The 114683-nt window shown below is 72.6% G+C and carries 108 protein-coding genes and 2 tRNA genes (1 of these 110 running past the window's edge); 81 read left to right on the top strand and 29 right to left on the bottom strand.

Going from position 1 to position 114683, the window contains the following annotated elements; all coding sequences use genetic code 11:
- The 6 genes from ACSMHG_RS04495 to ACSMHG_RS04470 all read left to right on the top strand — a co-directional run.
- A protein-coding gene (locus tag ACSMHG_RS04495) for an NAD(P)-dependent malic enzyme (protein WP_435742217.1) crosses the window boundary here: on the top strand, positions 1-1211 show its 3' portion. 10 nt of this gene lie to the left of the window's left edge; the window shows 1211 of its 1221 coding nt (coding positions 11-1221); its start codon lies off the left edge, out of view; its stop codon occupies positions 1209-1211.
- Positions 1212-1240: 29 nt separating this feature from the next.
- Complete coding sequence (locus ACSMHG_RS04490) at positions 1241-2209, top strand: zinc-binding dehydrogenase (RefSeq protein ID WP_435742216.1); 969 nt, start codon at positions 1241-1243, stop codon at positions 2207-2209.
- Positions 2206-2943, top strand: a complete 738-nt coding sequence (locus ACSMHG_RS04485) for an SDR family oxidoreductase (RefSeq protein ID WP_435742215.1) — start codon at positions 2206-2208, stop codon at positions 2941-2943. Before ACSMHG_RS04490 ends, ACSMHG_RS04485 begins: the two co-directional genes overlap by 4 nt.
- Before the next feature lie 89 nt (positions 2944-3032).
- Complete coding sequence (locus tag ACSMHG_RS04480) at positions 3033-3869, top strand: amino acid ABC transporter substrate-binding protein (RefSeq protein ID WP_435742214.1); 837 nt, start codon at positions 3033-3035, stop codon at positions 3867-3869.
- A gap of 17 nt (positions 3870-3886) precedes the next feature.
- Positions 3887-4546: an amino acid ABC transporter permease gene (locus ACSMHG_RS04475; RefSeq protein WP_435742213.1), complete on the top strand. Its 660-nt coding sequence runs from the start codon at positions 3887-3889 to the stop codon at positions 4544-4546.
- Positions 4533-5336: an amino acid ABC transporter ATP-binding protein gene (locus ACSMHG_RS04470; RefSeq protein WP_435742212.1), complete on the top strand. Its 804-nt coding sequence runs from the start codon at positions 4533-4535 to the stop codon at positions 5334-5336. The genes ACSMHG_RS04475 and ACSMHG_RS04470 overlap by 14 nt, the downstream gene beginning before the upstream one ends.
- Before the next feature lie 53 nt (positions 5337-5389).
- Here ACSMHG_RS04470 and ACSMHG_RS04465 read toward each other — a convergent pair whose 3' ends face one another.
- Positions 5390-6019 (bottom strand): TetR family transcriptional regulator, encoded by a 630-nt coding sequence (locus tag ACSMHG_RS04465; RefSeq protein ID WP_435742211.1) that lies wholly within the window; start codon positions 6017-6019, stop codon positions 5390-5392.
- A gap of 143 nt (positions 6020-6162) precedes the next feature.
- Between ACSMHG_RS04465 and ACSMHG_RS04460 the strand changes: the two genes are divergently transcribed.
- From ACSMHG_RS04460 to ACSMHG_RS04450, 3 genes are all read left to right on the top strand, one after another.
- The gene (locus ACSMHG_RS04460; RefSeq protein ID WP_435742209.1) at positions 6163-7293 is read left to right on the top strand and encodes a ferredoxin reductase; all 1131 of its coding nucleotides are present in this window, start codon (positions 6163-6165) and stop codon (positions 7291-7293) included.
- A gap of 68 nt (positions 7294-7361) precedes the next feature.
- A complete protein-coding gene (locus ACSMHG_RS04455) occupies positions 7362-8510 on the top strand; it encodes a fatty acid desaturase family protein (RefSeq protein WP_435742208.1) in 1149 nt (382 codons plus the stop codon).
- A 24-nt stretch (positions 8511-8534) separates the two neighbouring features.
- Positions 8535-8783, top strand: coding sequence for a hypothetical protein (locus tag ACSMHG_RS04450; protein ID WP_435742206.1), 249 nt, complete (start codon positions 8535-8537; stop codon positions 8781-8783).
- A gap of 17 nt (positions 8784-8800) precedes the next feature.
- Here the strand turns inward: ACSMHG_RS04450 and ACSMHG_RS04445 are convergent, their stop codons facing one another.
- From ACSMHG_RS04445 to ACSMHG_RS04430, 4 genes are read right to left on the bottom strand one after another with little or no spacing between them, the layout of a single operon-like run.
- Positions 8801-9235: an MmcQ/YjbR family DNA-binding protein gene (locus tag ACSMHG_RS04445; RefSeq protein ID WP_435742205.1), complete on the bottom strand. Its 435-nt coding sequence runs from the start codon at positions 9233-9235 to the stop codon at positions 8801-8803.
- An 8-nt stretch (positions 9236-9243) separates the two neighbouring features.
- On the bottom strand, positions 9244-9894 hold the full coding sequence (locus ACSMHG_RS04440; protein ID WP_435742204.1) for an acetoacetate decarboxylase family protein: 651 nt from the start codon (positions 9892-9894) through the stop codon (positions 9244-9246).
- A gap of 15 nt (positions 9895-9909) precedes the next feature.
- Positions 9910-10086, bottom strand: a complete 177-nt coding sequence (locus ACSMHG_RS04435) for a DUF6104 family protein (protein ID WP_435742203.1) — start codon at positions 10084-10086, stop codon at positions 9910-9912.
- A 6-nt stretch (positions 10087-10092) separates the two neighbouring features.
- Entirely contained in the window at positions 10093-13848 is a 3756-nt protein-coding gene (locus tag ACSMHG_RS04430) for a multifunctional oxoglutarate decarboxylase/oxoglutarate dehydrogenase thiamine pyrophosphate-binding subunit/dihydrolipoyllysine-residue succinyltransferase subunit (RefSeq protein WP_435742202.1), read from the bottom strand.
- A 328-nt stretch (positions 13849-14176) separates the two neighbouring features.
- On the opposite strand from ACSMHG_RS04430, the gene ACSMHG_RS04425 reads away from it, so the two are divergent.
- Together ACSMHG_RS04425 and ACSMHG_RS04420 are read left to right on the top strand one after the other, a co-directional pair.
- Positions 14177-14797: a hypothetical protein gene (locus ACSMHG_RS04425; RefSeq protein ID WP_435742201.1), complete on the top strand. Its 621-nt coding sequence runs from the start codon at positions 14177-14179 to the stop codon at positions 14795-14797.
- Positions 14794-15717 (top strand): LCP family protein, encoded by a 924-nt coding sequence (locus ACSMHG_RS04420; RefSeq protein WP_435742200.1) that lies wholly within the window; start codon positions 14794-14796, stop codon positions 15715-15717. The genes ACSMHG_RS04425 and ACSMHG_RS04420 overlap by 4 nt, the downstream gene beginning before the upstream one ends.
- A 114-nt stretch (positions 15718-15831) precedes the next feature.
- Here ACSMHG_RS04420 and ACSMHG_RS04415 read toward each other — a convergent pair whose 3' ends face one another.
- Positions 15832-17277 (bottom strand): hypothetical protein, encoded by a 1446-nt coding sequence (locus tag ACSMHG_RS04415; RefSeq protein WP_435742199.1) that lies wholly within the window; start codon positions 17275-17277, stop codon positions 15832-15834.
- Positions 17278-17606: 329 nt separating this feature from the next.
- A tRNA-Arg gene (locus tag ACSMHG_RS04410) sits at positions 17607-17679 on the bottom strand.
- Between the two features lie 92 nt (positions 17680-17771).
- Here ACSMHG_RS04410 and argS point away from each other — a divergent pair.
- The 24 genes from argS (at position 17772) to ACSMHG_RS04290 (ending at position 41091) form a co-directional block, all read left to right on the top strand.
- Positions 17772-19427, top strand: a complete 1656-nt coding sequence (argS, locus tag ACSMHG_RS04405) for an arginine--tRNA ligase (protein WP_435742198.1) — start codon at positions 17772-17774, stop codon at positions 19425-19427.
- Between the two features lie 10 nt (positions 19428-19437).
- Positions 19438-20838, top strand: a complete 1401-nt coding sequence (gene lysA / locus ACSMHG_RS04400; protein WP_435742197.1) for a diaminopimelate decarboxylase — start codon at positions 19438-19440, stop codon at positions 20836-20838.
- On the top strand, positions 20838-22172 hold the full coding sequence (locus tag ACSMHG_RS04395; protein ID WP_435742196.1) for a homoserine dehydrogenase: 1335 nt from the start codon (positions 20838-20840) through the stop codon (positions 22170-22172). Before lysA ends, ACSMHG_RS04395 begins: the two co-directional genes overlap by 1 nt.
- Positions 22169-23275: a threonine synthase gene (thrC, locus tag ACSMHG_RS04390; protein WP_435742195.1), complete on the top strand. Its 1107-nt coding sequence runs from the start codon at positions 22169-22171 to the stop codon at positions 23273-23275. Before ACSMHG_RS04395 ends, thrC begins: the two co-directional genes overlap by 4 nt.
- A complete protein-coding gene (thrB, locus tag ACSMHG_RS04385) occupies positions 23272-24177 on the top strand; it encodes a homoserine kinase (protein WP_435742194.1) in 906 nt (301 codons plus the stop codon). The genes thrC and thrB overlap by 4 nt, the downstream gene beginning before the upstream one ends.
- A gap of 278 nt (positions 24178-24455) precedes the next feature.
- A complete protein-coding gene (gene rho / locus ACSMHG_RS04380) occupies positions 24456-26354 on the top strand; it encodes a transcription termination factor Rho (protein WP_435742192.1) in 1899 nt (632 codons plus the stop codon).
- Positions 26355-26471: 117 nt separating this feature from the next.
- Complete coding sequence (locus ACSMHG_RS04375) at positions 26472-26843, top strand: response regulator transcription factor (protein WP_435742191.1); 372 nt, start codon at positions 26472-26474, stop codon at positions 26841-26843.
- Between the two features lie 75 nt (positions 26844-26918).
- Positions 26919-28463, top strand: coding sequence for a sensor histidine kinase (locus tag ACSMHG_RS04370; protein WP_435742189.1), 1545 nt, complete (start codon positions 26919-26921; stop codon positions 28461-28463).
- 141 nt (positions 28464-28604) lie between these two features.
- Positions 28605-28820 (top strand): 50S ribosomal protein L31, encoded by a 216-nt coding sequence (gene rpmE, locus ACSMHG_RS04365; protein WP_435742188.1) that lies wholly within the window; start codon positions 28605-28607, stop codon positions 28818-28820.
- 114 nt (positions 28821-28934) lie between these two features.
- Entirely contained in the window at positions 28935-30008 is a 1074-nt protein-coding gene (prfA, locus tag ACSMHG_RS04360) for a peptide chain release factor 1 (RefSeq protein WP_435742187.1), read from the top strand.
- Positions 30005-30847, top strand: a complete 843-nt coding sequence (gene prmC, locus ACSMHG_RS04355) for a peptide chain release factor N(5)-glutamine methyltransferase (RefSeq protein WP_435742186.1) — start codon at positions 30005-30007, stop codon at positions 30845-30847. The genes prfA and prmC overlap by 4 nt, the downstream gene beginning before the upstream one ends.
- 4 nt (positions 30848-30851) lie before the next feature.
- A complete protein-coding gene (locus ACSMHG_RS04350) occupies positions 30852-31526 on the top strand; it encodes an L-threonylcarbamoyladenylate synthase (protein ID WP_435742185.1) in 675 nt (224 codons plus the stop codon).
- Complete coding sequence (locus ACSMHG_RS04345; protein WP_435742184.1) at positions 31526-32704, top strand: glycosyltransferase family 4 protein; 1179 nt, start codon at positions 31526-31528, stop codon at positions 32702-32704. Before ACSMHG_RS04350 ends, ACSMHG_RS04345 begins: the two co-directional genes overlap by 1 nt.
- Before the next feature lie 88 nt (positions 32705-32792).
- On the top strand, positions 32793-33266 hold the full coding sequence (locus tag ACSMHG_RS04340; protein ID WP_435742183.1) for a hypothetical protein: 474 nt from the start codon (positions 32793-32795) through the stop codon (positions 33264-33266).
- Positions 33267-33295: 29 nt separating this feature from the next.
- Positions 33296-33538 carry an AtpZ/AtpI family protein gene (locus ACSMHG_RS04335; RefSeq protein WP_435742182.1) on the top strand — a complete coding sequence of 81 codons (243 nt, stop codon included), beginning with the start codon at positions 33296-33298 and terminating at the stop codon, positions 33536-33538.
- Positions 33539-33563: 25 nt separating this feature from the next.
- Positions 33564-34367 carry a F0F1 ATP synthase subunit A gene (gene atpB / locus ACSMHG_RS04330; RefSeq protein ID WP_435742181.1) on the top strand — a complete coding sequence of 268 codons (804 nt, stop codon included), beginning with the start codon at positions 33564-33566 and terminating at the stop codon, positions 34365-34367.
- A 121-nt stretch (positions 34368-34488) separates the two neighbouring features.
- Positions 34489-34692: a F0F1 ATP synthase subunit C gene (locus ACSMHG_RS04325; RefSeq protein WP_435742179.1), complete on the top strand. Its 204-nt coding sequence runs from the start codon at positions 34489-34491 to the stop codon at positions 34690-34692.
- A gap of 40 nt (positions 34693-34732) precedes the next feature.
- Positions 34733-35272, top strand: a complete 540-nt coding sequence (locus tag ACSMHG_RS04320; protein WP_435742177.1) for a F0F1 ATP synthase subunit B — start codon at positions 34733-34735, stop codon at positions 35270-35272.
- 13 nt (positions 35273-35285) lie between these two features.
- A complete protein-coding gene (locus ACSMHG_RS04315) occupies positions 35286-36101 on the top strand; it encodes a F0F1 ATP synthase subunit delta (protein WP_435742176.1) in 816 nt (271 codons plus the stop codon).
- Positions 36102-36148: 47 nt separating this feature from the next.
- On the top strand, positions 36149-37780 hold the full coding sequence (atpA, locus tag ACSMHG_RS04310; protein WP_435742175.1) for a F0F1 ATP synthase subunit alpha: 1632 nt from the start codon (positions 36149-36151) through the stop codon (positions 37778-37780).
- 3 nt (positions 37781-37783) lie between these two features.
- A complete protein-coding gene (locus tag ACSMHG_RS04305) occupies positions 37784-38698 on the top strand; it encodes a F0F1 ATP synthase subunit gamma (protein WP_435742174.1) in 915 nt (304 codons plus the stop codon).
- Positions 38699-38715: 17 nt separating this feature from the next.
- Positions 38716-40170: a F0F1 ATP synthase subunit beta gene (gene atpD, locus ACSMHG_RS04300; RefSeq protein ID WP_435742173.1), complete on the top strand. Its 1455-nt coding sequence runs from the start codon at positions 38716-38718 to the stop codon at positions 40168-40170.
- Positions 40171-40180: 10 nt separating this feature from the next.
- Entirely contained in the window at positions 40181-40573 is a 393-nt protein-coding gene (locus tag ACSMHG_RS04295; RefSeq protein ID WP_435742172.1) for a F0F1 ATP synthase subunit epsilon, read from the top strand.
- Positions 40574-40647: 74 nt separating this feature from the next.
- Positions 40648-41091, top strand: a complete 444-nt coding sequence (locus ACSMHG_RS04290) for a DUF2550 domain-containing protein (protein ID WP_435742171.1) — start codon at positions 40648-40650, stop codon at positions 41089-41091.
- A gap of 14 nt (positions 41092-41105) precedes the next feature.
- Here ACSMHG_RS04290 and ACSMHG_RS04285 read toward each other — a convergent pair whose 3' ends face one another.
- The gene (locus ACSMHG_RS04285; protein WP_435742169.1) at positions 41106-41681 is read right to left on the bottom strand and encodes a cob(I)yrinic acid a,c-diamide adenosyltransferase; all 576 of its coding nucleotides are present in this window, start codon (positions 41679-41681) and stop codon (positions 41106-41108) included.
- A 212-nt stretch (positions 41682-41893) separates the two neighbouring features.
- On the opposite strand from ACSMHG_RS04285, the gene ACSMHG_RS04280 reads away from it, so the two are divergent.
- Together ACSMHG_RS04280 and ACSMHG_RS04275 are read left to right on the top strand one after the other, a co-directional pair.
- Complete coding sequence (locus ACSMHG_RS04280; RefSeq protein WP_435742262.1) at positions 41894-42193, top strand: STAS domain-containing protein; 300 nt, start codon at positions 41894-41896, stop codon at positions 42191-42193.
- Between the two features lie 89 nt (positions 42194-42282).
- Positions 42283-44385, top strand: coding sequence for a protein meaA (locus ACSMHG_RS04275; RefSeq protein ID WP_435742168.1), 2103 nt, complete (start codon positions 42283-42285; stop codon positions 44383-44385).
- Positions 44386-44391: 6 nt separating this feature from the next.
- Here the strand turns inward: ACSMHG_RS04275 and ACSMHG_RS04270 are convergent, their stop codons facing one another.
- A complete protein-coding gene (locus ACSMHG_RS04270) occupies positions 44392-45207 on the bottom strand; it encodes a DUF72 domain-containing protein (protein ID WP_435742167.1) in 816 nt (271 codons plus the stop codon).
- A gap of 81 nt (positions 45208-45288) precedes the next feature.
- On the opposite strand from ACSMHG_RS04270, the gene ACSMHG_RS04265 reads away from it, so the two are divergent.
- From ACSMHG_RS04265 to ACSMHG_RS04250, 4 genes are read left to right on the top strand one after another with little or no spacing between them, the layout of a single operon-like run.
- Positions 45289-45483, top strand: coding sequence for a hypothetical protein (locus ACSMHG_RS04265; protein WP_435742166.1), 195 nt, complete (start codon positions 45289-45291; stop codon positions 45481-45483).
- Between the two features lies 1 nt (position 45484).
- Positions 45485-46009, top strand: a complete 525-nt coding sequence (locus ACSMHG_RS04260; RefSeq protein ID WP_435742165.1) for a ferritin — start codon at positions 45485-45487, stop codon at positions 46007-46009.
- A 17-nt stretch (positions 46010-46026) separates the two neighbouring features.
- Complete coding sequence (locus ACSMHG_RS04255) at positions 46027-46926, top strand: FAD-dependent oxidoreductase (RefSeq protein WP_435742164.1); 900 nt, start codon at positions 46027-46029, stop codon at positions 46924-46926.
- Between the two features lie 31 nt (positions 46927-46957).
- Positions 46958-48424 (top strand): PAS domain-containing sensor histidine kinase, encoded by a 1467-nt coding sequence (locus ACSMHG_RS04250; RefSeq protein ID WP_435742163.1) that lies wholly within the window; start codon positions 46958-46960, stop codon positions 48422-48424.
- A 10-nt stretch (positions 48425-48434) separates the two neighbouring features.
- On the opposite strand, the gene nucS is transcribed toward ACSMHG_RS04250, so the two are convergent.
- Entirely contained in the window at positions 48435-49124 is a 690-nt protein-coding gene (gene nucS / locus ACSMHG_RS04245) for an endonuclease NucS (protein WP_435742162.1), read from the bottom strand.
- Positions 49125-49241: 117 nt separating this feature from the next.
- Between nucS and ACSMHG_RS04240 the strand changes: the two genes are divergently transcribed.
- The 3 genes from ACSMHG_RS04240 (at position 49242) to ACSMHG_RS04230 (ending at position 52036) form a co-directional block, all read left to right on the top strand.
- Positions 49242-50414 carry a 3-hydroxyacyl-CoA dehydrogenase NAD-binding domain-containing protein gene (locus ACSMHG_RS04240; protein ID WP_435742160.1) on the top strand — a complete coding sequence of 391 codons (1173 nt, stop codon included), beginning with the start codon at positions 49242-49244 and terminating at the stop codon, positions 50412-50414.
- 84 nt (positions 50415-50498) lie between these two features.
- Complete coding sequence (locus tag ACSMHG_RS04235; protein ID WP_435742159.1) at positions 50499-51257, top strand: hypothetical protein; 759 nt, start codon at positions 50499-50501, stop codon at positions 51255-51257.
- 2 nt (positions 51258-51259) lie between these two features.
- Positions 51260-52036, top strand: coding sequence for an endo alpha-1,4 polygalactosaminidase (locus tag ACSMHG_RS04230; protein WP_435742158.1), 777 nt, complete (start codon positions 51260-51262; stop codon positions 52034-52036).
- An 18-nt stretch (positions 52037-52054) separates the two neighbouring features.
- Here ACSMHG_RS04230 and ACSMHG_RS04225 read toward each other — a convergent pair whose 3' ends face one another.
- Complete coding sequence (locus tag ACSMHG_RS04225) at positions 52055-52612, bottom strand: CGNR zinc finger domain-containing protein (RefSeq protein WP_435742157.1); 558 nt, start codon at positions 52610-52612, stop codon at positions 52055-52057.
- Between the two features lie 39 nt (positions 52613-52651).
- On the opposite strand from ACSMHG_RS04225, the gene ACSMHG_RS04220 reads away from it, so the two are divergent.
- Positions 52652-53629 carry an EamA family transporter gene (locus ACSMHG_RS04220; protein WP_435742155.1) on the top strand — a complete coding sequence of 326 codons (978 nt, stop codon included), beginning with the start codon at positions 52652-52654 and terminating at the stop codon, positions 53627-53629.
- A gap of 39 nt (positions 53630-53668) precedes the next feature.
- Here the strand turns inward: ACSMHG_RS04220 and ACSMHG_RS04215 are convergent, their stop codons facing one another.
- From ACSMHG_RS04215 to mce, 4 genes are all read right to left on the bottom strand, one after another.
- Positions 53669-54922, bottom strand: coding sequence for an AI-2E family transporter (locus ACSMHG_RS04215; RefSeq protein WP_435742154.1), 1254 nt, complete (start codon positions 54920-54922; stop codon positions 53669-53671).
- Entirely contained in the window at positions 54919-56130 is a 1212-nt protein-coding gene (locus ACSMHG_RS04210) for a coiled-coil domain-containing protein (protein ID WP_435742153.1), read from the bottom strand. Before ACSMHG_RS04210 ends, ACSMHG_RS04215 begins: the two co-directional genes overlap by 4 nt.
- 136 nt (positions 56131-56266) lie before the next feature.
- The gene (gene ccrA / locus ACSMHG_RS04205) at positions 56267-57607 is read right to left on the bottom strand and encodes a crotonyl-CoA carboxylase/reductase (RefSeq protein ID WP_435742152.1); all 1341 of its coding nucleotides are present in this window, start codon (positions 57605-57607) and stop codon (positions 56267-56269) included.
- A gap of 118 nt (positions 57608-57725) precedes the next feature.
- Positions 57726-58199, bottom strand: a complete 474-nt coding sequence (gene mce / locus ACSMHG_RS04200; RefSeq protein WP_435742151.1) for a methylmalonyl-CoA epimerase — start codon at positions 58197-58199, stop codon at positions 57726-57728.
- A 153-nt stretch (positions 58200-58352) separates the two neighbouring features.
- Here mce and ACSMHG_RS04195 point away from each other — a divergent pair, with 153 nt between their 5' ends.
- Together ACSMHG_RS04195 and meaB are read left to right on the top strand one after the other, a co-directional pair.
- Positions 58353-59543, top strand: a complete 1191-nt coding sequence (locus tag ACSMHG_RS04195; RefSeq protein WP_435742150.1) for an acetyl-CoA C-acetyltransferase — start codon at positions 58353-58355, stop codon at positions 59541-59543.
- Positions 59544-60518, top strand: coding sequence for a methylmalonyl Co-A mutase-associated GTPase MeaB (gene meaB, locus ACSMHG_RS04190; RefSeq protein ID WP_435742149.1), 975 nt, complete (start codon positions 59544-59546; stop codon positions 60516-60518). It begins immediately after the preceding gene.
- A 15-nt stretch (positions 60519-60533) separates the two neighbouring features.
- Here the strand turns inward: meaB and ACSMHG_RS04185 are convergent, their stop codons facing one another.
- Positions 60534-60713 (bottom strand): hypothetical protein, encoded by a 180-nt coding sequence (locus ACSMHG_RS04185; RefSeq protein WP_435742148.1) that lies wholly within the window; start codon positions 60711-60713, stop codon positions 60534-60536.
- A gap of 162 nt (positions 60714-60875) precedes the next feature.
- On the opposite strand from ACSMHG_RS04185, the gene ACSMHG_RS04180 reads away from it, so the two are divergent.
- From ACSMHG_RS04180 to ACSMHG_RS04165, 4 genes are read left to right on the top strand one after another with little or no spacing between them, the layout of a single operon-like run.
- Complete coding sequence (locus ACSMHG_RS04180) at positions 60876-61037, top strand: hypothetical protein (RefSeq protein WP_435742147.1); 162 nt, start codon at positions 60876-60878, stop codon at positions 61035-61037.
- A gap of 7 nt (positions 61038-61044) precedes the next feature.
- The gene (locus ACSMHG_RS04175; RefSeq protein ID WP_435742146.1) at positions 61045-61566 is read left to right on the top strand and encodes a PH domain-containing protein; all 522 of its coding nucleotides are present in this window, start codon (positions 61045-61047) and stop codon (positions 61564-61566) included.
- A 49-nt stretch (positions 61567-61615) separates the two neighbouring features.
- Positions 61616-62833, top strand: a complete 1218-nt coding sequence (locus ACSMHG_RS04170) for an acetyl-CoA hydrolase/transferase family protein (protein WP_435742145.1) — start codon at positions 61616-61618, stop codon at positions 62831-62833.
- Between the two features lie 10 nt (positions 62834-62843).
- Positions 62844-63800, top strand: a complete 957-nt coding sequence (locus tag ACSMHG_RS04165; protein ID WP_435742144.1) for a co-chaperone YbbN — start codon at positions 62844-62846, stop codon at positions 63798-63800.
- 54 nt (positions 63801-63854) lie between these two features.
- Here the strand turns inward: ACSMHG_RS04165 and ACSMHG_RS04160 are convergent, their stop codons facing one another.
- On the bottom strand, positions 63855-64754 hold the full coding sequence (locus ACSMHG_RS04160; protein WP_435742143.1) for a LysR family transcriptional regulator: 900 nt from the start codon (positions 64752-64754) through the stop codon (positions 63855-63857).
- 72 nt (positions 64755-64826) lie between these two features.
- Between ACSMHG_RS04160 and ACSMHG_RS04155 the strand changes: the two genes are divergently transcribed.
- Complete coding sequence (locus tag ACSMHG_RS04155) at positions 64827-65777, top strand: EamA family transporter (protein WP_435742141.1); 951 nt, start codon at positions 64827-64829, stop codon at positions 65775-65777.
- On the opposite strand, the gene ACSMHG_RS04150 is transcribed toward ACSMHG_RS04155, so the two are convergent.
- Genes ACSMHG_RS04150 through ACSMHG_RS04130 form a run of 5 tightly spaced genes read right to left on the bottom strand, consistent with a single transcriptional unit; the run spans position 65701 to position 73990 of the window.
- The gene (locus ACSMHG_RS04150; RefSeq protein WP_435742140.1) at positions 65701-66459 is read right to left on the bottom strand and encodes an NUDIX hydrolase; all 759 of its coding nucleotides are present in this window, start codon (positions 66457-66459) and stop codon (positions 65701-65703) included. The genes ACSMHG_RS04155 and ACSMHG_RS04150 overlap by 77 nt on opposite strands.
- A 52-nt stretch (positions 66460-66511) precedes the next feature.
- Positions 66512-68764 (bottom strand): 1,4-alpha-glucan branching protein GlgB, encoded by a 2253-nt coding sequence (gene glgB / locus ACSMHG_RS04145; RefSeq protein ID WP_435742139.1) that lies wholly within the window; start codon positions 68762-68764, stop codon positions 66512-66514.
- On the bottom strand, positions 68761-70224 hold the full coding sequence (locus ACSMHG_RS04140) for a maltokinase N-terminal cap-like domain-containing protein (protein WP_435742138.1): 1464 nt from the start codon (positions 70222-70224) through the stop codon (positions 68761-68763). The genes glgB and ACSMHG_RS04140 overlap by 4 nt, the downstream gene beginning before the upstream one ends.
- A complete protein-coding gene (gene treS / locus ACSMHG_RS04135) occupies positions 70221-71945 on the bottom strand; it encodes a maltose alpha-D-glucosyltransferase (RefSeq protein ID WP_435742261.1) in 1725 nt (574 codons plus the stop codon). Before treS ends, ACSMHG_RS04140 begins: the two co-directional genes overlap by 4 nt.
- A gap of 47 nt (positions 71946-71992) precedes the next feature.
- Entirely contained in the window at positions 71993-73990 is a 1998-nt protein-coding gene (locus ACSMHG_RS04130) for an alpha-1,4-glucan--maltose-1-phosphate maltosyltransferase (RefSeq protein WP_435742137.1), read from the bottom strand.
- 194 nt (positions 73991-74184) lie between these two features.
- Here ACSMHG_RS04130 and glgP point away from each other — a divergent pair, with 194 nt between their 5' ends.
- Positions 74185-76761 carry an alpha-glucan family phosphorylase gene (gene glgP / locus ACSMHG_RS04125; protein ID WP_435742136.1) on the top strand — a complete coding sequence of 859 codons (2577 nt, stop codon included), beginning with the start codon at positions 74185-74187 and terminating at the stop codon, positions 76759-76761.
- Between the two features lie 48 nt (positions 76762-76809).
- On the opposite strand, the gene glgX is transcribed toward glgP, so the two are convergent.
- Positions 76810-78957, bottom strand: coding sequence for a glycogen debranching protein GlgX (gene glgX, locus ACSMHG_RS04120; RefSeq protein WP_435742135.1), 2148 nt, complete (start codon positions 78955-78957; stop codon positions 76810-76812).
- 117 nt (positions 78958-79074) lie between these two features.
- Here glgX and ACSMHG_RS04115 point away from each other — a divergent pair, with 117 nt between their 5' ends.
- From ACSMHG_RS04115 to ACSMHG_RS04070, 10 genes are all read left to right on the top strand, one after another.
- A complete protein-coding gene (locus tag ACSMHG_RS04115) occupies positions 79075-79401 on the top strand; it encodes a hypothetical protein (RefSeq protein ID WP_435742134.1) in 327 nt (108 codons plus the stop codon).
- A gap of 143 nt (positions 79402-79544) precedes the next feature.
- The gene (locus ACSMHG_RS04110) at positions 79545-80324 is read left to right on the top strand and encodes an electron transfer flavoprotein subunit beta/FixA family protein (RefSeq protein WP_435742133.1); all 780 of its coding nucleotides are present in this window, start codon (positions 79545-79547) and stop codon (positions 80322-80324) included.
- A gap of 27 nt (positions 80325-80351) precedes the next feature.
- Positions 80352-81305, top strand: coding sequence for an electron transfer flavoprotein subunit alpha/FixB family protein (locus tag ACSMHG_RS04105; protein ID WP_435742132.1), 954 nt, complete (start codon positions 80352-80354; stop codon positions 81303-81305).
- Between the two features lie 299 nt (positions 81306-81604).
- Complete coding sequence (locus ACSMHG_RS04100) at positions 81605-82855, top strand: glutamate-5-semialdehyde dehydrogenase (protein ID WP_435742131.1); 1251 nt, start codon at positions 81605-81607, stop codon at positions 82853-82855.
- Positions 82856-82881: 26 nt separating this feature from the next.
- On the top strand, positions 82882-83037 hold the full coding sequence (locus ACSMHG_RS04095; protein ID WP_435742130.1) for a hypothetical protein: 156 nt from the start codon (positions 82882-82884) through the stop codon (positions 83035-83037).
- A gap of 62 nt (positions 83038-83099) precedes the next feature.
- Positions 83100-83708 (top strand): nicotinate-nucleotide adenylyltransferase, encoded by a 609-nt coding sequence (gene nadD / locus ACSMHG_RS04090; RefSeq protein ID WP_435742129.1) that lies wholly within the window; start codon positions 83100-83102, stop codon positions 83706-83708.
- Positions 83705-84148 carry a ribosome silencing factor gene (gene rsfS, locus ACSMHG_RS04085; RefSeq protein WP_435742128.1) on the top strand — a complete coding sequence of 148 codons (444 nt, stop codon included), beginning with the start codon at positions 83705-83707 and terminating at the stop codon, positions 84146-84148. Before nadD ends, rsfS begins: the two co-directional genes overlap by 4 nt.
- A complete protein-coding gene (locus tag ACSMHG_RS04080; RefSeq protein WP_435742126.1) occupies positions 84145-84792 on the top strand; it encodes a histidine phosphatase family protein in 648 nt (215 codons plus the stop codon). Before rsfS ends, ACSMHG_RS04080 begins: the two co-directional genes overlap by 4 nt.
- Positions 84793-84840: 48 nt before the next feature.
- Positions 84841-84913: transfer RNA gene (locus ACSMHG_RS04075), tRNA-Ala, on the top strand.
- A 115-nt stretch (positions 84914-85028) separates the two neighbouring features.
- Positions 85029-86822: an acyl-CoA dehydrogenase gene (locus ACSMHG_RS04070; protein ID WP_435742125.1), complete on the top strand. Its 1794-nt coding sequence runs from the start codon at positions 85029-85031 to the stop codon at positions 86820-86822.
- 20 nt (positions 86823-86842) lie between these two features.
- Here ACSMHG_RS04070 and ACSMHG_RS04065 read toward each other — a convergent pair whose 3' ends face one another.
- Positions 86843-87310 carry a MarR family winged helix-turn-helix transcriptional regulator gene (locus ACSMHG_RS04065; RefSeq protein ID WP_435742124.1) on the bottom strand — a complete coding sequence of 156 codons (468 nt, stop codon included), beginning with the start codon at positions 87308-87310 and terminating at the stop codon, positions 86843-86845.
- 113 nt (positions 87311-87423) lie between these two features.
- Between ACSMHG_RS04065 and ACSMHG_RS04060 the strand changes: the two genes are divergently transcribed.
- Both ACSMHG_RS04060 and ACSMHG_RS04055 read left to right on the top strand, forming a co-directional pair.
- Positions 87424-89079: an acyl-CoA synthetase gene (locus ACSMHG_RS04060; RefSeq protein WP_435742123.1), complete on the top strand. Its 1656-nt coding sequence runs from the start codon at positions 87424-87426 to the stop codon at positions 89077-89079.
- A 51-nt stretch (positions 89080-89130) separates the two neighbouring features.
- Positions 89131-89658 (top strand): Dps family protein, encoded by a 528-nt coding sequence (locus ACSMHG_RS04055; protein ID WP_435742122.1) that lies wholly within the window; start codon positions 89131-89133, stop codon positions 89656-89658.
- A 25-nt stretch (positions 89659-89683) separates the two neighbouring features.
- On the opposite strand, the gene ACSMHG_RS04050 is transcribed toward ACSMHG_RS04055, so the two are convergent.
- Positions 89684-91135: a flavin-containing monooxygenase gene (locus ACSMHG_RS04050; RefSeq protein ID WP_435742121.1), complete on the bottom strand. Its 1452-nt coding sequence runs from the start codon at positions 91133-91135 to the stop codon at positions 89684-89686.
- Between the two features lie 71 nt (positions 91136-91206).
- On the opposite strand from ACSMHG_RS04050, the gene ACSMHG_RS04045 reads away from it, so the two are divergent.
- Entirely contained in the window at positions 91207-92175 is a 969-nt protein-coding gene (locus ACSMHG_RS04045; RefSeq protein ID WP_435742120.1) for an AraC family transcriptional regulator, read from the top strand.
- Between the two features lie 12 nt (positions 92176-92187).
- On the opposite strand, the gene ACSMHG_RS04040 is transcribed toward ACSMHG_RS04045, so the two are convergent.
- Together ACSMHG_RS04040 and ACSMHG_RS04035 are read right to left on the bottom strand one after the other, a co-directional pair.
- A complete protein-coding gene (locus ACSMHG_RS04040) occupies positions 92188-92949 on the bottom strand; it encodes an SDR family NAD(P)-dependent oxidoreductase (RefSeq protein WP_435742118.1) in 762 nt (253 codons plus the stop codon).
- Complete coding sequence (locus ACSMHG_RS04035; protein ID WP_435742117.1) at positions 92946-93977, bottom strand: NAD-dependent epimerase/dehydratase family protein; 1032 nt, start codon at positions 93975-93977, stop codon at positions 92946-92948. Before ACSMHG_RS04035 ends, ACSMHG_RS04040 begins: the two co-directional genes overlap by 4 nt.
- A 203-nt stretch (positions 93978-94180) precedes the next feature.
- Here ACSMHG_RS04035 and leuS point away from each other — a divergent pair, with 203 nt between their 5' ends.
- The 9 genes from leuS to holA all read left to right on the top strand — a co-directional run bounded on the left by leuS (position 94181) and on the right by holA (position 105456).
- Complete coding sequence (leuS, locus tag ACSMHG_RS04030) at positions 94181-96679, top strand: leucine--tRNA ligase (protein WP_435742116.1); 2499 nt, start codon at positions 94181-94183, stop codon at positions 96677-96679.
- Between the two features lie 3 nt (positions 96680-96682).
- Positions 96683-97540 carry a DegV family protein gene (locus ACSMHG_RS04025; RefSeq protein WP_435742115.1) on the top strand — a complete coding sequence of 286 codons (858 nt, stop codon included), beginning with the start codon at positions 96683-96685 and terminating at the stop codon, positions 97538-97540.
- Positions 97541-97647: 107 nt separating this feature from the next.
- A complete protein-coding gene (locus ACSMHG_RS04020; RefSeq protein ID WP_435742113.1) occupies positions 97648-98547 on the top strand; it encodes an ABC transporter ATP-binding protein in 900 nt (299 codons plus the stop codon).
- Complete coding sequence (locus ACSMHG_RS04015; protein ID WP_435742112.1) at positions 98544-99344, top strand: ABC transporter permease; 801 nt, start codon at positions 98544-98546, stop codon at positions 99342-99344. The genes ACSMHG_RS04020 and ACSMHG_RS04015 overlap by 4 nt, the downstream gene beginning before the upstream one ends.
- Positions 99341-100402, top strand: a complete 1062-nt coding sequence (locus ACSMHG_RS04010; RefSeq protein ID WP_435742111.1) for a sensor histidine kinase — start codon at positions 99341-99343, stop codon at positions 100400-100402. Before ACSMHG_RS04015 ends, ACSMHG_RS04010 begins: the two co-directional genes overlap by 4 nt.
- Positions 100399-101004, top strand: coding sequence for a response regulator (locus tag ACSMHG_RS04005; protein ID WP_435742110.1), 606 nt, complete (start codon positions 100399-100401; stop codon positions 101002-101004). Before ACSMHG_RS04010 ends, ACSMHG_RS04005 begins: the two co-directional genes overlap by 4 nt.
- Before the next feature lie 126 nt (positions 101005-101130).
- Positions 101131-102138: a ComEA family DNA-binding protein gene (locus tag ACSMHG_RS04000; RefSeq protein WP_435742108.1), complete on the top strand. Its 1008-nt coding sequence runs from the start codon at positions 101131-101133 to the stop codon at positions 102136-102138.
- Positions 102131-104434, top strand: coding sequence for a ComEC/Rec2 family competence protein (locus ACSMHG_RS03995; RefSeq protein ID WP_435742107.1), 2304 nt, complete (start codon positions 102131-102133; stop codon positions 104432-104434). The genes ACSMHG_RS04000 and ACSMHG_RS03995 overlap by 8 nt, the downstream gene beginning before the upstream one ends.
- Before the next feature lie 32 nt (positions 104435-104466).
- Positions 104467-105456: a DNA polymerase III subunit delta gene (gene holA, locus ACSMHG_RS03990; protein ID WP_435742106.1), complete on the top strand. Its 990-nt coding sequence runs from the start codon at positions 104467-104469 to the stop codon at positions 105454-105456.
- 93 nt (positions 105457-105549) lie between these two features.
- On the opposite strand, the gene rpsT is transcribed toward holA, so the two are convergent.
- Together rpsT and ACSMHG_RS03980 are read right to left on the bottom strand one after the other, a co-directional pair.
- The gene (gene rpsT, locus ACSMHG_RS03985; RefSeq protein ID WP_435742105.1) at positions 105550-105810 is read right to left on the bottom strand and encodes a 30S ribosomal protein S20; all 261 of its coding nucleotides are present in this window, start codon (positions 105808-105810) and stop codon (positions 105550-105552) included.
- 164 nt (positions 105811-105974) lie between these two features.
- On the bottom strand, positions 105975-106976 hold the full coding sequence (locus ACSMHG_RS03980) for a phosphotransferase (RefSeq protein ID WP_435742104.1): 1002 nt from the start codon (positions 106974-106976) through the stop codon (positions 105975-105977).
- 109 nt (positions 106977-107085) lie between these two features.
- Between ACSMHG_RS03980 and lepA the strand changes: the two genes are divergently transcribed.
- The 6 genes from lepA to ACSMHG_RS03950 form a co-directional block, all read left to right on the top strand.
- A complete protein-coding gene (gene lepA, locus ACSMHG_RS03975; RefSeq protein ID WP_435742102.1) occupies positions 107086-108966 on the top strand; it encodes a translation elongation factor 4 in 1881 nt (626 codons plus the stop codon).
- Positions 108967-108968: 2 nt separating this feature from the next.
- The gene (locus ACSMHG_RS03970) at positions 108969-109793 is read left to right on the top strand and encodes an aminoglycoside phosphotransferase family protein (RefSeq protein ID WP_435742101.1); all 825 of its coding nucleotides are present in this window, start codon (positions 108969-108971) and stop codon (positions 109791-109793) included.
- A 56-nt stretch (positions 109794-109849) separates the two neighbouring features.
- The gene (locus ACSMHG_RS03965; RefSeq protein ID WP_435742100.1) at positions 109850-110497 is read left to right on the top strand and encodes an MOSC domain-containing protein; all 648 of its coding nucleotides are present in this window, start codon (positions 109850-109852) and stop codon (positions 110495-110497) included.
- A gap of 151 nt (positions 110498-110648) precedes the next feature.
- Positions 110649-112472 (top strand): AMP-dependent synthetase/ligase, encoded by a 1824-nt coding sequence (locus ACSMHG_RS03960; protein ID WP_435742099.1) that lies wholly within the window; start codon positions 110649-110651, stop codon positions 112470-112472.
- Positions 112473-112618: 146 nt separating this feature from the next.
- The gene (gene imuA' / locus ACSMHG_RS03955) at positions 112619-113299 is read left to right on the top strand and encodes a DnaE2-dependent mutagenesis accessory factor ImuA' (protein WP_435742098.1); all 681 of its coding nucleotides are present in this window, start codon (positions 112619-112621) and stop codon (positions 113297-113299) included.
- A 3-nt stretch (positions 113300-113302) separates the two neighbouring features.
- Positions 113303-114683, top strand: a 1381-nt coding sequence (locus ACSMHG_RS03950) for a Y-family DNA polymerase (protein WP_435742097.1), incomplete at its 3' end; no start/stop codon positions are given.

Here is a 114683-nt window from a genome sequence, read left to right as displayed (position 1 = left end):
CTGAGACGACCGAGCCCCCCGAGGCGCCCGAGGCTGCCAGTCCGGACCACCCGCTCGCAGGTGACCCGGTCTTCGACCTCCACGTCGGCGGCAAGCTCGAGACCGTGTCGACCGTCGAGCTCGACGGCGCCGACGCGCTCTCCATGGCGTACACGCCAGGAGTGGCACGGGTGTGCACGGCCATCGCCGAGGACCCCTCGATGACCCAGCACTACACCTGGGTGCCGAACACCGTCGCGGTCGTGACCGACGGCACCGCGGTGCTCGGCCTGGGCGACATCGGGCCTGCGGCCGCGATGCCCGTGATGGAGGGCAAGGCGGTGCTCTTCAAGCAGTTCGGCAACGTCGACGCCGTCCCGATCTGCCTCGACACCACCGACACCGAGGAGATCATCGAGACCGTGGCGCGGCTGGCGCCCAGCTTCGGCGGCATCAACCTCGAGGACATCTCCGCTCCGCGTTGCTTCGAGATCGAGGACCGGCTCAAGGAGCGCCTGGACATCCCCGTCTTCCACGACGACCAGCACGGCACCGCGGTCGTCGCCCTGGCCGCGCTCAAGAACGCGCTGCGCCTCACCGGCCGCAACCCCGCCGAGACCCGGGTGGTCATCTCCGGCGCCGGCGCCGCGGGCGTCGCGGTCGCGCGGATCCTCCTCGAGGCGGGCATCACCGACCTCGCCGTCACCGACCGCAAGGGCGTGCTCAGCTCCGACCGCGGGGACCTGACGCCGGTCAAGAAGGTCGTGGCCGAGCTGACCGCCGACGTCACGGGCCGCTCCGGCACGCTCGCCGACGCGCTGGTCGGCGCCGACGTCTACATCGGTGTCTCGGGCGGCACGGTCCCCGAGGAGCACGTCGCCACCATGGCCGACGACGCGATCATCTTCGGGCTGGCCAACCCGACGCCCGAGGTCCTGCCCGAGGTCGCGCACCGGCACGCGCGGGTCGTGGCGACCGGCCGCTCGGACTTCCCCAACCAGATCAACAACGTGCTGGCCTTCCCGGGGATCTTCCGCGGCACCTTCGACGTCCGCGCCACCGCGATCACCGAGGGCATGAAGCTCGCGGCCGCCGACGCCCTCGCCGACCTCGTGGGCGACCAGCTCACCGAGGACTACATCATCCCCTCGCCGTTCGACGCCCGCGTCGGCCCCGCCGTCTCCGCTGCTGTGGCCGAGGCCGCACGCCGCGACGGCGTGGCGCGCCGCTGACGGGACGAGGAACGGGGCACCGGGCCGCCGTGCTGGCCGTCTACGCAGAGCGCTTCGCTCCCGACGACCCCCTGTCCGCACTCGTGGTGGGCGAGCGGCCGGTGCCCTCGGTCCCCGAGGGCTGGGCGGCGGTCACGGTGCGGGCCGCCGCGCTCAACCACCACGACCTCTGGACCCTGCGAGGCGTCGGCATCAAGGCCGAGGCGCTGCCGATGATCCTCGGCTGCGACGCGGCGGGGGTGGACGAGGACGGCAACGAGGTCGTCGTCCACGCGGTGATCGGCGACCCCGGCGCAGCCGACGACGAGACGCTCGACCCTCGGCGCGCGATCCTCTCCGAGCGGCACCAGGGCACCTTCGCCGAGACCGTGGTCGTGCCCCGGCGCAACCTGGTGCCGAAGCCGGCCTCGATGTCGTTCGAGGAGGCCGCCTGCCTGCCGTCGGCCTGGCTCACGGCGTACCGGATGCTCTTCACGCGGGGCCGCCTCGCGCCCGGGCAGACGGTGCTGGTCCAGGGAGCCGGCGGCGGCGTCGCCACGGCGTTGGTCGTGCTCGCCCGGGCGGCGGGGCTCCGGGTGCTGGCGACCAGCCGGGACGAGGCCAAGCGGCAGCGGGCCCTCGAGCTCGGCGCCCACGAGGTGTACGCCGCGGGGGAGCGGCTGCCGGTCAAGGTGGACGCGGTCATGGAGACGGTCGGCCGGGCGACCTGGTCGCACTCCATCCGCTCGTTGCGCCCCGGCGGTGCGATCGTCATCTCCGGGACCACGTCCGGCGCGCAGCCCGACGACGCCGAGCTGACCCGGATCTTCTACAAGCAGCTGCAGGTGGTCGGCTCGACGATGGGCACCCGGCACGAGCTGGCGGCCCTGGTGACGATGCTGGACGCGACCGGCGCCCGGCCGCTGGTCGACCGCGTCCTGCCGCTGACCGAGGCACGGACCGGCTTCGAGGCGATGGCCGGGGGAGAGCTCTTCGGCAAGGTGGTGTTCACGCTGTGACGACGACTGGGACGACGACTGCGACGACTGCGACGACTGCGGCGACTGCGGCGACGACCCGACGCACGCATCTGGTCACCGGCGCGGGCTCCGGCATCGGCGCCGGGCTCGCGACCGCACTGCACGCCCGTGGCGACCACCTGGTGCTGGTCGCCCGCCATGAGGAGCGCGCCGCGGAGCTGGCCCGCGCCTTCGACGGAGCCACCGTCCTCGTCGCCGACCTCGCCGACCCGGCGGTCGTCGAGTCGCTCGCGCTGCCCGACCGCCTCGACTCGGTCGTGCACGCCGCCGGCGTCGTGGAGCTCGGCGCCGTGGCCGACCTCTCCGTGACGGCCTGGCAGGACCAGCTCACCGTCAACCTCGTGGCCCCCGCCGCGCTCACCCGGTGCGCCCTGCCGGCGCTCCGCGCGGCCGGGGGGACCGTGGTCTTCGTCAACTCCGGCGCGGGCAAGGTCGCCAAGCCCGACTGGGCGGCGTACGCCGCGTCGAAGTTCGGCCTCCGTGCCCTCGCCGACGCGCTGCGGGCCGAGGAGGCCGCCCACGGCGTGCGGGTGACGTCGGTCTTCCCCGGGCGCACCGCGACGCCGATGCAGGAGACGGTCCACGCCCAGGAGGGCAAGGAGTACGACCCCGCCGCGTGGGTACAGCCGGAGACGGTCGTCGACCTTTTGCTGCACGTCCTCGACCTGCCCGGGGACGCCGTGCTGCCCGAGGTCGCCGTCCAGCCGAGGTGACCACGAGCGCCGGCTCGGGCCGCGCTCGGTGTGAGCCGGCCCGCACCGTCCGCCGGAATGATCGGGACCGAAGGAGCGCTGAGCCGCACGTGACCCACGCACGTACGCACTCCTCCCGTCTCCTGCTCACCACCGCCCTCGCCTCGGCGGCGCTCGCGCTCGCCGGCTGCGGCGGGTCCGGTGGCGCCTCCGGCAGCGACTCCGGGTCGCCGGCCGCCGGGTCCTCCCTGGAGCAGGTCCAGGAGGAGGGCGTGATCACGGTCGGGACCGAGGGCACCTACCGCCCGTTCACCTTCCACGAGGGTGGCAGCGGCGACCTGACCGGCTACGACGTCGAGGTGATGGAGGCGGTCGCCGAGGAGCTCGGCGTCGAGGTGGAGTTCGAGGAGACCCAGTGGGACGCGATCTTCGCGGGCCTGCAGGCGGGCCGCTTCGACGTGATCGCCAACCAGGTCTCGATCACCCCCGAGCGCGAGGAGGAGTACGCCTTCTCCCAGCCCTACACCGTCAGCCCGGGCGTCGTCGTGGTCAACGAGGGCGACGACAGCATCGACTCCTTCGACGACCTGGCCGGCAAGACCACCGCCCAGTCCCTCACCAGCAACTGGTACGAGCTGGCGAAGGAGAGCGGCGCGGACATCGAGAACGTCGAGGGCTGGGCGCAGGCGGTCACGCTGCTCCAGCAGGGGCGGGTCGACGCCACCATCAACGACAAGCTGACCTTCCTCGACTGGGAGCAGACCGAGGGCGACACCGGGCTGGAGATCGCGGCCGAGACCGAGGACGAGGCGCGCAACGCCTTCGCCTTCCGCCAGGGCAGCGACGAGCTGGTGGCCGCAGTGGACGAGGCGCTGGAGACGCTGCGCGAGGACGGCACGCTCGCCGAGATCTCCGAGAAGTACTTCGGCGACGACGTCTCGCGCTGACCTGACGGGCTGACGCGATGGACTGGGAGCTCGTCCGCACGTCCCTGTGGCCCCTGGTCCGCGGGGCGCTGCTCGGGACGATCCCCCTCTCCCTCGCGTCGTTCGCCATCGGGCTGGTGCTGGCCCTCGTGGTCGCCCTGATGCGGTTGAGCCGGTCGAGGCTGCTCTCCGGGACCGGGCGGGCCTACGTGTCGGTGATCCGCGGGACGCCGCTGCTGGTCCAGCTCTTCGTGATCTTCTACGGGCTGCCCTCCGTCGGCGTCACGATCGACCCGTGGCCGAGCGCCATCGCGGCCTTCTCGCTCAACGTCGGCGGGTACGCCGCGGAGGTCATCCGCGCCGCGATCCTCTCGGTGCCGAAGGGCCAGTGGGAGGCGGCACACATGATCGGCATGTCGCGGCGGCTCGCGCTGCGTCGGATCATCCTCCCGCAGGCCGCGCGGGTCTCCGTGCCGCCGCTGTCGAACACGTTCATCAGCCTGGTCAAGGACACCTCGCTGGCCTCGCTCATCCTGGTGACCGAGCTCTTCCGCCAGGCCCAGGAGATCGCGGCCTTCAGCCAGGAGTTCCTGGTGCTGTACATGGAGGCGGCCGCGGTGTACTGGGTGCTCTGCCTGTTCCTGTCGTTCGGCCAGTCGGTCCTGGAGAGGAGGCTCGAACGTCATGTCGCCCGCTGAGTCGCCCGGTGAGTCGCCCGCCCCGGAGCTCCGGGGCAGTCGGGTCCTGACCGTCACGGGGCTCCGCAAGTCCTTCGGCGACCAGGTCGTCCTCCGCGGGATCGACCTCGCGGTCGGCCACGGCAAGGTCGTCGCGCTCGTCGGACCCTCCGGCTCGGGCAAGACGACCGTGCTGCGCTCGCTCAACGGCCTGGAGGTCCCCGACGCCGGGCGGATCGAGGTCGGCCGGGACGTGGACGTCGACTTCTCACGCCCCGTGGGGCGCCGCGAGATCGGCGCCCTGCGCGACTGCAGCGCGATGGTCTTCCAGCACTACAACCTCTTCCCGCACCTGACGGTCATCGAGAACGTCGTCGAGGGACCGGTGCGGGTCCGGGGCCGGGTACGAGCCGAGGCGGAGGAGGAGGCCCGCGGGCTGCTCGCCCGGGTCGGTCTGGCCGAACGCGCCGACGCCTACCCCTTCCAGCTCTCCGGCGGCCAGCAGCAGCGGGTCGGCATCGTCCGGGCGCTCGCCATGCGCCCGCGGCTGCTGCTCTTCGACGAGCCGACCTCGGCCTTGGACCCCGAGCTGGTCGGTGAGGTGCTCGCCGTCATCAAGGAGCTCTCCGAGGAGGGCTGGACGATGGTCATCGTGACCCACGAGCTCGCCTTCGCCCGCGAGGTCGCCGACGAGGTGGTCTTCATGGACCAGGGCGTCGTGGTCGAGCGTGGCGCTCCGGAGGTGGTCCTGGTCCGGCCCTCGCACGAGCGCACGCGGCAGTTCGTCCGACGTCTGCAGCAGCCCTGGTGACGGCCGGGTGACGATCGGGTGACGGTCGGGGCCCGACCCGGCCGCGAGGAGCGTCAGGGACGCGACTCCCAGTGCAGCGCACCGATCAGCACCATCCGCAGCTGGGTGCGGGCGGTCTCGGCCAGCTGCTTCTCGACGTCGGGCCGTGCCGCGGCCGTCAGGATCGCCTCCGCGGTCGCGACCATCGCCGTGACGATGAGGTTGGAGAGCACCCGCAGGTCCTCGCCCGACCACCGCTCCGTGCCGGGGAGCCTGGCGAGGTCGGTGGCCAGCTCACGCTCGCACAGCTCGATCTCGTGCCGGATCGCCTCACGGACGGCCGGCGGACCGGCCGCCCGCTCGCGAGCGATGAAGCGGAAGTGCTGGCGCTGCTGGTGGACGTGCTCCACGAGGATGCGCACCGAGTCGTCGACGATCTCGCTGAACCCGCGCACCGCTCCCTCGGAGCGGCGTACGTCGCGCAGCATCGCGCGCAGGGAGACGAAGGACTCGTCGACCAGCGCCAGGCCGAGCGCCTCGATCGACTCGAAGTGCCGGTAGAAGGCGGTCGGCACGATGCCGACCTCCTTGGCCACCTGCCGCAGGGAGAGCGCCACCAGGCTGCTGTCCTCGCACAGGTCGAGGGCGGCGTCGAGGATGGCTCGTCGGGTCCGCTGCTTGCGCTCGACCCGCGTCTCCGTCACCCCGTCATCGTAGCCTCCGTCACATCTGGGTGGACGTGTGTGCACGCTCACCCGGTGAGGGGTTGAGCGTCGCACGGGTTCCGGGCACAGTGATGAGTGCACAGTCGTTCACCCAGTGATCGCCTCCAGCGAAGGAGCCCGCGATGGGCCTCACCTCGACCATCCTCCGCAGCCGGGCCGTGGCCGCCCTGGCCTCGCCGCACGGCGTCGACCGGTACCTCGAGCAGGTCAACCCCATGTGGGCCGCCCACGAGGTCCGGGCCCGCGTCGTCGACGTCCACCGCGAGGTCGACGTGCCCGGCCACCCGCCGGTCGCGACGATCACCCTGCAACCGACCTCCACCTGGCGCGGCCACCGTGCGGGCCAGCACGTCCAGCTGGGGGTGGAGATCGACGGCGCCCGGCGGACGACGCGGGTGTTCACGATCTCCAGCCCGGACAGCCGCCCCGGTGACCGGTTCACGATCACCCTCCGCGCCAACCCGGACGCCCCCGAGGGGCGCGGTGTGAGCCGGTACCTCGCCGAGCACGCCCGGCCCGGGACCATGGTGCACCTCTCACAGGCGCAGGGGGAGTTCGTCCTTCCCGACGCCGTGCCCGAGCGGATCCTGTTCATCTCCGGCGGCTCGGGCATCACTCCGGTGATGTCGATGTTGCGGTCGCTGCAGCGGCGCACCCACCGCGGCCAGGTGACCTTCCTGCACTACGCCCGCAGTCCCGAGCACCAGATCTTCGCCGACGAGCTCGAGGAGGTCCGCCGGTCCGGTCACGGCGTCGACGTCCACCTGCTCCATCCCGAGCTCGGCGACCCGGCGCTCTCGCCGGCGTACCTCGAGCGGCTGGTGCCCGGCTATCGCGACGTGCCGACGTGGGCATGCGGACCGGCGCCGCTCATCGAGGCCGTCCAGCGCACGTACGCCTGTCCTGAGGAGGCGAGGGACGAGCCGTCTCGAGGGGGCGCCTCGCCCGTGCTGCGCCTGGAGTACTTCAAGCCGCCGCGGGCCGCCGGCACCGACGCCGCCGAGGGCGACGTCGTGTTCAGCCGCTCCGGCGCCAGCGGCGCGAACACCGGAGCCACCCTCCTCGACCAGGCCGAGGCGCTCGGCCTGAGGCCCGAGTCGGGGTGCCGGATGGGCATCTGCTTCTCCTGTGTCTCCCGCAAGAGCGAGGGCACGGTCCGCAACGTCCTGACCGGGGAGCAGTCCTCGCTGCCCGACGAGGACGTCCGCATCTGCGTCTCCGCCCCCGTCGGCGACTGCACCGTCGACCTCTGACCTCTGGTGGTCGAGGAGGTCGCGCAGCGACCGTCTCGAGACCACACCCCCGCTACGAAAGGACCACCATGACCACCGCCGCGAACCCCGAACGCACCGAGGCCCCGCAGGACACGCCCGCGATCTTCGGTCGGCTCACCCCCGAGCAGCTCGAGGCGTTCGGCGAGGAGATGGACGCCCTCCGTCAGCGCGTGCTGGCCGACCTCGGTGAGGCCGACGCGGCGTACATCCGGGACGTGGTGAAGGCGCAGCGCGCCTTCGAGGTCGCCGGCCGCGCGCTGTTCTACCTGCCGCCCGCGTGGCCGCTCGCCGTCGCCGCCCTGAGCGTCTCCAAGATCCTGGACAACATGGAGATCGGGCACAACGTCATGCACGGCCAGTACGACTGGATGGGCGACCCCGGCCTCAACTCGCGGATGTACGAGTGGGACAACGTCTGCCCGAGCGAGCAGTGGAAGTACAGCCACAACTACATCCACCACACCTACACGAACATCCTCGGCAAGGACCGCGACATCGGCTACGGCGTCCTGAGGATGGACGAGGACCAGCCGTGGCACCCCTACTACCTCGGCAACCCGCTCTACGCCTTCCTGCTGATGGTCTTCTTCGAGTGGGGCGTGGCCATGCACGACCTCGAGGTCGAGAACCTCGTGGCCGGCAAGCGGAAGCTCTCGGAGAACAAGAAGCTCCACGCCGGGATCATGCGCAAGGTCAAGCGGCAGGCGGTCAAGGACTACCTCCTCTTCCCGGCGCTCACGGGGCCGCTGTTCCCGTTGACCTTCGCGGGGAACGCGACTGCGAACCTCGTCCGGAACGTGTGGGCCTTCAACATCATCTTCTGCGGCCACTTCCCGGCCGGGGTCGCCACCTTCTCCCAGGAGGAGTGCGAGGACGAGAGCCGCGGCCAGTGGTACTTCCGCCAGCTCCTCGGGTCGGCCAACATCACCGGCGGCAAGCTCTTCCACGTGATGACGGGCAACCTCAGCCACCAGATCGAGCACCACCTCTTCCCCGACCTCCCGGCCCGCCGCTACCCGGAGCTGGCCGAGGAGGTCCGCGGGGTCTGCGAGCGCTACGACCTGCCGTACAACACCGGGCCGCTGGGCAAGCAGCTGTTCAGCGTGGCGAAGAAGATCTGCCGCTTCGCCCTGCCGGACCGCAAGGCGTCGTCGCCCACGGAGACGACGGAGTCCGGTACCGGTCTGGCCGCCTGAGGGCGGACCGCCCACACTGGTGCCATGAGCGACCACCTCAGCAAGGCCGAGATCCGCAAGGACGCCCTGCAGGGCGCGGTGGAAGCGACGGCGACCACGGTGGGCGAGGTCGCCACGATCCTCACCCGGGCCGTCCGCGACGTCGCGGGAGCGCTCGGCGGGCTGGCGACCGAGGCCTTCGAGCTCCGCGACGCCGCCCGCCGGGCCGCCGCCGAGCACGAGGACCGGGCGCTGCCGCCCGCCGACCGGTCCGAGGGGCCGTCCGGCGACTGAGGCGTTCCGACGGACCGTCAGCCGAGCTCGCGCACCAGCCTCTGCGGCGCACACGTCCGCCAGCTCTCGGTCACCAGCTCGGCGACCTCGCCCCAGTCCGGTCGGTGACCGGAGCCGTCGTCGAGCACGAGCCCCACGACCGGCTCCGACCACGGCACCGACCAGAACGGCCAGCCGGCGTGGGTGAGCGCGAGCAGCTCCTCGCCCGACGAGCGGAACGTCAGCACCGTGGCGGGCAGCGGACCACCCACCGCCTCGACGTACGACGACGCGTAGCCCTCCTCGGCGACCAGGACGTGCGCGAAGGTCCGCCCTCGGACCCGCCAGCGGACGCCGGTCCAGGCGTCCTCCTCCACGGCTCCGGGCAGGGCGGCCGCGGCCGCCGACAGCCGAGCCACCACGTCGGGCGCCGGCTGCAGGCGCTCGCGACGCCGCGCTGGACGGGTGGGCACGGCCAGGCTCAGCCGAACGACATCCGGAAGGCCCGCATCCGGAACGACGCGAGCGCACGGCGGCCGGCGAGCCACCCCAGCGGCCCGTCGGCGTCGAACTCCCATGCACCCCAGCACGGCATCGCCTGGGCGCTGCCCTGCAGCACGGCGCTGCGGTCCTGGCCGCCGGTGTCCTCGATGCCGGGCTGCCAGGTGCTGCCCTTGAACGGCACACGCGGCGCGAGCCGGGCGCCATCGGTGAAGCGGGCGCTGGCGACGGGCTGGCCGTCGAGGGTCGCCGCCCACTCGGTCCGTGCGAACGGTCCCCGGCGCTCGGACTCCAGGCGGAAGTCGCACAGGCCCTTCGGGATGGCCCAGAGCTCCCGCCCGCCGGCCACCGAGGCGGCGGAGTCGACCCAGATGTCACAGATGCTGACGCGGCGCCCGCGGCCGGCGGGGTTCGGCACCGGCCGGGCGACGAGCAGCTCGGAGTAGGTGAGCGGGCTGGGCTCCTCGTAGGAGACGAACGCCGCTCCGTACACGCCGGCCGGTCGCAGGTCGTCGACCGGCTCGGGCACCCGGAAGAGCGACAGGAAGAGCTGCCCGGCCATCTGCCACGGCGCCTCCGGGTACGACGGGGCGCCGGCGGGGGAGGACGAGGTGGATGACGTCTCGGTCATCCCCTCATCCTCGCCTCAGTCCTCGGGATCGTCCAGCCTCGCCAACCACGTGGCGAGACGCTCCACGGCGGTCTCGAACTCCGGGTGTGTGTCCGTGAACGCCTGCAGCTGCTCGGCCAGCCACGCCAGGGTGACCTCCTCGTCACCCCGGCGCCGCTCGAGCTCCTCGATGCCTCGGTCGGTGAAGTACACGGCCGGTTACGCGAAGGCCTGGCCGAGCAGCTCCTTCTGCTCCGCCTGGTGCCGCTTGACGGTGCCCACGGCCGGCGACGACGACTCCGGTCGGGTCACGGCGACCACCTCGGCGTCGACGTGCGGCCAGACGTTGAGCTGGTAGTGCGGCCACGGGCCCATGTTGCGCGGCTCGTCCTGCACCCAGCGCACCTGCCGCAGGTGCGGGTAGCGGGCGATCTCGGCCTTGATGTCGTCGATCGGGCGCGGGTAGAGCTGCTCCACCCGCCCGATCGCGAACCGCTCGCCCTGCTCCTGCTTGGCCCGCTCGACCATGAGGTCCCAGGTCACGCGGCCCGAGCAGAGCAGCAGCGTGTCGACCTTGTCCGGGTCCGCCGTGGCGTCACCGATGAAGGGGCGGAAGGTCCCCTCGGTGAACTCCGAGGGCTGCGAGGCAGCCTCCTTCCGCTTCAGCATCGACTTCGGCGTGAAGACGATGAGCGGGCGGTGCCGCTCGCCCAGCGAGTGCTGACGGAGCAGGTGGAAGTACGACGCCGGGCTGCTCGGCTGCGCGACCACGAAGGCCTCGTCGGCCGCCATGGTGAGGAACCGCTCGATGCGCGCCGAGGAGTGGTCGGCCCCCTGGCCCTCGTAGCCGTGGGGCAGCAGCAGCACCACGCCGGACTGCTGGCGCCACTTGCTCTCGCCCGCGGTGATGAACTCGTCGATCACGATCTGGGCGCCGTTGACGAAGTCGCCGAACTGCGCCTCCCAGAGGACCAGCGCCTCCGGCCGCGCCACCGAGTAGCCGTACTCGAAGCCGAGCGCGGCGTACTCGGACAGCAGCGAGTCGTAGACGTGGAACTTCGCCTGGTCCTCGGTGAGCGAGGACAGCGGGGTCCACTCGTCGGCGTTGGTGCGGTCGATGATCGTGGCGAACCGCTGCACGAAGGTGCCGCGGCGGGAGTCCTGGCCGGCGAGCCGGACCGGACGACCGTCCATCAGCAGTGAGCCGAAGGCGAGGATCTCGCCGGTGCCCCAGTCGATGGGCCCGTCGGTGATGGCCTGCGCGCGTCGCTGCAGCTGCGGCATCACCTTCGGGTGCACGGTGAAGCCGTTCGGCGGGGTGACGTAGGCGTCGGAGATCCGCTTGAGCACCTCCGGGGCGATCGCCGTCCGCGCCTCCCCGGCGGGCTTGTCCGGGTAGTCGGGCACGGTGGTCCACTCCGAGGGTTGCGTGCTCGCCTCGCGCACCTCGGTGAAGACCCGCTCCAGCTGCTGCTGGTAGTCGCGCAGGACCTGCTCGGCCTCCTCGATCGTGATGTCGCCACGACCGATGAGGGACTCGGTGTAGAGCTTGCGCACCGAGCGCTTCTGCTCGATCAGGTCGTACATCAGCGGCTGGGTGTACGACGGGTCGTCGCCCTCGTTGTGGCCGCGCCGGCGGTAGCAGACCAGGTCGATCACGACGTCCTTGTTGAACGCCTGCCGGTACTCGAACGCGAGCCGGGCGACCCGGATGCACGCCTCCGGGTCGTCACCGTTGACGTGGAAGATCGGCGCCTGGACCATCCGGGCCACGTCGGTCGCGTAGAGCGAGGAGCGCGACGAGCCGGGGGAGGTGGTGAAGCCGACCTGGTTGTTGACGACCAGGTGGATCGTCCCGCCCGTGCGGTAGCCACGCAGCTGGGAGAGGTTGAGGGTCTCCGCCACGACGCCCTGGCCGGCGAAGGCGGCGTCGCCGTGGACCAGCAGCGGCAGGACCGGGTAGTCGGGTCCGCGGTCGAGCACGTCCTGCTTGGCGCGGGCGATGCCCTCGAGCACCGGGTCGACGGCCTCGAGGTGCGAGGGGTTCGCGGCGACCGAGACCTTGATCTTGTCGCCGGACCCGGCCTCGAACTCGCCCTCGGCGCCGAGGTGGTACTTCACGTCGCCGGAGCCCTGCACGGTGCGGGGGTCGATGTTGCCCTCGAACTCGCGGAAGATCTGGGAGTACTTCTTGCCCACGATGTTGGCGAGCACGTTGAGCCGGCCGCGGTGGGCCATGCCGATGCAGACCTCGTCGAGCGAGGCCTCGGCCGCCGCCTCGCAGATCTCGTCGACCACCGGGATGGTCGTCTCGCCGCCCTCGAGGCTGAACCGCTTCTGGCCGACGAACTTCGTCTGCAGGAAGGTCTCGAACGCCTCGGCCTGGTTGAGCTTCAGCAGGATCCGCAGCTGCTCCTCGCGCGGCGGCTTGCTGTGCGGCTGCTCGATCCGCTCCTGCAGCCAGCGACGCTGCTCGGGATCCATGATGTGCATGTACTCGATGCCGGTGGTGCGGCAGTAGGAGTCACGCAGGATGCCGAGGATCTCGCGCAGCCGCATGAACCGGCGGCCGGCGCCACCGAAGGAGCCGGTCGCGAACTCGCGGTCCAGGTCCCACAGGGTCAGCCCGTGGGTCTCGATCTCGAGGTCGGGGTGCGAGCGCTGGCGGTACTCCAGGGGGTCGGTGTCGGCCATCAGGTGGCCGCGCACGCGGTAGGCGTGGATCAGCTCGAGGATCCGCGCCTGCTTGCTGATCTCGTCGTCGTGGTTGGTCGCGATGTCGTTGGACCAGCGGATCGGCTCGTAGGGGATCCGCAGCGACCGGAAGATCTCGTCGTAGAAGCCGTCCTGGCCCAGCAGCAGCTGGTGCATCCGCTTGAGGAACTCGCCGGACTGCGCGCCCTGGATGACTCGGTGGTCGTAGGTCGAGGTCAGCGTCATGACCTTGCTGATCGCGTTGCGGGCGATCGCCTCGGCCGACGCGCCCTGCCACTCGGGCGGGTACTCCATCGCGCCGACGCCGATGATGGCGCCCTGACCCTTCATCAGGCGGGGGACGGAGTGGCTCGTGCCGATGCCGCCGGGGTTGGTCAGCGAGATCGAGGTGCCCTGGAAGTCCGCGACGGTCAGCTTGCCGTCGCGCGCCTTGCGCACGATGTCCTCGTAGGCGGTCCAGAAGGCGGCGAAGTCCATCCCCTCGGCCGCCTTGATGCTCGGGACGAGCAGCTGGCGCGAGCCGTCCGGCTTCGGCACGTCGATGGCCAGGCCGAGGTTGACGTGCGCCGGGGTGATCAGGTTCGGCTTGCCGTCGACGACGTCGAAGCCGTTGTTCATCTCCGGCATCGAGGTGACGGCCTTGACCAGTGCGTAGCCGATCAGGTGGGTGAACGACACCTTGCCGCCGCGGGCCCGCGCGAGGTGGTTGTTGATGACCGTGCGGTTGTCCCACAGCAGCTTCACCGGGACGTCGCGGACCGACGTCGCCGTGGGGACGGTCAGCGACTCGTCCATGTTCTTCGCCGTCCGGGCGGTGGCGCCACGGAGCACGGTGTACGACGGCTCGTCGTCGGCCGCCGCGGGATCCGCCGGTCGGGAGTCCTTGGGGATCGGCTGGCTGGTGCCCTTGGCCGGCTCGGCCGCCTTGCTCTCCGGCCGCGGCTTCGCCTGCGGCGCCGGCGTGCCCTCGGCGGCGGGCCCGGAGTCCCGGTCGGCCTTGCGCTCGGTCTTCGGCGCTGCCTTCGACTCAGGCTTCGACTCAGGCTTCGACTCAGCCTTCGACTCGGGCGCCTTGGCCGTCCGGCCCTCGCCCTGCTGGGTCGCCTTCGCCTGGGTCGCCTTCGCCTGGGTCGTCCCGCCCTGCTCGCGCGAGGAGCCGCCGTTCGAGGATCCGTTCGAGGAGCCGTTCTCGCCGCTCTCGAAGTAGCGGGCCCAGGTGGGCGAGACGCTTCCGGGGTCCTTCTCGTACTGCTCGTGCATCTCCTCGACGAGCCACTCGTTGGCTCCGAAGTCAGCGGGTGGTTCCGGGACGGAGGTTGCCTCGGAGGAACGGTTGCCAGAGGACTGCGGCACGACTTGCTTCGCCTCTTCCCAGGTGAGCGCGCGGGGATGGGTGTCGGGGGTCAAGGCTAGTCCCCCCACGAAGCAAATGCCCGGCGCGGGGCGCCGATGGAACGGGTATGACGCGATGCACACTGGCGTCGGCTCGCGTGCGCCCGCCCTCGCGGGTGAGCATGACCCGCACGCGCACGGTGGCAGGGGTGGCCGGGGTGGCGCGGCGGACCGGTGAGGACGAGGGGGGACGGGCATGTCGACGCAACCGTCCGGGCGCGCGCGCTCGGCGCGGCGCGAGCCGGTGGGCCGGTCGAGCGCCGCGGTGGGAGCGGTGCTCGCGCTGCTCCTCGTCGTGGGCTGCAGCGGCGCGGGGGAGGGCGGCGACGCGGGTCCCGGTCGGCTCGAGGCGCCGCCCGGCTCCCTGCCCACGACCACGACGATCAGGACCGTGCAGGGCAAGCTGCCGGCCGACCGCCGTGGCCCGCTCAAGCGGAGCGTCACGGCCACCGTCGACCGCTGGCTCGACGCGGCGTACGTCGGGGGTGACTACCCCCGGGCCGGTGGCTTCCGCAAGGCCTTCCCGGGCTTCAGCAGCGGCGCCAAGGCCGAGGCACGACGGGACCTGCGGCTGATGACGAACGTCGGCATCGCCCAGCGCGTCCGGAAGGTCGTGGTCCGTCGGCGCGACGTCCGCCTCGACGTGCTCGCGACGCGGGGGCGTGCGTCGGCGGTGACCGCGGCCGTCGACCTGGTCTTCCAGACCCGCGGGCAGGTCTCCCGGCGCGACCGCGTCCGCGGCCGCCTCCACCTGACCTGGCGCAACGGTGGCTGGCAGGTCTTCGGCTACGACATGGCCCGGGGGAGCTCCCGATGACCCGCCGTTCCCGTTCCCGGATGGCCCGCGCGGGGCGCACGGCGCTGCTCGCGGGCGTCCTCGCCGTCGGCGGCCTGGTCGTCCCCGACGCGGAGGTCCACCCCACCGACGTCGAGCTGGTCAAGGTACGCCGCGCCGACGGCGTCGCGGTCGCGGACAGAGACGTCCTGTGGGTCCTCGCCGTCGGGTCGGACGCCCGCCCGGGCCAGCCGATGCTCCGCTCCCGGGGTGACGCCATCCAGCTGGTCGGCCTGAACACCCGCACGGGCTCGGCCGTGGCGATCGGGGTGCCGCGCGACTCCTGGGTGCCCATCCCCGGGTACGGCTACGGGCGGGTCAACGCGGCGCTCACCTACGGTGGGCCGGACCTGATGGGGCGCACGGTCGGTGCGCTCGTCGGAGTCCAGCCGCAGTACGTCATGGTCACGAGGTTCCCGTTCTTCGAGGACCTCGTGGACGGGATCGGCGGCATCCACGTGACCAACCCGCGCCCGTTCTCCGACGCCGATCTCAAGCCCCGCGGCTTCGCCGCCGGGCGGATCAAGCTGGACGGGTACGGCGCGATGGCGTTCGCCCGGGTGCGCAAGACCCTGGCCGGCGGTGACTTCGCCCGCTCGGCGAACCAGCAGCGTGTCCTGCGGGGGATCCAGCAGACGGTGCGGGCCCGCGCCGAGGAGCCCGGCTTCCTCCAGCGCGGGGTGCTCAGCGTCCTCCAGCACCTGCACACCGACCTGCCCCCCGGCGAGCTGTACCGGCTGGCCGTCGCGCTCGCCCACGTGCAGCCGGCGAAGGTCACCACGTGCGTGGTGCAGGGCACCATCGGCAACGTCAAGGGCGCCTCGATCGTGCGCCCGTTCGTCGCGCAGGCGCGGCGCTGGGGCGCGGGCGCGCGGGCCGACGCGCACCTGCGCGGCTGCTGAGACCCTGCGGACGACAGAACGGGCCGGCCCCCCAGGAGCCGGCCCGTTCTGCGTGCAGGTGTCGTCAGGTGGTGCGGTGACTGCCGCGGTGACTGGTGCGGCGCGACGCCTCGGTCAGCGGGCGAAGATCCGGCCGGCCGAGGTGGCCAGGTCCAGGATGCCGATGTTCGCCAGCTTCAGCGCCAGCCCGTCGACGCCCACGCCGTACCGGTTGCTCTGGATGAGCTTCTTGAGCTGCAGCAGGTTGCCGTCACCCAGGTCGTGGCTCTGGCCGGGGCTCAGGCTGATCGGCTGGCCCTTGTGCAGGATCTGCAGGTAGTCGGTCTCGACCTGTCGCTTGACCCGCGAGGTGTGCGCCGGGCGGCGGAGCTTGACCAGGGAGGACAGGCCCTTGATCTCCAGGTCGAGGCTGGGGACGCGGACGGCGCCGAGCGTGGTGCCGATGAGCGCCTTCGCGCCACCGTTGCTGAGGTGGTCGCCCATGTACTTGTAGGTCACGCCGTCGACCTCGACGAGGCCGCCGGCGAGGCTGAAGTCACCGGCCTTCTTGGTGACGACCCGGCCGTTGGTGCCGTCGCACGGGATGGCGCGCTGGCCGAGGTTGCCGAGGTTCACCAGCGGCAGGTCGCCGAGCAGGTTCGCGCCGGTGGCCGTGCCGCGGAAGACACCGGCCGGGCCGGCCTCGCCGAGGTAGGTCCGGGCGCGGCCGAGCTGGAGGCTGGTCGGCTGGCCGGCCACCTCCTCGAACAGCGAGATCTTCAAGGCGTAGGCCTCCGAGATGGCACGGTCCTTGCCGGCCTGGCCCTTGGTGAAGCCGAGGCCGATCTCGCCCAGGCCCGGGATGACGATCGTGTCGCCGAGGCCCATGCGGACGATCTCGAGGATGGTGGTGAGCAGCTGGTTGACCGTCACCTCGAGGACGTCGACGACCTTGGTGAGGCCGAGGGTGTCGAGGAGGACCTCGAGGGTGTCCGAGATCGGGTTGTCCTGGGTGAGGTCGATCTCGAGGCCGTCGAAGCCGAAGGACTGCTTGGTGCCGTACTTGCCGCCCTGGTTGAAGGCATCGGCGACCGAGGTGAGGCCCTTGATGCTGATCTTCGGAAGCGGGCCGACGCCCGGGAGCTCGCCGCCGCCGACCTCGATCGCGCCGATCGTGGAGATGCCGCGGACACCGGTGCGGTCGCCCAGGCGGTAGGTCTCGCTGCTCTGCTCGGTGAGCGAGATGTCGATGAGGCCCTCGGGCACGATCTCGTCGGGGATCGAGACGATCGACTCGCGGTTGACCGAGCGGCCGGCGAGCGCGGTGCACCGCTGCTGGGCGTAGCCGTCCTTCAGGCCGCGGAGCTCCACGCCGCCGAGGAGGACCTTGGTGCCGAACACGTCGGCCTTGTAGGCGAAGCCGGTGCGCTCGAGCTTGCCGCTCGACGTCAGCTGGTTCGCGCGGGCGGAGGGCTGCGGAGCCGGGTCCGCGGTCGCGGTGGGGGTGGCGACGAGAGCGCCGGCCATGCCGACGGCGCTCACCGCGGTGGCGGCGATCGCCCTGCTGAAGGACTTCTTCACGGTTCCTACTTCCGTAGCGTGCGCCGCTCGACCCTCCCCGGCCGAGCGACGTCGGTATCCAGTGGTCCGGACCCGGGGGTCCGAGGCTCCGGGCGTCGGGCACGGCCCTGCCGTCCGGGAGGCGGCCCGGGGAAAGCCGCCTATGCCAGCCAACGCGGTCCTGGGGTGGCAGTTACGCGGTTCGACAGACCTGGGCGGCGCGGTCTAGACCTTCGGGGCGGGACGTGGCCGAGGGTCGTGGCCGACGTGGACGAGCCCGGACCCACCGTGGGTGGACCCGGGCGCCTGTGCTCACCGCGTCGTCTGCGATGTCCTGAGACATCACCGGGCGCCTCCGGCAGGATTCGAACCTGCGACACCTGGTACCGGAAACCAGTGCTCTATCCCCTGAGCTACGGAGGCCTGCGCGCGCCCCGATCGCCGGGGAACGCGGTGGAACCGTACCCGGCCCCGGCCGTGCAAGAGAAACCGGTGCCCGCCGATAGTCTTGACCGGTGACTCCTGCGCAGCTCTCCACGACCATCGTCGACGGCCTCTCCGCCCTCGTCGAGCAGGGGGCGCTCACCCTGCCCGACGGTGTCCCGGCGGAGGTCACCGTGGAGCGCCCGCGCCAGAAGGGGCACGGCGACTACGCCACCAACGTCGCGCTGCAGCTGGCCAAGAAGGCCGGGACCAACCCGCGTGCGCTGGGCGAGCTCCTCGCCGCCAGGCTGCGCGAGGCCGACGGCATCGGTGGTGTCGAGGTCGCCGGGCCGGGGTTCCTCAACATCAGCGTCGAGGCGGGCGCGCAGGGCCGGGTGGCGGCCGACGTCGTGGCCGCGGGACCGGCGTACGGCCGCACCGAGACGCTCGCCGGCCAGCGGGTCAACGTCGAGTTCATCTCGGCGAACCCGACCGGGCCGCTCCACCTCGGCCACACCCGGTGGGCCGTGCTCGGCGACGCGATCGGCCGGGTCCTGGCCGCCGCCGGTGCCGAGGTGACGCGCGAGTTCTACATCAACGACCGCGGCGTCCAGATGAACTACTTCGCCGACTCGATCGTCGCCGCTGCCCTTGGTGAGCCCACCCCGGAGAACGGCTACGCCGGCGCCTACATCCAGGACCTCGCCAAGGCGGTCGAGGCGGCCAGCCCCGGCATCTTCGACCTGCCCGCGGACGAGCGGCGGGCGGTGGTGCGGGCCAGGGGCTACGAGATCCAGCTGCGCGAGCAGCAGGCGCAGCTCGAGCGCTTCCGCACGACCTTCGACGTCTGGTTCTCGGAGCTGTCGCTGCACGAGTCCGGCTCGGTGCCGGAGACCCTCGCGCGGCTCAAGGAGCTCGGCCACGTCTACGAGGAGGGGGGCGCGCTGTGGATGCGCACCACCGACTTCGGCGACGACAAGGACCGGGTGCTCATCAAGTCCGACGGTGAGCTGACCTACTTCGCCTCCGACACGGCGTACTACCTCGACAAGCGGGCCCGCGGGTTCGACCGGTGCATCTACCTGCTCGGCGCGGACCACCACGGGTACGTCGGGCGCCTGCGCGCCATGGCGGCCTGTGTCGGCGACGACCCCGACCAGACGCTCGAGATCCTGATCGGCCAGATGGTCAAGATCCTCCGCGACGGGGCGGAGCTGAAGCTGTCGAAGCGGGCGGGGACGCTCGTGACGCTCGGGGAGCTGGCCGACGAGATCGGCGTCGACGCGCTGCGCTACTCCCTGGCGCGGTACCCGGCCGACTCGCCCCTGGTGCTCGACGTCGCGGAGATCACCCGCCAGTCCAACGAGAACCCGGTGTTCACGGTGCAGTACGCCCACGCCCGGGTGGCGAGCCTGCTCCGCAACGCAGGCGACCTGGGAGTGGAGCCGGCTTCCCACCCCGACCTGCTCAGCCACGAGAAGGAGGGCGAGCTGCTCCGTGCCCTCGCGGAGTTCCCGCGGGTGGTGGCGAGCGCGGCGGAGCTGCGCGAGCCGCACCGGGTCGCCCGCTACCTCGAGGCGCTGGCCGGCACCTACCACCGCTTCTACGACAGCTGCCGGGTGCTGCCGATGGGTGAGGAGGAGACGACCGACCTCCACCGCGCCCGCCTCCTGCTCGTCCACGCCACCCGCACGGTCCTCGCCAACGGCCTGGACCTGCTCGGTGTCTCCGCCCCGGAACGGATGTGACCACGGCTCCATGACGCACGAAGCAGGCTGGGCCCACGCGCCCGGCGCCCTCCGCGGCCCGTCCTGGCTGCGCCCGCCCGCCGACGCCAACGAGCTGGTCCCGCTGCTGTGGTCGCGGACCGCGCGCAAGGGCGACGACGGGGTCCTCTCCATCGGCGGCGTGACCCTGCCGGACCTCGTCGCCGAGCACGGCTCGCCGGCGTACGTCCTGGACGAGGCGGACTTCCGGGCCCGCGCCCGCGCCTTCCGTGAGGCGTTCGCCGACTACGACGTCTACTACGCCGGCAAGGCGTTCCTCTGCACCGCCGTCGCCCGCTGGATCGCCGAGGAGGGGCTCAGTCTCGACGTCTGCACCGGCGGGGAGCTGTCGGTCGCGGAGCGGGCCGGCTTCCCCATGGAGCGCGTCGAGTTCCACGGCAACAACAAGTCCCGGGCCGAGCTGCGCCGTGCGGTGCGGCTCGGGGTCGGTCGGGTGATCGTCGACTCCTTCGAGGAGATCGCGCGGCTCGCCGCGATCGCGGCCGACGAGGACGCGCGCGTCTCGGTGATGGTGCGGGTGACCCCCGGGGTCGAGGCGCACACCCACGAGTACATCGCCACGGCGCACGAGGACCAGAAGTTCGGCTTCTCCATCACCGCGGGCGACGCCCTTGAGGCGGTCCGCCGGGTGGAGGCGGCGGAGGAGCTCGACCTGCGCGGGCTGCACTGCCACATCGGCAGCCAGATCTTCGACTCCTCCGGGTTCGAGGTGGCGGCCCGCCGGGTGCTCGCCCTGCACGCGCAGGTGGCGACCGAGCTCGGCGTCGCGATGCCGGAGATGGACCTGGGTGGCGGCTTCGGCATCGCCTACACGACCCAGGACGACCCGGCCGAGCCGGCGCGCCTGGCCCAGGAGATGACCGCGATCGTCGAGCACGAGTGCCGGGCCCTCGGCATCGAGCGGCCGGGGCTGTCGATCGAGCCGGGGCGCGCGATCGCGGGCCCCGCGTCCTGCACGGTCTACGAGGTCGGCACGGTCAAGGACGTCGCCCTCGACGGTGGCGCCAGCCGGACCTACGTCTCCGTCGACGGCGGGATGAGCGACAACATCCGCACCGCCCTGTACGACGCGGACTACTCCTGCACGCTCGCGTCCCGGAGGTCCGAGGCGGCCCCCGTGCTCGGCCGGGTCGTCGGGAAGCACTGCGAGGCCGGCGACGTCGTCGTGAAGGACGAGTTCGTGCCCGGTGACCTGCGCCCGGGCGACCTCGTCGCCGTGCCGGGGACCGGCGCCTACTGCCGGTCGATGGCGTCGAACTACAACCACGTCCTGCGCCCGCCGGTGATCGCGGTGCGGGACGGGAGCGCACGCGTCGTCGTGCGGCGCGAGACTGAGGACGACCTGTTGGCAACTGACGTGGGTGATTTCTGATGGAGGGCGACAAGCAGGCGCACGAGCAGGGGCGCCGTCGGCTCGGGGTGGCCGTGCTCGGCTGCGGGTCGGTGGGCTCGCAGGTCGTGCGGCTCCTGCTCGAGCAGGCCGGGGACCTCGAGGCGCGGATCGGGGCGCCGGTGGAGCTCGCCGGCGTGGCCGTGCGCCGGCTCGACGCGCCGCGTGAGGTCGAGGTGCCCGAGGGGCTGATCACGACCGACGCCGCGGGGCTCGTGGCGCGCGAGGACGTCGACCTGGTGGTCGAGGTGATCGGTGGCATCGAGCCGGCGCGCACGCTGATCCTCAGCGCGCTGGAGCACGGCGCCAGCGTCGTGACGGCCAACAAGGCGCTGCTGGCCGAGGACGGCCCGACGCTGTTCGAGACGGCCGAGAAGGTCGGCCGCGACCTGTACTACGAGGCGTCCGTGGCCGGTGCCATCCCGATCCTGCGGCCGCTGCGCGAGTCGCTGGCAGGTGACCGGGTGACCCGCGTGCTGGGCATCGTGAACGGCACCACCAACTTCATCCTCGACAAGATGGACACCTCCGGTGCCGGCTTCACCGAGGCGCTCGAGGAGGCCCAGGAGCTCGGGTACGCCGAGGCCGACCCGACCGCCGACGTCGAGGGCTTCGACGCCGCCGCGAAGGCCGCGATCCTCGCCTCGCTGGCCTTCCACTCGCGCGTCACCGCCTCCGACGTCCACCGGGAGGGCATCTCCGAGGTCTCGGCCGCCGACGTGCTCTCGGCGAAGGAGATGGGCGCGGTCGTGAAGCTCTTGGCGATCTGCGAGCTGCGGGCCACCGACGGGGGCGAGGAGGCCGTGGCCGTCCGCGTCCACCCGGCGATGATCCCGCGGTCGCACCCGCTCGCGTCGGTCCGCGAGGCCTACAACGCGGTGTTCGTCGAGTCCGAGGCCGCGGGGCAGCTGATGTTCTACGGCCCGGGCGCGGGCGGGTCGCCGACCGCCTCCGCCGTCCTCGGTGACCTGGTGACGGTCGCGCGGAACCTCCTGGCGGGGACCCGCGGCGCCGGCGAGTCGGCGTACGCCGACCGGGCGGTGCTGCCGATGGGGGAGACCCGCACCCGCTACCACGTCGCCATCGACGTCGACGACCGCGCCGGTGTGCTGGCGGCGGTCGCCACGGCGTTCGCCGAGCACGGCGTGTCCATCCAGACCGTGCGCCAGGAGGGTCGCGACGCCGACGCCCAGCTGGTCGTGGTCTCCCACGAGGCGACCGACGCGCAGCTGAGCGCGACGGTCGAGCACCTGCGCGGCATGGACGCCGTGCGCGAGGTCACCTCCGTCATGCGGGTCGAAGGAGAGCAGGAGTGAGCGCACCGGTGAACGCGGCAACCGCCCGGACCAGCCAGTGGCGAGGCGTCATCGAGGAGTACCGCGACCTGCTCGAGATCCCTGAGCGGACGCCCGCGGTCACGCTCCGCGAGGGCGGCACGCCGCTGGTCCACTCCGAGTGGCTCTCGGGGCTGACGGGCGCGGAGGTCTGGCTGAAGGTCGAGGGGAGCAACCCGACCGGCTCCTTCAAGGACCGCGGGATGACCGCCGCCATCTCGGTGGCCAAGGCCGAGGGCGCCGAGGCGGTCGTCTGCGCCTCCACCGGGAACACCTCCGCGTCGATGGCGGCCTACGCCGCGAAGGCCGGCCTCACGCCGCTCGTGCTCGTGCCGGAGGGCAAGATCGCGGCCGGCAAGATGGCGCAGGCCATCCTGCACGGCGCCCAGGTCGTCATGGTCCGCGGCAACTTCGACGACTGCCTGGCCCTCGCCCGGCAGCTGGCGTGGGACTACCCCGTCGCGCTGGTCAACTCGGTCAACCCGGTCCGCCTCCAGGGCCAGAAGACGGCCGCCTTCGAGATCGTCGACTTCCTCGGCGACGCACCGGACTACCACCTGCTCCCCGTGGGCAACGCCGGCAACATCGCGGCGTACTGGCTCGGCTACGGCCAGTACGCCGAGCTCGGGCTGGCCACGAGGACGCCGGTCATGCGGGGCTTCCAGGCGGAGGGTGCCGCGCCGCTGGTGACCGGCGAGCCGTTCCCGGACCCGGAGACCAAGGCGACTGCCATCCGGATCGGCAACCCGGCGTCGTGGAAGCTGGCCGAGGCCGCGCGGAACGAGTCCGGTGGTCGCTTCGCGGCCGTCAGCGACGACCAGATCCTGGCCGCCCAGCGGGAGCTGGCGAGCAACGACGGCGTCTTCGTCGAGCCGGCCTCCGCGGCGGGTGTCGCCGGGCTGCTGCAGGAGCTCGCGGCGGGGGAGTCCTACGCCGGGGCGACGGTGGCGATCACCGTCACCGGGCACGGGCTCAAGGACACCGCGACCGCGCTCGAGGGGTACGTCGCGAGTGGCCGCGACATCGTCGACACCGTCATCGACGCCGACGTGACGGCGGCCGCCCGGGCCGCCGGGCTGGCGTGACGCGCTTCGTCGAGGGCGCCGTCCGGGTGAGCGTCCCGGCCACCTCTGCGAACCTGGGTCCGGGCTTCGACAGCCTCGGGCTGGCGCTCGACCTCCGCGACGAGCTCGAGGGCGAGGTGGTGCCCGAGGGGTTGACGGTGGAGGTGACCGGCGCCGGCGAGGGCAGCGTGCCGCTGGACGAGTCGCACCTCGTGGTGCGGTCGATGCGGGCCGCCTTCGCCGCGATGGACGCCGCACCGCCGGGGATCCGGCTGCGCTGCGCCAACGTCGTGCCGCACGCGCGCGGTCTCGGGTCGTCCTCGGCCGCGATCGTGGGTGGTCTGGTGCTGGCCCGTGCGCTCGTGGCTGGTGGTGCGCTGCTCCTCGAGGACGACGCGCTCTTCCAGCTGGCGGCGGAGATCGAGGGCCACCCGGACAACGTCTCGCCCGCCCTCCTGGGGGGCTTCACCGTCTCCGGCCACGACGACGACGGCTACTGGACGGTCGGGTCCGGGGTCGACCCGCGCATCTCCGTGGTCGCCCTCGTCCCTCCGCAGGGCGTCTCGACCGAGGCGGCGCGCGGGCTGCTGCCGGACGCGGTCCCGCACGCGGACGCGGCCGCCGGTGCAGGACGCACGGCGCTGCTCGTGGCGGCGCTCGCCGGCCGTCCGGAACACCTGCTGCGCGCGACTCGCGACTACCTCCACCAGGAGTACCGGCGCCCGGCCATGCCGGCCTCCCTCGACCTCGTCGACCGGCTGCGGGAGGACGGCGTCCCGGCGATCGTGTCCGGCGCCGGGCCGACGGTGCTCGCCTTCGTCGACCGGCCCGCGACGACCCGACGGCTGCTCGAGCGGTGCCCGCAGGGGTGGGCCGCGCACGCGCTGGCCGTGAGCACCCGCGGCGCCCACGTGCTGGGCTGAGCCTGGCGGCCCTTCGCGGTCCTCCCGCGCCGCCGTCCGGTCCTCCGCCTCGCGACAGCCGGCCGGTGGTACATTGGCGCCGCGCCGAGTCCCGGCGTGGCAGCTGCGACGGCCTGGCTCGTCCGGCACGACCCGGTTGCCCCCACTTCCTCTCGATCCTCGTGGAGTCTCCACGCCTGCGCGTACCCGCCCGAGGGTGGTCGCCAGGAGAGAGGAAGCCCTGACCAGCAGTCGGAGACCGCGACCTGCGGCCCGGCACTGATACTGAAGGACCTCGCGTGACCGAAACGACGGAACCGTCCGCAGCGCCCGAGGCCGGTGGCGCCCCGAAGAAGCGCGGCGGCGGGCTCGGCTCGATGCTCATCGCCGACCTCAGGTCGATGGCGGGGGGCATGGGCATCGCTGGTGCCGGCACGATGAAGAAGGCCCAGCTCGTGGAGGCCATCAAGGCGGCCCAGGGCAGCGGTTCCGGGCAGTCCGGCCAGGGGCAGTCCGGCGCGTCGACGCCCGTCGCGGCACCGGCGGCCGAGCAGGGCGAGAAGCCGAGCCGACGTGGTGCCCGCGGTCGACAGGCGCGCAACGAGGGCGACCAGCCGTCGGCCGAGCAGTCGGGTGGGCAGTCGGGTGGGCAGTCGGGTGAGCAGGCGGCCGAGCAGTCCGCGGACCAGTCGGGTGGTCGGCGCGGCCAGCGTGGCCAGCAGCAGAGGGACGCTCAGCAGCCCGAGCAGGGGAGGTCGGCGGACCCCGAGCCCGACGAGCGCGCCGACCAGCGCCAGCAGCGCGGCGGCGATCAGCAGGACGGCGAGCGGCGCCGCGAGCGGAACCGCGACCGGCAGCAGGACCGGCAGCAGGACCGTCAGCAGGACCGTCAGCAGGACCGGCAGCAGGACCGTCAGCAGGACCGCCAGCAGGACCGCCAGCAGGACCAGCGTGACGACGACGAGGGCGGCGGTCGCAACCGACGTCGACGGGGGCGCGACCGCGAGCGCAACCGGGGCGGTCAGCGCAACGAGCCGGACACCACGATCCTCGAGGACGACGTGCTGGTGCCCGCCGCCGGCATCCTCGACGTCCTGGACAACTACGCGTTCGTGCGGACCAGCGGCTACCTGCCAGGTGCCGACGACGTCTACCTGTCGCTCTCGATGGTCCGGAAGTTCGGCCTCCGCCGCGGTGACGCCGTCGTCGGGCAGGTGCGTCAGCCCCGGGAGGGCGAGCGCAAGGAGAAGTTCAACCCGATGGTCCGGCTCGACAGCGTGAACGGCGCGGAGCCGGACAGCGCACGGAACCGGGTCGAGTTCGCCAAGCTCACCCCGGTCTACCCCACGGAGCGGCTGCGCCTCGAGACCGCGCACGACGACCTGGTCGGCCGGATCATCGACCTGGCTGCGCCGATCGGGAAGGGCCAGCGCGGGCTCATCGTCTCCCCGGCCAAGGCCGGCAAGACGGTGGTGCTCCAGTCGATCGCGAAGTCCATCACGAAGAACAACCCCGAGTGCCACCTGATGGTGGTGCTGGTCGAGGAGCGCCCCGAGGAGGTGACCGACTTCGAGCGGTCGGTCAAGGGGGAGGTCATCTCCTCGACGTTCGACCGTCCGCCGGCCGACCACACGATGGTCGCCGAGCTGGCGATCGAGCGTGCGAAGCGCCTCGTCGAGCTGGGCCACGACGTGGTCGTCCTCCTGGACGGCATCACCAGGCTCGGTCGGGCCTACAACCTCGCGGCGCCGGCCAGCGGCCGCATCCTCTCCGGTGGCGTCGACTCCGCAGCGCTCTACCCACCCAAGCGGTTCTTCGGTGCTGCCCGGAACATCGAGAACGGCGGCTCGCTCACCATCATGGCGACCGCGCTGGTCGAGAGCGGCTCCAAGATGGACGAGGTCATCTTCGAGGAGTTCAAGGGCACGGGGAACATGGAGATCCGCCTGCGGCGAGAGCTCGCGGACAGGCGGCTGTTCCCGGCGATCGACGTCGTCCAGTCGGGCACCCGCCGTGAGGAGCTCCTCCTCGGGGAGGAGGAGATGGCGATCGTCTGGAAGCTGCGCAAGGTCCTCTCCGGCCTCGACGCGCAGCAGGCGATCGAGCTGTTGCTCGGCCGGCTCCGCGGGTCGCAGAGCAACGTGGAGTTCCTGACCAAGGTGCAGCGCTCGACCCCGGCGCTCGACGGCGAGGAGTGAGGGCCGGCGTGCCGCGGACGATCCGCCGACGCGCCCAACGCAGGACCCTCTAGGCTGAGCGCGCAGGTGGCCGCTGGCCTCGGCTGACACGCAGGGACAACCCGAGGAGGGGCACAGGTGGCGCGGATCCTGGTCGCGGACGACGACGTGGACATCCGGGAGCTCGTGGAGTTCAAGCTCTCGACGCTCGGGCACGACATCGTCGCCGTCTCCGACGGAGCGGCCGCTGTCGAGGCCTGCCGAGCCGACCGGCCGGACCTCGCCGTGCTGGACGTGATGATGCCGGGCTTCTCGGGCCTCGACGCGATCCGGGTGATCCGCTCCGAGCCGGCCCTCGCGGACCTGCCGGTCATCCTCCTCACCGCGCGTGCCCAGGAGTCCGACGTCGAGACCGGGTTCGACTCCGGCGCGGACGACTACATCACCAAGCCGTTCAGCCCGCGGGAGCTCGCCTCCCGGGTGGAGGCACTGCTCGCCCGAGCACACTGACGCTCCAGCGCTGACGTGACGCCTCCCGCTCGCGACGCCCCGAGGTCGGCGCCGCCGTCGCCCGGTGGGCGCCCGGTGACCGCGCTGCTCACGCCGGTCGTCGTCCGCATCGGTGTGCTGGTGGTGCTGACGGCGGCGGTCGCGATCGCCGGGACGCTCGGCTCCACCCGAGCCGTCAACCACCTGCTGGAGGAGCTGAACCCCGCGGCGGTGGCCAACCGGAGCGTGCTCCAGGACCTCACCGACGCGGACGTCGCCGTGAGCGCCTACGCCCGCAGCGGCGAGGTCGCGACCGTCGACGGCTACCGCCAGGCCTTGCAACGGGTGCCGGGGCACGGGCAGCCGCTGCGCGAGCTCGCGCGCGGGGACGCCGAGCTGGAGCGGCTGGTCGCGCGGCAGGAGGAGGCTGCTGCCGCCTGGATCGCCCGGTACGCCGCCCCCCGCGTGGCCGCCCCCGGTGGCCCCGGCACGTTCCAACCTGGCCGGTTCCTCCGTGGCCAGCGGCTCTTCGCCGAGGTCCGCGAGGCCCACCGGGCGACCGATGCGTCCCTCGACGGTCACGAGCGCGGGGCGAGGGCCGAGGCGCGGTGGTGGCTGCGGGGGACGATCACCGCGATCGCGCTGCTCGCGCTGGTGGGATGGCTGATGACCCACCATGCCCGGAGGCGGGTCCTGCAGGAGCTCGCCGCTCCCCTCGGGTCGCTCGAGGCGGTCGTGCACCGGATGGCTCGCGGAGAGCACGACGCCCGTGCCGGTGGCCGCGGTCCCCGCGAGGTGCGGGCGGTCGCCGCAGCGTTGAACGAGCTGGCCGACCAGCAGGAGCGAGCGCGGGCGGTCGAGGTGCGCATCCACGACGAGCTGCGGGCCCTCGACACGGCCAAGGACGACTTCGTCTCCAACATCTCCCACGAGCTGCGGACGCCGCTGACGACCATCAGCGGCTACCTCGAGCTGGTCGCCGAGGAGTTCGACGGCCAGATGGCGCCTCGGCACGAGCGGATCCTGGAGGCTACCCGGCGCAACGTCTCGCGGCTCAAGGTGCTCATCGACGACCTGCTGACGCTGTCGCGGGCCGAGAACCGGGCAACGGCCCTGGAGCAGGCCGACCTCACCCAGATCGTGCAGGACGCGGCGACCGACGTCCGGATCACTGCGGCGCGCCGCGGGATCCGGGTGGAGGTGGAGGCCCCGCGGGACCCGCTGTACGTGCTGGCGGACCGCGCGATGCTGAGCCGCGCATTCCTCAACCTGCTGAGCAACGCGGTCAAGTTCAGCCATGACGGCGGCGTGGTCGGGGTGGCCCTCACCCGCGACCTGCAGCGGGTGGAGGTCGCGGTCGTCGACCACGGGATCGGGATCCCGGCCGCCGAGGTCGACCGCCTCGGCACGCGGTTCTTCCGGGCGTCGAACGCGGTGCACCACGAGATCGCGGGCACCGGCCTCGGTGTGCGGATCGTCCAGACGATCGTCCACAAGCACGACGGGGACATGGTGATCGAGTCCGAGGAGGGGGCAGGCACCACGGTCACCGTCGGGCTGCGGCTCCAGGGCGACCCGGGCGGCGAGACCGCGGCCCCACCCGTCCCCGGGGTCGCCGACGCGTCCGGGATCTCGGGCTGAGGAGATCGGCGGGGGCTGCTCCTCCGGGGGGAACAACCACGATTCGTCGGGTGTTCGGACCGGTGGCACAATTCGTTGCTGGTTCCGGTTCACGTCCCGGCCGCAGGGCGCGGCGGACGACCCGGCGACTGAGAGGACACCATGAAGAAGGACATCCACCCCGAGTACGTCGAGACCCAGGTGACCTGCACCTGCGGTGCTCAGTTCACCACTCGCAGCACTGTCACGTCGGGCCAGATCCGCTCGGACGTCTGCTCGCAGTGCCACCCGTTCTACACCGGCAAGCAGAAGATCCTCGACACCGGCGGCCGCGTCGCCCGCTTCGAGGCCCGCTACGCCAAGGCAGCCAAGAAGTAGCTGTCCCCGAGCGCCGGTCCCCGCCACGGGCGGGGACCGGCGCTCGTCATTTGTCACCACCCCCGGTCGCGCAGTGCGCGCTCCGGGAGCCGCCGAGGTCGAGGAGGAGTGCCGGTGTTCGAGGCCGTCGAGGGCATGCTCGCCGAGCACGCCGATCTCGAGCAGCAGCTCGCCGCTCCGGAGACTCACGCCGACGCGCGGCTGGCCAAGCGGCTCAACCAGCGCTACGCCCAGCTCTCCGCCGTCATCGGGGCGTGGCGCGAGTGGCACCGGCTCGAGGAGGACCTCGAGGCAGCGCGCGAGCTGGCGGCCGAGGACCCCACCTTCGCCGAGGAGGTGGAGGCGCTCGTGGTCTGGAGGGCCGAGACGGAGGAGCGGCTGCGCCACCTGCTCGTGCCGCGCGACCCCGCCGACGAGAAGGACGCGATCCTCGAGCTGAAGTCGGGGGAGGGCGGCGAGGAGTCGGCCCTCTTCGCGGGCGACCTCCTGCGGATGTACACCCGGTACGCCGAGACCCGCGGTTGGCGCGTCGAGGTGCTCGACGCCGCCGAGTCCGACCTGGGTGGCTACAAGTCGGTGACGGTGGCCGTCAAGGCGAAGGGCACCCCCGAGCCGGGCGAGGCGCCGTACGCGCTGCTGAAGTTCGAGGGCGGCGTGCACCGCGTGCAGCGGGTGCCGGTGACCGAGTCCCAGGGACGGGTGCACACCAGCGCCGCAGGAGTCCTGGTGCTGCCCGAGGCGGAGCAGGTCGACGTCACCGTCGACGAGAACGACCTGCGCATCGACGTCTTCCGCTCCAGCGGGCCGGGCGGCCAGAGCGTCAACACCACCGACTCGGCCGTGCGGATCACCCACGTGCCCACCGGGATCGTCGTCTCCTGCCAGAACGAGAAGAGCCAGCTGCAGAACAAGGAGCAGGCGCTGCGGATCCTCCGCGCCAGGCTGCTCGCCGCGGCGCAGGAGTCCGCCGCTGCGGAGGCGAGCGACGCCCGGCGCAGCCAGGTCCGCACCGTCGACCGCTCCGAGCGGATCCGGACCTACAACTACCCCGAGAACCGGATCTCCGACCACCGCACCGGCTACAAGGCCTACAACCTCGACCAGGTCCTCGACGGCGACCTCCAGCCGGTGCTCGCCTCCTGCGTCGCAGCCGACCTCGCCGGCCGCCTCGAGGCGCTGGAGCAGTGACCGCGCGGCGCCCGCTGCTGGCCGACGCCACGGGCCGGCTGCGGGCCGCGGGCGTGGCCAGCCCCGAGCACGACGCCGCCGAGCTGCTGGCCCACGTGCTGGGGACCGATCGCTCCCGGCTGGTCCTCCTCGACGAGGTCGACGACGCCGCCGCCGAGCGGTACGCCGGGCTGGTCGCCCGCCGTGCGGCGCGGGAGCCGCTGCAGCACCTCACCGGCCGGGCGTGGTTCCGCCACGTCGAGCTGGCGGTCGGGCCCGGTGTCTTCGTGCCGCGACCGGAGACCGAGCTGCTCGCCGGGTGGGCGGTGGACCAGGCGGCGCCGCTGGCCGCGCCGGTCGTCGTGGACCTCGGCACCGGGTCGGGCGCCATCGCGAAGGCGCTGGCCGACGAGGTCCCGCAGGCCACCGTGCACGCGGTCGAGCTCGACCCGGACGCGCACCGGTGGGCGGCGCGGAACCTGGCCGGCACCGGCGTCGACCTGCGCGAGGGAGACCTCGCCTCGGCGTTCGAGGACCTCGCCGGCACGGTCGACGTGGTCACCTGCAACCCGCCGTACGTGCCGCTCGAGGCGTGGGAGTCGGTCGCGGTCGAGGCGCGTGACCACGATCCCCACCTCGCGCTCTTCTCGGGCGCCGACGGTCTCGACGCCATGCGGGTCCTCGAGCGCCGGGCCGCGCTGCTGCTGCGGCCCGGGGGAGTGGTCGCCGCGGAGCACGCGGAGGTGCAGGCGGAGTCGGCTCCCGCGGTCTTCGCCGCGACCGGTCGGTGGACCGAGGTGCGCGACCACCGGGACCTGGCAGGTCGCCCGCGCTTCGTGACGGCGCGACTGGCAAGATGAGCCCGTGACCGAGCGCTACGCCACCGACACCGAGGAGGCCCGCGAGGCTGCCGTGGAGGCCGCGACCGTGGCCGTCCAGCGCGGCGAGCTGGTCGTGCTGCCGACCGACACCGTCTACGGCATCGCGGCCGACGCCTTCGACCCGGCCGCTGTGCGCGACCTGCTCGCGGCGAAGGGCCGGGGCCGGGACATGCCGCCGCCCGTGCTGGTCAGCTCCGCCACCACGCTCGACGCCCTCGCGGTCCGGGTGCCCGGCTACGCCCGGGCTCTCGTCGAGCGGTTCTGGCCGGGTCCGCTCACCGTGGTCTGCCACCAGCAGAGCTCGCTGCAGTGGGACCTCGGGGACACCCGGGGGACCGTCGCGGTGCGGATGCCCGACCACCCCCTCGCGCTGGAGGTGCTCGAGCGGACCGGTCCGCTGGCCGTCTCCTCGGCCAACCTCAGCGGCCTGCCGGCGGCGACGGACGCCGACCAGGCCGAGGAGATGCTCGGCGACGAGGTAGCGGTGATCATCGACGGCGGTCCCGTCGGGTCGGGCGGCGAGGCCTCCACGATCGTCGACGTCACCGGTGACCAGGGGCGCGTGCTGCGCCGCGGAGCCCTCTCGCTCGAGGCGCTCAACGAGGTGCTCGAGCCGCTCGGCGCCACGCTGACGGACGAGGGCCGGGCGAGCACCTAGTGCGGGAGTACCTCCTCGTCTTCCTCGTCGCGGCGACCGTCACCTACCTCCTGACGGTGGTGGCCCGGGAGATCGCGGTGCGGACCGGGGCGGTGGCCGCCGTCCGGGACCGAGACGTGCACGACGAGCCGATCCCGTACCTCGGCGGGCTCGCCATGCTCGGCGGCCTGGTCGCGGCGTACCTCGTCGCGCGGGAGCTGCCGTTCCTGTCGCTGAGCAGCCCGTTCGTCTTCCGCGACGCCGGCATCGTGCTCATCGCGGGGGCGATGATCTGCGCGGTCGGCGTCCTGGACGACATCTTCGAGATCGACGCGCTCACCAAGCTGGGCGGCCAGGTCCTGGCCGCGGGCTTCCTCGTCGCGTTCGGCATCCAGTACATCTACTTCCCCCTCACCAACGGCGAGACCTTCGCGCTCGACCCGGTCCAGGGCCCGCTCCTCACCGGCTTCGTCGTCGTCGCGACCGTCAACGCGGTCAACTTCGTCGACGGGCTCGACGGCCTGGCGGCTGGGGTGGTCGGCATCGGCGCCGTGGCCTTCTTCGTCTTCTGCTACGAGCTCACCCGCCTCAACGACGCCTCGCGGGCGACGACCGCGGCCCTGCTGAGCGTCGCGCTCGCCGGGGCGTGCCTGGGCTTCCTGGTCCACAACTTCCACCCCGCCCGCCTCTTCATGGGCGACTCCGGGTCGATGCTGATCGGCCTGGTGCTCTCGGCCAGTGCCGTCACGCTGACCGGCCAGTTCTCCGGCACCGAGCTCGCCCAGGGCGGCTCGGGCTCGCAGGCGAGCCTGCTGCCGACCCTGTTGCCCGTGCTGCTGCCGATCTCCATCCTGCTGGTGCCGCTGCTGGACCTGGTGCTCGCGGTCGTACGCCGCACCCGCGCCGGCCGGTCCCCGTTCGCGCCCGACAAGCAGCACCTCCACCACCGACTCCTGGAGATCGGCCACTCGCAGCGGCGCGCGGTCGTGATCATGTGGCTGTGGGCGGCCCTCATCGCCTTCGCCACGGTGCTGGCGAGCCTCTACACCGGGCTCTGGGTGTGGGTCGGTGTCGGCCTCCTGGCCGTGGTGACGGTGGTCCTCACGTTCGTGCTGCCGGTGCTCCACGGGTCCCGCCTGCTCGGCGCCGCCGACGGTCCGGCAGCCGAGGCTCCGGGCGGGCCGGGGACCGCACGGTGAGCCGTCCGGCCACTTTGTGATAACTTTCACGAGCGGCCCGCCGGGCCGCTGACGACCGCGACCATCCCTCCCCAGAAACGGCCGCCACATGGAGACCGCAAGCGCGCGCGAGACCGGCGCACCCCGCCGCAGCAGCGGCGCGGGCGTGCTCGCCGGTGCCGCCGTGGGGAGCCTGGCGCTCGGCCTCGCCGTCGCGGCCACGGGTGCGCTGCTCGACGGTGAGCGGGCGGCGTACGGCGCCCTGGTCGGGAGCGTGCTGGCGGTCGTCGTGTTCGCGTTCGGCGCCTTCACCGTCAACGTCGTCGCGGGCCTGATGCCCTCGGCCTCGCTGGCGGTGGCGCTGCTGACCTACACGCTGCAGCTCCTGGTCGTCGTGGTCGTCCTGGTGGGGCTCGAGCGCTCCCCGGCGGCGGGGGAGGAGCTCGCCGACGGCTGGCTGACGGGAGGCCTCGTGGCCACCGTCCTGGCGTGGCTGGTGGTGCAGGTGGTGCTCGCCGCCCGCGCCCGGATCCCGCTCTACGACCTGCCCCGCACGCCCGCCCGGGCCGGTGGTGAATCGTGAGCCGGCATCCTGCTAGGGTCCGGACCGCAATGAGTCAGCAGGGGCCGCCGGCAGCTCCGGAGGAGTCGTCTCCTCAGGGCGATCCGTGGCGGGCCTTCAGCTACCTCGTGGGGGGCGTGCTGCTGTACGGCGCGCTCGGCTGGCTCGCCGACCAGTGGCTCGAGACCTCGTTCCTCGTGATGGTCGGCATCCTCCTCGGGGCCGGGCTCGGAGTGTTCATGGTGTTCAAGACTTTCGGAGTCGCCTCCGACCAGTCCCGAGGAGAGCAGTGACGCACACGACGAAGGAGACAAGGCGTTGATCGACCTCGCCCACGTCCTGAAGCCCCTGGCGGCGGACGGTCACGGCTTCACCCCGCCGGGCCCGGCCGACTTCGACCTGCCGCCGATCTTCGGTGAGGTCACCAAGCCGATGGTGATGGTGGCCCTGTCGGTCGTGCTGATCTTCGGGCTCTTCTACGCGATGTCGCGCAAGGCGGCGGTCGTCCCCGGCCGGCTGCAGTTCGCCGGCGAGTTCGTCTACGGCGGCGTGCGCAACTCCATCGCCCGGGACTCCATCGGGTCCGAGCACTTCATGAAGTTCGTGCCGTACCTCTTCGCGCTGTTCACCTTCGTGCTGGTGAACAACTACTTCGGCATGATCCCGTTGGTCCAGTTCCCGACGTTCAGCCACTCGGGCTACGCCTACGGGCTGGCGATCCTCTCGTGGCTGCTCTACAACGGCGTCGGCATCAAGCGGCACGGCTTCTTCGGCTACCTCAAGCACGTCTCGGTCCCGGCGGGCGTCAGCGGCGTGATGCTGGTGCTGATCGTCCCGCTCGAGATCCTCTCCAACATCGTCGTCCGCCCGGTCACGCTGGCGCTGCGTCTCTTCGCGAACATGTTCGCAGGCCACCTGCTGCTGATCCTCTTCGCGCTGGGCGGGGAGTACCTCCTGGTCGAGGCCGACAAGACGTTCATGAACATCATCGGCGGCATCGGCGCGCTCCTGATGTTCTTCCTCGTCAGCGCCCTCGAGCTCCTGGTGATGTTCCTCCAGGCCTACGTCTTCACCCTCCTCACCGCGATGTACGTCGCCGGTGCGGTCTCCGAGGAGCACTGAGCCTCGGACCGCCACGCGCCTCCGGCTCGCGGCGGACCCCACAACTGCATAGCCAACTGCATAGCCCCGTTGAAGGACTCGACACCTGACGCGACCAGCGCGTCTCGACGAAAGGAAAGCCGTGGAAGGCTCTCTGAACATGCTCGGCTACGGCGTCGCGACGATCGGCCCGGCCATCGCCGTGGGTCTGATCTTCGCCGCCTACATCAACGGCGTCGCCCGCCAGCCCGAGGCGCAGTCGCGCCTGCAGTCGATCGCGATCCTCGGCTTCGCGCTCGCCGAGGCGCTGGCGATCATCGGCATCGCGCTCGCCTTCGCCATCTGACCTCGTTCACTCCGAAGCACAGACCTCAACGAGGTGAGACATGACTGACTCCATCCGGGCGGCGGAGGAACTGAACCCGCTGATCCCGCACCTCTCGGAGATCATCCTGGGTGCGGTCTGGTTCCTCATCCTGCTCGTCCTCATCTGGAAGTTCGTGGTACCGAACTTTGAGAAGGCCTACGCCGAGCGCACCCAGGCGATCGAGGGCGGGCTGGCCGCGGCCGAGACCAAGCAGGCCGAGGCCGACGCCAAGCTCGCCGAGCTCGAGCAGCGGCTCGCCGACGCCCGGCACGAGGCCGCCCGCATCCGCGAGGAGGCGCGCGAGCAGGGTGCCGGCATCGTCGCCGAGATGCGCGAGCAGGCACAGGCCGAGGCGTCGCGGATCGTGGAGCACGGCAAGACGCAGATCGAGGCCGAGCGCCAGCAGGCGGTCACCTCGCTGCGGGCGGAGGTCGGCGCCCTGGCGACGACGCTCGCCAGCCGGATCGTCGGCGAGTCCCTCGAGGACGACGACCGCCAGCGTCGCGTGGTCGACCGGTTCCTGGCCGACCTCGAGTCGGGCACGGCGGGCCAGAACTGATGGGGGCCGACTCATGACCTCGTCGTTCCGTGGCGCGTCGGCGGACAGCGTGGCAGGCCTCGTCGAGGAGCTGCCGCAGGTCGTGCCGTCCGCGGACTCCGCGAGCACGGTGGCCGACGAGCTGTTCTCCGTCTCGCAGACGGTCCGCGCCGAGGGCTCGTTGCGGCGCTTCGCCACCGACGTGTCCGTCCCGGCCGAGGCCAAGGCCGGCCTGGTCCGGCAGGTCTTCGGTGGGAAGGTCTCCGAGGCGACGCTCACGCTGGTCGCCTCGGCGGTCGGTCGCCGGTGGACCGCGGGCCGCGACCTGGCCGACGCGCTCGAGCACCTCGGGGTCGTCTCCGCGGTGCGGGCGGCCGACGACCAGGCTGCTCGGCTCTCCGACGAGCTGTTCGCCTTCAGCCAGACGGTCAAGGACAACCCGGCGCTCCGGGACGCCCTGTCGGACCCGGCCCGTACGCTGGAGGACAAGGCCGGGTTGGTGCGGTCGCTGCTGGAGGGCAAGGCCCACCCGGCGACGGTCGTGCTGGCCATCCAGTCGCTGGCCGGCACCCACCGCACGGTGGGCGTCGCGCTCGCGGAGTACCAGAAGGTCGCCGCCGAGGCGCACGGGCGGGGCGTGGCCACCGTTCGGGTGGCTCGCGAGCTGTCCGACGACGAGCGCGGGCGACTCGCCGGTGCCCTGTCGCGCCAGTACGGACGGCCCGTGCACCTCAACCTGCTGGTGGAGCCCGCGCTCCTCGGCGGGATGCGGGTCGAGATCGGTGACGACGTCATCGACGGCACCGTGTCCGGCCGGCTCGACGACGCCCGTCGTCGGCTCGCCGGCTGATCCACCCCCTCGCACTCACGTAGAGACCCAAGGAAGAAGGAACCGAGATGACGGAGCTCTCCATCCGTCCGGAGGAGATCCGCGACGCGCTCCAGAAGTACGTCGCCGACTACCAGCCCGAGGCTGCGAGCCGCGAAGAGGTGGGCACGGTCGCGTCCGCCGGTGACGGCATCGCCCGCGTCTCCGGACTGCCGTCGGCGATGGCCAACGAGCTGCTCGAGTTCGAGGACGGCACGCTGGGCATCGCCCTGAACCTCGACACCCGCGAGATCGGCGTCGTCATCCTCGGTGACTTCGACAAGATCGAGGAGGGCCAGACCGTCCGCCGGACGGGCGAGATCCTCTCGGTCCCCGTCGGGGACGGCTACCTCGGCCGCGTCGTCGACCCGCTGGGCAACCCGATCGACGGCCTCGGCGAGGTCGAGTCCGTCGGCCGCCGTGCGCTGGAGCTCCAGGCTCCGACGGTGATGCAGCGCAAGTCGGTGCACGAGCCGCTCGCCACCGGCATCAAGGCGATCGACGCCATGACGCCGATCGGCCGCGGCCAGCGCCAGCTGATCATCGGCGACCGCGCGACCGGCAAGACGACGATCGCGATCGACACGATCATCAACCAGAAGCAGAACTGGGAGTCGGGCGACCCGACGAAGCAGGTCCGCTGCATCTACGTCGCCATCGGCCAGAAGGGGTCGACGATCGCCTCGGTGCGCGGCGCCCTCGAGGAGGCCGGCGCGCTCGAGTACACCACCATCGTCGCCTCGCCGGCGTCGGACAGCGCGGGCTTCAAGTACCTCGCCCCCTACACCGGCTCGGCCATCGGCCAGCACTGGATGTACGACGGCAAGCACGTCCTGATCGTCTTCGACGACCTGACCAAGCAGGCCGAGGCCTACCGCGCCGTGTCGCTGCTGCTGCGCCGCCCGCCGGGCCGCGAGGCGTACCCCGGTGACGTGTTCTACCTGCACAGCCGGCTGCTCGAGCGCTGCGCGAAGCTCTCCGACGACCTCGGCGCGGGCTCGATGACCGGCCTGCCGATCATCGAGACCAAGGCCAACGACGTCTCGGCGTTCATCCCGACCAACGTCATCTCCATCACCGACGGCCAGATCTTCCTGCAGTCGGACCTGTTCGCCTCCAACCAGCGCCCGGCCATCGACGTCGGTGTGTCGGTCTCGCGCGTGGGTGGCTCGGCGATGACCAAGGCGATGAAGGCCGTCACCGGCTCGCTCAAGGTCGACCTGGCGCAGTTCCGTGCCATGGAGGCGTTCGCGATGTTCGCCTCCGACCTCGACGCGGCCTCGCGCCAGCAGCTCGACCGCGGCCAGCGGCTGATGGCCCTGCTCAAGCAGCCCGCCTACAACCCCTACCCGCTCGAGGACATGACCGTCGCCCTCTGGCTCGGCACCACCGGTCGTCTCGACCGGGTGCCGGTCGGCGACGTCATCCGCTTCGAGCAGGAGTTCCTCGACTACCTGCGCCGCTCGCACGACGGCATCCTCGCCGCCATCCGCGAGACCCGGAAGTTCGAGGACGAGGCCGGTCTCGAGAGCGCCTACAACTCCTTCCTCGACCAGTTCGAGACCTCCGAGGGCGGCTCGCTCAAGGCCGGCCGCGAGGCGCCCGCCGAGGCGCTCGAGGACGAGGACCAGGAGCAGATCGTCAAGCAGAAGCGGGGCTGAGGCATGGCCCTGTCAGTGCGTGAGTACCGCGCGCGGATCAAGTCGACGGAGTCGATGAAGAAGATCACGCGCGCCATGGAGCTCATCGCTGCGTCCCGCATCATCAAGGCGCAGCAGCGGGCTCAGGCGGCTGCGCCGTACGCCCGCGAGCTGACCCGCGCCGTGTCGGCGGTGGCGACGTTCTCGAACGTCGACCACCCGCTGACCCGGGAGGAGGAGGACCCGAAGCGGGCGGCGGTGCTGATCGTCACCAGCGACCGCGGCCTGGCCGGCGCCTACTCCACGAGCGTGCTCAAGGAGGCGGAGCGGCTCGCCGAGAAGCTCCGGTCCGAGGGCAAGGAGATCGACACCTACATCTGCGGCCGCAAGGGCGAGGCGTACTACAAGTTCCGCCAGCGTCCGATCGTGCGGTCGTGGACGGGCTTCTCCGACCAGCCGTCCTACGACGTGGCCGCCGAGGTCGGGTCGACGCTCATCGAGTCCTTTCTCAAGGACCAGGGTGAGGAGGGCGACGTCGACGAGGTCCACGTCGTCTACACCCGGTTCCGCTCGATGCTGACCCAGGAGCCCACGGCGGTGCGGCTGCTGCCGCTGGAGGTCGTCGAGGGCGAGGAGCGGCCCGACGCCTCCGAGCTGCTGCCGCTCTACGAGTTCGAGCCGTCGGCCGAGGAGGTCCTCGACGCGCTGCTGCCGCAGTACGTCACCAGCCGGATCTTCTTCGCCCTGCTGCAGTCCGCCGCCTCCGAGCTCGCGGCGCGGCAGAAGGCGATGAAGGCGGCGACCGACAACGCCGAAGAGCTCATCAAGAAGTACACGCGGATCGCCAACCAGGCCCGCCAGGCCGGCATTACCCAGGAAATCAGCGAGATCGTCGGTGGCGTCAACGCGCTGGCCGACGCCAACGCCGGTGCCGAATAACGGAGTGAGTGAGAGACATGACTGCAACTCTTGAACAGACCCAGGACACCGGCGCCGCCTCGGTCGGCCGGATCGCCCGGGTCATCGGTCCGGTCGTCGACGTGGAGTTCCCCGTCGACGCGATGCCGGAGATCTACAACAAGCTCGAGGTCGACGTGACCCTGGGCGGCGAGACCGCCGCCCTGCCGCTCGAGGTGGCCCAGCACATCGGTGACGGCATGGTCCGCGCGATCTCGCTGAAGCCGACCGACGGCCTGGTCCGTGGTGCCACGGTGCGCGACACCGGGAACCCGATTATGGTGCCGGTGGGCAACGCGACCCTCGGCAAGGTGTTCAACGCGACCGGCGACGTGCTCAACCTCGAGGAGGGCGAGCGCTTCGAGGTCGAGGAGCGGTGGGGCATCCACCGCAAGGCTCCTGCCTTCGACCAGCTCGAGGCGAAGACCCAGATGTTCGAGACCGGCATCAAGGTCATCGACCTGCTCACGCCGTACGTCCAGGGCGGCAAGATCGGCCTGTTCGGTGGCGCCGGCGTCGGCAAGACCGTGCTGATCCAGGAGATGATCGCCCGGGTCGCCAAGGACCACGGCGGTGTGTCGGTGTTCGCCGGTGTCGGTGAGCGCACCCGCGAGGGCAACGACCTCATCGTCGAGATGGAGGAGGCCGGCGTCCTCGGTCAGACCGCCCTCGTCTTCGGCCAGATGGACGAGCCGCCGGGCACCCGCCTGCGCGTCGCCCTGTCGGCCCTCACGATGGCGGAGTACTTCCGCGACGTGCAGAGCCAGGACGTGCTGCTCTTCATCGACAACATCTTCCGGTTCACCCAGGCCGGCTCCGAGGTGTCCACGCTGCTGGGGCGCATGCCCTCCGCGGTGGGCTACCAGCCGAACCTGGCCGACGAGATGGGCACCCTGCAGGAGCGGATCACCTCGACCCGCGGTCACTCGATCACCTCGATGCAGGCGATCTACGTGCCGGCGGACGACTACACCGACCCGGCTCCGGCGACCACGTTCGCCCACCTCGACGCGACCACCGAGCTGTCCCGCGAGATCGCCTCGCTGGGCATCTACCCGGCCGTGGACCCGCTGACGTCGACCTCGCGGATCCTCGACCCGCAGTACATCGGCCAGGCGCACTACGACTGCGCGATCCGGATCAAGCAGATCCTCCAGCGCAACAAGGAGCTGCAGGACATCATCGCGATCCTCGGTGTCGACGAGCTGTCCGAGGAGGACAAGATCATCGTCTCCCGGGCCCGCCGGATCCAGCGGTTCCTGTCGCAGAACACCTACGTGGCCAAGCAGTTCACCGGCATCGAGGGCTCGACCGTTCCCGTGGCCGACACCATCGAGGCGTTCAACAAGATCGCCGACGGTGAGTACGACCACGTGGCCGAGCAGGCGTTCTTCATGTGCGGTGGCCTCGACGACGTCGAGGCCAAGTGGGCCGAGATCCAGAAGAACATCTGAGGTCCTGGCAATGGCAGAGAACCTGACGGTGGAGCTCGTCGCGGCCGACCGCACGGTCTGGTCCGGCGAGGCCACCATGGTCATCGCCCGCACCACCGAGGGGGACGTCGGCGTGCTGCGTGGTCACGCGCCGATGCTCTCGGTCCTGACCGACGCGGTCGTGGAGATCGCCGAGGTGGACGGGGACGTCGTCGTGGCCGCGGTCGACGGCGGGTTCCTCTCGGTGGCCGGCGACCGGGTCTCGATCCTCTCCGAGCGTGCGGTGCTCGCCCAGGAGGTGGACGTCGACCAGGTGCGGGCCGAGCTGGACGAGGCGCGCGGCCTGGTCGGTGCCACCGACGAGGGCGAGCAGCGCGTCCGCCGGGCCGAGGCGCGGATCCGCGCGGTCGAGAAGAGCCGCTGATCCGGCACCGCCCCGAGGACGGTCCCGCCCGCACTGCCCGCTAGGGTGACGTCACTCGTGAGGGAGGGGACAGGATGCCGGTGTGGCAGTGGCTGCTCGACGCCGCCGGCCTGCTGCTCCTGCTCGTCCTGCTCTACGGCGTCGCCCTGATCGTGCGCCGCCGGGTCCTCTCCCGCCACGGAGGGACCTTCGAGCTCAGCCACCGCGTCCGACCCGACAGGGTCGGGCGCGGTTGGCTTCTCGGGCTCGGTCGATACTCCGGGGAGACGCTGGAGTGGTTCCGGATCTTCTCCCTGTCCCCGCGTCCCAAGCGCACGTGGCAGCGCGACATGCTCGACTACGTCGGGCGCCGTGAGCCCGACGGCACCGAGGAGATGTCCCTCTACCCGGGCCACGTGGTCATCGTCTGCCACACCCGCGCCGACGAGGTCGAGCTGGCGATGAGCCCCGCCTCCCTGACCGGCTTCCAGGCCTGGCTGGAGGCGCGCCCGCCCGGGACGGACTGGACCCGCGGCTGACGCGAGCCGGGGCCTCAGCCGCGCTGGCCGCCGGGCACCCACAGCACGTCGCCCTGGTGCCGGTTGGCGTGCCGCGCCAGGATGAACAGCAGGTCCGAGAGCCGGTTGAGGTAGGTGATCGCCAGCTTGTTCATCGTCTCGCCGTGCGTCTCGAAGGCCGCCCACGCCGACCGCTCGGCGCGACGGACGACCGTGCGGGCGACGTGCAGGTGGGCGGCGCCCTCGGACCCGCCGTTGAGGATGAACGAGCGCAGGGCGGGCAGGTCCTCGTTGTAGGCGTCGCACCAGGCCTCGAGGCGGTCGACGTAGTCCTGCTCGATCCGGAGCGGCGGGTGCTCGGGATCCGGCACCACAGGGGTGCAGAAGTCGGCGCCCACGTCGAAGAGGTCGTTCTGGACGTGGGTCAGCACCGCGACCACGTCCTCGTCGAGCCCACCCCGGACCACGGCGAGCCCGACGTGGGCGTTGGCCTCGTCCACGTCTGCGTAGGCGTGGAGCCGCAGGTCGTTCTTGGTGGTCGTGCTCATGTCGCCCAGCCTGGTCTCCCCGGCGTCACCGGTCCGGGTGTAGATCCGCGTCAGGTTCACCATGGCCGGGAGGCTACCGGCCCATGCGGCCCGGGCCACGGCCCAGCCGTGGCGCGGGGCCGGTAGTTGACCATCGCACCACCGACACGGCGGAAATTTCTGGGCGCGAACGCAACCGCCGGGCATCCTCGCGCGTCACTATGGGTATGAGGGAGAGCACACCGGCACGGGTTCCGGTGATCGTGCGGGAGGACAGGAGGCGGACGTTGGAGATCGTGACCGACGGCCCCGTCCTGGTGCTCAGCGGCGACTTCGACGTGCGCAGCACCTTGGAGGTCCGGAGCGCGATCTACGACCACCTCGAGGACCACGACCAGGACGTCGTCCTCGACCTGACCGACGTCGACACCGTCGACCTGACCGCGCTGCGGGTGCTGGCCGTGGCCACCCGCCGTGCCAGCCGCGACGGGCACCACCTCACGCTGCGTGGCTGTGGTCCCACGGTCCGACGGATGCTCCACCTCTCCCGGTTGCGGGGCCTCGTGGAGCTCGAGCGCGAGGCCGCCACCGCCTGAGGATGCGGGATGTCTCGGACGGCGATGTGTCGGCCATCCCACACGGACGACCGGTTACCAATGGGTAGCCGGCGTCCTACCCTCTCCCCATGACGGAGAAGGCACCCGCCTCGGCGGAGCGGACGGAGTCCGACCGGACCCAGCTCGACCGGCCCCAGCTCGACCGGCCTCAGCGTGACCGGCCCTGGGTGATGCGCACCTACGCCGGTCACTCGACCGCCGCGGCGTCCAACGCCCTGTACCGCTCGAACCTGGCGAAGGGCCAGACCGGGCTGTCGGTCGCCTTCGACCTGCCCACCCAGACCGGGTACGACCCGGACTCGCCGATGGCGAGGGGCGAGGTGGGCAAGGTCGGTGTCCCGGTCCCGCACCTGGGCGAGATGCGCAAGCTGTTCGACTCCATCCCGCTGACGGGGATGAACACCTCGATGACGATCAACGCCACGGCGATGTGGCTGTTGGCGATGTACCAGGTGGTCGCCGAGGAGCAGGCCGGCGTCCCGGAGGGGCGGGCGACGCCGGAGGAGGTCGCCGGACAGCTCGCGGGCACGACCCAGAACGACATCATCAAGGAGTACCTCTCGCGGGGGACCTACGTGTTCCCGCCCGAGCACTCCCTGCGCCTGATCAGCGACATGATCGCCTACACCGTCCACCACATCCCGAAGTGGAACCCGATCAACATCTGCAGCTACCACCTGCAGGAGGCCGGCGCGACGCCGACGCAGGAGCTGGCGTACGCGCTGTGCACCGCGATCGCCGTGCTCGACCAGGTCAAGGCCTCGGGCCAGGTCTCGGAGGAGGACTTCGGGAAGGTCGTCGGCCGGATCTCGTTCTTCGTCAACGCGGGGGTGCGCTTCGTCGAGGAGATGTGCAAGATGCGCGCCTTCGTCGAGCTGTGGGACGAGATCACCCGTGAGCGGTACGGCGTGACCGACCCGAAGATGCGGCGGTTCCGCTACGGGGTCCAGGTGAACTCGCTGGGCCTGACCGAGGCGCAGCCGGAGAACAACGTCCAGCGGATCGTGCTGGAGATGCTCGGCGTGACGCTGTCCAAGGACGCCCGGGCCCGTGCGATCCAGCTGCCGGCCTGGAACGAGGCGCTCGGCCTCCCGCGGCCGTGGGACCAGCAGTGGTCGCTGCGGCTGCAGCAGGTGCTCGCCTTCGAGTCCGACCTCCTGGAGCACGAGGACCTGTTCACCGGCTCGGTCGTCGTCGAGGCGAAGGTGGCCGAGCTCGTCGCCGGTGCGAAGGCCGAGATCGACCGGGTGCAGGCGATGGGGGGCGCCATCGCCGCCGTGGAGTCGGGCTACATGAAGCAGGAGCTGGTCTCGGCCCACGCCGCTCGCCGGGCCCGGATCGAGTCCGGGGAGGAGATCGTCGTCGGCGTCAACAAGTTCGAGACGACCGAGCCCTCGCCGCTCACGGCCGACCTCGACGCCGCGATCCAGACCGCGGACCCCGAGGCGGAGCGCCAGGCCATCACCTCGGTGGAGGAGTGGAAGGCCCAGCGCGACGAGGAGGGGGTGGCTCGGGCGCTGGCCGAGCTCGCCGAGGCGGCGAAGACCGACACCAACCTCATGCTGCCCACGCTCGCGGCCGCCCGCGCGGGTGCGACGACGGGGGAGTGGGCCGCGACGCTGCGCGAGGTCTTCGGGGAGTTCCGCGCCCCCACCGGCGTCTCGGGGGCCGTCGGAGCGGTCTCCCACGGCGGGGAGGCCGGCGCGGAGCTGACCGCGGTCCGCGAGCGCGTCCGGGCGACGGGCGAGGAGCTGGGCTCGCGGCTGCGGCTGCTGGTCGGCAAGCCCGGGCTGGACGGGCACAGCAACGGCGCCGAGCAGGTGGCCGTGCGTGCCCGCGACGCCGGCTTCGAGGTGATCTACCAGGGCATCCGCCTCACGCCGGAGCAGATCGTCTCCGCCGCCGTGGCCGAGGACGTCCACTGCGTCGGCCTCTCGATCCTCTCCGGCTCCCACATGGAGCTGGTCCCGGCCGTGCTCGACGGGCTCCGCGAGGCCGGGCTCGACGACGTGCCGCTCATCGTCGGCGGGATCATCCCCGACTCCGACGGCCGCCGGCTGGTCGAGATGGGGGTGGCCGCGGTCTACACGCCGAAGGACTTCGGGCTCACCGAGATCATGGGCGGGATCGTCGACGTCATCCGACGGGCGAACGGCCTCGACGAGGACTAGGGCCGGTCAGCTGCGCAGCCGCTCGATCAGGCCGACGGCGTCGTGCGGCGCGAAGCCCTTCGCGTCGTTGTCGAAGTAGACGTAGACGTCCCCGTGCTCGGCCCAGCGCCGGCACTTCTCGGCCCAACGGTCGAGGGCCTCGGGGGAGTAGCCGCTCACGTAGAGCTCGGCGTCCCCGTGCAGCCGCACGTAGACGAAGTCGGCGGTGACCTGCTCGGGCATGGGGAAGCGGCGCGCGGTGTCGGCCACGACGCACGAGACGCCGTGGGCGCGCATCAGGTCGAACGCCTCGTCGGTGCACCACGTCTGGCTGCGGAACTCCAGGGCATGGCGGAGCGGCAGGTCGGCCTCGGCGACGGTCAGCGCCCGGTCCTCGGGCAGCTTCGCGTCGTGGTGCCGCGCCAGCTCGGCCGCCTCCAGCGTGGTGCGCGGCAGGCGCGAGAAGAACGCGTCCACGACACCGCGGTCGAAGGCCAGCCGCTCGGGCAGCTGCCACAGGAACGGCCCGAGCTTCGGGCCGAGGGCCAGCACCCCCGAGGCGAAGAAGTTCGCCAACGCGGTGTCGACGTCGCGGAGCCTCTTCAGGTGCGTGATGAACCGTCCGCCCTTGACGGCGAAGACGAAGTCGTCGGGGGTCTGGGCCCGCCACGCGGCGTACGACGTCGGTCGCTGGAGGGAGTAGAAGGAGCCGTTGATCTCGATGGACGACAACCGCTCGGCCGCGTAGGCCAGCTCCCGGCGCTGCACGAGTCCGGCGGGGTAGAAGTCGCCGCGCCAGCCGGCGTAGGTCCAGCCCGAGATGCCGATGCGGATCTGCCCCATGGGGAGGAGGTGCCCCGGTGCGGCTGGGACCACACCGCGGAACAGGTGAGGCTCACCTAACCCAGTGCTACAGTCGGGTCCGTGGGCAAGGCCAAGGAGAAGACGCGCAAGCTGCCGAAGCGGGAGTGCTGCGTCTCGAAGACCAAGTGCGGACGCTGCCCCCTCCGGATGTTGAAGGAGGGGACCTTGCCCGAGGGGTACACCGTGAAGAAGCGCAAGCTGGTCCGCGTGGACGGCAAGAAGGTCACGAAGAAGCGCCTCGAGAAGGCGGCCTGAGATGGTCGCCGCGCGCTTCGTCGAGCAGCTCAACGCCCAGATCGGGAACGAGCTCGCCGCCCACAACCAGTACCTCGCCATCGCGGTGCACTACGACGCCCTGACGATGCCGCGGATGGCAGCGTTCTTCTACGGCCAGGCGCTCGAGGAGCGTGACCACGCGATGATGATGGTCCAGTACCTCCTCGACACCGACGCCGACGTCGTCATCCCGGGCGTGGACGCCCCGGTGCCGACCTTCGACGGTGTCGTCGCCCCGGTCGCCCTCGCGCTGGACCAGGAGAAGCGGGTCACCGAGCAGATCAACGCGTTGCTGCGGACCGCGCGGGAGGAGCACGACTTCGCCTCCGAGCAGTTCATGCAGTGGTTCATCAAGGAGCAGGTCGAGGAGGTCGCGACGATGAGCGACCTGCTGGCCGTCGTCACCCGCAACGCCGACGACATCGACGACATCGAGGACTACGTCGCCCGCGAGCAGGGTGGCGGCGAGGCCGACGCGACCGCGCCTCGCATCGCGGGGGCCTGACCCGGCAGACTCTGCCCATGGCACGGGTGATCGTCGTCGGCGCGGGCGTCAGCGGGCTGACCTGCGCCGTACGCCTGCTGGAGGCCGGCCACCGGGTCGACGTGGTCGCCCGCGACCTCCCGCTCGAGACGGTCTCGGCCGTCGCCGCGGCGATCTGGTACCCCTACCGCGCGCTGCCGCAGGACCGGGTGGCCGCGTGGGCGCGCACGTCCTACGGCGTCCTGGCCGGCCTCGCCGAGGTCGACGGCACGGGCGTGCGCATGATGTCCGGCACCGAGGTGCGCGACGGGGCGGGCGAGCCCTGGTGGCGGGCGGCCGTGCCGCACCTCGAGCAGACCGACGAGGTGCCCGCCGGCTGGCGCACCGGGTGGCGCCTCACGGTGCCCGTGGTCGAGATGCCGACGTACCTCGCCTGGCTGGTGCGCCGGGTCGAGGAGCTGGGCGGCACCCTCACCCGGCTGAACCTGCGCGCCCTGCCCGACGGCGGCGACGCCGTGGTCGACTGTGCCGGCATCGGCGCGCGCCTGCTCGCCGCCGATCTCTCCGTGACCCCGGTGCGCGGACAGGTGGTGCTCCTCGAGCACACCGGGCTGGACCACTGGTGGCTCGACGGCTCCGGTCCCACCTACGTCGTCCCACGCTCCCGCGACATCGTCGTCGGGGGCACCGACGAGGAAGGCGAGTGGAGCCGGACACCCTCGGAGGAGTCCACCCGCGACATCCTGCGGCGCGCCGAGCGGCTGGTGCCCGGTCTCGCGGGCGCGCGGGTGCTGCGGACCAAGGTGGGCCTGCGACCGGCGCGGCCGTCGGTGCGCCTCGAGCGCCAGGGACGGGTCGTCCACTGCTACGGGCACGGCGGCGCCGGTGTGACGTTGAGCTGGGGCTGCGCGGAGGAGGTTGTCACGATTCTCGGGTGAGGGGCCCTCGCAGACACCTAGAATCGCCGACATGGAAGCCGGTGCCGTCGTCGACGGCCGCTTGTTCGAGGGGGTCTTCGAAGCCTCACCGGACGCGATCATCGTGACGAACGCCGCCGGCAGCGTCGTCGCAGCGAACTCGCAGTGCCTGGCTGTCTTCGGCCACCTCCCCGCGGCGCTGGTGGGCCAGCCGATCGAGGTGCTGGTGCCCGCCGCCGCGCGCGCCGGTCACCCGGCACGGCGCGACGGCTTCGCGCAGGCCTCCAACCAGCGGCCGATGGGCCTGCTCCAGCTCTCCGCCGTGCGCGCCGACGGCTCGGAGTTCCCGGCGGAGATCTCGCTGGCGCAGATCGACGTGCGGGGCGAGCGGTACGTGTGCGCGACGGTCCGCGACATCACCGACCGCAAGCGGCAGGAGCGGCGGTTCCGCGACCTCATCGATGCCGCCCCCGACGCCACGGTCATCGTGGACGCCGAGGGCACGATCGTCTTCACCAACCGCCAGGTGAACCGGGTCTTCGGCTACGGCCGGCACGAGCTCACCGGCTGCTCGGTCGAGGTGCTCGTGCCCGAGCGGTTCCGCGGCGCGCACCACCAGCGACGGGCCGGGTTCGTCCGCACGCCGCTGGTGCGCGGCATGGGCCAGGGTGCGGAGCTGTACGCCGTCCGCAAGGACGGCACCGAGTTCCCGGTCGAGATCTCCTTGTCTCCCCTGGACACCGACGAGGGCCTCCTGGTCTCGGCCGCGGTGCGCGACATCACCGAACGGCGCCGGATCCAGGCGACCGCGGACCGCATCCGCGAGGAGTTCATGGCGACCGTCTCCCACGAGCTGCGCACGCCGCTGACCTCGATCGTGGGCTACACCGAGCTCCTGGGGGACCTCGGTGAGGGCGAGCTGGGGAAGCAGGCCCGACGGATGCTCGAGATCATCGACCGCAACGCGCGCCGCGAGCTGCGGCTGGTCAACGACCTGCTGACCCTGGCCCAGGTGCACGAGCGCGGCATCGAGCTCGAGCAGGAGCCGGTCGACCTCGCCGCGGTGGCGCGGGCGTCGATCGAGGACTCCCGGCTGGCGGCGCGCGGACGCGGGGTGCAGGTCACGCTCGAGGTGGGCGAGGGAACGGTCTGCGTGCTGGGCGACGCCCAGCGGCTCGGGCAGGTGGTGAGCAACCTGCTGACCAACGCCGTGAAGTTCACCCCGCCCGGGGGCAAGGTCCGCGTCGAGCTGCGCGACACCGGGGAGCAGACGGTCGAGCTGCGCGTCGCCGACACGGGCGCCGGCATGGACGGGCACGAGCTGGCCCACGTCTTCGAGCGGCTCTACCGCGCGCCCTCCGCGGTCCGCGACCAGGTCCCGGGGGCGGGCCTCGGCCTGCCCATCGCGAAGGCGGTCGTCGAGGCGCACCAAGGTGACATCGAGATCGAGTCGGAGCCCGGCCGGGGGACGACCGTGACGGTGCGGCTCGCGGCCCGGCCCGACCTGCGTCCGGCCTGAGGCACGCGGCTCAGAAGAGTCGGTGGCTCGGGTCGTCCAGGCCCCGCAGGGCGTCGTAGTCGACGACCGCGCACGAGATCCCACGGTCGGTGGCCAGGACCCTGGCCTGCGGCTTGATCTCCTGCGCCGCGAAGATGCCCCGCACCGGTGCGAGGAGGGGGTCACGGTTGAGCAGCTCGAGGTAGCGGGTCAGCTGCTCGACACCGTCGATCTCGCCGCGCCGCTTGATCTCCACCGCCACGCTGGCACCGTCGGCGTCGCGGCACATGAGGTCCACCGGGCCGATGGCGGTCGGGTACTCGCGTCGCACGAGCGTCAGCCCCGGGTGCAGGGTCGCCGGGTGCTCGGCGAGGAGTTCCTGCAGGTGCTTCTCGACGCCGTCCTTCTGCAGGCCCGGGTCCACACCGAGGTCGTGGACCGACTCGTGGAGGACCTCGTCGATGAGGATCCTCAGGGTGTCCTCCGGGCCCTTCGCGCTGCTGCGGCTGGTCACGGTCCACTCCGCCCGGCCGTCCTCGGCGGTGCCCTCCCGGAGGGTGCACGGCGGCGACATCCAGTTGAGCGGCTTGTAGGAGCCGCCGTCGGAGTGGACGAGCACCGAGCCGTCGGCCTTGATCATCAGCACCCGGGTCGCCATCGGCAGGTGCGCGGTGAGCCGGCCGGCGTAGTCGACCTGGCACCGGGCTACGACGAGTCTCACGGGCGGGCACACTACCTGCCGGTCGCGGACCAGCCGGGCACGGCGGTGTGACGCGCGCCTCGTCCATCCGGCGACCGAGGGGTTACCAGCCGGTAGGACTCGTGTCATAGTCGCGCCATGACGACGCACGAGCAGATCGCCCGGACGCTGGTCCTCCCGTACCTCAACCACGCCGTCCGGATGTTCGAGTCCGGCTACGCCTCGCGCGCCGACATCGATGCCGGCATGCGCTTCGGCTGCGGCTACCCCCAGGGTCCGCTGGCGACGGTGGACGAGATGGGGCCGGCGGTCGTCCGGGACCAGCTGGCCGAGCGGTACGCCGAGACCGGCGACCCGCTGCACCAGCCGGCGGACCTGCTCGAGAAGCTCGCCGCGGAGGGCTCGACGCTCGCGGAGGCAGCGGACACCTCCGCCACCGGGGAGCCCCGGCTGCGTCGCGAGGTGACGACGGTCGGCGTCGTCGGCACCGGCACCATGGCCTCCGGCATCGCGCAGGTCTTCGCCGCCAAGGGCTACGACGTGGTCTACGTGGGCCGCTCGGAGGAGAAGGTGGCCGGCGTCCAGGCCGCGATCGCGACGTCGCTGGACCGGCTGGTCAGCAAGGGCAAGCTCGACGAGGCCGGCAAGGAAGCCGTCCTGGTCCGCCTGACCGGCACGACGTCGCGGGAGTCGCTCGCCACCGCCGACCTTGTCGTCGAGGCGATCGCCGAGGACCTCGAGGTCAAGAAGGAGCTCTTCGGCGACCTGGACCGGATCTGCAAGCCCGGCGCCATCCTGGCGACCACCACCTCGAGCCTGCCCATCGCCGCGTGCGCCGCCGCGACGTCCCGGCCGGAGTCGGTCATCGGCATGCACTTCTTCAACCCGGCGCCGGTGATGAAGCTGGTCGAGGTGGTCACCACCGAGCAGACGGCCTCCGACGTCGACGAGACGGTGCGCGCGCTGTGCGCCAAGGTCGGCAAGGTCGCGGTCTCCTGCGGCGACCGGGCCGGGTTCATCGTCAACTGCCTGCTCTTCCCCTACCTCAACGACGCGGTGAAGCTGCACGAGTCGGGCGCCGCCTCGCTCGAGGAGATCGACACCGCGATCAAGGAGCAGGCCGGCTTCCCGATGGGCCCCTTCCAGCTGCTCGACGTCGTGGGCAACGACGTCTCGCTGGCGATCGAGAAGGAGCTCCACGAGGAGTTCGGCCACGAGGGGTTCGCTCCGGCCGCGATGCTCGAGCGGCTGGTGGCGGAGGGACGCATGGGCCGCAAGACCGGTCAGGGGTTCCACGACTACAGCCGCTGAGGCGCCGCCGAGCGCCCAGGGACGCCGGCCCGCCGCCGGCCGGTCGCCGGCCGGCTGCTTCAGGTGCGGCCGTAGGCTGGAGCCATGGTGGAGCTGCTGGTGATCCTGGCCCTGCTGGCCGTGCTGCTGGTGGCCTTCGGCGCCTCCAGCCGCAGCAAGCAGCGGCGTGAGCTCGAGCGGCGCGAGGCCGAGCTGGCGCCGGTCCGCAAGCTCGTCTTCGAGGACATCACCGCGCTGGGCGTCGAGCTCCAGGACCTGGACGCGGACCTGGCCGGCCAGCCGCTCGACCCGGGGGCCAACGCCGACTACCAGCGGGCCCTCGACGCCTACGAGGCGGCCAAGGAGGCGGGTGACCGCGTGGCCCACGCCGACGAGGTCAAGAACGTCACCTCCATCCTCGACGACGGCCGCTACGCGATCGTCTGCGTGCGGGCGCGCGTGGCCGGGGAGCCGCTGCCGACCCGTCGGCCGCCGTGCTTCTTCGACCCGCGGCACGGGCTCTCGGTCGCGGACGTCCCGTGGACGCCGGCGGGAGGGGCGCGGCGCGACGTGCCGGCGTGCGCGCTCGACGCAGAGCGGGTGCGCCTCGGCGCGGAGCCCGACATCCGCCAGGTGATGGTGGGCTCGCGCCGCGTGCCGTACTGGCAGGGAGGTCGCGCCTACCAGCCCTACGCCGCCGGCTACTACGGCGGTTTCGCGATGATGGACTTCATGTTCATGGGCATGATGTTCGGCGCCTTCGGGGGATTCGACGCGATCGGCGAGCTCGGCGAGGGCCTCGGTGAGGGCCTCGGCTCGATCGGTGAGGGCCTGGGCGACATGTTCGACGGCTTCGACTTCTGAGCATGCGCCTCCTCCTCGCCGTGGTGGCGCTGCTCCTCACCTCGCTGTCCGTACCGGCCGACGCCGCCCGGGGCGGAGGCGGACCCGTAATCCAGCCGCTCCCGGTCGGCACCGACGCGGACTACCAGCTCGGGGGCGAGCGCGCCGTGCCTCCCGGCGTGGGCATCGTCGTGCGGGACCGCCGGGCGGAGCCGGCCGGCCGCTACGACGTCTGCTACGTCAACGCCTTCCAGACCCAGCCCGACGAGGGCCGGTTCTGGCGCAGCCGGATGCATCTCGTGCTGCGCCACGACGGGACGCCGGTGCGCGACGAGGCGTGGGGCGAGTGGCTGCTCGACCTGCGTACCGCTGCCAAGCGCACGGCGCTGGCGCGCATCGTCGGCCGGTGGGTCGACCGCTGCGCCGCGGACGGCTTCGAGGCGGTGGAGTACGACAACCTCGACTCCTTCACCCGCAGCCAGGGCTTGCTGCGGCGCCGGCACGCACTGGCCTACGCGCGCCTGGTGGTGGCCGAGGCGCACGAGGCGGGGCTCGCCGCCGGGCAGAAGAACCTGGCCGGGCTCGACGGGACCCGGCTCGGCTTCGACTTCGCGGTGGCCGAGGAGTGCGCCCGCTACCGCGAGTGCGGCGAGTACGTCGCGGCGTACGGCAACCGGGTCGTGGCGGTGGAGTACCGCCGCCGGGACTTCCGCCGGGCCTGCCGGCAGTGGGGGGCGGAGCTGCCGGTGGTGCTCCGCGACCTCGACGTCACCCCGGACGGGGTACGCCGGTTCTGCTGACCGCCCGCCCGTGACGGGTCACTGCCGGGCTGCCCCGGGTGCCCCGGCTGACTGGCGGGCCCGGTAGGCCGCGACCGCGTGGCGGTTGCCGCACGCCGTGGAGCAGAAGCGCCGGGACCGGTTCCGCGAGAGGTCGAGGACCAGCCCGTCGCACTCCGTGTCGGCGCAGACGCCGAGCCGTGAGTGCTCGTCGGCGCGGATGACGTCGACCATGGCCATCGCGGTCTCGACGTTGATCCGGGTGGCCAGTGGGGCCTCGTGCGCCACGGCGTGGAGGTGCCAGTCGAAGCGGTCGTGGCGCACCAGCCGCGGCACCGCGCGGGCCTCCGCGAGGACGGCGTTGACCAGCTCCGCGGCGTGGTCGCGGTCGGCCATGAGCAGGCGGCGCAGGTGTGGCCGGAGGGCGCGGACCTCCTCGAGCTCGGCGCCGGTCCGCTCCCGCCGCCCGGAGTACTCGAACCGGGCGTAGAACGCGTCGAGGTCCGCGACGGTGTCCAGCCCCTCGGGTGGCTCAGCGGTGTTGACCAGCGTCACCGCGGCCAGCAGCGACTGCTCGGTGTCATGAGCGAAAACCACGTTGACACATTACCAGCCTCGTCCGTAGTGTCATGAGTCATGAGCGCAGTGACTGATGACGCCTCGGGCGTCGCCGCAGCCGGCGAGCACTCCCGCGTCGCCGCCGGGCTGGCGTTCGCGCTGCTCTCCGCGACCACGTTCGGACTCTCGGGCGCACTCGCCAGCGGGCTGCTCGACGCGGGCTGGTCGGCCGGCGCCGCCGTGCTGGTCCGCGTCGGGCTGGCGGCGGCGGTGGTGCTGCCGCTCGGTCTGTGGGCGCTCGGTGGCCGCTGGGACGTGCTGCGGCGCAACGCGGGCCTGGTCGTGCTCTACGGGCTGCTGGCGGTCGCCGGCGCCCAGTTCTGCTACTTCTCCGCCGTCCAGCACATGCAGGTCGGGCCGGCCATCCTCATCGAGTACACCGCGCCCGCCGCGGTCGTCGTGTGGCTCTGGCTGCGGCACGGCCAGCGGCCGGGGCCACTGACCCTCGCCGGGGCGGCCCTCGCCGCGTTCGGCCTGGTGCTCGTGCTCGACCTGCTCTCCGGTGCGGACCTCAGCCCGGTCGGGGTGGCGTGGGCCCTCGCGGCGATGGTGGGGGCGGCGGCGTACTTCCTCATCTCGGCCGACGAGTCGACCGGGCTGCCGCCGCTCACGCTGGCCGCCGGGGGGCTCACCGTGGGAGCGGTCGCGCTCGGCGTGCTCGGCCTCGTCGGTGTCATGCCCATGCGGGCCTCCACGCAGGCCGTGGCCTACGCGGACCGGGAGGTCACCTGGTGGGTGCCGCTGGTCGCGCTGGGCCTGGTGACCGCCGCGGTGGCCTACTGCACCGGCATCGCCGCGGGCCGTCGCCTGGGCTCCCGGCTCGCGTCGTTCGTGGCGCTGCTCGAGGTGGTGGCCGGCGTCCTCTTCGCCTGGGTGCTGCTCGACGAGCTCCCGCGGCTGGTCCAGCTCGTGGGCGGGCTGCTGGTGCTGGCCGGGGTCGTGGCGGTCAAGCTGGGCGAGCAGCGCACGGCGCGCCCGGAGCCGACCCCCGCCTGACCTCGCTGTCGTGCGCCGACCGGGCAGCGCCGCCCGGGGTCAGCGGGCGTCCTGCCGCCGGACGACGACCTCGCGGGTCAGCATGAGGATCGCCGCGGCCGTGGGGATGGCCAGGAGCGCGCCGATGACCCCGAGCAGGGCGGCGCCCACGAGCGCGGCGATGACGATCACCGCTCCCGGCACGTCCACCGACCTCGACATCACCCGCGGGTAGATCAGGTAGTTCTCGACCTGTTGGTAGACGAGGTAGAAGACCGCGCACGCGATGCCGATGCTCGGGTCGGTGGCGAAGCCGATCGCTGTCACGACCACCGCGCCGATGGTGGCGCCGATCATGGGGATGACGTCGAGCAGGGCGACGACGAAGGCCAGCGCCACGGCGTACTCCCCGAGACCCACGACGAAGAGGAAGACCAGCGACGACAGGCCGGCCGCCAGGGCGACGACGAAGGCCCCCGAGACGTAGCCGCCGACGCCCTGGATGATCCGGTCGCCGAGGAGGCTGACCCGGTCGCGGCGCGAGTGGGGAGCGAGGCGGTAGAGCGCGTTCTTGGTGGTCTGGAGCGAGGAGAGGAAGTAGAGGGTCAGGACCACCACGATGAAGGTGTTGGCCACCGCGGAGAGCACGGCGAGACCGACGCCGAGGACACCGCCGAAGATGCCGGTGGCGAAGTCGCCCTCCGCCACGTAGTCGCGGACCTTGTCGATGACGCCGTACTTCTCGTCGAGCTCCTGGATCCGCTCGTTCTCCTGGAGGCTGTCCAGCCAGCCAGGGGCGTTGCGGGTGAGGGAGGCGACCTGGTCGCTGATGACCGGGACGATCGCCACGACGAAGAGCGCGAGCGCGCCGAGGGCGGCGACGATCACGACGAGGACCGCCCACGAGCGCGGCAGCCCGGCCCGGCGCTCGAAGAACTCGACCGCCGGGTTCAGCCCGGCAGCGAGGAACATCGACACCACGACGAGGACCAGCGTGGGTCCGATCGAGGTGACGAGCTCGCCGAGCCACCACGCCACGAAGAGCCCGAGGCCGCCGAAGAAGCCGACCACGAAGGGGGAGCGGCGCAGCGGGGCGCCGAGCTCGCCGAGGTAGGCGCCGCCCGGCGAGCGGTCCGCTCGCGGGCCCTCCGGAGGAGTCCCGCCGGCGGGGTTGCCCGGTCGGCCGGAGCCGTCGGAGTCCCCGGCGTCGCCAGCGCCGTCAGCGTCGTCAGTGGTCTCGGGATCGTCGGCGCCGTCGGGGTGGAGGGTGAGCGCCGCTTCGTCGGCCGCCCCGTCCCGGCGGCTCGCGGTCAACTCTGGTCCTCGCCAAACCCGGCGACGACGTCGCGCAGCGACGCCAGCTGGGCGACGATCGCATCCCGACGCTTGGTCAGCCGGTCGAGCTCCGCCCGGACCGCGGCGGCCTCGCGCTCGGCCTCGGCCTGACCGCTGGCGGTGATCGACTCCGCCTGGGTGCGGGCCGAGGCGACGATCTGCTCCGCCTCGCGCCGGACCCGGGCGAGCAGGGCCTCGGTCTCGCTCTGGGCCGTGGCGCGGTGCTCGTTGGCCTGCTGGGTCGCCTCCCGCGCGCGGGCCTCGGCGGCCTCGGCGCGGGCCTCGGCCTCCTCGACCAGACGTCGGGTCTCGGCGGTCGCGCTGTTGTGGTGGTCGGTGGCCTCGCGGGCCAGCCGCTCCTTCTCCACCGCGAGTGCGCGCCGCGCCTCCTGGACCTCCCGGTCGGCCGCGGCCCGTGCCTGCTCGACCTCACGCGTGGCGGAGGTGCGCATCTCGGTGGTCTCCTGCTGCGCGGCCAGGCGCAGCTGGTCCGCCTCCCGGCGGGCGGAGGCGAGCAGGTCCTCGGCCTCGTTGCGCGCGAGGGTCCGCTCCTGCTCGGCGTCGGCGATCGAGCGGGCACGCATCTCGTCGAGCTCCTTGAGCTGCACCATGCGCATGTCCTCGGCCTCGCGCTGGGCGTCCGCGCGGATCGCCTTGGCGTCCCGGCCGGCCTGCTGGCGGATCTCCGCGGCGTCCCGGTTGGCGGTCGCCCGGATCTCGTCGGCCTCCTCCTCCGCGAGGCGGAGCATCGCCGAGGCGCGCCCGCCCAGCCCGGCGTACGACGGCTGCTCGTACTCGCGCAGCTCCTCGCGGGCGGCGGAGAGCTGCTGCTCGAGGTCGGCGGTGCGCCGTTCGGCTTCCGCCACCCGGCGGGAGAGGTCCGCGTGCTCGCCCGCGAGCGCCCGGAACCGCTGGTCGACGGCGTCCCGGTCGTAGCCCCCACGTCGGACCACGGGGAAGTCCGGGACCGCAGGCGGCGGCAGCACCGGAGCAGCGCCACCGGCCGACCGGGCCGGCGGTGCCGCGGGTCGCTGTCGCTCCGGGGCGGGCACCTGCTGCGTCCGCTCGGCGGCGGGAGTGACGGGGAGGACCTGGGTGGCCTCGGGGTCGGCACCCCCGGACCTCGAGGCGTCGTTCCGCTCGCCGTTCGGCTCGTCGTCGAAGATGGACAGACCCTGCTCGCTCATGTCGGATCATTCTTCCGGATCGGGGACGGACGGCCGGTCCCATCTTCCACGAGCCGCCCAGGAAAAATCCCACCCCGGTCCGGGCGCGCCGGGACCGGGGTGGGAAGGAGTCGTGGAGCGGCTCCGAAATCCTCGCTCAGACGCCGCGGAAGCGGTTGATCTCCGTCTCGTGCTGGGCGCGCAGCTCGTGGTCGCGGACGCCGAGGCCCTCCTCCGGCGCGAGGCAGAGCACGCCGACCTTGCCCTGGTGCTTGTTGTGGTGCACGTCGAGCGCGGCCTGGCCGGTGTCCTCCAGGCGGTAGGTGCGGGACAGGGTCGGGTGGATCTTGCCCTTGGCGACGAGGCGGTTGGCCTCCCACGACTCGCGGTAGTTGGCGAAGTGGCTGGAGATGATCCTCTTGAGGTTCATCCACAGGTAGCGGTTGTCGTACTCGTGCATGTAGCCGCTGGTGGAGGCGCAGGTGGTGATGGTGCCGCCCTTGCGGGTGACGTAGACCGAGGCGCCGAACGTCTCGCGGCCGGGGTGCTCGAAGACGATGTCGATGTCCTCGCCACCGGTGAGCTCGCGGATCTTGGAGCCGAACCGCTTCCACTCGCGCGGATCCTGCTTCGTGCCGTCCTCGTTCCAGAACTTGTAGCCCTCCTCCGAGCGGTTGATGACCAGCTCGGCGCCCATGGAGCGGCAGATCTCCGCCTTGTCCTCGCTGGAGACCACGCACACGGGCGTGGCGCCGCCGTTGAGGGCGTACTGCGTCGCGAAGCCCCCGAGGCCGCCGGAGGCGCCCCAGATGAGGACGTTGTCGCCCTGCTTCATGTTGCCGCCGTTCTTGGAGACCAGCTGGCGGTACGCCGTGCAGTTGACCAGGCCGGGGGAGGCGGCCTCCTCCCAGGTGAGGTGCTCAGGCTTGGGCATCAGCTGGTTGGCCTTGACCATCGCCACCTCGGCGAGGCCGCCGAAGTTGGTCTCGAAGCCCCAGATCCGCTGCTGGGGGTCGAGCATCGTGTCGTCGTGGCCGTCCGGGTCCTCGAGCTCCACCGAGAGGCAGTGCGCGACGACGCGGTCGCCGGCCTTCCACCTGGTCACGCCCGGCCCGGTCGCGAGCACGACGCCGGACAGGTCGGAGCCGACGATGTGGTACGGCAGGTCGTGGCGCTTGGTGAGCGGCGAGATCCGGCCGTAGCGCTCCAGGAAGCCGAAGGTCGAGACCGGCTCGAAGATCGACGTCCACACGGTGTTGTAGTTGATCGCCGAGGCCATGACGGCGATGAAGGCCTCGCCGGGGCCGAGCTCGGGCAGCGCCACGTCGTCCACGTGCAGCGACTTGCGCGGGTCCTTCTCCTTCGAGGGCACGCCCTCGAACATGTCGACCTCGTCCTTGTGCACCGTCACGGCGCGGTAGGACTCGGGAAGCTTCAGGTTCGCGAAGTCCTCGCCGGTGGCGTCGTCGGACTGGATGGCGTCCAGGATGTTCTGCACGGGTGCGGTCTCCTCAGGGAAAGCGGGGGAGCGGGACGGGTGCGGCGAAGATACCGGCCGGTAACCTTCCGGCCTAGGGGTTGGTGAGCGAGGTCTCAGCAGCCGGTCGGCGCCCGCGTCAGTGGGGGGCGTCGGCGGCGGGCTGCACGAGCTCCACCAGCACGCCCCCGGCGTCCTTGGGGTGGATGAAGTTGATCCGCGAGTCCGACGTGCCCCGGCGAGGTGCGTCGTACAGCAGGCGGACGCCGCGCTCCCGCAGGACGGCGCTCACGGCCTCCACGTCGGTCACCCGGTAGGCCATCTGCTGCACCCCGGGCCCGGAGCGCTCCAGGAACTTCGCGATCGTCGAGCTGTCGTCCAGGGGCGCGAGGAGCTGGATGTGGGAGCCGGAGTCGCCCACGGCCATCATCGCCTCGCGGACGCCCTGCTCCTCGTTGGTCTCCTGGTGGGCCAGGCGCATCCCGAACGTCGACTCGTAGAAGGCGATCGCCTCGTCGAGGTCGCGGACGGCGATGCCGACGTGGTCGATGGCGGTGAACAGGTGCGCGGGAACCCCGAGCGGCCCGCTCTCGGAGGTGGTGGTCTCGGTCATGCGGTCATGGTCGCGGACCGCTCCCGGCGCCGCGACCGGTTGTGACGAGCGCCTCAAAGGGCCCCCGCTGCTCGGTCTACCGGCGGTCCGTACTCGTGGGTAGTGTCCGCCGAAACGGGCCCGCCCCGAGTCGTCCACCGCTGGAGGAGCACCATGTCCGGAACCGTCATCGTCGCCGGGGCGCGCACCCCGATCGGCCGCCTGTCCGGCGGCCTCAAGAGCCTGTCGGCCTCCGACCTCGGTGGCCACGCCATCAAGGGCGCGCTCGCCAAGGCGGGTGTCTCGGGCGACCAGGTCGACTACGTGATCATGGGCCAGGTCATCCAGGCCGGCGCCGGCCAGAACCCTGCCCGGCTCGCCGCGGTCGGTGGCGGCGTCCCCATGGGCGTCCCGTCGATCACCATCAACAAGGTCTGCCTCTCCGGTCTCAACGCGATCGCCATGGCTGACCAGCTGATCCGCGCCGGCGAGTGCGAGATCGTCGTCGCCGGTGGCATGGAGTCGATGACCAACGCCCCGCACTTCCTGCCCAAGTCCCGTGAGGGCATCAAGTTCGGTGACGTGAAGCTCGTCGACTCCATGGCCTACGACGCGCTCTTCGACCAGTTCACCTCCCAGGCGATGGGCCTGCTGACCGAGGAGTGCAACGCCGCGTCCCAGAACCTCACCCGCGAGGAGCAGGACGAGTTCGCGGCGCAGTCGCACCAGAAGGCGGCGACCGCCTGGAAGAACGGCGTCTTCGACGAGGAGGTCGTCCCGGTCGAGATCCCGCAGCGCAAGGGCGACCCGGTCGTCGTCTCCACCGACGAGGGCGTGCGCGGCGAGACCACCGCGGAGTCGCTCGGCAAGCTCCGGGCGGCGTTCTCCAAGGAGGGCACCATCACCGCCGGCTCCTCCTCCCAGATCTCCGACGGAGCGGCCGCGGTCGTGGTGATGAGCAAGGCCAAGGCCGAGGAGCTCGGCCTGGAGTGGCTCGCGGAGATCGGCGCCCACGGCCAGGTCGCGGGCCCCGACTCCACCCTCCAGCTGCAGCCGGCCGCGGCGACCGCCAAGGCCTGCGAGAAGGAGGGCATCAGCCCGACCGACCTCGACCTGGTCGAGTTCAACGAGGCCTTCGCCGCGGTCGGGATCTCCTCCGCGCGCGAGCTCGGCCTCGACGACGCCAAGGTCAACGTGAACGGCGGCGCGATCGCCCTCGGTCACCCGGTCGGCATGTCTGGTGCCCGCGTGGTGCTCCACCTCGCGCTGGAGCTCAAGCGCCGCGGTGGCGGCACCGGTGCCGCCGCGCTGTGCGGCGGCGGTGGCCAGGGCGACGCCCTCATCGTGCGCGTGCCCCAGGCCTGAGTGTCCCCTCGCGGCAGGGCCGACGTCCCGGGCCTCGTCGAGCGCGCACGCGCCGGTGAGGCCCGGGCCGTCGCCCGCCTGATCAGCCTCGTCGAGGACGCCTCGCCCCTGCTGCGGGAGGTGACGGCGGCCCTCGCGCCACACACCGGTCGGGCGCAGGTGCTGGGCATCACCGGTGCGCCCGGGGTGGGCAAGTCGACCACGACCAGCGCCCTCGTCCGGGAGCTGCGCCAGGCCGGCAAACGGGTCGGCGTGCTCGCCGTGGACCCGTCCTCCCCCTTCTCGGGCGGCGCGCTGCTGGGTGACCGGATCCGGATGCAGGACCACGCCGGTGACTCGGGGGTCTTCATCCGCTCGATGGCCTCGCGCGGCCACCTCGGCGGGCTCGCCTGGTCGACGCCGCAGGCGGTCCGCGTGCTCGACGCCGCCGGCTGCGACGTCGTGGTGGTCGAGACGGTCGGGGTGGGCCAGAGCGAGGTGGAGGTCGCCGGGCTGGCCGACACCACCCTCGTGCTCCTGGCGCCCGGCATGGGTGACGGGATCCAGGCCGCCAAGGCCGGGATCCTCGAGGTCGGCGACGTCTACGTCGTCAACAAGGCCGACCGCGACGGCGCCGACCAGGTCCGCCGGGACCTCCGGTCGATGATCGCGCTGGCCGACCGGCCGGCCGACGGCTGGGAGCCCCCGATCGTGAAGACCGTCGCCCAGGCCGGCCAGGGCCTGGCCGAGCTGGTCGTGGAGGTGGACCGGCACCGCGACTGGCTCCGGTCGACCGGCGAGCTGGGGCACCGCCGTGCCCGGCGGGCGCGGGCCGAGGTCGAGGCGATCGCGCTGGCGGCGCTGCGTGCCCGGTGGGGCGACGTCGGCGGCCACTCGGAGCTGGACCGGCTCGCGGACGCCGTTGCAGCGGGGGAGACCGATCCCTGGTCCGCCGCCGACCGGCTCATCGACTCCTCGGAGAGCGGCGGCCGGTAGCGGCGGGGCGCCGGGTCAGGCCTGCTCGTCCTGGGCCGTCGAGGCGTCGGCGAGGAACGCCGCGATCGCGGCGTCGGTGAGGTCCGCGCGGGCGTCCGCGCCGACCGGGTCCAGCGCGTCGGCCGCGGCGCTGCAGGCAGCGCCCATCATCACGCCGGCGACGAGGGTGAGCAGGTGGTCCACGATGCGGGTCACGTCCTGATGATCGGCCGATCGGCGACGACCTGCAGGAGAGTGCGACGTTTGTGACCCTGCTCCCGCCCATGGTCTGGACCGGCGCGCCTCCCGGACGCCGCCGCGCGCCTCGGTGAGCATGGCCCCGTCCGTGTCATGGGGTCTGCGGAGGAACGGAACGAGATGCAGAAGGTAGTACTGGTCCTGGTCGTGCTCTTCCTGGGCTTCTGGATGGTGACCGACCCGAGCGGTCTGGCCGACACCGGCGGGGAGGTCGGGAGCCAGGTGGTCGCCTGGACCGGGGATCTCTTCAGCGCCGTCATCCGCTTCTTCGGCGAGCTCTAGGAGCGCTGTGCGCCAGCCGCGCCCGCTGGGCGGCCCGGACATCGGCCGACACCTGCTCCGTGACGAGGGCGAGGTCATCGTCGACGAGGTGCAGCACCACTGGGCCGCCTACACCAGGCCGATGCTCGAGGTGCTGCTGGCGGTGGCGTTGCTGGCCTGGGTGCCGGTCGTCCACATCGACCTGTCCGGGGTGGTGCTCGTCGCCGCGCTGCTGCTGGCCGCCCACGCCGGGTGGGGGGCCGTGCGCGAGCACCGCGACCGGTTCGTCATCACCAACATGCGGGTCTTCCGGATCCACGGCGTCCTCTCCACCCACCTGGCCACGATGCCGCTGCACCGCATCCTCGACATCACCGTCGTCCGCCCGCTGCACGGGCGGATCTTCGGCTTCGGGCACTTCCGGTTCGACTCCGCCGGCCAGGACCGCGCGCTGCGCGAGGTCCGGTACGTCGGGCGGCCGGTCCAGCGCGACCTGGCCATCCAGCGGGTGGTGCAGCGCGCCGGGTTGCGGGGCCCGCGCCTCGGCTGACCCGGTCGGCGCGTGGCCGGCCGTTTCGCCTGTCTGGTGGGATGGCCGCGTGGACCTCTCACCAGCACTCGGCCGGCTGCCGGAGAACCCCCGCGTGGTCGTCAGCGGCAACCACGCGACGCCCTGGCACACGCTCCGTCTCGTCGACGAGGCGCTGTCGTCCTACCGGTTGTGGGCGCTCAACGGTCAGCGCGGCCTCCCCGACCGTGAGGGCGTGACCCTCGAGACCTGCTTCGTCGGCCCCGGGCAGCGGCGCAGCCCGCGGCTGAGCTACGTGCCGTCCCGGCTGTCGGTGGTGCCGACGCTCTTCGCCGGCCCGCTGCCGCCCGACGCCGTCGTGCTGCACACGACCCGGCCGCGGGGTGGGAAGATCTCGCTCGGGACCGAGGTCAACGTCCTGCCCGCGGCCGTCGAGGCGGTCCGCGCCCGCGGTGGCGTGGTGATCGCGCAGGTCAACGACCACCTGCCGTGGACCTACGGCGACGCCGAGCTCGACCTCGAGCTGGTCGACGTCCTCGTGGAGGCCGACGAGGCGCTCCCGCACGCCCCGGCGCCGACGATCGACGAGGCGTCGGCGCGGATCGGTGCCCTGGTGGCCGACAGGGTGGGCGACGGTGCCACGCTGCAGGCCGGGATCGGAGCGGTGCCGGACGCGACGATGCGCGGCCTTGCGGGGCGCCGGGGGCTCCGGATCTGGACGGAGATGTTCTCCGACTCAGTCCTGGCCCTCGAGCGCGCGGGCGCCCTCGACACCGACGTGCTGATCACCGCGTCGTTCCTCTTCGGCTCCGAGGAGCTGCTGGAGTGGGCGGACGGCAACGAGCGGATCTCGATGGCCCGGACCGAGGTGACCAACGACCCCGGCCGGATCGCGCGGAACCCCGCGATGGTCAGCGTCAACACCGCCCTCCAGGTCGACCTCTTCGGCCAGGCCAACGCCTCCCGGATCAACGCACGGATCCACTCCGGGTTCGGTGGTCAGACCGACTTCATCGTCGGGGCCCTGCACAGCCCCGGTGGGCAGGCGATGATCGCCCTGCGCTCCTGGCACCCGAAGGCCGACGTCTCGACGATCGTCCCGCTGGTCGACGAGCCGGTGACCTCCTTCCAGATGAGCGCCGTCGTCACCGAGCAGGGACTGGCCGAGGTCTACGGCAGGGACCAGCGCGAGCAGGCCCGCCAGCTCATCGACAACGCCGCCCACCCCAGCGTCCGGGAGGAGCTGCGGGAGGAGGCGGTCGAGCTGGGGCTGCTGCCGCCTCTCTAGGATTGGGTGCATGACGCAGCAGCCGTTCTCGCGACCGGGAGCCATCGACCTCTCGGCATTGAAGCGACCCGCCCAGCAGCCCTCCGCGGCACCGGCCGGCGCGCCGGCCGGTAGCGGCGGTGGCGGCGCGGGGACCGCGTCGGCGTACGCCGTCTCCGTCGACGAGCAGAGCTTCCAGGCGGTCGTCGAGGCCTCGATGACCGCGCCGGTCGCGCTCGTCTTCCACTCGCCGTCGCGCTCTCCCGAGAGCACCCAGATGGCCGAGGACGTGGCCACGGTCGCCGGGGAGCACGAGGGCCGGTTCCTGGCGGGCCTCGTCGACGTCGAGGCCGTCCCGCAGATCGCCCAGGCGATGCAGATCCCGCAGGTGCCGCTGATGCTGGTGCTGGTGGACGGGCGCCCGGCCACGCAGCCGATCCCGGGCCCCGCGTCCCTCGACGAGCTGCGGGCGCTGTTCAACCAGCTGGCCCAGCAGCTGACCGCCCAGGGCATCACCGGGCGCCACCAGCCGCGCGCCGCCGCTGGTGGGGCGGAGACCGGCGAGGCCGACGAGGTCGACCCCCGCTACGCCGCCGCGCAGGACGCCCTGGGCGAGGGGGACATCGACCGGGCCGTGGCGGAGTACCAGAAGCTCGTCGACGCCAACCCCGCCGATGCGGAGGCCGCGGCCGGTCTCGCGATGGCCAAGGTCCTGCAGCGCACCCAGGACGTCGACGTCAACGCGGCCCGCCAGGCGGCGGCCGCGAGCCCCGACGACGTCGAGGCACAGACGCTCGTGGCCGACCTCGACATGCTCGGTGGCCACGTCGACGACGCCTTCGGGCGGCTCATCGAGCTGGTGCGACGCTCGTCGGGGGACGATCGGAACGCCGCGCGGGAGCACCTGATCGGCCTCTTCGCCGCCGTCGGCAACGACGACCCCCGGGTCGTCAAGGGCCGGCAGGCCCTCGCCTCGGCGCTCTTCTGACGCCGGCGCCCGCGGCGCGTGCTGCCCAGCGTGCGCCAGGGCGCACGCTGGGCCTCACGCGGTTGCCGGGGCGACGAGCGCCTCGAGCAGCGCGGCGACGGCCGGAGAGGCCGTCATGCTCCGGCGGTGGAGCGCGACGACGTCGCGGACGGGGACGGGGTCGGTGACCGGGACGGCGACCAGCTCCTCCCCGAGCGGCTGGCGCCCCAGCCGGGGGACCAGCGCGATGCCGAGGCGGGCGCGGACCAGGGCGAGGTGGGAGTCGAACTCCATCGACTGGTGGGCGACCCGCGGCAGGCGCCCCGTGCCGTCGTACATCCGGTGCAGCCACTGTCGGCAGATGGTGTTCCCCGGCGTGGCCACCCACTCCTCGTCGAGCAGGTCGCGCGGGGTGAGCTCCGCGCGGCCGGCGAGCGGGTGGTCGCGGTGGAGCACGACGTCGGCGACGTCCTGGGTGACCGGTGTCGTCGCCAGGTGGTCGGGCACGGCGAGCGGCACGCCTCCCCACCGGTGCACCACGCCGAGGTCGGCCTGCCCGGAGGCCACCAGGTCGACGGTGTCCCAGGGCTCGCACTCGTGCAGGCTGACCGTCAGGCCGGGGTGGTCGTCCAGCAGGGCCCTCACGCGTGGGGCGACGAGGCCACGGACCGCGGTGGAGAACGCCGTCATCCGGAGGTGACCGGCCACGGCCCCGGCCTGTCGGTGCAGTCCGGCCTCGAGCTGCTCGAGGTCCGCGAGGAGCCGGCCGCCCTCCTCGACGAGGTGGCGGCCGTGCCGGGACAGCACGACGCCCCGTCCGACCCGCTCGAGCAGCGGCACCCCGGTCTGTCGCTCGAGTCGCTTCACCTGCTGCGACACGGCGCTCGGGGTGAAGCCCAGTGCCTCTGCGGCGGCGACGACGGAGCCGTGCGTCGCGACCGCTCGTAGCGACGCCAGTGCGGCGAGGTCGATCATGAAGCGACGCTACATGGTCCGACGCAGAATGCATCGCTGGTGCTTCATCGCCACGGTGGCCAGGCTGGTCGGGTGAACCGTCGGGACAGCCTGCTCGCCGCGCTCGTGGCCTCCGTGTGGGGGTTCAACTTCGTCGTCATCGACTGGGGGATGGGCGAGGTGCCGCCGCTGCTCTTCTGCGCCCTGCGTTTCGTGGCCGTCGTCGTCCCGGCCGTGTGGCTGGTCCCGCGTCCCGCGGTGCGGTGGCGCACCCTCGCTGCCGTCGGTGCCTTCATGTCGCTCGGTCAGTTCGGCTTCCTCTACGTCGCGATGGCGGCCGGCCTGCCGCCCGGCCTCGCGGCGCTGGTGCTCCAGGCCCAGGTCGTCTTCACCATCGTGATCGCGGCCGGGGTGCTGCGGGAGCGGCCGACCACGGGGCAGGTGGCCGGCGTCCTGCTCGGCTCTGCCGGGCTGGTGGTCGTGGCCGTCGGCCGTGGGGGTCACGTGCCCCTCGCCGCGCTGGTGCTCTGCCTGCTCGGAGCGCTCTCCTGGGGCGTCGGCAACGTCGTCTCCCGCGCCGCGAAGGTGCCCGGAGGGCTCGGTCTCACCGTCTGGTCGGCGACCGTGGTCCCCGTGCCGCTGCTCGCGTTGTCGCTCGTGGTCGACGGGCCGGCGGCGGTGAGCGCCGGGATCGCGGCGTTCGGCTGGCAGGCAGCAGCCTCGACGCTCTACACCGCCGGGCTCGCCTCCCTGGTCGGCTACGGCGTCTTCAACACGCTGCTGGCGAGGAACGCCTCGGCCGCGGTGGTGCCGTGGGTGCTGCTCGCTCCCGTCGTCGCGATGGGTACGGCGTGGCTGCTGCTCGACCAGGCCCCGAACGCCGCGGAGGCCGGCGGCGGGCTGGTGCTCGTCGCCGGCGTGCTGGTCGCCCTGCGCCGCCCCGCCGGCAGCGGACGGCGCCCCGGCCTCACCCTCGACCGGACTCCGTGTACGCCGGGCCGCCGTCGAGGTTGGCCACGGCGGCCCGCACCCGTCGCGCGGTGAAGTCGGCGCAGAGCTCGTCGGCCTCCTCGAGGGTGCAGAACGCGGCCGACCGGATCTCCCGGACCTGCTTGACGACGCGGTCGGTCAGCGACGCGTCGTGGGCGCCGCCGTCGAAGACGAGGCAGAGGGCGTCGTCCCACCCGCTCCACGGCGGCAGCCAGTCGGTGAGCAGGAGCGGCCCGGCCGGGAGCCGGAGGCCGAGCTCCTCCTCGACCTCCCTCGCCACCGCCACCTGAGGAGACTCGCCCACCTCGACCACCCCGCCAGGGAGGTCCCAGTCGCGCTTGTAGGTCAGCTGGCACAGCAGCACGCGCGCGTCCTGGTCGCGGATGAGCATCTGCCCGATGGCGCGCTTGCGCGGGAGGAAGGAGTTGAGCAGCGCGCGGAAGCCCTCGGGCTGGTCGGTCGGGACGTCGGTGGCGAGCCGCGCGTAGACGATGCGGTCGACGGGGGAGCCGTCCACGGTGACGCCACGCATCACGCCCTCCCGGCGCATACCGGCCCACGTGGCCGTGCGCTGGCCGTCGTCGTCGGCCGGGTCGACGAGGGCCTCCACGCGAGCATGGCGGGTCAGCGCCTGGGCGACCTCGCGACGTACGACGTCGACGGGCTCGCCGGGCAGCCAGGCGATCCGCGCGACGCCCTCCGCGACCGTGGTGACGGTGGTCGGCTGGTCGGTCACGGGATCACCCTAGGACCTCGCCGGTGACCTCCTCCTCGCTGCGTCCCGGCGCTCACGCCCGGCGGCGGAACCACAGGGTCGCGAGCGGCGGGACCACGATGTCGGCATGCGCCGGTTGCCCGTGGTGCTCGCCCTCGACGGCCGTGATCGACCCCAGGTTGCCCACGCCGGAGCCGGTGTAGGCCTCGGCATCGGTGTTGACGACCTCCTCCCACACCCCCTCCGAGGGCAGGCCGAGGCGGTAGCCGTCGTGCGGCACGGAGGAGAAGTTGGCCACGCAGGCCAGCTCGGGGACGTCCGCGCCGTCGGGCACCCGGCGGATGAAGGAGAAGGTGTTGCGACCGGCGTCGTTGGCGTCGATCCACTGGAAGCCGGCGGGGTCGTGGTCGGCCCGCCACATGGCCGGGGAGGAGGTGTAGACGCGGTTGAGGTCGCGGACCAGCGCCTGCACGCCCCGGTGCTCCGGGTGGTCGACCAGCCACCAGTCGAGCTCGCGGGCCTCGGCCCACTCCGACTCCTGGCCGAACTCCGCGCCCATGAAGAGCAGCTGCTTGCCGGGGTGGGCCCACATGAACCCCAGGTAGGCACGCAGGTTCGCGAGCTGCTGCCACCGGTCGCCCGGCATCTTGCGCAGCAACGAGCCCTTGCCGTGCACCACCTCGTCGTGGCTGATCGGCAGGACGTAGTTCTCCGACCATGCGTAGACCAGCGAGAAGGTCATCTCCCCGTGGTGCCAGGAGCGGTGCACGGGCTCACGCGCGACGTACCCGAGCGAGTCGTGCATCCAGCCCATGTTCCACTTGAAGCCGAAGCCGAGCCCGTCGGCCGAGGTGGGCCGGGTGACGCCGGGCCAGGAGGTGGACTCCTCGGCGACGGTGATGATGCCCGGCACCCGCTTGTAGACGGTCGCGTTCATCTCCTGCAGGAACTGCACCGCCTCGAGGTTCTCGCGGCCGCCGTGCTTGTTCGGCGTCCACTCGCCCTCCTCGCGGGAGTAGTCGAGGTAGAGCATCGAGGCGACGCCGTCGACCCGCAGGCCGTCGGCGTGGAACTCCTCGAGCCAGTAGATGGCGTTGGCGTAGAGGAAGTTGCGGACCTCGTGCCGGCCGAAGTTGAAGATGTGCGAGCCCCACTCCTTGTGCCAGCCGCGCTGGGGGTTGGGGTCCTCGTAGAGGGGCGTGCCGTCGAAGCGGGCCAGGGCCCACTCGTCGGTCGCGAAGTGCCCGGGCACCCAGTCGAGGATGACGCCGATGCCGGCCTGGTGGAGGCGGTCGACGAGCAGCTTGAAGCCATCGGGATCGCCGAACCGCGAGTCCGGCGCGAAGTACGACGTGACGTGGTAGCCCCACGAGCCGCCGAACGGGTGCTGCATCACCGGCATCAGCTCGACGTGGGTGAAGCCGAGGTCCGCGAGGTAGTCCGGCAGCTCGTCGGCGAGCTCTGCCCAGGACCAGTAGCGGCCGTCGGGGTGCTTCTTCCACGAGGCGAGGTGCATCTCGTAGACGGACATGGCCTCGGCCACCGGCTGCTTGGTGGGCCGCTCGGCCATCCACTCGTCGTCGCCCCACTCGTGGGTCGACTCGTAGACCAGCGACGAGGTGGCCGGCGGCTCCTCGGCCCAGGCCGCCAGCGGGTCGGCCTTCTCCCGCCACTGGCCGTCCTGACCGAGGATCGCGTACTTGTAGGCCGTTCCGGTGCCCAGCGCCGGGACGAAGAGCTCCCAGACGCCGGAGCTGCCGAGCTGGCGCATCGGGTGCTCGCGGCCGTCCCAGGAGTTGAACGACCCCTTGAGCCGGACGCCGCGCGCCGAGGGCGCCCAGACGGCGAAGGACGTGCCGCTGACGGTCTCCTCGGTCCCGGGCACGGCGTAGTGGTGGACCCGGGCCCCGAGGACGCGCCACAGCTCCTCGTGGCGCCCCTCGTTGATGAGGTGCAGGTCGACCTCGCCGACGGTCGGCAGGAACCGGTAGGGGTCGTCGAGCTCGATCGGGTCGCCGTCGTACGCCACGCGCACCCGGTAGTCCGGCACGTCGGCGACCGGCAGCACGCCGGACCAGAAGCCCTCGTACTCGTGCTCGAGCCGGGTCTCGCCCCACGCCCCGACGACGGTGACGCTCGAGGCCAGCGGCTTGAGCACCCGGACGGTCACGCCGCCCTCGTGCGGGTGCGCGCCGAGGACGGCGTGCGGGTCGCCGTGCTCGCCGCTCAGGAGCTGGTCGAGCTGCTCGCGGGGGACGGGCTTCACCGTGGGAGTGGTGCCGGTGGTGCTGGCAGTCGTGTCGGTGTTGCGAGGGGTGCTGGTCATGACGCTCCGATCCGTGCGACGGCCTCGAGCGGGATGGACACCCAGCCCGGCCGGTTGCGGGTCTCGTAGACGGTCTCGTAGACGGCCTTGTCGGCGACGTACGCCGCCAGCAGCACCTGCTGCTCGGGCGTCGGCTCGCCGCCGGCGTAGGCGGTCAGGAAGTGGTTGCGGTTGCGGTGGGCCCACTCCTCGGCCCGGTAGGCGAGCTGGGTGGCCACCTCGTCGTCGTCGGGGGAGAGGTCGGCGCTCTGCCGCTCGACCACGCGGGGGGCGTAGTCGAAGGAGCGGAGCATCCCCGCGACGTCGCGCCAGGGGCTGTCCGGCAGCAGCCGGTCGGCCAGCGGCTTGGCCGGCTCGCCCTCGAAGTCGACGATCTTCCAGCCCAGCGCGGTGCGCAGGGTCTGCCCGAGGTGGAGGTCGCCGTGGACCTGCTGGACGTCGACGCCGTCGAGCGCGGCCACGGCGTCGTACGCCGCGCGCAGCGCGTCGGCGTGCTGGGCGAGCTCGGGCACCACCTCGAGCGCGGCGTCGAGCCGCGCGCGCATGCCGGCCGCGAGCTCGCGGGTGTGGTCCGCCCCCCGGCGTTCCGCGGGGAAGTGGTCGCGCAGCGCCTCGTGGACCTCGCGCAGCGACTCCCCGAGCCGGGCCGACTCGGCGGCGAAGTCGCCACCGACCTCGTGGGCGTGGAGGTCCGCCTCGGAGAAGAGGTTCCGCACGCTGGAGAGCGCCAGGTCCCAGCCGTCGGTGGCGGTCCGCAGGAACTGCTGGAGCATCGCGAGGTGGTACTCCTCGCCGTCCGGGTCGGTCCAGGTGAGCCAGCCGTAGAGGGCGGCGACGTGCTCGGAGCCGGCGCGGGTGAGGGCCTCGTGCACGGTCACGTCCGGGTTCGGTCCGGCGGTCACCTTGCGGAAGACCTTCATGATCGAGTCCTCGCCGAAGGCGACCGAGGAGTTCGACTGCTCGCCGGTGAACAGCGACGCGACGCCCTCGGCGTCGAGGTCGTGACCGGGCAGCCGGGAGAAGGTCAGCCCGTGGCTCCGGACCGGCTCCTGAGCGGCGGCGACGAAGGAGCGCAGCCAGCAGGCCATCGCCTCACGGTCGTGCAGGGCGTCGTAGGCGTGCACCCAGCCCGCGCCGGGCTCCTCCCACCAGCCGATGAACGCATGGTCCAGGCGTGACTCCGGCTCGGCGTAGAGGGCGAGGGGGACCTGGTAGACCTCCTTCTCGGCGGCACCGCCCGGGCTGGCCGGGGCGTCGCCGTACGTCAGCTCGACGAGGTGGTCCACGACGCGTGGGCCACCCTCGACGGAGCCGGGAACGTCACCGATCCGGCGCACGGCCGTGACCTCGAACGGTCGGCCCTTGCCGCCGAACCAGCGGGTCTTCTCCAGGTACGTGACGAAGACCTGGGCGTCGATGTGGTCAGCGTCGATGTGGTCAGCACTCTCGCCATGGGTCACAGCAGCTGTCCCTCCTCCGGGTGGTCGGGCCGGGTCAGGCGGAACCAGTAGAAGCCGTACCCGCTCAGCGTGAGCAGGTAGGGCAGCTCGCCGATCGCGGGGAACGGCACGCCGCCGAGCAGCTCGACCGGCACCATCCCCTCGAAGCGGCGCAGGTCGAGCTCGACCGGCTGCGGGAAGCGCGACAGGTTGTTGACGCACAGGATCACGTCGTCGTCGCCGTCCTGGGCGTGCTCGCGCACGTAGGACAGCACGGTGGGGTTTGAGCCGCCCAGGTCGGTGAAGGAGCCGAGGCCGAACGCGGGGTGGTGGCGGCGCGCGTGGATCATCCGGCGGGTCCAGTGCAGCAGCGAGGAGGTGTTCTCCATCTGCGACTCGACGTTGACGCTCTGGTAGCCGTAGACCGGGTCCTGGACCGGCGGCAGGTGCAGCTTGCCGGGCGTCGCCGAGGAGAAGCCGGCGTTGCGGTCGGGGGTCCACTGCATCGGGGTGCGGACCCCGTCGCGGTCGCCGAGCCAGATGTTGTCGCCCATGCCGATCTCGTCGCCGTAGTAGAGGACGGGCGACCCGGGCAGCGAGAGGAGCAGCGCGGTGAAGAGCTCGATCTGGTTGATGTCGTTGTCGAGCAGCGGGGCGAGCCGCCGGCGGATGCCGATGTTGGCCTTCATCCGCGGGTCCTTGGCGTACTCGTTCCACATGTAGTCGCGGTCCTCGTCGGTGACCATCTCGAGGGTCAGCTCGTCGTGGTTGCGCAGGAAGATGCCCCACTGGCAGCCGTGGGGGATCGGCGGCGTCTGCTCGAGGATCTCCGAGATGGGGAAGCGCGACTCCCGCCGGACCGCCATGAAGATGCGCGGCATGACGGGGAAGTGGAAGCACATGTGGCACTCGTCGCCACCGGACTCGAAGTCGCCGAAGTAGTCGACGACGTCGGCCGGCCACTGGTTGGCCTCGGCCAGCAGCACCTTGCCCGGGTACTTCTCGTCGACGTAGCGGCGCACCTTGCGGAGGAACTCGTGGGTCTCCGGGAGGTTCTCGCCGTTGGTGCCCGGGCGCTCGTAGAGGTAGGGCACCGCGTCGAGCCGGAAGCCGTCCAGGCCCATGTCGAACCAGAAGGCGATCGCCTCCAGGATCGCGTCGTGGACCTTCGGGTTGTCGAAGTTGAGGTCCGGCTGGTGGGAGAAGAACCGGTGCCAGTAGTACTGCTGGCGCACCGGGTCCCACGTCCAGTTCGACGGCTCGGTGTCGACGAAGATGATCCGCGCCTCTTGGTAGAGCTCGTCGGTGTCGGACCAGACGTAGAAGTCGCCGTAGGGGCCGTCGGGGTCCTCGCGGCTGGCCTGGAACCACGGGTGCTGGTCGCTGGTGTGGTTCATGACGAAGTCGATGATCACGCGGATGCCGCGCTTGTGCGCCTCGTCGAGGAAGTGGTGGAAGTCGTCCACCGTCCCGATCTCGGGGAGGATGTTGGTGTAGTCGGAGACGTCGTACCCGCCGTCGCGCAGCGGCGAGGAGAAGAACGGCGGGATCCAGAGGCAGTCGACGCCCAGCCACTCGAGGTAGTCGAGCTTTTCGACCAGGCCCCGGAAGTCCCCGGTGCCGTCGCCGTTGGAGTCGCGGAACGAGCGGACCAGCACCTCGTAGAAGACCGCTGTCTTGAACCAGTCAGGCTGCTTGGCGGTGTCGTCGGGGAACGGGTCCCCCTCGGGGGCCTGGCCCATCGGGCTCAGGTGCTGGTCGGTCCGCTCCGGCGCTGCGGGGGCGTCGGTCACCGGCTCCTCCTCACGGTCAGGACGTGCGCGGGCTCGTGGTAGGGGTCCAGGCGCACGTAGTTGTGCTGCGACCACGACCACTCCTGGCCGGTGATCTCGTCCTGGACGACGAACGAGTCGCCCCAGTCCATGCCCATCGCAGGCAGGTCGAGGTGGACCGTGGTCTCGCGGGTGGCGTGGGGGTCGACGTTGACCACGACGATGACGTCGTCGGGCCAGCCGTCGGGGGTGTCCTCGGGGCGTGCGTGCTTGCTGAAGACCAGGACGTTGTCGTCGTCGCTGGAGTGGATGACGACGTTCCGCAGCAGCTGCAGGGCCTTGTGCTGGCGCCGGATCTCGTTGAGCCGCGTGAGGTACGGCGCCAGGGTGCGCCCCTCCTGCTCGGCGGCGTCCCAGTCGCGGACCCGGATCTGGTACTTCTCCGAGTCGAGGTACTCCTCGCTCCCGGGCTTGACCGCCACGTGCTCGAAGAGCTCGTATCCCGAGTACACGCCCCAGCTCGGCGCGCCGGTCGCCGCGATCGCGGCCCGGATCTTGAAGGCCGGCGGCCCGCCGTACTGGAGGTAGGCGTGGAGGATGTCGGGGGTGTTGACGAAGAAGTTCGGTCGCATCAGGTGGTCGGACTCCGTCGCCAGCTCGCGGAGGTACTCCTCGATCTCCCACCGCGCGTTGCGCCAGGTGAAGTAGGTGTAGCTCTGGTGGAAGCCCACCGCGCCGAGGCCGTGCATCATCGCGGGGCGGGTGAAGGCCTCGGAGAGGAACAGCACGTCCGGGTCGGTGCGGCGCACCTCCTTGAGCAGCCACTCCCAGAACGCCACCGGCTTGGTGTGCGGGTTGTCGACCCGGAAGATCCGGACGCCGTGGGCCATCCAGTGCCGCACGATCCGGAGCACCTCGCGGCAGATGCCGGTCGGGTCGTTGTCGAAGTTGACGGGGTAGATGTCCTGGTACTTCTTCGGCGGGTTCTCCGCGAACGCGATCGAGCCGTCGGCACGGGTCGTGAAGAACTCCGGGTGCTCGGTGACCCAGGGGTGGTCGGGGGCCACCTGGAGCGCGAGGTCGAGGGCGACCTCGAGGCCGAGCTCGCGGGCGCGGGCCACGAACGCGTCGAAGTCCTCGAGCGTCCCGAGGTCGGGGTGCACGGCGTCGTGGCCGCCGTCCTTGGACCCGATGGCCCAGGGGGAGCCGGGGTCGTCCGGGCCGGGCGTCAGCGTGTTGTTGGGCCCCTTGCGGTTGACCTCGCCGATCGGGTGGATGGGCGGCAGGTAGACCACGTCGAAGCCCATGGCGGCGGCGCGCTCCAAGCCGGCGACCGCCGTGCGGAACGTGCCGCTGGTGACCTTGCCGGTCTCGGGGTCGCGGGTGGCGCCCTCCGAGCGGGGGAAGAACTCGTACCAGCTGCCGAACAGCGCCAGCTCGCGGTCGGCGAAGAGGGGGTAGGGACCCTCGACCGTCACCAGCTCCCGCAGCGGGTGGCCGAGCAGGAGCGCCCCGAGCTCGGGGGACTGGAGGACCGCCAGTCGGGCGGCCTCGGGGCGCGCGGTGTCGGTGCAGGCTTCGATCGCCGCGTCGAGCACCTCGCGGGCGGCGACGTCCTTGCCGTCCAGGTCGCCGCGGACCCGTTCGAGCAGCAGGCGGCCCTCGGTGAACATGAGCTCCACGTCGACCCCGGCGGGGATCTTCAGGCCGGCCGCGTGCTGCCAGGTGGCGACCGGGTCGGACCAGGCCTGGACCTCGAAGGTCCACGCGCCCTCCACGTCGGGCGTCACCCAGGCGTCGTACCGGTCGGGGACCTCGGGGTGCTTGGCCATCCGCACCGGCGGTCGCCGCTGGCCGCGCGGGTCGGTGAGCACCACCTCCGCGCCGAGCTTGTCGTGCCCCTCTCGGAAGACCGTGGCGCGCACCGGCAGCGGCTCGCCGACGGTCGCCTTCGCCGGCTGCCGACCGAGGTCGACGACGGGCATGACGTTCATGACGGGGATGCGTCCGACCATTGCTCCAACCTAGTGAGGGCCCGGTGCGGGCACGCAAGCCGCGTGCCTCGCGGTCGCCCCCGGTACGACGCTCGCGTCGCCGCGGGTAGGGGCTCGACGGGCCTTGTACCCATCGGGCCAAGGGTCGAACGGGGAGCCGACGACTTCGCCGGAACATGTTGGATCGTTCAAAGAACCCCGCTAGCGTCGACGCCGTGCGTGCCATCCGTCGATTCACCGTCCGTCCCGTCCTCCCGCCCGAGCTGGCCTCGCTGGGCGAGCTCGTCGGCAACCTGCGCTGGTCGTGGCACCCGGAGACCCAGGACGTCTTCGCGCGCGTCGACCCCGAGCTCTGGGAGTCGACGGGCCACGACCCCGTGAAGCTGCTGGGCTCGGTCGGCCGGGCCCGGCTCGACGAGCTGGCGGGGGACCGGGACTTCCTCGACCAGCTCTCGGCCGCCCGTGCCGACCTCCAGCAGTACCTCACCGCGGACCGGTGGTACCAGCAGCGCGGGCCGGCGGACGGTCCGGCCGCGATCGGCTACTTCTCCCCGGAGTTCGGCATCACCGCCGTGCTGCCGCAGTACTCCGGTGGCCTCGGCATCCTGGCGGGCGACCACCTCAAGGCGGCCAGCGACCTCGGCGTCCCGATCATCGGGGTCGGCCTGCTCTACAAGCACGGCTACTTCAAGCAGTCGCTCTCCCGCGAGGGCTGGCAGCAGGAGACCTACCCGGTCCTCGACCCGGACGAGCTGCCGATCTCCCTCCTGCGCGACACCGACGGCACGCGGGCGACGGTCTCGCTCGCCATGCCCGACGGGCCGGACCTGCTCGCGAGGATCTGGGTGGCGAGCGTCGGGCGGGTGCCGCTGCTGATGCTCGACACCGACGTGGAGGAGAACCCCGACCACTACATCGGCGTCACCGACCGGCTCTACGGCGGCAACAGCGAGCACCGGCTGCGCCAGGAGCTGCTGCTCGGCGTCGGTGGCGTGCGCGCGCTGCGGACCTACGCCCGGATCACCGGCCACCCCGCGCCGGAGGTCTTCCACACCAACGAGGGCCACGCCGGCTTCCTCGGCCTGGAGCGGATCCGCGAGCTCACGGTCGCCGAGGGCGGCCCGGGGCTCGACTTCGACACCGCGCTCGAGGTCGGCCGCGCGTCGACCGTCTTCACCACCCACACCCCGGTCCCGGCGGGGATCGACCGGTTCCCGCGCACCCTGGTCGAGCAGTACCTCAGCGACGCGGGCCCGCTGCCCGGCGTACCCGTCGACCGGGTGCTGGCGCTCGGCGCGGAGGACTACGAGGGTGGCGACGCCGGGGTCTTCAACATGGCGGTGATGGGCTTCCGGCTCGCCCAGCGGGCCAACGGCGTCTCCCAGCTCCACGGCCACGTCTCGCGGGAGATGTTCAACGGGTTGTGGCCCGCCTTCGACGAGGCGGAGGTGCCCATCGGCTCCATCACCAACGGCGTGCACGCGCCCAGCTGGGTCGCGCGCGAGGTGATGGCGCTCGCCGTCGACGAGGGCGCGGACCCCGACGACCTCGACAGCTACTGGAGCGCGGTGGAGAAGATCCCCGGGCGCCGGATCTGGGACGTCAAGCGGCAGCTGCGCGAGCGGCTCGTGGCCGACGCGCGCCGGCGCCTGCGGCGCTCGTTCGAGAAGCGGGGCGCCGCGCCGGCCGAGCTCGGCTGGATCGACGACGCGCTCGACCCGGACGTGCTGACCATCGGCTTCGCGCGCCGGGCCGCGTCGTACAAGCGCCTGACCCTGCTGCTGCGCGACCCCGACCGGCTCAGGCGGCTGCTGACCGACCCGGAGCGACCGGTGCAGCTGGTGATGGCGGGCAAGGCGCACCCGGCCGACGACGGCGGCAAGAAGCTGATCCAGGCCATCGTCCAGCTCGCCGACGACCCGGAGCTGCGCAACCGGATCGTCTACCTCCCCAACTACGACATCGCGATGGCGCAGCCGCTCTACCCCGGCTGCGACGTGTGGCTGAACAACCCGCTGCGCCCCTACGAGGCGTGCGGCACCTCCGGCATGAAGGCCGCCCTGAACGGTGGGCTCAACCTCTCCATCCTCGACGGGTGGTGGGACGAGTGGTACGACGGCGAGAACGGCTGGGCGATCCCGTCCGCCGACGGCGTCGAGGACGTCGACCGGCGTGACGACCTCGAGGCGGCGGCGCTCTACGACCTGATCGAGAACGAGGTCGCTCCCCGCTTCTACGACGTCGACGGCGAGGGCGTCCCCACCCGCTGGCTGGAGATGCTGCGCCACACGCTGACCTCGCTGGGGCCCAAGGTGCTGGCCACCCGGATGGTGCGCGACTACACCCAGGAGCTCTACGTCCCGGCCGCCGTCAACGCCCGGCGAGCCAACGACGACTACGCCGGGGCGGCGCAGCTCGCGGCGTGGAAGCGGAAGGTCCGCTCGGCCTGGCCCGGCGTGCGCGTGGAGCACGTGGAGAGCATGGGCGTCGGCGACGCCCCCGAGGTCGGCGCGGTGATGTCGGTGCGCGCCTACGTCGCGCTAGGCGACCTCTCGCCCGAGGACGTCACCGTGCAGCTGGTGCACGGCCGCGCGACGAGCGAGGACGAGCTGCGCGACACCACCGTCACCGAGCTGCAGGTCGCGGAGAGCTACGAGGGCGGCCGCCACCGGTTCGACGGCGAGGTGACGCTGGGCCACTCCGGCGCCTTCGGCTGGACCGTCCGCGTCCTGCCGGTCAACGACCTCCTGGTCTCCCCGGCCGAGATGGGCCTCGTCGCGCTGCCGGCCTGACCGTCGAGGTGGCAGCCCCGCACGGTCGAGGTGGCAGCCCCGCACGGCTCAGGCCTGGCGCAGCACCACGACGGTACGGCGGCCCAGCACCAGCTCGTCGCCGGCCTTGACCTCCGTGCCGACCGGTAGCCGGGCGTCGGTCGACAGCACGACCTCGCCGGTCTGCACCCAGTCGTTCTCCGGCAGGTGCACCGATTGCGGCAGCCAGGTGGCGTTGAACCACAGGATGAAGGACTTGTCGACCTGCTGCTCGCCCCGCGGGCCGGGCGCACGCAGCGGCGCCCCGGACACGAACATGCCGATCGTCCGCAGCTCGGGGTCGTGCCAGTCCTCGGCCTCCATCTCCCGGCCGGAGGGGTGCAGCCAGGCCAGGTCCTTGGGGCCGCCGAGGATGGCGGGCCGGCCCTCGAACCAGTGCCGCTGCCGCAGGGCCGGGTGCTCGCGCCGGAGCCGGAGCGCCTGCTTGGTGACCTCGTGGACGTCGAGCCACGCGTCGTCGGGCCGCCAGTCGATCCAGGAGATCTCGTTGTCCTGGCAGTAGGCGTTGTTGTTGCCGCGCTGGGTGCGCCCCCGCTCGTCGCCGGCGGTGATCATCGGCACGCCGTTGGAGAGGCAGAGGGTCGCCATCAGGTTCGCCGCCTGCCGCCGCCGGACCGCGACGAGCGCGGGGTCGTCGGTCTCGCCCTCGACGCCGTGGTTCCACGACCGGTTGTTGTCCGTGCCGTCCCGGTTGCCCTCGCCGTTGGCCTCGTTGTGCTTGTGCTCGTAGCTGACGAGGTCGCGCAGCGTGAAGCCGTCGTGGGCGGTGATGAAGTTGACCGAGGCGTACGGCGAGCGCCCGTCGTCGGCGTACAGGTCGCTCGAGCCGGCGAGCCGGGTGGCGACGGTGCGGATGCCCGGGGCGTGGTTGCGCCAGAAGTCCCGGATCTCGTCGCGGTACTGGTCGTTCCACTCCACCCACGGCGGCGGGAACTCGCCCACCCGGTAGCCCTCCATGGAGGCGTCCCAGGGCTCGGCGATGAGCTTCGCGTGCCGCAGCACCGGGTCCTGGCCGATGGCGGTGATCAGGTGGCAGTCCATGTCGATGCGGTGGTCGACCCGGGTCAGCGCCGACATGAGGTCGAAGCGGAAGCCGTCGACGTGCATCTCGCTCACCCAGTAGCGCAGCGAGTCGAGGATCAGCCGCAACGCGAACGGGTTGGCCGCGTCCACGGTGTTCCCGCAGCCCGTGACGTCCCAGTAGGTGTCCGGCGGGACCTCCGCCGGGTCGCCGCCCACCCGGCAGTAGACGGAGTCGTCGAGGCCGCGGAAGGACAGCGTCGGGCCCAGCGGCCCGGCCTCGGCCGTGTGGTTGTAGACGACGTCGAGGATGACCTCGAGACCGGCGTCGTGGAAGGCCTTGACCATCGCCTTGAACTCCGTCACCTGCTGCCCGCGGTCACCCGAGGAGGAGTAGGCGTTGTGGGGGGCGAAGTAGCCGAGGGTGTTGTAGCCCCAGTAGTTGGTCAGCCCGCGCTCGGCGAGGGCCGGCTCGGAGACGAACTGGTGGATCGGCAGCAGCTCCACCGCCGTCACGCCGAGGTCCTTGAGGTAGTCGATCACCGCCGGTGTCGCCAGCCCGGCGTACGTGCCGCGCAGCTCCTCGGGGACCCGGTCGTGGAGGGCGGTCATGCCCTTGACGTGGAGCTCGTAGATGACGGTGTCGCGCCAGCGCCGGCGCAGCGGCTGGTCGTCGCCCCAGTCGAAGTCGTCGCGGACGACCACGCCCAGCGGCACGTACGGCGCGGAGTCCTCCTCGCTCATCCGGTCCGGCGCGTCGAAGTCGTAGCCGAAGACGGCCGGCGTCACCGTGAGCTCCCCGGCGACCGCGCGCGCGAACGGGTCCAGCAGCAGCTTGTGCGGGTTGAACCGGAGGCCGGCCGCGGGGTCCCACGGGCCGTCGACGCGGTAGCCGTACCGGGTCCCCGGCCGGACGCCTGGGATGGCGCCGTGCCAGATGCCCAACGCCTGCTCGGTCAGCCGGTGGCGGGTCTCGCCGCCCTCGTCGTCGACCAGGCAGACCCACGCGGCCGTGGCCTGCGGCGCGTGCACCGCGAAGTTGGTCGACTCCTCGCTCCACGTCGCGCCGAGGGGCCAGTTGCGCCCCGGCCAGACGGCGGCGCGCTCTCCCTCGCTTCTCCACATCCCGGGACTCACCCCTTCATCCTCCCCGACGGCTGTCTGTGAGGTGCACAATGGCCCGCCAGTGGCCGGACGGGCACCTCGGGAGCCCCGCGCGGGGCGCGCCGGAACGACGACGACAGGGGAAGCGACATGGCACGGAAGGTCGACAGCGGAGGCTCGGAGGCGATCCGGACGCGGCTGGCGCAGGTGGCGTGGACGATCTGCGCGGTGGCGGCGCTCTTCCTGGCCATCGGCGCGCTGTGCATCGCACTCGGCGCCAACCGGGACAACGGCCTGGTGTCCTTCATCATCGACGTGGCCGACTTCGTCGACCTCGGGCTCTTCTCCCGCGAGAACGGCATCAAGGAGTTCGAGGGCGACAACGCCGAGACCAAGAACGTGCTGTTCAACTGGGGCCTGGGCGCGGTGGCGTGGCTGGTCGCGGGGCGTCTGCTCGACCGCGTCATCCGGCCGTGAGGGCCGCCGGCCCGCGCCGAGCGTTGTGAGGTAGTCCACCGACGGCCGTGTTCCCCCCTAGGTGACTCGGCGGTAGCCTCGCCACCACATCCGAGAGCACAGGAGGGGCCGAACCGGCCGTCACCATGAACATTGTTGTCTGTGTGAAGTACGTGCCCGACTCCACTGCTGATCGGCAGTTCGAGTCGGACAACACCGTGGACCGAGTCGGCGTCGACGGGCTCCTCTCGGAGCTCGACGAGTACGCCGTGGAGCAGGCGCTGCAGCTGAAGGAGAAGGCCGGCGACGACACCACCGTGACCGCGCTCTGCGTGGGTCCGGAGAAGGCGGTCGACGCCGTCCGGAAGGCGCTGCAGATGGGTGCCGACTCCGGTGTGCTCGTCTCCGACGAGGCCATCGCCGGCTCCGACTACGTCGCCACCTCGCTGGTGCTCGCCAAGGCGATCGAGAAGGCCGGCGCGGAGAAGCCGGTCGACCTCGTCATGTGCGGCATGGCCTCGACCGACGCCTCAGGCTCGGTCATCCCGGCGATGCTGGCCGAGCGGCTCGACCTGCCGCAGGTCACCTTCGCCTCGGTCGTGGAGACCCAGGGAGACCAGGTGCGTGTCAAGCGCGACTCCGACACCGCCACCGAGGTCATCGGCGCGACGATGCCGCTGGTCATGTCGGTCACCGACCAGACCGGCGAGGCCCGCTACCCGTCGTTCAAGGGGATCATGGCGGCGAAGAAGAAGCCGCTGGAGACCTGGTCGCTGTCCGACATCGGCGTCGACGCCGGCGAGGTCGGCCTGTCCGTGGCGTGGACCGAGGTCCAGGAGACCTCCGCCCGTCCGCCGCGCACCCAGGGCGAGGTCGTCAAGGACGAGGACGGCTCCGGCGCGACCGCGCTGACCGAGTTCCTCGTGTCCAAGAAGTTCATCTGAGGCGCTGGATCGGTAAGGGAGCAATCAATGTCTGAAGTCCTGGTCGTCGTCGACCACGTCGACGGTGCGATCCGCAAGCCGACCCTGGAGCTGCTGACCCTGGCCCGCCGCCTGGGCGAGGCCTCGGCGGTCTTCTTCGGCAACGCCTCCACGGGCGCCGAGGCTGCCCAGAAGCTCGGCCAGCACGGTGCCGAGAAGGTGTACGTCGTCGACGACACCGAGATCAAGGGCTACCTGGTGGCCCCGAAGGCCGAGGCGCTGGCCCAGCTGGTGGAGAAGACCTCCCCGGCTGCGGTGCTGTTCGTCTCCGGCTACGAGGGCAAGGAGGTCGCCGCCCGCCTGGCGATCAAGACCGGGTCGGGCCTCATCACCGACGCGGTCGACATCGAGGACGGCGGCGTCGCCACGCAGTCGGTCTTCGCCGGCAGCTTCACCGTCAAGGGCAAGGTCACCAAGGGTGTCCCGCTCATCACGGTGAAGCCCAACTCCGCCCCCGTGGAGGAGGTCGGCGCGGCCGGCACGGTCGAGGAGTTCGCCGCGACCATCTCCGACTCGGCGAAGAAGGCGCAGATCGTCGCGCAGCAGCCGCGGAAGGCCAGCGGCCGCCCGGAGCTCACCGAGGCCGCGATCGTGGTCTCCGGTGGTCGTGGCACCGGCGGCAACTTCGAGCCGATCGAGAACCTCGCCGACGCCCTCGGCGCGGCGGTCGGTGCCTCGCGCGCCGCGGTCGACTCCGGCTGGATGCCGCACAGCTTCCAGGTCGGACAGACCGGCAAGGTGGTCTCGCCGCAGCTCTACGTCGCCAACGGCATCTCCGGTGCGATCCAGCACCGGGCCGGCATGCAGACCTCGAAGACGATCGTGGCCGTCAACAAGGACGAGGAGGCCCCGATCTTCGAGCTCGTGGACTTCGGTGTCGTGGGCGACCTGCACTCGGTCCTCCCGGCCGCCACCGAGGAGATCAACAAGCGCAAGGGCTGACCTCAGCCCACCCGCCTCGACAGGGGAGGTTCCTCGACACCTGGTGCCGGAGAACCTCCCCTGTCGCATGCGGGGCGCCTTCGCGGTACGCCGCTCCAGCCGCGCTGGCGCAGCACCCGGGCGACGACCGTGGCGGCCCGGCACGGCTGCAGCACCTGCCGCCAGCCGAGCCGCCAACGTCAGGAGGCCGGCGCCGATGGCCTCGGCATCGCGCTCGAGGTCGGCCCACCGGTCGCCCTGGATGACGTCGTCCCGGACGTGCGTCCGGGAGCGGGCCGGCGCCGCCCTATCCTCCTGCCATGACCACCGAGCAGGACGTCCTCGACCTCGCCACCCGGGCCCGGGTGGCCGCGCGGGCGCTGGCGCTCGCCACCCGTGCGGAGAAGGACGCCGCGCTCCACGCCATGGCCGAGGCCCTGCTCTCCGAGGCCGAGCGGGTGCTGGCCGCCAACGCCGAGGACGTCGCGCGCGCCGAGCAGGGCGGCACGCCGGCGAACGTGGTCGACCGGCTCCGGCTCACCGACGAGCGGCTGGCCGGCATGGCGCAGGGCCTGCGCGAGGTCGCGGGCCTGCCCGACCCGGTCGGCGAGGTCGTCCGGGGGAGCACGCTGGCCAACGGGCTCGAGCTGCGCCAGGTCCGGGTGCCGTTCGGCGTGGTCGGCATGATCTACGAGGCCCGGCCCAACGTCACCGCCGACGCCGCCGGGATCTGCCTGAAGTCCGGGAACGCCGTGCTGCTGCGCGGCTCCTCCAGCGCCGCCTCGAGCAACGCCGCGATCGTCGGGGTGCTGCGCGACGCGGCCGCCTCCGCCGGCCTCCCCGCGGACGTCGTGCAGCTGGTGCCCAGCCAGACGAGGGACACCGTCAAGGCGCTCATGCGCGCTCGCGGGCACGTCGACGTCCTCATCCCGCGCGGGGGCGCCGGCCTGATCCGCTCGGTCGTGGAGGAGTCGACCGTCCCGGTCATCGAGACCGGCGTCGGCAACTGCCACGTGTACGTCGACCGCGCCGCCGACCTCGACAAGGCGCTGGCCCTGGTGCTCAACAGCAAGACCCACCGCACGAGCGTGTGCAACGCCGCCGAGTCGCTGCTCGTCCACGCCGAGGTCGCCGAGGCGTTCCTGCCCCGGGTCGTCGCCGCGCTGCGAGAGGCCGGGGTGACCGTCCACGGCGACGCGGCGTTCACGGCGTACGACGGGGTGGTCGCCGCGACCGACGACGACTACGGCCGCGAGTACCTCTCCCTCGACATCGCCGCCGCGGTGGTGCCCGACCTCGACGCCGCGCTCGACCACGTCCGCCGGTTCTCCAGCGGCCACTCCGACGCGATCGTCACCGAGGACCAGGGCGCCGCCCGCCGGTTCGTCGCGGAGGTCGACTCCGCCGCGGTGCTGGTGAACGCCTCGACCCGGTTCACCGACGGCGGCGAGTTCGGCTTCGGCGCCGAGATCGGGATCAGCACCCAGAAGCTCCACGCCCGTGGGCCGATGGGGCTGCCGGAGATGACGTCGACCAAGTACGTCGTGACGGGGGACGGCCACGTCCGCTGAGGACCGCTGCCGGTAGCATGCTGCCCATGCTGAACGCGCTCACGATCCTCGCCGCCGCCGAGGAGGCCCACCACGAGGTCAACTCCGCCCTGAGCTGGGGCATCGGTGCGGTGACCCTCGCCATCCTGCTCGGCATGATGTTCGCGCTGATGGCCATCGGCGGCGGGCGAGAGCACAGCTGAGCGCCGCACCGGCCGGCCCCGCGCCCGTGGACGGTCCCGTCCCGGCGCGCCGGGTGGGCGTCATGGGTGGGACGTTCGACCCCATCCACCACGGGCACCTCGTCGCGGCCGCCGAGGTGCAGGCGTGGTTCGACCTCGACGAGGTCGTCTTCGTGCCGGCCGGCGACCCCTGGCAGAAGTCCGAGCGCGTGGTCTCGCCGGCCGAGCACCGCTACCTGATGACGGTCGTGGCGACCGCGTCGAACCCGCGGTTCACCGTGTCGCGGGTCGACCTGGAGCGCGCCGGGCCGACGTACACGATCGACACCCTGCGCGACCTGCACGCGGCCATGCCCGACGCCGAGCTGTACTTCATCACCGGCGCCGACGCCCTGGCCAACATCTTCACCTGGCGCAACGCCGAGGAGCTCTTCGCGCTGGCGAAGTTCGTGGGCTGCACGCGGCCCGGGTACACCATGGACGCGACGACGCTCGCCACCATCCCGGCCGACCGGGTGACGATGGTGGAGATCCCCGCGCTGGCGATCAGCTCCACCGACTGCCGTGAGCGCACCCGTCGCGGCGAGCCGGTCTGGTACCTCGTGCCGGACGGCGTCGTCCAGTACATCGCCAAGCACCAGCTCTACCCCGCAGAGTCCACGACCTCCCCACCGACCCCCGGAGCCCCATGACCGCCACCGACCACGCCCTCGAGCTCGTCCACGCCGCCGCACGCGCGGCCGGCGACAAGCTGGCCAAGCAGATCGTCGCCTTCGACGTCAGCGAGCAGCTGGCCATCACCGACGCCTTCGTCCTCGCCTCGGCCAGCAACGACCGCCAGGTCAAGGCCATCGTCGACGAGGTGGAGGACAAGCTCCGGGAGATCGGTGCGAAGCCGATCCGCCGGGAGGGCGAGCGGGACGGTCGCTGGGTGCTCATCGACTACGGCGAGATCGTCGTCCACGTCCAGCACGAGGAGGAGCGGCAGTTCTACGCCCTCGAGCGGCTGTGGCGCGACTGCCCGACGATCGCGCTGCCGGCTGACGTGACCGGCCCGGCGAACTCCTCCGACGCCGGCACTGACGCCGGCACTGACGCCGGCACCGACGCCGCCGACCAGCCAGGGGAGTGAGCGGCGCCGACCCGGCCGTGCGCCGGCTGGTGGTGGTGCGCCACGGCCGCACCGCCTGGAACCACGAGTCCCGGATCCAGGGCCAGCAGGACGTCGGGCTCGACGAGGTCGGGCGCGCCCAGGCGGCCGCCGCGGCGCCGTACCTCGCGGCGTACGGCCCCACCCGGCTGGTCACCTCCGACCTGGCCCGCGCCCGGGAGACCGCGGCGTACGTCGCCGAGCACGCCGGCCTCGAGGCGGAGCCCGACCCGCGGCTGCGGGAGGCGATGCTCGGCGTGCGCGAGGCGATGACGCACGAGGAGTACGCCCGCGTCGCGCCCGAGGAGTTCGCGCAGTTCCGCGCGGGCAACTGGGACGCCGTCCCTGGCGGGGAGGGCCTCGCCGCCATGCGGGACCGGATGGTGGCGGCGCTGGGCGAGGTCCTCGGCGCCACGGCGGCGGGGGAGACCTCGGTCGCGGTCAGCCACGGCGGGGCGATCAAGGTGGCCACCACAGCACTGCTGGGCTGGCCGCACGAGGCGGCGCTGGGCCTGCGCGCGCTGCGCAACTGCCAGTGGCTGGTGCTGGAGCAGGCGGGCGACGGGCGGTCGCCGGTGCTCGCGGCGTACGGCGTCACCCCGATTTCGTCTTCCGATCGGCTATGAGTAACATTCTGCGAGCCGCCTGACGGGGAGACCCGAGGGCAGCGGTTTGGGGCTGTGGCGCAGCTGGTAGCGCATCTGCATGGCATGCAGAGGGTCAGGGGTTCGAGTCCCCTCAGCTCCACTTCGTGAGAAGCGAGGTGAGACTCCGGTCCACCTCGCTTCGTCGTTGAGGCGTCGGTGAGAACGTCGTCGAGGGCCGGATGGCACGGGATCACACCGGATGCCACAGTTCTCCCGTGTCCCTGATCATGTCGCGAGCCGACCTCGACTTCCTCCTGCACGAGTGGCTCGGCGTCGAGGAGCTCCTCGGTCGTCCCCGCTACGCCGAGCACTCCCGCGAGACCTTCGACGCGGTGCTGGACCTCGCCGAGACCGTCGCCACGCGGCACTTCGCCACGCACAACAAGCGCAACGACGCCGAGGAGCCGCAGTTCGTCGACGGCCGGGCCGTGCTGCACCCGGAGGTGGCCGAGGCGCTCGAGGTCTACGCGAGCAGCGGCTTCACCGGCGCGACGTTCGACGAGGAGCTCGGGGGCATGCAGCTGCCGCAGGTCGTCGCCGCGGCGACGTCGGCGTGGTTCCAGGCCGCCAACTGCGGGACGGCCGGCTACCCCTTCCTCACCCAGGCCAACGCCCACCTCCTCGCCACCCACGGCACGTCCGAGCAGGTCGACGCCTACGTCCGTCCGATGCTCGAGGGTCGCTTCTTCGGCACGATGTGCCTCTCCGAACCGCAGGCCGGGTCCTCGCTGGCCGACGTCACCACCACCGCGGTGCCGCAGCCGGACGGCACGTTCCGGCTGCGGGGCACCAAGATGTGGATCTCGGGCGGTGACCACGAGATGGGCGAGAACATCGTCCACCTCGTCCTCGCCCGCACCGAGGGGGCGCCCGCCGGCACCAAGGGCATCTCGCTCTTCCTCGTCCCCAAGCACCTGCTGGCCGAGGACGGCAGCGTCGGCGAGCGGAACGACGTGGTGCTGGCCGGGCTGAACCACAAGATGGGCTGGCGCGGGACCACGAACACGCTGCTCTCCTTCGGCGAGGGTGCGCACCGCCCCGGCGGCGAGCCGGGGGCCGTCGGCCACCTCGTCGGCGAGCAGCACCGAGGCCTGGCCCTGATGTTCCACATGATGAACGAAGCCCGGGTGGGCGTGGGGCTCGGCGCGGCCGCCCTCGGCTACACCGGCTACCTCAAGGCCCTCGACTACGCCCGCACCCGGCCGCAGGGCAGGTTGCCGCAGGCCAAGGACCCCTCCTCGCCGCCGGTGCCGATCATCGAGCACGCCGACGTCCGGCGGATGCTGCTCACGATGAAGGCCTACGTCGAGGGCGGGCTCGCACTGGTGCTCCACGCCGCCCGCCTGGTCGACGAGGAGCGGACCCACCCGGATCCGGAGGAGGCGGCCCGCGCGCACCTGCTGCTCGACACCCTCACCCCGATCGTGAAGTCGTGGCCCTCCCAGTGGTGCCTGGCCGCCAACGACCTCGCCATCCAGGTGCACGGCGGCTACGGCTACACGCGCGAGTACGACGTCGAGCAGCACTACCGCGACAACCGGCTCAACCCGATCCACGAGGGCACCCACGGCATCCAGGGCCTCGACCTGCTCGGCCGCAAGGTCGTGGCCGAGGGGGGCGCGGGGCTGCGCCTGCTCGCCGAGCGGATCACCGCGACCACCGACGAGGCGGCGCGCCGCGGCGGCGACCTGGCCGAGGACGGCGCGCGGCTGCGTGCGACCGTCGACCGGCTGGTCGAGGTCACGGGCCGGCTCTGGTCGACCGGTGACCCGGAGACGGCGCTCGCGCACTCCTCGACGTACCTGGAGGTCGCGGGCCACGTCGTCGTGGCGTGGCTGTGGCTGCAGCAGGCGCTCGTCGCCGAGGGCGGGACGAGCGACCTCCACGAGGGCAAGCGGCACGCGGCCCGGTGGTTCCTGCGCACCGAGCTGCCGCGCACCGGTCCGCAGCTCGACCTCCTCGAGCGGCTGGACCGGTCGCCCCTGGACGTGCCGGAGACCGCCTTCTAGGTGTGCCGAGCCAGGACGACTCAGCGGCGCGCCGGCAGGCTGCGCGCCCGCACGACGAGGTCGTCGCGCTGGACGAACTTCGCCAGCAGTCGCGCGAGGGACTCCTTCTCCTCCAGCGACCAGGCCTCCAGCCCGTCGAGGATCCGGCCGCGGCGCTCGTCCTCCGCCAGGTCGAGGGCGCCGGCGGTCGCGTCGGTGAGGCACACCGTCGCGTGCGGTCCGACGCCGAGCCGGGAGACGAGGCCGCGCGCGGCCAGGTCGTCGACGTGCCGGGCGACCTCGCTCGGCGGGAGCTGGAGCTGCGCCGCCACGTCGCCCTCCCGCAGCGGCCCGTAGCGCTTGAGCCGGAAGAGCACCACGAGCGGCTGGCGGCCCAGGCCGGGCGACAGCCGGTGGGCGGCGCGCGCCAGGTAGGCGTCCGCCTGCGCGGCGTACTCCGTCAGCGCCTCGTGCACCAGGTCCTCGACCCGGTCCTCCGTGCGGTCCACGACAGGCTCCCCTCTGTGCCGGTCTCGTCCCAGGACACGACGGTAACGCTCGTCACAGCGGGGCGTGCGTGGTCTAGGATTTCTGGAACGGGTTCTAGTCCAGGAGGCTCCGCATGGCCGATCAGTTCAACCTCGCCACGGTGTTCCGGACGGTCGCCCGCACCGTCCCGGACCAGGAGGTGCTGGTCTGGCGCGACCGGCGGCTGACCTACCGGGAGCTCGACCAGCGGGTCGACGGGCTGGCCCACTTCCTCGCCGCGCAGGGCCTCGGCTGCCACACCGAGCGCAGCGGCCTGGCCGGCCACGAGTCGGGGCAGGACCACGTCGGGCTCTACCTGCGCAACGGCAACGAGTACCTCGAGGGCATGCTCGGCGCCTACCGGGCCCGCGCGACGGCGGTGAACGTCAACTACCGGTACGTCGAGGAGGAGCTGGCCTACCTGCTCGCCGACGCCCGGACGACCGCGCTCGTCTACCACGCGGAGTTCGCGCCGCGGGTCGCGGCGATCCGGGACCGGCTGCCCGACCTGCGCGTGCTCGTCCAGGTGGCCGACGAGTCGGGGCACGACCTGCTGCCCGGCGCGGTCGACTACGAGGAGGCCCTGCGGACGCCGGAGCCGGCCGGCGGGATGCCCGAGCCGTCCCCGGACGACCTGTTCGTGCTCTACACCGGCGGCACGACCGGCATGCCGAAGGGGGTGCTGTGGCGCCAGGACGACATCTACGTCACCTCGATGGGCGGCACGCCGTTCGGGACGACCGAGCCCCACCCCTCCTACGACTCGATCGCGGAGGCGGCCCGGACGGCGAACGGCGGCATGGTGCTGCTGATGGCGCTGCCGTTCATGCACGGCGCGGCCCAGTGGTCGACGTTCCACACCATCACCAACGGCGGCAAGATCGTCCTGCCCCACCACGTCGACCACCTGGACGCGGCGGACGTGCTGTCGACGGCGGTCCGGGAGGGCGCCGTGAGCATCCCGATCGTGGGCGACGCGGTGGCCCGCCCGCTGATCGACGAGCTGGAGCGCGGGAGCTACGACATGTCCGGCGTGGCGGCGTTCAACAACGGCAGCGCCCCGCTGACCCCGGGGGTCCGCGACCGGCTCCTCGAGCTCTGCCCCCACATGATCGTCATGGACGCGGCCGGCTCGTCGGAGACGGGGCTGCAGATGAGCTCGATGTCGCTCAAGGGCATGGAGGCGGAGGCCGCGACGTTCACGCCGGTGCCGACGACCACCGTGGTCGACGACCTCCTCACCCGGGTGCTGGAGCCGGGGGAGGGCGGTGGCTGGCTGGCGCAGCGCGGCCGGGTCCCGCTGGGCTACCTCGGCGACGAGGCGAAGACCGCCCGGACCTTCCCGGTCATCGGCGCCGAGCGCTTCTCGATCCCGGGCGACCGCGCCGACCTCCTCGAGGACGGCCGGATCTTGCTGCTGGGCCGCGACGGGGTGACGATCAACTCCGGCGGGGAGAAGATCTTCGTCGAGGAGGTGGAGCGGGCGCTGGCGGCGCACCCCGCCGTGCGCGACGTCGTGGTCGTGGGCCGGCCCTCCGAGCGGTGGGGCAGCGAGCCGGTCGCCGTGGTGCAGCTCGCGGAGGGCAGCGACGTCACCGACGAGGACCTGCTGGCCGAGTGCGGCCGCCACGTGGCGCGCTACAAGGTCCCGCGGGCCGTGGTCCGGGTCGGCTCGGTGGAGCGGTCGCCGTCGGGCAAGGCCGACTACCGGTGGGCGCGGAGCCGGGCGCTCGCCGAGACGGGCGTTTAGGTCAGGCTCACCTTTCTGGAATCATTCCAGAGAACGTGCTTCAGTGGTGGCATGACTGATCTCCTGCACTCCGACCAGACCCATGTCGCCAAGCCGGCCTTCACGGCCTCCGAGCAGCTCGCCAGCCACCTGCAGCAGCTCAGCGTCGACCTGATCGAGCTGCACCTGCAGGGCAAGCAGGCCCACTGGAACGTCGTCGGGTTGAACTTCCGCGACCTCCACCTGCAGCTCGACGAGGTCGTCGACGCCGCCCGCGAGTTCTCCGACCAGGTCGCCGAGCGGATGCGCGCGCTGTACGTCGTCCCCGACGGCCGCTCCGCCTCGGTCGCCGAGCAGACCAGCCTGGCGCCGTTCCCGGCCGGCGAGGTCAACACCGCCGAGACCGTCGACCTGATCACGACCGCGATCTACGGCGTGACCGGCACCGCGCGGCGCATCCACGACGAGGTGGACGCCGAGGACCCGACGACCGCCGACATCCTGCACGTCATCATCGAGCGCCTCGAGCAGCTGGCCTGGATGATCGACGCGGAGAACCGGGTCGCCAACCGCAGCCTCCCGCGGTCCATCCACCGCTGACCGCGCGGGGGTGGCGAGGTGCTGCTCAGGCGAGCTCGAGCTCGTCCCAGTCGACCTCCGCGGTCCGGGCCTGGTACTCCGCGACCAGGCCCGGCCAGTTGGTCGTGATCCGCGGGCCGTCGACGTACCAGCTGGAGCAGCCGGCCCACGCGCTCGTGGCCAGCCGGGACTGCATCTCGCGGTCGTAGGCGTCGGCGGCCGCGGCCCGCGGCTCCGCCGTGCGCAGCCCCTCGTCGGCGAGGCGGCGCGCGACCTGGGCGATGTACCCGGCCTGCGCCTCCATCATCGCGATGATCGAGCTGCCGCCGAGGTTGGTGTTGGGGCCGTAGATGCAGAACAGGTTCGGGAAGCCCGGCACCGTCATCCCGAGGTGGGCGCGGGCGCCGTCGGACCAGTGCTCGTGCAGGTCGCGGCCGCCCCGCCCGGTCACCTTCATCGGCGCGAGGAACTCCGTGGCGGCGAAGCCGGTGCCCCAGATGAGCACGTCGGCCCGGTGCAGCCGCCCGTCGGCGGTGCGCACGCCGTCGGGCTCCAGGCCGGTCACGGCCTCCGGCACCACCTCGACGTGCTCGCGGGCGAGCGCCGGGTACCACTCGTTGCTGAAGAGCACGCGCTTGCAGCCCAGCGGGTAGTCCGGCACGAGCGCCCGGCGCAGGGCCGGGTTCTTCACCGTGGCCCGCAGGTGCGCGCGCCACACGCCGCGGATCACCGCCATCAGGGGGCGGGTGGCCGGGGAGTCGCCGGCGAGCGCGCCGTTGAACCGCTCGGTGAGCCAGAACACCGCCCGACGCTCGGCGCGCAGCGCGGCCGGCACGCGCTCGAAGAGGCGGTGGTGGTGCGCCTTGTACTCCTGGTCGGGCTTGGGCAGGACGTAGGGCGCCGAGCGCTGGAAGACCGTCATCGACCCGACCCGGTCGACGATGCCGGGGACGAACTGGACGGCGCTCGCGCCGGTGCCGACCACCGCGACCCGCTTGCCGTCCAGGTCGACGTCGTGGCGCCACTGCGCGGAGTGGAAGGCCGGTCCGTCGAAGTGGCCGGGCACGGCCGGCAGCGCCGGGTTGGACAGCTGCCCGACCGCCGAGACCAGGAGGTCGGCCTCGAGGGTCTCGCCGGCCGCGGTCTCGACCCGCCAGGTCGCGCTCGCCTCGTCGTACGTCGCCGCCGTCACCTCGGTGCGCAGCCGGACGTGGTCGAGCAGGCCGTGCTCGCGCGCGGCGGCGCGGAGGTACTCGAGGATCTCCGGCTGGGTGCCGTAGCGCCGGCTCCACCGCGGGTTGGGCGCCCAGGACCACGAGTACAGCGGGGAGGGCACGTCGCAGGCGGCGTTGGGGTAGGTGTTGTCGCGCCACACCCCACCCACGTCGTCCGCGCGCTCGAGGATGGTGAGGTCGGTGCAGCCCTGCTCGCGCAGGGCGCGGGCGACGCCCAGGCCGCCGAAGCCGGCCCCGATGATGACGACACGCAGGTTCTCCATGGCGTGGAGCGTAGGAACCGTCGTGGGCCCGGCGGCAGGCCCGCCGATCACCATGCTTGATAATTCCGGCCATGGTGCGGCACCTGCCACCCGAACGGGCCCCGGACGACTGGGAGTACCCACGCGCGGTCGCGGGCGTCGCGCTCCTCGTGCGGTACGCCGTCGCGCGCGGCGTGCCCGCGCGGGTGGTCCTCGCGGGCACCGGGCTGCGGGAGGCCGACTTGGCCGTGGCCGACCGCGAGGTGACCGCCGCCCAGGAGCTCCGCGTGGTGCGCACGCTGCAGCGGCTCCTCCCCGGCTCGGGCGCCGACGTGGGCGCGACCTACCGCGCCTCGACGTTCGGGGTGCTCGGCTACGCCCTGCTCGCGAGCCGGACCGTCGGTGACGCCCTCGACGTGACGCTGCGCTTCATCGACCTCTCCTTCGCCTTCGCGCTGCCGCGCGCGGAGGTGGCGGACGGCCGGGTGCGGCTGGTGGTCGACGGAGGCGCGCTCCCCGCGGACGTGCGGGCCTTCCTCGTCGCCCGCGACGCGACGGCGATCGACGTCGTGGCGGCCGCGCTGGTGCCCGGCGGGCTCGGGTCGACGTTGACCGTGGCCGAGGACCACGCGGTGCTGGAGGTCCCGGCCGCCGAGCTCCAGCGGCCGCTGCCCCGCGACCCGCGGGCCACCTCGATGGCGCACGCCATGCTCCGCGACGTGGTCGCCCGCCGCCGCGAGCGGACGGGCGTCGCCCGCGACGTGCAGGTGCTCATCACCCAGCAGCTGCCCGACGGCGCGCCGATGGGTGCGGTCGCCGCGTCCCTGGGCCTGAGCGAGCGCAGCCTGCGCCGACGGCTGGCGGGTGAGGGGGTCGGCTACCGCGCGCTGGTCGACGAGGTGCGGGAGTCGCTGGCGCGCTCCCTGCTGGAGTCACGGGCGACGCTGCCCGTCGCAGACGTGGCGACGCGCCTCGGCTACGCCGACGCGGCTGCCTTCACCCACGCCTTCACCCGCTGGACGGGGGTGCCGCCCGCGGCGTACGCGCAAGGATCCAGGTGAGGCCGGGTGCGGTCAGGTGATCGTCATCCCGCCGTCGACCACGACGGTCTGCCCGGTGATGTAGCCGCCGGCCGGGGAGGCGAGGAAGACGGCCGTCGCCGCCAGCTCGGCGGGGTCGCCCTTGCGGCCCATCGGGATCCGGTCGCCGCGGGACTCGAGGTATCCCGGCGGGTACTGCTCGGTCATCTCGGAGTCGAAGAACCCCGGGGCGATCGCGTTGACACGGATGCCCTTCCGGCCGGTCCACTGCTGCGCCAGGTCACGGGTGAGGCCCATCAGGCCGGCCTTCGACGCGGCGTACGCCGCCTGCGGGAGGCCCGCCGTGGTGAGGCCCAGGACGGAGGAGATGTTGAGGATGCTCGAGCCCTCGCCCATCACCCGCCCGCAGGCCTGCGCCATCCAGTAGCAGCCGTGGAGGTTGACGTCGACGACCTGGCGGAACTGCTCGGGCGTCTCGCGGGTGGCGGGGACGGCGGTCCCGACGCCGGCGTTGTTGACGAGCACGTCGATGCTGCCGAGCTGCTCGACGGCCTGGGTCACCAGGTTGGTGCAGGAGTCGGGATCGACGACGTCGGTCTGCACGGCGAGGGCGCGGCGGCCGGCCGCCTCGACGAGGCGCGCGGTCTCGGCGAGCCGGTCGGCGCGGCGGGCGCCGAGGACGACGTCGGCGCCGGCCTCGGCGAAGGCCTGGGCGAACGCGACGCCGAGGCCGCTGGACGCGCCGGTGACGACGGCGACCTTGCCGTCGAGTCGGAACATGTCGGTGACGGTCATGCCGGGAACTCTAGGGGGAGGCCGAGCGTCTGACGCAGGCCGTCCGCGGCGCTGACGGCCGGTCGCCAGCCGAGCTGCTCCTTCGCGCGGGTGGTGTCCATGACCGCGGGGTGGGCCAGCGCCTCGACCCACTGCGCCGGCTGCGGCAGGCCGGGGAGGCCCGCGGCCAGTCGGGCCGCGAGGTGCGCCGGGCCCGCGGGCAGCGGCACCGGGATGCCACCCAGGATCCGGACGACGTCGGCGGCGGTGAGCGTGTCGTCAGCGGCGATGTTGTAGGCGCCCGGCGGTCCGGCGGCCACCACGCACCGCAGCAGCGCCGTGCCGACGTCGCTCTCGTGCACCAGCTGGACCGGCAGGTCGGGGACGAGCACGGGCACCGGCGGCAGCCGCTTCGGCAGCCGCTGCAGCACCTTGCCGGCCGCGGCGGCCCAGCCCGGCAGCGACACCTTGCCCCCCACCGCGTTCGGGCCCACGACGATCGACGGGCGGAGCAGGTAGAGCTCGGGACCGCCGCGCGCGCCCGCCTCCTCGCGCAGCAGCGCCTCCAGCTCCGCCTTCTGCTGGGCGTAGAAGAGCCGGTCCGCCGGCCGGGTCGGCCACTCCTCGGTGAGCCCCACCGGGTTGTCGGCGTGGAAGCCGTACGCCGCGACGGAGCTGGCGTAGACGAACCGGCGGGCCCCCGCCTCGGCGGCGGCCCGGTAGGCGTTCAGGGTGCCCTCGACGTTGACCGCACGGCTCACTGCGGGCGACCCGCCGACGATGAGGAACGCCAGGTGGACGACCACGTCGGCGTCGGCGAACGCCTCGGCCAGTGCCGCGCGGTCCCGCACGTCGCCCTGCCGGTAGGTGGTCTTGCGCCAGCCCCGCTCGGCCGGGTCGACCGGGCTGCGCGCCACCCCGACCACCCGGCGTACCCGGTCGTCGGTCTCGAGGAGCGGCACCAGCCCGGAGCCGAAGGTGCCGGTCGGCCCGGTCACGGCGACGGTGAGGCCCGCCCCGGCCCGGGGCTCGGTCTGCAGCTCGGTCATGGCGCCCCCGTACCCGGCCGGACGCCGCGCTACCATGGCGCCCATGCGCGAGACCCTGCTCCTTATCTAGCCGCGTCGACGAGCACGACCCGACGCGGCTGCCCCTCGTGAGGCGAGGGGCTTTTTCATGCCCAGCCAGATCCCCGGGGGCGTGACCGGGAGCAGACGACCCACCCACGCGTGAACGACGGGAAGAGACGCAGATGAGCGAGCAGGCGGACCGGCCGGACGAGGCCGCGACGTACGACATGGCCGCGGCGCAGGAGCGGTGGCGCCCGGTCTGGGAGGAGCTCGACCCCTTCCGCGCCGGCAGCGCGGCGCCCGGGGCCGAGAAGCGCTACGCGCTCACGATGTTCCCCTACCCTTCCGGCGACCTGCACATGGGCCACGCCGAGGTGATGGCGCTGCACGACGTCATCGCGCGCTACTGGTGGCAGCGCGGGTACGACGTCCTCAACCCGATCGGCTGGGACTCCTTCGGCCTGCCGGCCGAGAACGCCGCCATCCGCAACGACGAGCACCCGGCCACCTACACCTACGCCAACATCGAGACCCAGGCCGAGTCGTTCCGCCGCTACGCCGTCTCCTTCGACTGGTCGCGCCGGCTGCACACCTCCGACCCGGAGTACTACCGCTGGACCCAGTGGCTGTTCCTGAAGTTCCGCGAGCGGGGCCTGGCCTACCGCAAGAACAGCCCCGTCAACTGGTGCCCCAACGACCAGACCGTCCTCGCCAACGAGCAGGTCGTGCAGGGCATGTGCGAGCGCTGCGGCGCCGAGGTGACCAAGCGTGAGCTGAACCAGTGGTACTTCAAGGTCACCGAGTACGCGCAGCGCCTGCTCGACGACATGGACGACCTCGCCGGCACCTGGCCGGACCGGGTGCTCGCCATGCAGCGCAACTGGATCGGCCGCTCCGAGGGCGCCCACGTCGACTTCGACATCGAGCTTGCCTCGGGGGAGACGCGCACCGTCACGGTCTTCACCACCCGGCCCGACACCCTCTACGGCGCCACCTTCATGGTGGTCGCCGCCGACGCGAAGCTGGCCGCGGAGGTCGTCGCCCCCGGGCAGGAGGCCGCGCTCGCGGCGTACCTCGAGGAGGTCCGGAAGGCCTCCGACATCGACCGCCTCGCCACGGACCGCCCGAAGTCGGGCGTGGACCTGGGCGTCACGGCCCGCAACCCGGTGACCGGCGAGCCGATGCCGGTGTGGGCGTCGGACTACGTCCTGGCCGACTACGGCACCGGCGCGATCATGGCGGTGCCCGCGCACGACCAGCGCGACCTCGACTTCGCGAAGGTCTTCGGGCTGCCGGTCCGCCGGGTCGTCGACGTCCCCGGCGAGGACGACCCCGAGGAGAGCTGGGTCGCCACCACGGGCGACGGGACCTACGTCGCGTCCGGCCCGCTCGACGGACTGACCGACAAGGCGGCCGCGATCAGCCGGATCATCGAGCAGCTCGAGGCCGACGGACGGGGGACCGGCACGGTCAACTTCCGGCTGCGGGACTGGCTGCTCAGCCGCCAGCGCTTCTGGGGCGCGCCGATCCCGATCGTCCACTGCGAGCGGTGCGGCGAGGTCCCCGTGCCGGAGGACCAGCTGCCGGTGCGGCTGCCCGACGACCTCAAGGGCGCCGACCTCAAGCCGAAGGGCACCTCGCCGCTGGCCGCGGCCGAGGCCTGGGTCCACACCGACTGCCCCTCGTGCGGCGGGCCGGCCCTGCGTGACTCCGACACCATGGACACCTTCGTGGACTCGTCCTGGTACTACCTGCGCTACCTCGACCCGCACTACGAGGACGGCCCCTTCGACCCGGCGCAGGCCCGGGAGTGGATGCCGATCGCGCAGTACGTCGGTGGCGTGGAGCACGCGATCCTGCACCTGCTGTACTCGCGGTTCTTCACCAAGGTGCTCCACGACATGGGCATGGTCGACTTCGTCGAGCCGTTCTCCGCGCTGCTCAACCAGGGCCAGGTCATCAACGGCGGCAAGGCGATGTCGAAGTCGCTGGGCAACGGCGTCAACCTGGGCGAGATGATCGACCGCTACGGCGTCGACGCGGTGCGGCTGACCATGGTCTTCGCCGGCCCGCCGGAGGACGACATCGACTGGGCCGACATGTCGCCCGGCGGCGCGGTCAAGTTCCTGCAGCGCGCCTGGCGCCTCTCCGGGGACGTCGCCTCCGAGCCGGGGACGGCCCCCGACGGCGGCGACACCGCCCTGCGCAAGGCCACCCACAAGACGCTGCACGAGGCCGAGCAGCTCATCGAGGGCCACCGGTTCAACGTCATGGTCGCCCGCACCATGGAGCTGGTGAACACCACGCGGAAGGCGATCGACTCCGGTCCGGGCCCCGCCGACCCGGCCGTGCGCGAGGCGGTCGAGGCGGTGGCGGTGCTGCTGTCGCTCGTGGCGCCGTACACGGCCGAGGAGATGTGGGAGCGGTTGGGCCACCAGCCCACGGTCGCCCGGGTCGGCTGGCCGACCGTCGACCCCTCCCTGCTGGTCGAGGACACCGTGACCGCGGTCGTCCAGATCCAGGGGAAGGTCAAGGCGCGGCTGGAGGTGGCCCCGGACATCTCCGAGGCCGACCTGGAGGAGCTGGCCATGGCCGACCCGGCGGTCGTGCGCGCCATCGACGGACGGCCGGTCCGCAAGGTGGTCGTGCGCGCGCCGAAGCTGGTCAACGTGGTGGTCTGAGCCATGTCCCGGATCGTCGTCGTCACCGACTCGACCGCCAGCCTGCCGGCCGAGGTCGCCGCGGCCCACGAGATCGTCGTGGTGCCGCTGCAGGTGGTCATCGGCGCCGAGGTGCTCGACGAGGGCCCCGAGGGCGCCACGCCCGCCATGGTGGCGGCCGCGCTGAAGGAGTGGACGCCGGTCAGCACCTCCCGCCCGTCCCCGGCCGCGATGCGGGCGGTCTACGAGCAGGCGGCGGCCGCCGGCGCCGAGGCGATCGTCTCGGTCCATCTCTCGGGCGACATGAGCGGAACCTACGAGTCGGCCCAGCTGGCTGCGCAGGACGCGCCGGTGCCGGTCCTCGCGGTGGACTCGCGCCAAGTCGGCGTCGCGACCGGGTACGCCGCGCTGGCGGCGGCGGAGGCGGTCGCCGCGGGCGGCTCGGCCGAGGAGGCCGCCGAGGCGGCGCGCCGGCGGGCCGAGGCGTCCTCCTCGCTCTTCTACGTCGACACCCTGGAGTACCTCCGCCGGGGGGGCCGGATCGGCGCGGCGGCGGCCCTGCTCGGGGGTGCGCTCGCGGTCAAGCCGCTGCTGGCCATCAGCGACGGCCGGGTGGAGTCGCTGGAGCGGGTCCGGACCTCCCAACGGGCACTGGCCCGGCTGGAGGAGCTGGCGGTGACCGCGGCCGGCGACGGGCCGGTCGACGTGTGCGTCGCGCACCTGGCGAACCCCGACCGCGCCGCGACGCTGACGTCCAGGCTGGCCGAGCGCCTGGCCGACCAGCTCGAGGGCCGCGAGGTCTGGTGCGGCGAGCTCGGTGCGGTGCTCGGCGCGCACGTGGGTCCCGGGATGATCGCGGCCTGCGTGGCGCCGCGGCCCTGAGCCATGACACCTGCGTGGCGCCGCGGCTCTGAGCCATGACACCTGTCACGTGCAGGCCGTGACAACTTCCCCGGGCACCGTCCCGCCCGCGGACGGAGGGTTGCCTCGTGAGCACTCCAGCACTCGAGGCCATCGCCCTCACGAAGCGGTTCCGGGGACTCGGCGGGGAGACCGTCACCGCCGTCGACGGCATCGACCTGACCATCAGTCCCGGTGAGGTCGTCGCCTTCCTCGGCCCCAACGGCGCCGGCAAGACCACGACCGTGGACATGTTCCTCGGCCTGACCTCTCCGACGAGCGGGACGGTCGCGGTGTACGGCGGGACACCGCGCCGCGCGGTCGCGGAGGGGCGGGTCTCCGCCGTGATGCAGACCGGCGGGCTGCTGCCCGACTTCACGGTGCGGGAGACGGTCCGCGCGGTCGCCGCCCTCCACGGCCGGCCGGAGCGGGTCGACGTCGTCGTCGAGCGTGCTGGACTCGGTCCGCTCGGCGACCGGTTGGTGAAGGCGTGCTCGGGGGGCGAGCAGCAGCGGTTGAAGTTCGCGCTGGCGCTCGTCCCCGACCCCGACCTGGTGATCCTCGACGAGCCGACGACCGGCATGGACGTCGGTGCGCGCCAGGAGTTCTGGAGAACCATGCGGGAGGACGCCGCGGGAGGCCGCACCATCGTCTTCGCGACCCACTACCTCGCCGAGGCCGACGCGTTCGCCGACCGCACGGTGCTGATGGCGCGCGGCCGGATCGTGGCCGACGGCCCGACCGCGGAAGTACGTGCGAAGCACGGCGGCCACACGGTGTCCTTCCGCCCGCCGGCGGAGGTCATGGACGTCCACGGCATCGACCCGGCCTGGCTCGACGACGTCCGCACGGCGGTCGCGCCGCTCGGCATCGCCGACCTCGAGGTGGCCGGCGCGAGCCTCGAGGCGGCGTTCCTCGCCCTCACCGGGACGCCGTCGACCGACGCAGGAGTGGCTGGCCGCAGCGAGCCCGAGAAGGCACTGCGGTGAGCGCGACGACGGTCACGGACACCGCGGCGGCGGCAGGTCGGCGTACGACACGGCCCTCGGCAGTCGCCTATGCCGGCCTGGACCTGAGGCGACAGCTGCGGGACAAGGTGGCGATGTTCTTCACCGTGGCGCTGCCGGCCTTCCTGTTCTTCGTCTTCGGGATGGGCGACGACGAGGCGTACGGCAGTGCGAACGTCGCGATGTACGTGATGGTGTCGATGGCGGCCTACGGGGCCGTCACGGCCACGGCGACCGTCGCCGGGGTGGCGGCGACCGAGCAGACCATGGGGTGGGGGCGCCAGGTCGCCCTGACGCCGCTCTCCTCGGTGGCCTTCGTGGCGATCAAGACCGCTGTGGCCATGCTCGTCGCGGCCGTCCCGGTCGCATTGATCTACGTGATCGGCGCGGCCACCGGCTCGTCGGGCAACGCGGTCGACTGGCTGGCCAGCGCCGGCATCGTGTGGCTCGGCTCGGCGCTGTTCGCGGTCTACGGCCTGGCTGTGTGCCTGGTGTTCAAGGGGGACAACACCGCCGGCATCGCCTCGGGGTTGATCGTGATCCTGAGCTTCCTCGGCAACGTCTTCACGCCGATGGACGGGGTCGTGCTGGACATCGGCCGCCTCACCCCGCTCTACGGCTACGCCGGGCTGGCGCGCTACCCCATCTCGGAGGGCCACCTCCCCGCCGACGCCGGCCACGACCCGGTGTGGCTGCTGCTCGCTAACGTAGGCGTGTGGACGGCGATCTTCACAGGGGTGGCCGTCTGGGGGCTGCGCCGGCGTCGGGAGCGGGTGTGACCGCACCGCCCGGCCCCCGATCCGTCAGCTCGCCGTGGGAGCGGTGGGGATGGGTGATCGCGGCGATCTGGTTGGTCTTCCTCGCCTACCCGGTCATCGAGGTCGTGGAGACCGACGCCTCGGCACCGGTCACGGGCCTGGTACTGGCGCTGATCGGGGCCTTCGCGGGGATCTACCTGCTCGGGTGGAGCGTGTGGCGCGCCCACGCGCTGAAGGTCTGGTTCGCCATGCTCCTGCTCGCTGTGGGAACCGTGCCGGTGATCGGCATCGAGGCCATCGGCCTCACCCCCTACCTCGGAGCGTTCTCCGCCATCATGGTGCCGGCGCCGTGGTGGCGGTGGACCACCGTCGTCAGTGCGCTGTTGCCGCTCCTCTCCCTCGTCTGGGGCGACTTCCCCGCCTTCTTCTTCCTGATGGTGTGGCCCATCATCGGTTTCTGCACGGCGATGCGCGTCTTCGCCCGCCTCGAGGAGCGGTCCGAGGCCTCCCGGGCCGAGCTGGCCCTGGCTGCAGAGCGCGACCGGGTGGCGCGCGACGTGCACGACGTGCTCGGTCACTCGTTGACGGCTCTCTCGATCAAGGCGGAGCTCGCGGGGCGGCTCGTCGAGGCCGACCCCGCGCGGGCCCGGGAGGAGCTGGAGTCGATCCAGGAGACCGCCCGGCAGGCGCTCGCGGAGGTCCGCTCGACCGTCGGCGGGCTGCGGGCGGCCAACCTCGAGGCGGAGCTGGCCGCGGCGCCGTGCGTGCTCGCCGACGCGGGGATCCGGACCGAGCTGGTCGGTACCGTCGCCGAGACCGATCCGCGGCACCGCACCCTCCTGGCCTGGGTGCTGCGCGAGTCGGTGACCAACGTGGTCCGGCACGCACGCGCCTCGGTGGTCTCGATCGAGCTCTCGCCGACCGGGTTGGTCGTCACCGACGACGGCGTCAGCCTCGCGGCGAACGGCGGCCACGACGGCAACGGGCTGCGTGGCATGCGCGAACGGGTGGCCGCAGCCGGGGGCACCCTCCGCCTGTCGGGCGGGCCGGGAACACGCGTCGAGGTCGTGCTGCCGTGATCCGGATCCTGCTGGCCGACGACCAGGCGCTCGTCCGCGGCGCGCTCGCGGCGCTCCTCGACCTCGAGACCGACATCGAGGTCGTCGCGCAGGTCGGTCGCGGTGACGAGGTGCTGCCCGCTGCTCGCGCGTCGCAGGCGGAGGTGTGCCTGCTCGACATCGAGATGCCGGGACTCACCGGGCTCGAGGTGGCCGAGCAGCTGCGTGCCGAGCTGCCCGACGTGCGGTCGCTGATCGTGACGACCTTCGGACGGCCGGGCTACGTGCGCCGCGCGCTCGACGCCGGGGCAGCCGGCTTCCTCGTCAAGGACACACCCGCGCGGGAGCTCGCCGACGCCGTGCGTCGGGTGCACGCCGGCCTGCGCGTGGTGGACCCGGACCTCGCGACCGAGTCACTCATGGCCGGTCCGTCGCCGCTCACCACTCGGGAGGCGGAGATCCTGCTCCTCGCTGTCGACGGATCACCCGTCGCGTCGATCGCCGCGCGCGCGCAGCTCTCCGTGGGAACCGTCCGCAACCACCTCTCGGCCGCGATCGGCAAGACCGGCGCGACGACCCGGGCCGAGGCGGCGCGGCTCGCCCAGCTGAACGGATGGATCTGAGGCGGACCCCGGTTCGTTCCCGGTCGACGCCCACGAAGCATCCACAGCCGCCACGGCGGACAGCTGCTCCACAGGTGGCTCCCGCGACGACCCGCGGCGGGCCGACCCGGACCTAGCGTCGCCGGCATGCGCTCCCGCCGTCCCTCCGCCGAGCACCAGGAGGCCGTCTCTCGCCGGCTCGCCCTGCTGAGTGCCGAGCTCGCCGAGGTGCGCCCGGCCCCCGACTGGTACGACGACCACACGCGCGTGCGGGCGGCGGAGGGCGGTCCTGTGCCGGCGACGGCACCCATCCGCCCGGCGCCGGCGGTGCAGGCGACCGTGCCACCGGGGTGGCCCGCGCCGCCGGAGCCGCCCGGGCCGCCCGGCTGGGTCCCGCCGCCCGTCCCGGTGCCCGGTCGGCACGCAGCCCGGCGGCGTGCCGATCGCCCCGGGCGCCGGCTCGCGGGGTTGCTGCCCGAGACCCTGCAGGGGCGGGTCGCGATCGGCTCGGCGCAGCTGACCGTCGTCTCCCTCGTGGTCGCCCTCGGCCTGGCCGTCACCTGCTGGTGGGTCGTGCGGTCGGACCCGGGCGCGCCGGTGGCACCGGCCCCGGTGGACACCTCGCCCGTGGCGGACCTCGTGGAGGTCCCGGAGGCGGGACCGAGCCCGGCCGGGGCCTCGAGCGCTCCGGCGGCGGCCGAGGTCGTCGTGGACGTGGCCGGGCAGGTGCGGCGCCCGGGGATCGTGGTGCTGGAGGCCGGTGCCCGGGTGGTCGACGCGCTCGACGCGGCCGGCGGCGCCCGCCGCGGTGTCGACCTCTCCGTCCTGAACCTCGCGCGCGTCCTGGTCGACGGCGAGCAGGTACGGGTCGGCGCGCCACCTGGGCCGCAGGCGGGTGCGGTACCGGGCGCCGTGCCCGGTGTCGCGCCCGCACCCGGCACGGCGGCTGCGCCGTCGGTCGTCGACCTCAACACGGCCACCGAGGCGCAGCTGGACACGTTGCCGCAGGTCGGACCGGTGACGGCTGCGGCGATCGTGGCCTGGCGCACCGAGCACGGCTCCTTCTCCGCCGTGGAGGAGCTGCTCGAGGTGGACGGGATCGGCGAGGCGACGCTGGCTCAGATCGCCCCGCACGTGACGGTCGCGGGTGGATGAGGCCCCCGCCGAGCGCCCCGACCTGCGGATGCCGCTGCTGGGCGCGGCAGCGTGGCTCGCCGGGGTGGCGGCCCACGTGCTCCCCGGCGCGGCCACGGCCGTCGCCGGTGGCCTCCTGGTCGCGGTCGCCGCCCTGGCCGCCCGGCGTCACCGCCGCCACGCGGCGACCGTGGGAGCCACGGTGGTGGTCGTGGCCGCCGTGATGACGTCGGCCGGGGTCCGGGTCGAGCAGACCACCGACGGCCCCGTCGCCGACCTGGCACGTCAGCGTGCGGTGGTCACGCTGGTCGGGTCCGTGGCTGCCGACCCGCGGCCGCTCCGGGGGCGGCGCGCCGACGGTGTGCTGACCCGGCTCACGGTCCGTGAGGTCACCGGCCGCGGGTTGACCCACCGCCTGAGCACCGAGGTCCTCGTGATCGGTCGCGAGGCATGGGCCGAGGTGCCGCTGGGCGCGACCGTGCGGACGGTCGGCCGCCTCGACGTCGCCGACGGCGGCGACCTGGCCGCCCTCGTCATCGCCGGGGAGCCGGACGTCCTGGCGGCCCCGGGGCCGTGGTGGCGGGGCGCCGCGGTGGTGCGTGCCTCGATCCGCGACGCGGTGGCGCACCGGCCGGCCGACCAGGCGGCGCTGGTCCCGGCTCTCGTGACCGGCGACGACCAGGCCCTGGCGGAGGACCTGGCCGAGGACTTCCGCACGACGGGGCTCACCCACCTGCTCGCCGTCTCGGGCACCAACCTGACCCTCGTCGTGGGGTTCCTCCTGCTGCTCGCCCGCTGGTGCGGGGCCCGTGGCCGCTGGCTCCTCGTCGTGGGAGCGCTCGGCATCGTCGGGTTCGTGCTGCTGGCCCGCACCGAGCCGAGCGTGCTGCGCGCCGCCGTGATGGGCGGCGTCGCCCTCCTGGCCCTCGGGGTGCATGCGCGGCAGCGCGGGTTCCGAGCCCTGGGCGTGGCCGTGGTGGTGCTCCTCCTGGTGCAGCCCGGGCTCGCGGTGTCGGCCGGGTTCACGCTGTCGGTCCTCGCGACGGCCGGGATCCTCGTGCTGGCACCGGTCTGGCGGGACGCGCTGGCCCGGTGGCTGCCGCGATGGCTGGCCGAGGCGGTCGCGGTCCCGCTGGCGGCACAGGTGGCCTGCACCCCGGTCGTCGCAGCGCTGTCCGGGGAGGTGAGCCTGGTGGCGGTGCTCGCCAACCTGCTCGTCGCGCCGGCGGTCGGACCGGCCACGGTCCTCGGCCTGGCGGGAGGTCTCGTGGGGCTGGTGGCCGGTCCCGTCGGCCGGCTCCTCGGGACCCTGGCCGGCTGGTGCGTCGGGTGGGTGATCGCCGTGGCCGGCTGGGGTGCCGGCCTCCCCGTGCCGGCGGTCGGCTGGGGGACCGGGCCGGCCGCCCTCGTCGCGCTCACCGGCGGCTGCGCCGCCCTCGCGGTGCTCCTGCGCCGGCTGCTCGAGCGCCCCGCCCTGGGCCTGCTCCTCGCCGGCCTCCTGGCGCTCGTGGTGCTCGTCCGACCGCCCACGCCCGGCTGGCCCGCCCGGGACTGGGTGGTGGCGATGTGCGACGTCGGCCAGGGTGACGCCCTGGTGCTGCGGTCGGGGCCCGGTGCAGGGATCGTGGTGGACACCGGGCCCGACCCGGCAGCGGTCGACCGCTGCCTCGACGACCTCGACGTCGAGCGGGTGCCGCTGGTGGTGCTGACCCACTTCCACGCCGACCACGTCGACGGGCTGGCCGGCGTGCTGACCGGCCGGACCGTGGACGCGGTGGAGTCCACCCCGGTGCTCGACCCGTCCGCCGGCGTCGCCGGCGTCCGCACCGCGCTGGCCGGGACGGGCCTGCACGTCCGCGCCGCGCCGTACGGCTCCGCGCGGAGGATCGGTGCGGTGACCCTGCAGGTGCTGTGGCCGCCCCCGGGGCTGACGACCACGAGGGGAGCGGAGGGCGACACCGCCAACGACGCGAGCGTCGTGCTGCTCGTGGAGGTGGCCGGCGTCCGGCTGCTGCTCACCGGCGACCTCGAGCCGCCCGGCCAAGCGGCCCTCGCCCGGAGCCTCCCCGGCCTCGAGGTCGACGTGCTGAAGCTGCCGCACCACGGCAGCCGGCACCAGGACGAGTCGTTCCTGACCTCGCTCGGTGCCCGCGTGGTCCTCGTCCCGGTCGGTGCCGACAACGACTACGGCCACCCGTCCGGACCCCTGCTGGCGCAACTGGAGGGGAGCGGCGCCCGGGTGCTGCGCACCGACCTCGGCGGTGACGTCCTGGTGCGGGTCAGCGGTGGGCAGCTGACGACCACCAGCCGCAGGTGAGCGTCGGTGCCCTGTGGGACGCTTCTCCGACCATGGCAACGACGGGTCCGAAGGCAGCAGACGTCCTCGGCCGGGTCACCCTCGTGACCGGCAAGGAGGAGTTCCTCAACGAGCGGACGGTCGCGGCGGTCCGCGAGGCGGTCCGAGCGCACGACCCGGAGGCCGAGCTCTCCGAGACCCAGGCCGCCGACCTGACCCTCGCCACGCTCGGCGAGCTCTCCGCGCCGTCGTTGTTCTCCAGCACCCGGTGCGTCGTGGTGCGGAACCTGGAGAACCTGCCCGACGAGTCGGTCGCCGGCGTGTTGGGCTACGCCGACGCACCCGTCGAGGACGTCGCCCTGGTGCTCGTGCACGGGGGCGGCCAGAAGGGCAGCGGCGTGCTGGCGAAGCTCCGCAAGGCGGCCTTCGTCGCGGACGTGCGCTCCGGTGAGCTCAAGGCGTCGGAGTACCCGCAGTTCGTGGCCAACGAGGCCCGGCGTCACGGCGCCACCATGGACCGCGAGGCGGCCCTGTTCCTCGTCCAGGCCGTCGGCCAGGACCTCCGCTCGCTCGCGGCGGCCGCGCACCAGCTGACCCACGACTTCCCCGGGGAGTCGCTGGACGTCGAGAAGGTGCGGCGCTACTTCGGCGGTCGCGCGGAGGCCAAGTCCTTCGCCGTCGCGGACGCTGCCTTCTCCGGACGCCGGCACGCCGCGCTCGAGGAGCTGCGATGGGCGCTCGACGGCGGCACGGCAGCGGTCCTGGTGACCTCGGCTTTTGCCACCGGCGCCCGGGGGCTGGCTCGCTACCAGGGCGCCCCGCGCGGCATGCGCGAGGCCGACCTCGCCCGTGAGGTGGGCGTCCCGCCGTGGAAGCTCCGGTCGATCCGCGACCAGTCCCGCGGGTGGACCGAGCAGGGGCTCGGGCGGGCGATCCGCGCCGTCGCGCGGGCCGACGCCGACATCAAGGGCGCGGCCAGCGATCCGTCGTACACCCTGGAGCGGCTGGTGCTCGAGATCACCGACCTGCGCACGGGGCGCTGAACCCGGCCGCCCGGCCACGCACGGTGGCGCCGGGGTCCGGACGCACGAAAGGCGCCGACCCCGGAGGGTGCGGCGCCTCTGTGGCGGCGGGCCTCAGAGAGAGGCGGCCTTCTTGGCGATCGCGGACTTGCGGTTCGCGGCCTGGTTCTTGTGGATGACGCCCTTGGAGACGGCCTTGTCGAGCATCCGCGAGGCGTCCCGGGCCGCGGTGGTCGCGGTCTCCTTGTCGCCGGCCTCGGCGGCCTTGCGGAACTTGTTGACGGCGGTCCTCAGGCCGGTCTTCACGGACTTGTTGCGCTCGTGGCGCTTCTCGTTCTGCTTGTTGCGCTTGATCTGGGACTTGATGTTCGCCACGGTTGCGCCTTCGTCGTCGATCTGGACAGGGATCAGGTCTTGGCCCCGGAACGGGGGGTGGTGCGGTCGGCGTGCGGACAGCCGGACACGCGACCAGCGAGACTAGCAGCGCGCCGCCCGCCGTCCCAATCGAGGCTCAGGCCCCCATGGTCACGCCCGGACGGTCAGGCCCAGCCGCGGCGCTCGCAGAGCCAGGCCCACGCCGCCTCACCCTGCCACCGCTGGGACGCGCGCAGGAAGGGCGACGTGGGCGGCACCCGCAGGTCGCCCATGAGCAGGAGGTAGCCGGCGAGCAGCGCGAGCACGGCGTCCACGTGGTCGGGCGGGACGTCGCGGGCCACCCGGGCGGAGGCGAGCACGGCGTCGGCGTCGACGCCGTCGCCGCGCGCGCCCGCCAGGAGGACGACCGTGTCGAGCCACGCCGCGCCGGCGACCGGCCAGTTCCAGTCGCACAGCAGCACCCGGCCGTCGGCGGCCAGCAGCACGTTGTCGTCGCGGACGTCGGTGTGCACGAGGGTCGAGCCGCCGACGACGAGCGCCGAGGCCCGGGCCATCGCCGCTGCCTCGTCCAGCCGCTCGGCCAGCCCGGGGAGCCGGGGCGGTGCGGCACGGAGCCGGTCCCACATGGCCGGCCAGGCAGCCGTCTCCTCGGCGTAGGTGCCGAGGGGGGAGCCGGGCGGCGCAGGCGTGAGCGTCGTGGCGGCGCGGTCCAGCGCGTCCACCGCGGCGGCGAGGTCCTCAGCGGACCACGGCCGCTCGGGGAGCCGGTGCTCGACGTGCTCGATCCCCAGCACCACCCAGTCCTCGTCGTGGGTCCACCGCAGGCGGGGCGCGGGCGCGGAGGCCGGCAGCGTCGCGAGCCGGCGCCCCTCCTCGCGGTAGGCGTCGGCGATGGCCCGCTGGGCGACGGCCGAGGCCGCCTTGACGAAGTGGCGGCTGCCGTCGGCGCACTCGAGCACGGATGCGAGACCGGGGGTGAAGCCCGCGTCTTGGGAGGACCACCCCGTCACCGGCGATCCGATGCGCGCCTCCACGGCGGCCCGGACGTGGGCCGGGAGGTGCACCCAGTCGAGCCGGCGCGCCGTGCGCCCGTGCGGGAACGGGAGACCCCTGCGGACGGGAGGCCGGACGAGAGGCCGGGCGGGAGGGAGCGCGGACGCGGTCACCGGGCCATCCTGGGGCACCGGCCGTCGAGTCGGGCGCACGCCGCGCGGCGTGGGAGGATGGTGCGGTCCGTCCCGACCGTGCCCGTCACCAGTCCGTCGAGAAGAGCCCGTGCCCCAGACGCCTGCGCCGAAGCCCGGCCACACCGATCCCGCGATCATCAGGAACTTCTGCATCATCGCGCACATCGACCACGGCAAGTCGACCCTCGCCGACCGCATGCTGCAGCTGACCGGCGTGGTCGACGAGCGGGCCGCGCGGGCCCAGTACCTCGACCGGATGGACATCGAGCGCGAGCGCGGGATCACGATCAAGAGCCAGGCCGTCCGGATGCCGTGGACCGTGCCCGACGACAACGACGAGGCCGCCGAGCCGGGCACCTACGTGCTCAACATGATCGACACCCCCGGGCACGTCGACTTCACCTACGAGGTGTCCCGCTCGCTGGAGGCCTGCGAGGCCGCCATCCTGCTCGTCGACGCCGCCCAGGGCATCGAGGCGCAGACGCTGGCCAACCTCTACCTCGCGATGGGCGCCGACCTCCACATCATCCCGGTGCTCAACAAGATCGACCTGCCGAGCGCCAACCCCGAGAAGTACGCCGCGGAGCTCGCCGGCCTCGTCGGGTGCGAGCCGGAGGACGTGCTCCGGGTCAGCGCCAAGACCGGCCTGGGCGTCGAGGCGCTGCTCAACGAGATCGTCAAGCAGACGCCGCCTCCGGTGGGCGAGGCGGACAAGCCGGCCCGGGCGCTGATCTTCGACTCCGTCTACGACACCTACCGGGGCGTCATCACCTACGTCCGCGTGGTCGACGGCAAGCTCAACCACCGCGACCGGATCAAGATGATGTCGACCAACGCGACCCACGAGATGCTCGAGGTCGGCGTCATCAGCCCGGAGCAGGTGAAGGCGGGCGAGCTCGGCGTCGGCGAGGTCGGCTACCTCATCACCGGCGTGAAGGACGTCCGCCAGTCCCGCGTCGGCGACACGGTGACCACCCAGCACCACGGCGCGACCGAGGCGCTCGGCGGCTACAAGCACCCCAACCCGATGGTCTACGCCGGCCTCTACCCGATCGACGGCGACCAGTTCGGCGACCTGCGCGAGGCCCTGGAGAAGCTCCAGCTCAACGACGCGGCGCTGACCTACGAGCCCGAGACCTCCGGCGCGCTCGGCTTCGGCTTCCGCATCGGGTTCCTCGGCCTGCTCCACATGGAGATCACCCGCGACCGCCTCGAGCGCGAGTTCGGCCTCGACCTCATCTCCACCGCCCCGAACGTCGTCTACCACGTGACGATGGAGGACGGCTCCGAGGTCGAGGTGACCAACCCCAGCGAGTACCCCGAGGGCAAGATCGCCGAGGTCCGCGAGCCGGTCGTGAAGGCGACGATCCTGGCGCCGTCCGACTACATCGGCACGATCATGGAGCTCTGCCAGACCAAGCGTGGCCAGCTGCAGGGGATGGACTACCTCTCCGAGGACCGGGTGGAGATGCGCTACACCCTCCCGATGGGCGAGATCGTCTTCGACTTCTTCGACCAGCTGAAGTCGCGCACCAAGGGCTACGCCTCGCTCGACTACGAGCGCTCCGGGGAGCAGGCCGCCGACCTGGTGAAGGTCGACATCCTGCTCCAGGGCGAGCCCGTCGACGCCTTCAGCGCGATCTCGCACCGGGACGCGGCGTACGCCTACGGCGTGATGATGGCCGGCAAGCTCAAGGACCTCATCCCGCGCCAGCAGTTCGAGGTGCCGATCCAGGCCGCCATCGGTGCCCGGGTGATCGCTCGGGAGAACATCCGCGCGATCCGCAAGGACGTGCTGGCCAAGTGCTACGGCGGTGACATCAGCCGCAAGCGCAAGCTGCTGGAGAAGCAGAAGGCCGGCAAGAAGCGGATGAAGAACATCGGCTCGGTCGAGGTCCCGCCGGAGGCCTTCGTCGCCGCGCTCTCCAACGACGGCGCCGGCAGCTCGGTCGACAAGGGCAAGAAGTAGCGGTGCCCTCCGCCCCTCTGCTGGGGCCGCTGCCGACGACGGTCGCGGCCCTGCTCGAGGAGTGGGAGCTCGTCCCGACGGGCGATCGGTGGTGCGCCGGACGCACCGAGGTCCTGCCGGTGACCGGCCCGCGCGGACCTGCGGTGCTCAAGGTCGGCGCCGCGGAGCACGAGGCGCTGGCCCTCCAGCGGTGGGGCGGCGAGGGCGCCGTACGACTGCTCCGCGCCGACCCGCACCGGCGCGCGGTCCTGCTCGAGCGACTGGCCGGGCCCGACCTCACCGACTACTGGGACGTCGAGGCCTGCGAGCTGGTCGGCGCCCACTACGCACGGCTGCACGTGCCGGCGCCGCCGCAGGTGCGGACCTTGGCGTCGTACGTCGAGCAGGGGACCGCGGCGCTGGCGGCGCTGCCCAGGGACGCCCCGCTGCCGCACCGCCTGGTCGAGCAGGCCGTGGCGCTCGGCCGGGCCTTCGTGGGCGACCCCGGCGAGCAGCGCCTGCTCCACGGGGACCTGCACTACGCCCACCTGCTGGCGACCACCGAGGGAGGCGGCGACGGCTGGCGCACCATCTCCCCGAGCCCGGTGGTCGGCGACCCGCACGCCGAGGTCGCGCCGCTGCTCTGGCACCGCTGGGAGGACGTCGCCGGCGACGTCCGCCCCGCCCTGCGCCGCCGGTTCCACGCCGCGATCGACGCGGCACTGCTCGACGAGGACCGGGCCCGCGACTGGGTCGTGCTGCGGACCGTGCACCGAGCGCTGGGCGCCCTGGACGACCGGGAGCTCGTGACCCGGTGCGTGGCGGTCGCGAAGGCGGTCCAGGAGTGAGAGGCCCCTCGCGGAAACCGCTTCGGGCGGACCCGCTCGCGGGGGATACTCCTGCGGTGTCCCAGCTCGTCTCCGTCAACGTCGGCACCCCTCGTGAGGCCGCCTGGGCCGGCATCGGCCGCACCAGCATCGACAAGGCGCCGGTCGCCGGCCCCGTCGAGGTCGGCCTCCTCGGGCTCGCCGGGGACGAGGTGTCCGACACCCGACACCACGGCGGCGTCGACCAGGCCGTCTACGCCTACGCCCGCGAGGACCTCGACCGCTGGGCGATCGACCTCGGACAGGACGTCCGCGACGGACAGTTCGCCGAGAACCTCACGACCCGCGGCGTCGAGGTGACCGGGGCCGAGGTGGGGGAGCGCTGGCGGGTCGGCACCGTCCTCCTCGAGGTGGCCTCGGTCCGCACCCCCTGCAACGACTTCAAGACCTGGATGGGCCGTTGCGGCTTCGACAACCGCGCCTGGGTCAAGCGGTTCACGCTCGACGGGGCCCCCGGCGCCTACCTGCGCGTCCTGGACCCGGGCTCGCTCCAGGCCGGTGACGAGGTGCAGGTGGTGCATCGGCCCGGGCACGGCGTCACGATCGGCACCATGTTCCGGGCGCTGCACACCGAGCCGGCGCTGCTGCCGGAGCTGCTGGCCGTCGACGGGCTGGCCGAGAAGGCCCGCCGCCGCGCCGAGCAGTACGTCGCATCCCGGGCGTGAGCCGGCGGCGGCAGAGGTTTCACCCTCGCCGCGTCCACGAAGCGGTCTGAACCGGTTACCCACGGGTTGCGAGTGACGTAGGTTACCTGCAACGACCGTCGCGGGGAGGCGCCGGTCATGCCGTCGTCCCCTGCCGTCATCCAGGAGTGCCATGCCTGCCAATCACGACACCAGCTTCGTCGACCACCTCGCCCCCAACATGGCGGTGCAGTTCCTCGACCGGGTCGCCGCGTCCTCCGACGCCGAGGCGTTCCGGTTCCCCCGCGGCGAGGCCTGGGAGTCGGTCACCTGGCAGCAGGCCGGGGACCGCGTCCGCCGGCTCGCCGCAGGCCTGATGGCCCTCGGCATCGAGTCCGAGCAGCGCGTCGGCATCGCCGCCGGCACCCGCTACGAGTGGATCCTCGCGGACCTGGCGATCATGTGCGCCGCCGGTGCGACGACCACCGTCTACCCGACCACCAACGCCGACGACACGGCGTACATCCTCGGCGACGCCGAGTGCCGGGTGGTCTTCGCCGAGGACGACGAGCAGGTCGCGAAGCTCCGGGGCCACAAGAACGAGCTCCCGCACCTGATGAAGGTCGTGACCTTCGACGGCACGGCGGACGGTGACTGGGTCATCGGCATGGACACCCTGGCCGAGCTCGGCGAGAAGTACCTGGCCGATCACCCGGACGTCATCGAGGAGACCGCCAAGGCGATCGGCCCGGACCAGCTGGCCACGCTGATCTACACCTCCGGCACCACCGGCAAGCCGAAGGGCGTGCGGCTCAAGCACCGCTCGTGGGTCTACGAGGGTGCCGCGATCCAGGCCCAGGACATCCTGCACGAGGACGACCTGCAGTTCCTGTGGCTGCCGATGGCCCACTCCTTCGGCAAGGTGCTGCTCTCCAGCCAGCTGGCCTGCGGCTTCGCGACGGCGATCGACGGCCGCGTCGAGAAGATCGTGGAGAACCTCGGCGTCGTGAAGCCGACGTTCATGGGCGCCGCGCCCCGCATCTTCGAGAAGGCCCACGGCCGGATCGTGACGATGCAGCAGGCCGAGGGCGGCGCCAAGGAGAAGATCTTCACCAAGGCCTTCCAGGTCGGGACCCAGGTCAAGCAGCTCGAGCGCGAGGGCAAGTCGATCCCGCTGGGGCTCAAGGTGCAGCACCGGCTCTTCGACAAGCTGGTCTTCTCCAAGGTCCGGGACCGCTTCGGTGGCCGGGTGCGCTTCTTCATCTCCGGCTCCGCGGCGCTGAACCAGGAGATTGCCGAGTGGTTCGACGCCGCCGGCATCCTCATCCTCGAGGGCTACGGGATGACCGAGAACGCCGCCGGCGCGACGGTCAACCACCCCGACGAGTACAAGATGGGCACGGTCGGCCCCGCGCTGCCGGGCGCCCAGGTCCGCATCGGCGAGGGCGACGAGGTCCAGATCAAGGGCCCCCACGTGATGGAGGGCTACCACAACCTGCCCGAGGAGACCGCCAAGGCGTTCACCGAGGACGGCTGGCTGCGCACCGGTGACAAGGGCTCGCTCGACGCCGACGGCTTCCTCACCATCACCGGGCGGATCAAGGACCTGTTCAAGACCTCCGGCGGCAAGTACATCGCCCCCTCGGCGATCGAGTCGAAGTTCAAGGCGCTGTGCCCCTACACCAGCCAGTTCATGGTCTTCGGCAGCGAGCGCAACTACTGCGTCGCGCTGATCACCCTCGACCCCGACGCGATGGCGGGCTGGGCCGAGGAGAACGGCATGAGCGGCAAGTCCTACGCCGAGATCGTCTCCTCCGCGGAGGTCCAGAAGATGGTCGGCGGGTACGTCGAGGAGCTGAACGCGCGCCTCAACCGCTGGGAGACCATCAAGAAGTGGGAGATCCTCGACCACGACCTCACCATCGAGTCCGGTGAGCTCACGCCCTCGATGAAGGTCAAGCGCAACGTCGTGGAGAACAACAACCAGGAGCGGATCGCGGCGCTGTACGCGTCCTGAGGCTGATCGCGGCCGCTGATGTAACGACAGGTTCGCCACTCTTCCCGCACGTTGCAACGTGCAGGAAGAGTGGCGAACGTCGCGTTACACGCGGTTTCCCGGCGCCTCGCCGTTGACCGGTTCGAACATGTGTTCGATACTGGGGTGTGGCCACCCAGACCCCGACCGCAGGCGACATCGACCGCCTGCGCGAGCGCATGCAGCGCATGCAGGACGGCGTGCCGCGCCGCGCGCTGCCGACGCACCCCGCGCTCGCCGGGCTGGTCCAGCTCCGCACCGGCGGCAGCTACGAGGTCGACAGCGCCACGCTCGCCCTGGCGCTCATGGCCGGCCCCTCCCAGGCCGGTGAGTGGTGCGCGGTCGTGGGGGTGCCCGACTTCGGTGCCGAGGCGGCGGCCGAGGCCGGCGTCGAGCTGAGCCGCACCATCGTGGTGCCGGAGCCGGGCGAACAGTGGCTGGAGGTCACCGCGGCGCTGGTCGACGTGGTCCCGCTGGTGGTCCTCCGCCCGCCGGCCCGGGTGGGGGAGCACGTCGCGGAGAAGCTCGGCGCCCGGCTCCGCAAGCGCGAGTCCGCCCTCGTCGCGCTCGGCCCCTGGCCCCGGTGCGAGCTGCGGCTCAGCGCCACCGAGCCGCAGTGGGACGGCGTCGGGCTCGGCCACGGCCACCTGCGCACCCGCCGGCTCGTCGTCGAGGCGCGGCGCGGGTCGGCCCCGCCCCGCCGTACGGCGCTGTGGTTCCCCGCCGACGACGGCGTGCTGCGCCGGGCCCCGGCCCCGGCGGACGTCCCAGGGCTGCACGGCCCGGTGGCCGTGCGAGCGGCGGGCTGAGCGGTGCGCGCCCTCGTCGTCTGGTGCCCCGACTGGCCGGTGGTCGCCGCGCTGGCCGAGGAGCGCCGCCCGCCGGCGGCCCCGGCCGCGGTCTTCTCGGCCAACATCGTGCAGGCCGTCAACGGTGCCGCCCGCGGCTTCGGCGTACGCCGTGGCATGCGGCGGCGCGACGCCCAGGCCCGGTGCCCCGAGATCGCCGTTCTCGAGGCCAACCCGGACCGCGACGCGCGGGCCTTCGACGACGTCCTGGCCGCGCTGGAGCGGCTGCGTCCCGGCATCGCCCCGTTGCGGCCGGGGCTGGTGGCGCTCCGCTCGCCCGGCCGGTTCTACGGCGGCGAGACCGAGGCCGCGGCGGTGGTCGCCGAGCAGCTCGTCCGGCTCGGGGTCTGGGACTGCCGGGTCGGCGTGGCCGACGAGCTCTTCACCGCCGAGCAGGCCGCCCGCCGGGCGGCGCCGCAGGACAGCGTGGTGGTGCCGGCGGGGGAGTCGGTGGCGTTCCTGCGCGACCTGCCCGTGGAGGTGCTCGAGGACCCCGACACCGTGAGCCTGCTCAAGCGGCTCGGCCTCCGCTCGCTGGGCGCGCTGGCCGACCTGCGGTCCGGAGACGTGCTGGCCCGGTTCGGCCGGCAGGTCGCCTGGGTGCACCGCGTGGTCTCCGGCGACGGGGCGATGCTGCTGGCCGAGCGGACGCCCCCGCCGGAGCTGGAGGTCCACGTCGACTTCGAGCCGCCGCTGGCCTCCGCGGAGACGATCTGCTTCAGCGCTCGCCGGACGGCCGACCGGTTCGTCGAGCAGCTGGCGCACCACGGCCTGGTCTGCACCGAGCTGCTGGTGCAGGCCGAGGCCGACGGCGTGGTGGCCTCTTCGCGGCGCTGGCTCCACCCGCGGTGGTTCGGCGCGGCCGACGTGGTCGACCGGCTCCACTGGCAGCTGCAGGGCGGCTTCAAGGCCGGCGAGGTGCGCGCGCCGGTCGAGCGGGTGCGGTTCGTGCCCGAGACGGTCGTCCCCGACGCGGTCCACGCCGACGGCCTCTGGGGCGGCACCGACGAGCGAGTGCAGCGCGGCATCGCCCGGGTGCAGGGGATGCTCGGCCACGAGGCGGTCCGCGTGCCGGTCCTCCAGGGCGGTCGGTCACCGGCCGACCGGCAGGCGCTGGTGCCGTGGGGCGAGCGGCCGGTGGGCCTGCGCCCGACCGGGCCGCCGTGGCCGGGCGCGATCCCGCCGCCGGCGCCCGCGCGGGTGCTGCGGACCAAGGTGGGCCTGCGACCGGCGCGGCCGTCGGTGCGCCTCGAACGCCAGGGACGGGTCGTCCACTGCTACGGGCACGGCGGCGCCGGTGTGACGTTGAGCTGGGGCTGCGCGGAGGAGGTTGTCACGATTCTCG

It is taken from the genome of Nocardioides ureilyticus, from assembly GCF_051280745.1.
Taxonomy (GTDB): Bacteria; Actinomycetota; Actinomycetes; order Propionibacteriales; family Nocardioidaceae; genus Nocardioides.
This window is presented reverse-complemented; position numbering and strand designations above follow the sequence as displayed.

Coding starts and splice junctions, on each gene's coding strand:
- ACSMHG_RS04160 (WP_435742143.1), bottom strand. CDS start 64,754: ATGATCGACCTCGCCGCACTGGCGTCGCTACGAGCGGTCGCGACGCAC.
- ACSMHG_RS04025 (WP_435742115.1), top strand. CDS start 96,683: ATGTCCCGGATCGTCGTCGTCACCGACTCGACCGCCAGCCTGCCGGCC.
- glgB (WP_435742139.1), bottom strand. CDS start 68,764: ATGACCAGCACCCCTCGCAACACCGACACGACTGCCAGCACCACCGGC.
- ACSMHG_RS04035 (WP_435742117.1), bottom strand. CDS start 93,977: ATGACCGAGCTGCAGACCGAGCCCCGGGCCGGGGCGGGCCTCACCGTC.
- ACSMHG_RS04470 (WP_435742212.1), top strand. CDS start 4,533: ATGTCGCCCGCTGAGTCGCCCGGTGAGTCGCCCGCCCCGGAGCTCCGG.
- ACSMHG_RS04315 (WP_435742176.1), top strand. CDS start 35,286: ATGACCTCGTCGTTCCGTGGCGCGTCGGCGGACAGCGTGGCAGGCCTC.
- ACSMHG_RS04165 (WP_435742144.1), top strand. CDS start 62,844: ATGACGCAGCAGCCGTTCTCGCGACCGGGAGCCATCGACCTCTCGGCA.
- ACSMHG_RS04320 (WP_435742177.1), top strand. CDS start 34,733: ATGACTGACTCCATCCGGGCGGCGGAGGAACTGAACCCGCTGATCCCG.
- ACSMHG_RS04340 (WP_435742183.1), top strand. CDS start 32,793: ATGGAGACCGCAAGCGCGCGCGAGACCGGCGCACCCCGCCGCAGCAGC.
- ACSMHG_RS04395 (WP_435742196.1), top strand. CDS start 20,838: ATGGAGGGCGACAAGCAGGCGCACGAGCAGGGGCGCCGTCGGCTCGGG.
- ACSMHG_RS04240 (WP_435742160.1), top strand. CDS start 49,242: ATGACGACGCACGAGCAGATCGCCCGGACGCTGGTCCTCCCGTACCTC.
- ACSMHG_RS04450 (WP_435742206.1), top strand. CDS start 8,535: ATGAGCGACCACCTCAGCAAGGCCGAGATCCGCAAGGACGCCCTGCAG.
- ACSMHG_RS04060 (WP_435742123.1), top strand. CDS start 87,424: ATGGCCGATCAGTTCAACCTCGCCACGGTGTTCCGGACGGTCGCCCGC.
- ACSMHG_RS04115 (WP_435742134.1), top strand. CDS start 79,075: ATGGCACGGAAGGTCGACAGCGGAGGCTCGGAGGCGATCCGGACGCGG.
- ACSMHG_RS04440 (WP_435742204.1), bottom strand. CDS start 9,894: ATGACCGAGACGTCATCCACCTCGTCCTCCCCCGCCGGCGCCCCGTCG.
- ACSMHG_RS04100 (WP_435742131.1), top strand. CDS start 81,605: ATGACCACCGAGCAGGACGTCCTCGACCTCGCCACCCGGGCCCGGGTG.
- ACSMHG_RS04475 (WP_435742213.1), top strand. CDS start 3,887: ATGGACTGGGAGCTCGTCCGCACGTCCCTGTGGCCCCTGGTCCGCGGG.
- ACSMHG_RS04050 (WP_435742121.1), bottom strand. CDS start 91,135: ATGGAGAACCTGCGTGTCGTCATCATCGGGGCCGGCTTCGGCGGCCTG.
- ACSMHG_RS04250 (WP_435742163.1), top strand. CDS start 46,958: ATGGAAGCCGGTGCCGTCGTCGACGGCCGCTTGTTCGAGGGGGTCTTC.
- ACSMHG_RS04290 (WP_435742171.1), top strand. CDS start 40,648: ATGCCGGTGTGGCAGTGGCTGCTCGACGCCGCCGGCCTGCTGCTCCTG.
- ACSMHG_RS04220 (WP_435742155.1), top strand. CDS start 52,652: ATGAGCGCAGTGACTGATGACGCCTCGGGCGTCGCCGCAGCCGGCGAG.
- treS (WP_435742261.1), bottom strand. CDS start 71,945: ATGGGCCAGGCCCCCGAGGGGGACCCGTTCCCCGACGACACCGCCAAG.
- ACSMHG_RS04055 (WP_435742122.1), top strand. CDS start 89,131: ATGACTGATCTCCTGCACTCCGACCAGACCCATGTCGCCAAGCCGGCC.
- ACSMHG_RS04000 (WP_435742108.1), top strand. CDS start 101,131: ATGCGCTCCCGCCGTCCCTCCGCCGAGCACCAGGAGGCCGTCTCTCGC.
- rpmE (WP_435742188.1), top strand. CDS start 28,605: ATGAAGAAGGACATCCACCCCGAGTACGTCGAGACCCAGGTGACCTGC.
- ACSMHG_RS04460 (WP_435742209.1), top strand. CDS start 6,163: ATGGGCCTCACCTCGACCATCCTCCGCAGCCGGGCCGTGGCCGCCCTG.
- ACSMHG_RS03960 (WP_435742099.1), top strand. CDS start 110,649: ATGCCTGCCAATCACGACACCAGCTTCGTCGACCACCTCGCCCCCAAC.
- leuS (WP_435742116.1), top strand. CDS start 94,181: ATGAGCGAGCAGGCGGACCGGCCGGACGAGGCCGCGACGTACGACATG.
- ACSMHG_RS04430 (WP_435742202.1), bottom strand. CDS start 13,848: ATGCACGAGCAGTACGAGAAGGACCCCGGAAGCGTCTCGCCCACCTGG.
- ACSMHG_RS04045 (WP_435742120.1), top strand. CDS start 91,207: ATGGTGCGGCACCTGCCACCCGAACGGGCCCCGGACGACTGGGAGTAC.
- ACSMHG_RS04285 (WP_435742169.1), bottom strand. CDS start 41,681: ATGGTGAACCTGACGCGGATCTACACCCGGACCGGTGACGCCGGGGAG.
- ACSMHG_RS04255 (WP_435742164.1), top strand. CDS start 46,027: ATGGCACGGGTGATCGTCGTCGGCGCGGGCGTCAGCGGGCTGACCTGC.
- ACSMHG_RS04195 (WP_435742150.1), top strand. CDS start 58,353: ATGTCCGGAACCGTCATCGTCGCCGGGGCGCGCACCCCGATCGGCCGC.
- atpA (WP_435742175.1), top strand. CDS start 36,149: ATGACGGAGCTCTCCATCCGTCCGGAGGAGATCCGCGACGCGCTCCAG.
- ACSMHG_RS04095 (WP_435742130.1), top strand. CDS start 82,882: ATGCTGAACGCGCTCACGATCCTCGCCGCCGCCGAGGAGGCCCACCAC.
- ACSMHG_RS04295 (WP_435742172.1), top strand. CDS start 40,181: ATGGCAGAGAACCTGACGGTGGAGCTCGTCGCGGCCGACCGCACGGTC.
- ACSMHG_RS04260 (WP_435742165.1), top strand. CDS start 45,485: ATGGTCGCCGCGCGCTTCGTCGAGCAGCTCAACGCCCAGATCGGGAAC.
- ACSMHG_RS04335 (WP_435742182.1), top strand. CDS start 33,296: ATGAGTCAGCAGGGGCCGCCGGCAGCTCCGGAGGAGTCGTCTCCTCAG.
- ACSMHG_RS04305 (WP_435742174.1), top strand. CDS start 37,784: ATGGCCCTGTCAGTGCGTGAGTACCGCGCGCGGATCAAGTCGACGGAG.
- rsfS (WP_435742128.1), top strand. CDS start 83,705: ATGACCGCCACCGACCACGCCCTCGAGCTCGTCCACGCCGCCGCACGC.
- ACSMHG_RS04180 (WP_435742147.1), top strand. CDS start 60,876: ATGCAGAAGGTAGTACTGGTCCTGGTCGTGCTCTTCCTGGGCTTCTGG.
- ACSMHG_RS04455 (WP_435742208.1), top strand. CDS start 7,362: ATGACCACCGCCGCGAACCCCGAACGCACCGAGGCCCCGCAGGACACG.
- ACSMHG_RS04420 (WP_435742200.1), top strand. CDS start 14,794: ATGACCCGCCGTTCCCGTTCCCGGATGGCCCGCGCGGGGCGCACGGCG.
- ACSMHG_RS04235 (WP_435742159.1), top strand. CDS start 50,499: ATGGTGGAGCTGCTGGTGATCCTGGCCCTGCTGGCCGTGCTGCTGGTG.
- ACSMHG_RS04270 (WP_435742167.1), bottom strand. CDS start 45,207: ATGGGGCAGATCCGCATCGGCATCTCGGGCTGGACCTACGCCGGCTGG.
- mce (WP_435742151.1), bottom strand. CDS start 58,199: ATGACCGAGACCACCACCTCCGAGAGCGGGCCGCTCGGGGTTCCCGCG.
- ACSMHG_RS04425 (WP_435742201.1), top strand. CDS start 14,177: ATGTCGACGCAACCGTCCGGGCGCGCGCGCTCGGCGCGGCGCGAGCCG.
- lysA (WP_435742197.1), top strand. CDS start 19,438: ATGACGCACGAAGCAGGCTGGGCCCACGCGCCCGGCGCCCTCCGCGGC.
- nadD (WP_435742129.1), top strand. CDS start 83,100: ATGGGTGGGACGTTCGACCCCATCCACCACGGGCACCTCGTCGCGGCC.
- atpD (WP_435742173.1), top strand. CDS start 38,716: ATGACTGCAACTCTTGAACAGACCCAGGACACCGGCGCCGCCTCGGTC.
- ACSMHG_RS04105 (WP_435742132.1), top strand. CDS start 80,352: ATGTCTGAAGTCCTGGTCGTCGTCGACCACGTCGACGGTGCGATCCGC.
- ACSMHG_RS04275 (WP_435742168.1), top strand. CDS start 42,283: ATGACGGAGAAGGCACCCGCCTCGGCGGAGCGGACGGAGTCCGACCGG.
- ACSMHG_RS04230 (WP_435742158.1), top strand. CDS start 51,260: ATGCGCCTCCTCCTCGCCGTGGTGGCGCTGCTCCTCACCTCGCTGTCC.
- ACSMHG_RS04040 (WP_435742118.1), bottom strand. CDS start 92,949: ATGACCGTCACCGACATGTTCCGACTCGACGGCAAGGTCGCCGTCGTC.
- ACSMHG_RS04130 (WP_435742137.1), bottom strand. CDS start 73,990: ATGGTCGGACGCATCCCCGTCATGAACGTCATGCCCGTCGTCGACCTC.
- ACSMHG_RS04210 (WP_435742153.1), bottom strand. CDS start 56,130: ATGAGCGAGCAGGGTCTGTCCATCTTCGACGACGAGCCGAACGGCGAG.
- holA (WP_435742106.1), top strand. CDS start 104,467: ATGGCAACGACGGGTCCGAAGGCAGCAGACGTCCTCGGCCGGGTCACC.